The sequence below is a fragment of the Novosphingobium sp. genome (assembly GCF_036820275.1).
Classification (GTDB): domain Bacteria; phylum Pseudomonadota; class Alphaproteobacteria; order Sphingomonadales; family Sphingomonadaceae; genus Novosphingobium.
In genome coordinates this window covers 57672-171551 of record NZ_DAISLT010000002.1, presented here as the reverse complement: position 1 = coordinate 171551, position 113880 = coordinate 57672, and the positions used below count along the sequence as shown (strand labels likewise).

At 65.7% G+C, this 113880-nt stretch carries 107 protein-coding genes and 3 tRNA genes (2 of these 110 running past the window's edge); 53 read left to right on the top strand and 57 right to left on the bottom strand.

The features are described from left to right. From rpoN to V7066_RS02135, 3 genes are all read left to right on the top strand, one after another. Positions 1-825 carry the 3' portion of an RNA polymerase factor sigma-54 gene (rpoN, locus tag V7066_RS02145; RefSeq protein WP_334181602.1) on the top strand. 669 nt of this gene lie to the left of the window's left edge, so the window shows 825 of its 1494 coding nt (coding positions 670-1494); its start codon lies off the left edge, out of view; it ends in the stop codon at positions 823-825. A 180-nt stretch (positions 826-1005) separates the two neighbouring features. Then, positions 1006-1686 carry an energy transducer TonB gene (locus tag V7066_RS02140; RefSeq protein ID WP_334181601.1) on the top strand — a complete coding sequence of 227 codons (681 nt, stop codon included), beginning with the start codon at positions 1006-1008 and terminating at the stop codon, positions 1684-1686. 221 nt (positions 1687-1907) lie between these two features. Further along, positions 1908-3230: a glycosyltransferase gene (locus V7066_RS02135; RefSeq protein ID WP_334181600.1), complete on the top strand. Its 1323-nt coding sequence runs from the start codon at positions 1908-1910 to the stop codon at positions 3228-3230. Positions 3231-3446: 216 nt separating this feature from the next. Here the strand turns inward: V7066_RS02135 and map are convergent, their stop codons facing one another. Further along, positions 3447-4277 carry a type I methionyl aminopeptidase gene (gene map / locus V7066_RS02130; RefSeq protein WP_086492333.1) on the bottom strand — a complete coding sequence of 277 codons (831 nt, stop codon included), beginning with the start codon at positions 4275-4277 and terminating at the stop codon, positions 3447-3449. 63 nt (positions 4278-4340) lie between these two features. After that, complete coding sequence (locus tag V7066_RS02125) at positions 4341-5198, bottom strand: DUF4163 domain-containing protein (protein WP_334181599.1); 858 nt, start codon at positions 5196-5198, stop codon at positions 4341-4343. A gap of 45 nt (positions 5199-5243) precedes the next feature. On the opposite strand from V7066_RS02125, the gene V7066_RS02120 reads away from it, so the two are divergent. From V7066_RS02120 to V7066_RS02070, 11 genes are all read left to right on the top strand, one after another. Then, the gene (locus tag V7066_RS02120; RefSeq protein ID WP_334181598.1) at positions 5244-6638 is read left to right on the top strand and encodes a leucyl aminopeptidase family protein; all 1395 of its coding nucleotides are present in this window, start codon (positions 5244-5246) and stop codon (positions 6636-6638) included. A gap of 117 nt (positions 6639-6755) precedes the next feature. Then, positions 6756-7055 carry an SH3 domain-containing protein gene (locus V7066_RS02115; protein ID WP_334181715.1) on the top strand — a complete coding sequence of 100 codons (300 nt, stop codon included), beginning with the start codon at positions 6756-6758 and terminating at the stop codon, positions 7053-7055. After that, positions 7055-7978 carry an N-acetyl-gamma-glutamyl-phosphate reductase gene (gene argC, locus V7066_RS02110; RefSeq protein WP_334181597.1) on the top strand — a complete coding sequence of 308 codons (924 nt, stop codon included), beginning with the start codon at positions 7055-7057 and terminating at the stop codon, positions 7976-7978. The genes V7066_RS02115 and argC overlap by 1 nt, the downstream gene beginning before the upstream one ends. A gap of 397 nt (positions 7979-8375) precedes the next feature. Beyond that, complete coding sequence (locus tag V7066_RS02105) at positions 8376-8714, top strand: P-II family nitrogen regulator (RefSeq protein WP_021233466.1); 339 nt, start codon at positions 8376-8378, stop codon at positions 8712-8714. Positions 8715-8855: 141 nt separating this feature from the next. Beyond that, positions 8856-10265: a type I glutamate--ammonia ligase gene (gene glnA, locus V7066_RS02100; protein WP_334181596.1), complete on the top strand. Its 1410-nt coding sequence runs from the start codon at positions 8856-8858 to the stop codon at positions 10263-10265. Between the two features lie 186 nt (positions 10266-10451). Continuing rightward, positions 10452-11348 (top strand): hypothetical protein, encoded by an 897-nt coding sequence (locus tag V7066_RS02095; RefSeq protein WP_334181595.1) that lies wholly within the window; start codon positions 10452-10454, stop codon positions 11346-11348. Positions 11349-11366: 18 nt separating this feature from the next. Continuing rightward, positions 11367-11927: a fasciclin domain-containing protein gene (locus tag V7066_RS02090; RefSeq protein WP_334181594.1), complete on the top strand. Its 561-nt coding sequence runs from the start codon at positions 11367-11369 to the stop codon at positions 11925-11927. Between the two features lie 105 nt (positions 11928-12032). After that, positions 12033-13541, top strand: a complete 1509-nt coding sequence (locus tag V7066_RS02085) for a hypothetical protein (protein WP_334181593.1) — start codon at positions 12033-12035, stop codon at positions 13539-13541. Between the two features lie 57 nt (positions 13542-13598). After that, positions 13599-15491 carry a M1 family metallopeptidase gene (locus V7066_RS02080; protein WP_334181592.1) on the top strand — a complete coding sequence of 631 codons (1893 nt, stop codon included), beginning with the start codon at positions 13599-13601 and terminating at the stop codon, positions 15489-15491. A gap of 7 nt (positions 15492-15498) precedes the next feature. Continuing rightward, the gene (locus V7066_RS02075; RefSeq protein ID WP_334181591.1) at positions 15499-15894 is read left to right on the top strand and encodes a metallopeptidase family protein; all 396 of its coding nucleotides are present in this window, start codon (positions 15499-15501) and stop codon (positions 15892-15894) included. 64 nt (positions 15895-15958) lie between these two features. Continuing rightward, positions 15959-17734: a bifunctional metallophosphatase/5'-nucleotidase gene (locus V7066_RS02070; protein WP_334181590.1), complete on the top strand. Its 1776-nt coding sequence runs from the start codon at positions 15959-15961 to the stop codon at positions 17732-17734. Between the two features lie 138 nt (positions 17735-17872). Here V7066_RS02070 and V7066_RS02065 read toward each other — a convergent pair whose 3' ends face one another. From V7066_RS02065 to lgt, 3 genes are read right to left on the bottom strand one after another with little or no spacing between them, the layout of a single operon-like run. Continuing rightward, positions 17873-18415 (bottom strand): DUF2306 domain-containing protein, encoded by a 543-nt coding sequence (locus tag V7066_RS02065; protein ID WP_334181589.1) that lies wholly within the window; start codon positions 18413-18415, stop codon positions 17873-17875. A gap of 19 nt (positions 18416-18434) precedes the next feature. Beyond that, positions 18435-19484 carry a class I SAM-dependent methyltransferase gene (locus V7066_RS02060; RefSeq protein WP_334181588.1) on the bottom strand — a complete coding sequence of 350 codons (1050 nt, stop codon included), beginning with the start codon at positions 19482-19484 and terminating at the stop codon, positions 18435-18437. 4 nt (positions 19485-19488) lie between these two features. After that, the gene (gene lgt, locus V7066_RS02055) at positions 19489-20388 is read right to left on the bottom strand and encodes a prolipoprotein diacylglyceryl transferase (RefSeq protein WP_334181587.1); all 900 of its coding nucleotides are present in this window, start codon (positions 20386-20388) and stop codon (positions 19489-19491) included. Between the two features lie 186 nt (positions 20389-20574). Here lgt and V7066_RS02050 point away from each other — a divergent pair, with 186 nt between their 5' ends. From V7066_RS02050 to V7066_RS02040, 3 genes are all read left to right on the top strand, one after another. Continuing rightward, the gene (locus V7066_RS02050) at positions 20575-23325 is read left to right on the top strand and encodes a [protein-PII] uridylyltransferase (protein WP_334181586.1); all 2751 of its coding nucleotides are present in this window, start codon (positions 20575-20577) and stop codon (positions 23323-23325) included. Positions 23326-23406: 81 nt separating this feature from the next. Then, a complete protein-coding gene (locus V7066_RS02045; RefSeq protein WP_334181585.1) occupies positions 23407-24570 on the top strand; it encodes a patatin-like phospholipase family protein in 1164 nt (387 codons plus the stop codon). 4 nt (positions 24571-24574) lie between these two features. Then, positions 24575-25357 (top strand): 3-hydroxybutyrate dehydrogenase, encoded by a 783-nt coding sequence (locus V7066_RS02040; protein WP_334181584.1) that lies wholly within the window; start codon positions 24575-24577, stop codon positions 25355-25357. Positions 25358-25549: 192 nt separating this feature from the next. Here V7066_RS02040 and gltX read toward each other — a convergent pair whose 3' ends face one another. The 3 genes from gltX to V7066_RS02025 all read right to left on the bottom strand — a co-directional run bounded on the left by gltX (position 25550) and on the right by V7066_RS02025 (position 28304). Further along, positions 25550-26884, bottom strand: a complete 1335-nt coding sequence (gene gltX, locus V7066_RS02035; RefSeq protein WP_334181583.1) for a glutamate--tRNA ligase — start codon at positions 26882-26884, stop codon at positions 25550-25552. 32 nt (positions 26885-26916) lie between these two features. Then, positions 26917-28086, bottom strand: a complete 1170-nt coding sequence (locus V7066_RS02030; RefSeq protein WP_334181582.1) for a benzoate/H(+) symporter BenE family transporter — start codon at positions 28084-28086, stop codon at positions 26917-26919. 142 nt (positions 28087-28228) lie between these two features. Continuing rightward, positions 28229-28304: transfer RNA gene (locus tag V7066_RS02025), tRNA-Ala, on the bottom strand. A gap of 254 nt (positions 28305-28558) precedes the next feature. Here V7066_RS02025 and V7066_RS02020 point away from each other — a divergent pair. Then, entirely contained in the window at positions 28559-28783 is a 225-nt protein-coding gene (locus V7066_RS02020) for a hypothetical protein (RefSeq protein ID WP_147220717.1), read from the top strand. A 207-nt stretch (positions 28784-28990) separates the two neighbouring features. Here the strand turns inward: V7066_RS02020 and V7066_RS02015 are convergent, their stop codons facing one another. Then, positions 28991-29164 carry a hypothetical protein gene (locus tag V7066_RS02015; protein WP_021232409.1) on the bottom strand — a complete coding sequence of 58 codons (174 nt, stop codon included), beginning with the start codon at positions 29162-29164 and terminating at the stop codon, positions 28991-28993. Between the two features lie 168 nt (positions 29165-29332). On the opposite strand from V7066_RS02015, the gene V7066_RS02010 reads away from it, so the two are divergent. From V7066_RS02010 to V7066_RS01985, 6 genes are all read left to right on the top strand, one after another. Beyond that, on the top strand, positions 29333-30319 hold the full coding sequence (locus V7066_RS02010) for an ArsR/SmtB family transcription factor (protein WP_334181581.1): 987 nt from the start codon (positions 29333-29335) through the stop codon (positions 30317-30319). After that, the gene (gene metF / locus V7066_RS02005; protein ID WP_334181580.1) at positions 30316-31218 is read left to right on the top strand and encodes a methylenetetrahydrofolate reductase [NAD(P)H]; all 903 of its coding nucleotides are present in this window, start codon (positions 30316-30318) and stop codon (positions 31216-31218) included. The genes V7066_RS02010 and metF overlap by 4 nt, the downstream gene beginning before the upstream one ends. Positions 31219-31325: 107 nt before the next feature. Beyond that, entirely contained in the window at positions 31326-32372 is a 1047-nt protein-coding gene (locus V7066_RS02000; RefSeq protein WP_334181579.1) for a homocysteine S-methyltransferase family protein, read from the top strand. A 4-nt stretch (positions 32373-32376) separates the two neighbouring features. Then, positions 32377-32922 carry a GNAT family N-acetyltransferase gene (locus tag V7066_RS01995; RefSeq protein ID WP_334181578.1) on the top strand — a complete coding sequence of 182 codons (546 nt, stop codon included), beginning with the start codon at positions 32377-32379 and terminating at the stop codon, positions 32920-32922. A gap of 20 nt (positions 32923-32942) precedes the next feature. Beyond that, entirely contained in the window at positions 32943-35630 is a 2688-nt protein-coding gene (gene metH, locus V7066_RS01990; protein WP_334181577.1) for a methionine synthase, read from the top strand. Between the two features lie 169 nt (positions 35631-35799). Next, on the top strand, positions 35800-36981 hold the full coding sequence (locus V7066_RS01985) for a cation:proton antiporter (protein WP_334181576.1): 1182 nt from the start codon (positions 35800-35802) through the stop codon (positions 36979-36981). 60 nt (positions 36982-37041) lie between these two features. Here V7066_RS01985 and V7066_RS01980 read toward each other — a convergent pair whose 3' ends face one another. Next, positions 37042-37893 (bottom strand): SDR family NAD(P)-dependent oxidoreductase, encoded by an 852-nt coding sequence (locus V7066_RS01980; protein WP_334181575.1) that lies wholly within the window; start codon positions 37891-37893, stop codon positions 37042-37044. A 136-nt stretch (positions 37894-38029) separates the two neighbouring features. On the opposite strand from V7066_RS01980, the gene recQ reads away from it, so the two are divergent. Genes recQ through V7066_RS01965 form a run of 3 tightly spaced genes read left to right on the top strand, consistent with a single transcriptional unit; the run spans position 38030 to position 40753 of the window. Continuing rightward, positions 38030-39823: a DNA helicase RecQ gene (recQ, locus tag V7066_RS01975; RefSeq protein ID WP_334181574.1), complete on the top strand. Its 1794-nt coding sequence runs from the start codon at positions 38030-38032 to the stop codon at positions 39821-39823. A gap of 5 nt (positions 39824-39828) precedes the next feature. Further along, complete coding sequence (locus V7066_RS01970) at positions 39829-40284, top strand: YiiD C-terminal domain-containing protein (protein ID WP_334181573.1); 456 nt, start codon at positions 39829-39831, stop codon at positions 40282-40284. A gap of 10 nt (positions 40285-40294) precedes the next feature. Next, positions 40295-40753, top strand: coding sequence for a YaiI/YqxD family protein (locus tag V7066_RS01965; RefSeq protein ID WP_334181572.1), 459 nt, complete (start codon positions 40295-40297; stop codon positions 40751-40753). 44 nt (positions 40754-40797) lie between these two features. Here the strand turns inward: V7066_RS01965 and V7066_RS01960 are convergent, their stop codons facing one another. Continuing rightward, on the bottom strand, positions 40798-41088 hold the full coding sequence (locus V7066_RS01960; protein WP_334181571.1) for a hypothetical protein: 291 nt from the start codon (positions 41086-41088) through the stop codon (positions 40798-40800). 103 nt (positions 41089-41191) lie between these two features. Further along, positions 41192-42658: a L,D-transpeptidase family protein gene (locus V7066_RS01955; protein WP_334181570.1), complete on the bottom strand. Its 1467-nt coding sequence runs from the start codon at positions 42656-42658 to the stop codon at positions 41192-41194. 231 nt (positions 42659-42889) lie between these two features. Between V7066_RS01955 and V7066_RS01950 the strand changes: the two genes are divergently transcribed. Together V7066_RS01950 and acnA are read left to right on the top strand one after the other, a co-directional pair. After that, a complete protein-coding gene (locus V7066_RS01950; protein ID WP_334181569.1) occupies positions 42890-43789 on the top strand; it encodes a DMT family transporter in 900 nt (299 codons plus the stop codon). A 171-nt stretch (positions 43790-43960) separates the two neighbouring features. Beyond that, positions 43961-46633, top strand: coding sequence for an aconitate hydratase AcnA (acnA, locus tag V7066_RS01945; RefSeq protein ID WP_334181568.1), 2673 nt, complete (start codon positions 43961-43963; stop codon positions 46631-46633). A 178-nt stretch (positions 46634-46811) separates the two neighbouring features. Here the strand turns inward: acnA and V7066_RS01940 are convergent, their stop codons facing one another. Together V7066_RS01940 and ruvB are read right to left on the bottom strand one after the other, a co-directional pair. Continuing rightward, positions 46812-47702 carry a PEP-CTERM sorting domain-containing protein gene (locus V7066_RS01940; protein ID WP_334181567.1) on the bottom strand — a complete coding sequence of 297 codons (891 nt, stop codon included), beginning with the start codon at positions 47700-47702 and terminating at the stop codon, positions 46812-46814. Between the two features lie 239 nt (positions 47703-47941). Further along, the gene (gene ruvB / locus V7066_RS01935; protein ID WP_147220701.1) at positions 47942-48976 is read right to left on the bottom strand and encodes a Holliday junction branch migration DNA helicase RuvB; all 1035 of its coding nucleotides are present in this window, start codon (positions 48974-48976) and stop codon (positions 47942-47944) included. A 95-nt stretch (positions 48977-49071) separates the two neighbouring features. On the opposite strand from ruvB, the gene V7066_RS01930 reads away from it, so the two are divergent. After that, positions 49072-49452 (top strand): GIY-YIG nuclease family protein, encoded by a 381-nt coding sequence (locus V7066_RS01930; RefSeq protein ID WP_334181566.1) that lies wholly within the window; start codon positions 49072-49074, stop codon positions 49450-49452. A gap of 41 nt (positions 49453-49493) precedes the next feature. Here the strand turns inward: V7066_RS01930 and ruvA are convergent, their stop codons facing one another. From ruvA to V7066_RS01910, 4 genes are all read right to left on the bottom strand, one after another. After that, positions 49494-50102, bottom strand: a complete 609-nt coding sequence (gene ruvA, locus V7066_RS01925; RefSeq protein ID WP_334181565.1) for a Holliday junction branch migration protein RuvA — start codon at positions 50100-50102, stop codon at positions 49494-49496. A gap of 85 nt (positions 50103-50187) precedes the next feature. Then, entirely contained in the window at positions 50188-50664 is a 477-nt protein-coding gene (gene ruvC, locus V7066_RS01920; RefSeq protein ID WP_132264722.1) for a crossover junction endodeoxyribonuclease RuvC, read from the bottom strand. 9 nt (positions 50665-50673) lie between these two features. Next, positions 50674-51438 carry a YebC/PmpR family DNA-binding transcriptional regulator gene (locus V7066_RS01915; RefSeq protein ID WP_334181564.1) on the bottom strand — a complete coding sequence of 255 codons (765 nt, stop codon included), beginning with the start codon at positions 51436-51438 and terminating at the stop codon, positions 50674-50676. A gap of 179 nt (positions 51439-51617) precedes the next feature. Beyond that, positions 51618-51854 (bottom strand): DUF2312 domain-containing protein, encoded by a 237-nt coding sequence (locus V7066_RS01910; protein WP_021232392.1) that lies wholly within the window; start codon positions 51852-51854, stop codon positions 51618-51620. A 281-nt stretch (positions 51855-52135) separates the two neighbouring features. On the opposite strand from V7066_RS01910, the gene sugE reads away from it, so the two are divergent. Continuing rightward, entirely contained in the window at positions 52136-52453 is a 318-nt protein-coding gene (sugE, locus tag V7066_RS01905; RefSeq protein WP_334181714.1) for a quaternary ammonium compound efflux SMR transporter SugE, read from the top strand. Positions 52454-52477: 24 nt separating this feature from the next. Here the strand turns inward: sugE and V7066_RS01900 are convergent, their stop codons facing one another. After that, positions 52478-52789, bottom strand: coding sequence for a DUF1244 domain-containing protein (locus V7066_RS01900; RefSeq protein ID WP_334181563.1), 312 nt, complete (start codon positions 52787-52789; stop codon positions 52478-52480). A 79-nt stretch (positions 52790-52868) separates the two neighbouring features. On the opposite strand from V7066_RS01900, the gene pyk reads away from it, so the two are divergent. Beyond that, positions 52869-54353 (top strand): pyruvate kinase, encoded by a 1485-nt coding sequence (gene pyk, locus V7066_RS01895; RefSeq protein ID WP_334181562.1) that lies wholly within the window; start codon positions 52869-52871, stop codon positions 54351-54353. A gap of 42 nt (positions 54354-54395) precedes the next feature. Here the strand turns inward: pyk and V7066_RS01890 are convergent, their stop codons facing one another. The 14 genes from V7066_RS01890 to coxB form a co-directional block, all read right to left on the bottom strand. Next, complete coding sequence (locus tag V7066_RS01890; protein ID WP_334181561.1) at positions 54396-54887, bottom strand: molybdenum cofactor biosynthesis protein MoaE; 492 nt, start codon at positions 54885-54887, stop codon at positions 54396-54398. Next, a complete protein-coding gene (locus V7066_RS01885) occupies positions 54844-55080 on the bottom strand; it encodes a MoaD/ThiS family protein (protein ID WP_334181560.1) in 237 nt (78 codons plus the stop codon). Before V7066_RS01885 ends, V7066_RS01890 begins: the two co-directional genes overlap by 44 nt. 3 nt (positions 55081-55083) lie before the next feature. Then, positions 55084-56103, bottom strand: a complete 1020-nt coding sequence (gene moaA / locus V7066_RS01880) for a GTP 3',8-cyclase MoaA (protein WP_334181559.1) — start codon at positions 56101-56103, stop codon at positions 55084-55086. An 8-nt stretch (positions 56104-56111) separates the two neighbouring features. Beyond that, positions 56112-56438, bottom strand: coding sequence for a Rossmann fold domain-containing protein (locus V7066_RS01875; protein ID WP_334181558.1), 327 nt, complete (start codon positions 56436-56438; stop codon positions 56112-56114). Positions 56439-56441: 3 nt separating this feature from the next. After that, positions 56442-56813, bottom strand: coding sequence for a dihydroneopterin aldolase (locus tag V7066_RS01870; protein WP_334181557.1), 372 nt, complete (start codon positions 56811-56813; stop codon positions 56442-56444). Positions 56814-56824: 11 nt separating this feature from the next. Beyond that, positions 56825-57736, bottom strand: a complete 912-nt coding sequence (locus V7066_RS01865; RefSeq protein ID WP_334181556.1) for a class I SAM-dependent methyltransferase — start codon at positions 57734-57736, stop codon at positions 56825-56827. Continuing rightward, positions 57736-59136: a threonine synthase gene (thrC, locus tag V7066_RS01860; RefSeq protein ID WP_334181555.1), complete on the bottom strand. Its 1401-nt coding sequence runs from the start codon at positions 59134-59136 to the stop codon at positions 57736-57738. Before thrC ends, V7066_RS01865 begins: the two co-directional genes overlap by 1 nt. Positions 59137-59239: 103 nt before the next feature. After that, positions 59240-59806, bottom strand: a complete 567-nt coding sequence (locus V7066_RS01855) for an SURF1 family protein (RefSeq protein ID WP_334181554.1) — start codon at positions 59804-59806, stop codon at positions 59240-59242. A gap of 96 nt (positions 59807-59902) precedes the next feature. After that, entirely contained in the window at positions 59903-60724 is an 822-nt protein-coding gene (locus tag V7066_RS01850) for a cytochrome c oxidase subunit 3 (RefSeq protein ID WP_334181553.1), read from the bottom strand. 87 nt (positions 60725-60811) lie between these two features. Beyond that, the gene (locus V7066_RS01845; RefSeq protein WP_334181552.1) at positions 60812-61417 is read right to left on the bottom strand and encodes a cytochrome c oxidase assembly protein; all 606 of its coding nucleotides are present in this window, start codon (positions 61415-61417) and stop codon (positions 60812-60814) included. Next, positions 61417-61548, bottom strand: coding sequence for a hypothetical protein (locus tag V7066_RS01840; protein WP_334181551.1), 132 nt, complete (start codon positions 61546-61548; stop codon positions 61417-61419). The genes V7066_RS01845 and V7066_RS01840 overlap by 1 nt, the downstream gene beginning before the upstream one ends. An 11-nt stretch (positions 61549-61559) precedes the next feature. Further along, positions 61560-62474, bottom strand: a complete 915-nt coding sequence (locus tag V7066_RS01835) for a heme o synthase (RefSeq protein ID WP_334181550.1) — start codon at positions 62472-62474, stop codon at positions 61560-61562. Between the two features lie 92 nt (positions 62475-62566). After that, positions 62567-64255 carry a cytochrome c oxidase subunit I gene (gene ctaD, locus V7066_RS01830; protein WP_334181549.1) on the bottom strand — a complete coding sequence of 563 codons (1689 nt, stop codon included), beginning with the start codon at positions 64253-64255 and terminating at the stop codon, positions 62567-62569. Positions 64256-64282: 27 nt separating this feature from the next. Next, complete coding sequence (gene coxB / locus V7066_RS01825) at positions 64283-65332, bottom strand: cytochrome c oxidase subunit II (protein WP_334181548.1); 1050 nt, start codon at positions 65330-65332, stop codon at positions 64283-64285. A gap of 206 nt (positions 65333-65538) precedes the next feature. On the opposite strand from coxB, the gene pyrE reads away from it, so the two are divergent. From pyrE to ruvX, 7 genes are read left to right on the top strand one after another with little or no spacing between them, the layout of a single operon-like run. Then, positions 65539-66123, top strand: coding sequence for an orotate phosphoribosyltransferase (gene pyrE / locus V7066_RS01820; protein WP_334181547.1), 585 nt, complete (start codon positions 65539-65541; stop codon positions 66121-66123). A 46-nt stretch (positions 66124-66169) separates the two neighbouring features. After that, the gene (locus V7066_RS01815) at positions 66170-66913 is read left to right on the top strand and encodes a pyridoxine 5'-phosphate synthase (protein ID WP_334181546.1); all 744 of its coding nucleotides are present in this window, start codon (positions 66170-66172) and stop codon (positions 66911-66913) included. A 16-nt stretch (positions 66914-66929) separates the two neighbouring features. Continuing rightward, complete coding sequence (gene acpS, locus V7066_RS01810; protein WP_334181545.1) at positions 66930-67340, top strand: holo-ACP synthase; 411 nt, start codon at positions 66930-66932, stop codon at positions 67338-67340. A gap of 19 nt (positions 67341-67359) precedes the next feature. Next, positions 67360-68286 (top strand): signal peptidase I, encoded by a 927-nt coding sequence (gene lepB / locus V7066_RS01805; RefSeq protein WP_442947289.1) that lies wholly within the window; start codon positions 67360-67362, stop codon positions 68284-68286. Next, positions 68286-69374, top strand: coding sequence for an AI-2E family transporter (locus V7066_RS01800; RefSeq protein ID WP_334181544.1), 1089 nt, complete (start codon positions 68286-68288; stop codon positions 69372-69374). Before lepB ends, V7066_RS01800 begins: the two co-directional genes overlap by 1 nt. Before the next feature lie 32 nt (positions 69375-69406). After that, positions 69407-70534 carry a DUF3089 domain-containing protein gene (locus V7066_RS01795; protein WP_334181543.1) on the top strand — a complete coding sequence of 376 codons (1128 nt, stop codon included), beginning with the start codon at positions 69407-69409 and terminating at the stop codon, positions 70532-70534. Further along, complete coding sequence (ruvX, locus tag V7066_RS01790; RefSeq protein ID WP_334181542.1) at positions 70516-71001, top strand: Holliday junction resolvase RuvX; 486 nt, start codon at positions 70516-70518, stop codon at positions 70999-71001. The genes V7066_RS01795 and ruvX overlap by 19 nt, the downstream gene beginning before the upstream one ends. Here the strand turns inward: ruvX and V7066_RS01785 are convergent. From V7066_RS01785 to argH, 6 genes are all read right to left on the bottom strand, one after another. Beyond that, positions 70998-71903, bottom strand: coding sequence for a transposase (locus tag V7066_RS01785; protein ID WP_334181541.1), 906 nt, complete (start codon positions 71901-71903; stop codon positions 70998-71000). The two genes, ruvX and V7066_RS01785, sit on opposite strands and share 4 nt — an antisense overlap. After that, the gene (locus V7066_RS01780) at positions 71891-72856 is read right to left on the bottom strand and encodes a hypothetical protein (RefSeq protein WP_334181540.1); all 966 of its coding nucleotides are present in this window, start codon (positions 72854-72856) and stop codon (positions 71891-71893) included. The genes V7066_RS01785 and V7066_RS01780 overlap by 13 nt, the downstream gene beginning before the upstream one ends. A gap of 343 nt (positions 72857-73199) precedes the next feature. Next, the gene (locus V7066_RS01775) at positions 73200-73988 is read right to left on the bottom strand and encodes a precorrin-2 dehydrogenase/sirohydrochlorin ferrochelatase family protein (protein ID WP_334181539.1); all 789 of its coding nucleotides are present in this window, start codon (positions 73986-73988) and stop codon (positions 73200-73202) included. A 79-nt stretch (positions 73989-74067) separates the two neighbouring features. Next, positions 74068-75327 carry a diaminopimelate decarboxylase gene (gene lysA, locus V7066_RS01770; RefSeq protein ID WP_334181538.1) on the bottom strand — a complete coding sequence of 420 codons (1260 nt, stop codon included), beginning with the start codon at positions 75325-75327 and terminating at the stop codon, positions 74068-74070. Positions 75328-75368: 41 nt separating this feature from the next. Next, a complete protein-coding gene (locus V7066_RS01765; RefSeq protein WP_334181537.1) occupies positions 75369-75608 on the bottom strand; it encodes a hypothetical protein in 240 nt (79 codons plus the stop codon). A 5-nt stretch (positions 75609-75613) separates the two neighbouring features. Continuing rightward, the gene (gene argH / locus V7066_RS01760; protein WP_334181712.1) at positions 75614-76987 is read right to left on the bottom strand and encodes an argininosuccinate lyase; all 1374 of its coding nucleotides are present in this window, start codon (positions 76985-76987) and stop codon (positions 75614-75616) included. 19 nt (positions 76988-77006) lie between these two features. On the opposite strand from argH, the gene V7066_RS01755 reads away from it, so the two are divergent. Then, the gene (locus V7066_RS01755; protein WP_334181536.1) at positions 77007-77603 is read left to right on the top strand and encodes a TlpA family protein disulfide reductase; all 597 of its coding nucleotides are present in this window, start codon (positions 77007-77009) and stop codon (positions 77601-77603) included. A 15-nt stretch (positions 77604-77618) separates the two neighbouring features. Here the strand turns inward: V7066_RS01755 and V7066_RS01750 are convergent, their stop codons facing one another. The 5 genes from V7066_RS01750 to V7066_RS01730 all read right to left on the bottom strand — a co-directional run bounded on the left by V7066_RS01750 (position 77619) and on the right by V7066_RS01730 (position 83198). Continuing rightward, on the bottom strand, positions 77619-78488 hold the full coding sequence (locus V7066_RS01750; RefSeq protein WP_334181535.1) for a VOC family protein: 870 nt from the start codon (positions 78486-78488) through the stop codon (positions 77619-77621). 11 nt (positions 78489-78499) lie between these two features. Next, positions 78500-79858 (bottom strand): aromatic ring-hydroxylating oxygenase subunit alpha, encoded by a 1359-nt coding sequence (locus tag V7066_RS01745; RefSeq protein WP_334181534.1) that lies wholly within the window; start codon positions 79856-79858, stop codon positions 78500-78502. A gap of 89 nt (positions 79859-79947) precedes the next feature. Then, a complete protein-coding gene (locus V7066_RS01740) occupies positions 79948-81180 on the bottom strand; it encodes an MFS transporter (RefSeq protein ID WP_334181533.1) in 1233 nt (410 codons plus the stop codon). Then, positions 81173-81547, bottom strand: a complete 375-nt coding sequence (locus V7066_RS01735; RefSeq protein WP_334181532.1) for an EthD domain-containing protein — start codon at positions 81545-81547, stop codon at positions 81173-81175. Before V7066_RS01735 ends, V7066_RS01740 begins: the two co-directional genes overlap by 8 nt. A 40-nt stretch (positions 81548-81587) precedes the next feature. Continuing rightward, a complete protein-coding gene (locus V7066_RS01730; protein ID WP_334181531.1) occupies positions 81588-83198 on the bottom strand; it encodes an SMP-30/gluconolactonase/LRE family protein in 1611 nt (536 codons plus the stop codon). A gap of 236 nt (positions 83199-83434) precedes the next feature. On the opposite strand from V7066_RS01730, the gene V7066_RS01725 reads away from it, so the two are divergent. Beyond that, positions 83435-84361 carry an SDR family NAD(P)-dependent oxidoreductase gene (locus V7066_RS01725; protein WP_334181530.1) on the top strand — a complete coding sequence of 309 codons (927 nt, stop codon included), beginning with the start codon at positions 83435-83437 and terminating at the stop codon, positions 84359-84361. A gap of 95 nt (positions 84362-84456) precedes the next feature. Next, positions 84457-86346: a flavin-containing monooxygenase gene (locus V7066_RS01720; RefSeq protein WP_334181529.1), complete on the top strand. Its 1890-nt coding sequence runs from the start codon at positions 84457-84459 to the stop codon at positions 86344-86346. Positions 86347-86397: 51 nt separating this feature from the next. Here V7066_RS01720 and V7066_RS01715 read toward each other — a convergent pair whose 3' ends face one another. From V7066_RS01715 to V7066_RS01700, 4 genes are all read right to left on the bottom strand, one after another. Beyond that, on the bottom strand, positions 86398-87165 hold the full coding sequence (locus V7066_RS01715) for an enoyl-CoA hydratase/isomerase family protein (protein ID WP_334181528.1): 768 nt from the start codon (positions 87163-87165) through the stop codon (positions 86398-86400). 1 nt (position 87166) lies between these two features. Next, complete coding sequence (locus V7066_RS01710; protein WP_334181527.1) at positions 87167-88438, bottom strand: acetyl-CoA hydrolase/transferase family protein; 1272 nt, start codon at positions 88436-88438, stop codon at positions 87167-87169. After that, positions 88435-89340: an HpcH/HpaI aldolase/citrate lyase family protein gene (locus V7066_RS01705; protein WP_334181526.1), complete on the bottom strand. Its 906-nt coding sequence runs from the start codon at positions 89338-89340 to the stop codon at positions 88435-88437. Before V7066_RS01705 ends, V7066_RS01710 begins: the two co-directional genes overlap by 4 nt. Positions 89341-89455: 115 nt before the next feature. Further along, entirely contained in the window at positions 89456-90622 is a 1167-nt protein-coding gene (locus tag V7066_RS01700; RefSeq protein ID WP_334181525.1) for an acyl-CoA dehydrogenase family protein, read from the bottom strand. Between the two features lie 151 nt (positions 90623-90773). Here V7066_RS01700 and V7066_RS01695 point away from each other — a divergent pair, with 151 nt between their 5' ends. From V7066_RS01695 to V7066_RS01680, 4 genes are all read left to right on the top strand, one after another. Beyond that, positions 90774-91967, top strand: a complete 1194-nt coding sequence (locus V7066_RS01695) for a CaiB/BaiF CoA transferase family protein (RefSeq protein ID WP_334181524.1) — start codon at positions 90774-90776, stop codon at positions 91965-91967. 143 nt (positions 91968-92110) lie between these two features. Then, positions 92111-93886 carry a thiamine pyrophosphate-binding protein gene (locus V7066_RS01690; protein ID WP_334181523.1) on the top strand — a complete coding sequence of 592 codons (1776 nt, stop codon included), beginning with the start codon at positions 92111-92113 and terminating at the stop codon, positions 93884-93886. Positions 93887-94055: 169 nt separating this feature from the next. After that, on the top strand, positions 94056-95477 hold the full coding sequence (locus tag V7066_RS01685) for an aldehyde dehydrogenase family protein (protein WP_334181522.1): 1422 nt from the start codon (positions 94056-94058) through the stop codon (positions 95475-95477). Positions 95478-95697: 220 nt separating this feature from the next. Continuing rightward, positions 95698-98658: a TonB-dependent receptor plug domain-containing protein gene (locus V7066_RS01680; protein WP_334181521.1), complete on the top strand. Its 2961-nt coding sequence runs from the start codon at positions 95698-95700 to the stop codon at positions 98656-98658. A 70-nt stretch (positions 98659-98728) separates the two neighbouring features. Here the strand turns inward: V7066_RS01680 and V7066_RS01675 are convergent, their stop codons facing one another. From V7066_RS01675 to accD, 6 genes are all read right to left on the bottom strand, one after another. Next, entirely contained in the window at positions 98729-98992 is a 264-nt protein-coding gene (locus V7066_RS01675) for a hypothetical protein (protein WP_334181520.1), read from the bottom strand. Between the two features lie 97 nt (positions 98993-99089). Further along, positions 99090-99163, bottom strand: a tRNA-Gly gene (locus tag V7066_RS01670). A gap of 136 nt (positions 99164-99299) precedes the next feature. Further along, positions 99300-100247, bottom strand: a complete 948-nt coding sequence (locus V7066_RS01665) for an acetyl-CoA carboxylase carboxyltransferase subunit alpha (protein WP_334181519.1) — start codon at positions 100245-100247, stop codon at positions 99300-99302. 34 nt (positions 100248-100281) lie between these two features. Beyond that, complete coding sequence (accC, locus tag V7066_RS01660; protein WP_334181518.1) at positions 100282-101631, bottom strand: acetyl-CoA carboxylase biotin carboxylase subunit; 1350 nt, start codon at positions 101629-101631, stop codon at positions 100282-100284. Positions 101632-101644: 13 nt separating this feature from the next. Continuing rightward, the gene (gene accB / locus V7066_RS01655; protein WP_334181517.1) at positions 101645-102094 is read right to left on the bottom strand and encodes an acetyl-CoA carboxylase biotin carboxyl carrier protein; all 450 of its coding nucleotides are present in this window, start codon (positions 102092-102094) and stop codon (positions 101645-101647) included. Next, a complete protein-coding gene (gene accD / locus V7066_RS01650; RefSeq protein WP_334181516.1) occupies positions 102091-102939 on the bottom strand; it encodes an acetyl-CoA carboxylase, carboxyltransferase subunit beta in 849 nt (282 codons plus the stop codon). Before accD ends, accB begins: the two co-directional genes overlap by 4 nt. A gap of 429 nt (positions 102940-103368) precedes the next feature. Between accD and V7066_RS01645 the strand changes: the two genes are divergently transcribed. The 3 genes from V7066_RS01645 to V7066_RS01635 all read left to right on the top strand — a co-directional run bounded on the left by V7066_RS01645 (position 103369) and on the right by V7066_RS01635 (position 105703). Further along, a complete protein-coding gene (locus tag V7066_RS01645; RefSeq protein WP_334181515.1) occupies positions 103369-103785 on the top strand; it encodes a secondary thiamine-phosphate synthase enzyme YjbQ in 417 nt (138 codons plus the stop codon). 162 nt (positions 103786-103947) lie between these two features. Then, on the top strand, positions 103948-105327 hold the full coding sequence (locus V7066_RS01640) for an L-serine ammonia-lyase (RefSeq protein WP_334181514.1): 1380 nt from the start codon (positions 103948-103950) through the stop codon (positions 105325-105327). A 133-nt stretch (positions 105328-105460) separates the two neighbouring features. Continuing rightward, positions 105461-105703, top strand: a complete 243-nt coding sequence (locus V7066_RS01635) for a hypothetical protein (RefSeq protein ID WP_334181513.1) — start codon at positions 105461-105463, stop codon at positions 105701-105703. Between the two features lie 51 nt (positions 105704-105754). Here the strand turns inward: V7066_RS01635 and wecC are convergent, their stop codons facing one another. Together wecC and wecB are read right to left on the bottom strand one after the other, a co-directional pair. Beyond that, positions 105755-107068 (bottom strand): UDP-N-acetyl-D-mannosamine dehydrogenase, encoded by a 1314-nt coding sequence (gene wecC, locus V7066_RS01630; RefSeq protein WP_334181512.1) that lies wholly within the window; start codon positions 107066-107068, stop codon positions 105755-105757. Continuing rightward, positions 107046-108200, bottom strand: coding sequence for a non-hydrolyzing UDP-N-acetylglucosamine 2-epimerase (gene wecB / locus V7066_RS01625; protein WP_334181511.1), 1155 nt, complete (start codon positions 108198-108200; stop codon positions 107046-107048). Before wecB ends, wecC begins: the two co-directional genes overlap by 23 nt. Before the next feature lie 112 nt (positions 108201-108312). Here wecB and dcd point away from each other — a divergent pair, with 112 nt between their 5' ends. The 4 genes from dcd to V7066_RS01605 all read left to right on the top strand — a co-directional run bounded on the left by dcd (position 108313) and on the right by V7066_RS01605 (position 112941). Further along, positions 108313-108867: a dCTP deaminase gene (gene dcd, locus V7066_RS01620; RefSeq protein WP_334181510.1), complete on the top strand. Its 555-nt coding sequence runs from the start codon at positions 108313-108315 to the stop codon at positions 108865-108867. A gap of 60 nt (positions 108868-108927) precedes the next feature. Continuing rightward, positions 108928-109503 (top strand): DoxX family protein, encoded by a 576-nt coding sequence (locus V7066_RS01615; protein ID WP_334181509.1) that lies wholly within the window; start codon positions 108928-108930, stop codon positions 109501-109503. Positions 109504-109650: 147 nt separating this feature from the next. Beyond that, positions 109651-109726 (top strand) — tRNA-Val (locus V7066_RS01610). 293 nt (positions 109727-110019) lie between these two features. After that, complete coding sequence (locus tag V7066_RS01605) at positions 110020-112941, top strand: TonB-dependent receptor domain-containing protein (RefSeq protein WP_334181508.1); 2922 nt, start codon at positions 110020-110022, stop codon at positions 112939-112941. Positions 112942-113048: 107 nt separating this feature from the next. On the opposite strand, the gene V7066_RS01600 is transcribed toward V7066_RS01605, so the two are convergent. Next, positions 113049-113880, bottom strand: the 3' portion of a protein-coding gene (locus V7066_RS01600) for an SDR family NAD(P)-dependent oxidoreductase (RefSeq protein WP_334181507.1). It continues 89 nt past the right edge of the window; the window shows 832 of its 921 coding nt (coding positions 90-921); the start codon falls outside the window, past its right edge; it ends in the stop codon at positions 113049-113051.

The following is a 113880-nucleotide window of genomic DNA, read 5'->3' as shown; positions in this document are numbered from 1 at the left end:
TGCATGGCCCGCCTGATCGAGAACCTCGACCTGCTGGCACGCGGCGATCTTGCCCGGCTCAAGCGCATCTGCGGCGTGGACGACGAAGACTTCGCCGACATGCTGGCCGAACTGCGCGGCTACGATCCCAAGCCCGGCCTGCGCTTCGGCGGCGAACCCAGCGCGGCGGTGACACCCGACATCCTCATCACCGCCCGCAGTGATGACGGCGACGGCGGCGGCTGGAACGTGGCGATAAACCAGGCCAGCCTGCCCCGCCTGATCGTCAACCGCAGCTACTATGTCGAACTCAAGGGCAATTGCACCGACAAGGGCTCTCGCGCCTGGCTTTCCGACAAGCTGGCCGATGCCAACTGGCTGATCAAGGCGCTGGACCAGCGGCAGAAGACCATCCTCAAGGTCGCCAGCGAACTGGTGAAGCAACAGGAAGCGTTCTTCCGCCAGGGCATCTCGCAGCTTCGCCCGCTAACCCTGCGCACCGTGGCCGAGGCCATCGGCATGCACGAATCGACCGTGAGCCGGGTGACGTCCAACAAGTACCTGAACTGCCCGCGCGGCACCTACGAGCTGAAGTTCTTCTTCACTTCGGGCGTCGCGGCGGCCAGCGGCGAAGGGGCTTCGGCCGAAGCGGTGAAGGCGGCGATCCGCCAACTCATCGATGCCGAAGACCCCAAGGCGATCCTCTCCGACGATACCCTGGTGGACCTGCTCAAGGGCAAGGGCTTCGAACTCGCCCGCCGCACGGTGGCGAAGTATCGCGAAGCCATCGGCCTTGGCAGTTCGGTGCAGCGCCGCAGACAGAAAGCCATCGCCGCCGTTCGCTGAACGAAAAACTAAACAAGGTGATAGTCACCTAGCTTGGTTAAATACTTGTCCTGTTTAGTATAATTTCGTTTGAATCGTACAGGTTCATGATAATCTTCTTTCCATGAAGTGCACCGGACTTGCGACGAACCGCAAGCCAGCGTCGCAAGAACGCGGTGCACCCATGGGAAAGGATTGCCGATGTCCTACGCCGATCGACATTCCAACAATCATCAGAAGGCCTTTACCGGCGGCATAGTGGCCTTGATCCAGGGTGGGCTGGTGCTCGCGCTCGTCAACGGTTTTGCCGTCACGATGTTCAAGAGCGACCCGCCCAAAAGCACCGAAGCCACGCAGATCAAGCTCGAACCCATTCCCCTGCCACCGCCGCCCGAGCCCAAGGCCCAGCCCGATCAACCGGTGGACCAGCCGCTCTTGACCGCGCCCGCACCGCGCATTCCGATCCCGGTGAACGATCCGGTCCAGGTCGCCACGACGGTGCCCACTGCCACCCCGACCGCTTTCGAGACCGAAAGGGTTGCAGTCGCCCTGCCCACGCCGACCGAAACGCCGGCCCGGTTCCAGCCCAAGGGCGCCCTTCCGCGCAACGCGGCTTCCGGCTGGGTGACGACGCAGGACTATCCCACCGCAGATTTGCGCGCCGAACACCAGGGCAGCGTTCGTTTCCGGCTCGACATCGATGCGAACGGCCGCGTCGGCCAGTGCAGCATCGTCGCGTCGAGCGGCTATACCGGCCTCGACGAGGCCACCTGCAAATACGTCAGCAGGCGTGCCCGGTTCGAACCGGCCACCAATGCCGACGGCCAGCCGGTCGCCGGCAATTACCTGGGGACGATCCGCTGGATCATCCCGCGGGACTGACCTTCAAACCCCCGGAGGTCGCCCGCCCGGAGCGGCACACTTCCGCACTTGCGTGCCGCTCCGGCTGATCGCTTCGCCCTCTCCCAGAGGGGGATGGGCCTGCTCCGTACCCCCGTGAGCAGGCCCATTTACGCGGGAATGCCTAGCCCGCCTTCGGACTTGCTTCACTCTGTCGCCTTAGCCCCGGACAGGACTGCCCTCGTCCGCCGGGAACCGCCGCGATGATTCCGAAGTGCTTCCATTTCATCTGGGTCGGCGACGAAACCCGCCGCCCCGACAATTGCATCCGGACCTGGCAGGAAGCCCATCCCGATTGGGAGCTGCGCCTCTGGGGCAATGCCGAACTCGAAGGACGTAACTGGATCAACGCCCGCCATATGGCCGAAATGGCTCCGCGCGAGCTCAACGGCGTGGCCGACCTGATGCGCTGGGAAATCCTGCTCGAACACGGCGGACTGGTCTTCGACGCCGATTCCGTCTGCCTCCGCCCGCTCGAAGACGACTTGCTCGATTGCGAGGCCTTCGCCTGCTGGGAAAGCGAGATCGCCCGGCCGGGCCTGATCGCCGCGGGCTACTTCGGCTGCGCGGCGGGCAACGCTTTCGTAAAGCAGATCGTCGAGGACATTGCCGCCAGCCCTTCGGTGATCGGCGATATGGCCTGGAAAACCGTGGGGCCGCAGCGCCTGACCGACTGCTACCGCAAGTTCGCTTACACGCCGCTGCGAATCTACCCCAGCCACATGTTCATCCCGCGCCATTTCACCGGCGTCACCTACGAAGGCCGCGATCCGGTCTATGCGCACCAGCTCTGGGGCTCGACGCTGCACAGCTACGAGAACATGCACAAGGCCGATGTGAGCGAGATCGCCGTCCCACCACCTCCGCCGCCACCTTCGCCGCCCACCCCCGAACCGCCCGCAAGCTCACCGCTCGAACGTATCCATGCACCCTATTTCCTCCAGCGCGTGCCGGTGGGATCGGAACTCGCCTCGCTGGACCGGATGGAAGTCTTCGCCAGCCTGCTGTCCGGCCAGCGGGTGCTCCATGTCGGCTGTGCGGACTGGCCGATCACCGATCCCCGCACGTCGCTCCATGTTCGCCTCGAAGCGCATTGCGCCCGGCTCGACGGCCTGGATCCCCACGGCGAGGCGCTCGAACAGCTGCGACCATTCGTGAAAGGACAGCTTTTCACCGACTTCGCGCAAGTGACCGACCGCTACGACGTGGTGCTTGTCCCCGAAGTCATGGAGCACGTCCCCGACGTTTCCGACTTCCTCGGTCAGATCGAAGCCGTGGACGCCGGCCTCTTCCTCATTTCCGTGCCCGACGCCTTCCAGTGCCGCGCCCGCCACTTCGACTACGTACCGGAAACCGAGACCTTCCTCGAGGGCGTCCATCCCGACCACAACGTCTGGTACACGCCCTATACTTTCGCCAACACCTTGCGGAAATACAGCGGTCTCGAACTGCAACGCATGTGGTTCTTCAACCGCATTTCGCTGCTCGCGCTGCTGAGTAAGCCGTCTGCGGCCTTGGCGGCTTGAAGGGCAGAAAGAGAAAAGCAGGGGAGCTTAGCCCCCCTGCACCCCCAAGACGGTCTACCCTGCGCGCGCAGCAACGGGGTGCGCTCCTTGCGGGAAACGACCTTTATAGCCTGCGGCGCTTTACGCGCGGTTCAGCATTCTTCCGCCGGTTAGGCCGGGGGTGGAGTGCCCGATGAAAGCGCAAACCAGGAGAAGAACGCCTCTCCTTCACAAACATCAGGCGTAAGGCGGCTTGTGCAGGCCCTTGAGGCTGGTCGTGAAGATCTCGCAGCCGGTCTCGGTAATGCCGATCGAGTGCTCGAACTGCGCGGAAAGCGACTTGTCGCGCGTTACCGCCGTCCAGCCGTCGGCCAGCAGCTTCACCGGCGGCTTGCCGAGGTTGATCATCGGCTCAATGGTCATGAACATGCCGGGCTTCAGCAGTGGACCAGTGCCGGGGCGACCGGCATGCACCACTTCGGGCGCATCATGGAACAGACGGCCCAGGCCGTGGCCGCAGAATTCGCGGACGACGCCGTAGCGGAACGATTCGGCATAGGCCTGGATCGCCGCGCCGATGTCGCCCACGCGGTTGCCGGGCTTGGCCTGCTCGATGCCGATCATCAGGCATTCGTAGGTCACGTCGACCAGACGGCGCGCCTTCAGCGAAACGTCACCGGCCAGGTACATGCGGCTGGTGTCGCCGTGCCAGCCGTCCAGCAGCGGGGTCACGTCGATATTGACGATATCGCCGTCCTTGATCGTCTTTTCCGACGGAATGCCGTGGCAGACGACATGGTTGATCGAGATGCAGCATGAATGCGCATAGCCCCGGTAGCCGAGCGTCGCAGGCACCGCGCCGCCGTCCAGCGTCAGTTCCCGCACCTTGTCGTCGATCGCCGCCGTGGTCACGCCGGGCTGCACCATCGGGGCGATCTCGTCGAGGATCATGGCGGCGAGGCGTCCGGCCTTGCGCATGCCCTCGAAGCCCTCGGGGCCGTGCAGCTTGATGGTGCCGTCGCGCAGGACGGTTTCGCTTCCGGGTTCGACGATCTGGTATTCGGTCATGATGCCTACATAACGACTGTGCGCGCAAATTGCGAGATCATGCCTGACCTCGCGCGCATCCTCCTACTTCGCGACCGAGAAACTCGCCCGGTACTGCGGCTTCAGCGCCGCCATGACCGCGCCGGTCACCGGCACCGTCACCTCGTAGCTGCCCTCGGCATAAGGCCCGGCATTGTAGGGCGGGACCAGCAGGCCGATGCGATCGAACGTCTGGCGATTGGTCGAGCCGAGAATCACCACCTGCTCGACCGGATCGATGCATTCGGAGAACATCTCGTCGCTCTTGTCGATCGGGCCGCCGCGCTTCTTTACCCGCTCCTTGTCGAGCGCTGCGCAGAACGAGGTGCGAATCGCCTTGGACAGGGCTTCCTTGCTGGTGAAGAGATCGATCGGTTTGCGCGCCGCTTCGGCATGGCGATCCCACAGCAGGGCGTCGAACGTGGTCATGCCGTGCGCGCCCCCGGAATAGGTATAGATCTCCGAGGAAAGCGAGAGCCAGCCCGGCAGATTGGTGACGACCTTCCATTCCTCGCCGTAACTGTAAGCGTGATAGGGGAAGTCGTTCTGCTTCGACTCCGCCTGTCCTTCCTTCGCACTGCTGACGAGGTCCGCCCGCGATGTCTCAAGCTGCTTGTCGAGATTGGCTTTCAGCCCCGGAATAGCGCCCGCGGCATCGGGATAGGCGTAGCTGAACTCGTAAGTGTCGTTCTCCGCCTTTTCCGCTCGTCCGCCGCCCACAGGGACTTCGCTGGCTTCCGGCGCAGGCTCGGTCGCGGCTTCGCTCGCGGTCTCCACCGCGCCCGCAGCGGTTTCCGAAGCGGCGGGAGCGGGCTTCTCGCCCTTGCAGCCGCTTACCAGCAGGGCCGCCGCTGTTACAGCCGTTGCAATGGAGGCAAGATACCAGGCACCAGATCGCATCATTTTCCCTCTCGGCTCATGCTCGCAGCAAGGCTAGAGAATGGAACCATGACCGACAAGAACGCATTGATTCAGCCCGATCGCGGCCAGAAGGCCGTCGCCATCCACCTCGTCGCAAAAGATGGGCTGGAACAGTTCATCAAGGGCCTGTCGGTTCCCCAGCGTGCCGCGCTCGAAGCGCAGAAGTTCACCGGCAGCGCGGGCAGTCACGCGATCCTGCCCGATGGCGACGGCTGGTTCGTCGCCGCGGGCGTGGCCGATCCCGCCGCGCTTTCGACCTGGTGCCTTGCCAAGCTGGCCGACGTGCTCCCCGCCGGCACCTACCGCCGCGCGAACGGAGAGCCCGGAAAGGCCGCGCTCGGCTGGATCGTCGGTCAGTACAGCTTCGACCGCTATCTTTCCGAGCCTTCCGAGGAAGGCCCGCGCATTCTCCTCACCGGCGAAGTCAAGGCGATCAACGCCGTGATCGCCGAGGCCGAGGCGATCGAACTCGTGCGCGATCTCGTCAACACCCCGGCCGAGGACATGGGACCGGGCCAGCTCGAATCCGAAGCGGAATCGCTGGCCAAGGCCTTCCGCGCCGACGTGAAGATCACCCGCGGTGAGATGCTTGAGCGCGAATATCCGATGGTCCATGCCGTCGGTCGCGCCGCCGGTCGCGCCCATGCGCCGCGCCTGATCGAACTGGAATGGGGCGATCCGAAACATCCGAAAATCGCCGTCGTCGGCAAGGGCGTCTGCTTCGATTCGGGCGGTCTGGACATCAAGCCCGCCGCGGGCATGTTGCTGATGAAGAAGGACATGGGCGGCGCCGCCCATGCGCTGGGCCTCGCCCGCCTGATCATGGGCGCGAAGCTGCCGGTGCGGCTCCATCTCGTGATCCCGGCGGTGGAGAATGCGATCTCGGGCAATTCCTTCCGCCCCGGCGACGTGCTGCGCAGCCGCGCGGGAATCACCGTGGAAATCGGCAATACCGACGCCGAAGGCCGCCTGATCCTCGGCGACGCGCTGACCCGAGCGGGCGAAAAGGAGCCGGAACTCCTGATCGACTTCGCCACCCTCACCGGCGCCGCCCGCGTCGCGGTCGGTCCGGACCTGCCCGCGCTGTTCACCCGCGAGGACAGGACCGCGCAGGACATCCTCGACGCCGGTCTCGCGGTGGACGACCCCTGCTGGCGCCTGCCGCTCTACGACGGCTACCGCGAGTACCTGAAATCGGACATTGCCGACATCAACAATGCCGGTTCCAGCGGCTTTGCCGGGGCGAGCACGGCGGCGCTGTTCATGGACCGCTTCGTGCCGAAGGGCCTGGACTGGGCCCACTTCGACACGTTCGCCTGGCGCCCCGCCGCCAAGCCCGGCCGTCCCAAGGGCGGCGACGCGCTCGGCCTGCGCGCGGCATGGCTGATGTTGCAACGGCGCTACACCGGCGAACACGGCTGAACTTGCGTCTTTGCCATGCCCCCGCTAAGCGCGCGCATCTTTGCATTTGGAGAAGCACCCGCGTTGGCCACTGAGGATTCCTATACCCGCCCTCCCCGGATCGATGGGCTTCTGGCCATGACCGGACCGAGCGTGACCGCGGATCCCGGATGCCTTCCCGTGCGCGGCGATCTGGCGCATATCAAGCTGGCGGGGCTCTACTTCGTGCCGCACTATGCGGTGCCGATGCCCCGCAAGCTGCTGCCGGGCGCGATCCTGCGCGTGATGAGCCGCGCCGACGCCGAAGCGATTCGCGAGCTTCCGGCAGGCGAGACGTTCAACGTGCTCGACATCGCTGGCAACTGGGCTTGGGGCCAGCTCGGCGAGGACGGCCAGGTCGGCTATGTCGCGCTCGACACTCTGGAGGCACAGGACTGATGACGAAGACGGTCTTCATCGACGGCGCCGCCGGCACCACCGGCCTGGAAATCGCCGAACGGCTCGCGGGCCGCGCCGAGTTCGAACTGATCGTCCTCGATGATGCCCGCCGCAAGGACGACGCTGCCCGCGCCGAAGCGCTGAATGCCGCGGACTTCGTGATCCTCTGCCTGCCCGACGATGCCGCCAAGGCCGCCGTCGGCATGATCCGCAACCAGACGACCCGCGTGATCGACGCCTCCTCGGCGCACCGCGTGGCGCCGGACTGGACTTACGGCTTCCCCGAAGTCGTCGGCCGCGAGGCCGTGGCCGCCGCGCGCTTCGTCTCCAACCCCGGCTGCTACCCGACTGGCTTCATCGCCCTCGTCGCGCCGCTGGTGAAGGCGGGCCTGCTGCCGGCCGACTGGCCTTACGTCTGCCACGCCGTCTCCGGCTATTCGGGCGGCGGCAAGGCCTTGATCGCGCACTTCGAGGAAGACCGCGACATCGCCTTCCGCGCCTACGGCCTGGCGCTCGGCCACAAGCACGTGCCCGAGATGACCGCGCATGTCGGCCTGACCCATGCGCCGATCTTCGCCCCGGCCGTGGTCCCCGCGCACCGCGGCATGCTGGTGGAGGTGCCGCTGCACCTCTCGATGATGCCCAAGGCGGGCGATCCGGCCGCGCTGCGTGCCGCGCTGGCCGATTTCTACGCGGACAGCGAGATCGTCACGGTCGTCGACGACCAGCCCGGCGAACTGCTGCTGCGCGCCTCGATGGCGCCGGTCGATACGCTGACCCTGCGGGTGCTCGGCGCGACGGACGGCTCGCAGGCGCGCATGGTCGCCATGCTCGACAACCTGGGCAAGGGCGCCAGCGGCGCGGCCGTGCAGAACCTCAACCTGATGGCCGGGCTTCCCGAGACCGCCGGGCTGAGGCTCTGATCCACGGGCTGTCACCGGCCCGACATATCATTCGCGCAAAAAAGGCGCCGGAAGCCCATGCGGTTTCCGGCGCCTTTTTGCATCGACCCTCGTGCCGCGCCCCTCATGCTGCGAACGCCCTCAAAGAGGCAGGTCACATGCCTCTGCACAATTTTAAGGCAGGCCCTGCCTGAATGTTGATCAGATAATGTCGCCAAGGAGGCATCGGATGCACGACTCCGTGCATTTCGCAGGCCGAAACCTGCGTTTCCGGTCTTTTCGCGGCTGGCCACTTGGCCTACGAGGGGGCCAACCGCACTGGCACGATTCTTGATAGGAATCGCGCGCGAGGCATCCGGTTCCCGGACCGGAATTGTCTTCGGAAAAAATCCGGGACCATGCAGGGGTCAACACTGGCGTGAAAAAGATCGAAGCTATCATCAAGCCGTTCAAGCTGGACGAAGTGAAGGAAGCACTGCACGAAGTTGGCGTCTCGGGCATCACCGTCACCGAAGCGAAGGGTTTCGGCCGCCAGAAGGGCCATACCGAACTCTATCGCGGCGCCGAATACGTGGTGGACTTCCTGCCCAAGGTGAAGCTCGAAGTGGTCGTTCCCGACGCTCTGGCCGAACGCGTGGTCGAAGCCATTGCCGACGCCGCCCAGACCGGCCGCATCGGTGACGGCAAGATCTTCGTCGTGCCCATCGAAACCGCCGTGCGCATCCGCACCGGCGAGCGGGACGACGACGCCCTGTAAGATCCGCCCCCGGCCCGCGCCGGAAACGATTTTCCCGGCTTCGGCCGGATCGGGAGGGACCGGCGGGACCGGGAACGCCCGAAGACAATGAACATCAAAGTCTCTTTCGGGATCGGAAGAGCATCACTGGAGACTACTCTAATGGCGAGTGCAAAGGACGTCCTCAAGCGCATCAAGGACGAAGAGATCGAGTGGGTTGACCTGCGTTTCACCGACCCGAAGGGCAAGTGGCAGCACCTCACCATGGTCGCTTCGATCCTCGGCGAGGACGAGCTGGAAGACGGCCTGATGTTCGACGGTTCGTCGATCGAGGGCTGGAAGGCCATCAACGAGTCGGACATGATCCTCAAGCCGGACCTCGACGCCGTCTACGTCGATCCGTTCTCGGCCACCCCGATGCTCATCCTGTTCTGCGACATCGTGGAACCCTCGACCGGCGATCTCTACGCCCGCGACCCGCGCTCGACCGCGAAGCGCGCCGAGGCCTTCGTCAAGTCGGCCGGTTTCGGCGACACCGTCTACGTCGGCCCCGAAGCCGAATTCTTCATGTTCGACGACGTGAAGTTCTATGACGGCTACGAAGGCAACGGCTTCAAGCTCGACGACATCGAACTGCCGGGCAACTCGGACAAGGACTACGACACGGGCAACCTCGCCCACCGTCCGCGCGCCAAGGGCGGCTACTTCCCGGTCGCTCCGGTCGACTCGGCCGTCGACATCCGCGGCGAGATGGTCACCACCATGCTCGAAATGGGCCTGCCCTGCGACAAGCACCACCACGAAGTGGCGGCTGCCCAGCACGAACTCGGCCTGACCTTCGGCACGCTGGTCACCACGGCCGACCGCATGCAGATCTACAAGTACGTCGTGCACATGGTCGCGCAGGCCTATGGCAAGACCGCCACGTTCATGCCGAAGCCGATCATGAAGGACAACGGCTCGGGCATGCACACCCACATCTCGATCTGGGACAAGGGCAACCCGCTGTTCGCCGGTAACGGCTATGCCGGTCTGTCGGACATGTGCCTGTACTTCATCGGCGGCGTCATCAAGCATGCCAAGGCCCTGAACGCCTTCACCAACCCGACCACCAACAGCTACAAGCGCCTGGTGCCGGGCTACGAAGCCCCGGTTCTGCTGGCCTACTCGGCCCGCAACCGCTCGGCCTCGTGCCGCATCCCCTACGGTGCGGGCGACAAGGCAAAGCGCGTGGAATTCCGCTTCCCCGACGCGATGGCCAATCCCTACCTCTGCTACGCCTCGCTGCTCATGGCCGGCCTCGACGGGATCAAGAACAAGATCCACCCGGGCGAAGCCATGGACAAGAACCTCTACGATCTGCCGCCGGCCGAACTCGCCGAAGTGCCGACCGTCTGCGGTTCGCTGCGTGAAGCGCTCGACGCGCTCCAGGCCGACCATGCCTTCCTTCTCGAAGGCGGCGTGTTCACCGTGGACCAGATCGAATCCTACCTCGAACTGAAGTGGCCGGAAGTGCTGCGCTGGGAAACCACGCCGTCGGCCGTCGAGTTCGACATGTACTACAGCGCCTGATCGCGCTTCCTTCCTTTCGGGGAAGGAGCCTCAGTTCGCCGAGTGGGGCGCCCGGAGCAATCCGGGCGCCCTTTTCGTTGGCTAACCTGCTCTTCTTGCGCGACGTCCCGCTGCGACGCCTGGCGACAAATTGCGCGGGAACGGCTATCGTCCCGCCGCGTTGCGCCCCTCGAAGGAGAAGCGGCGATGCCGAAAACGTGGACATTTCTCGCCGGGATGACCGGCCTGACCCTGATCGCCCCGCTGGTGATCGGCATCGCGGCGGCCGAGCAATCCGGCGCGCAACAATCCGAGCAGGCCAAAGCGCAGAACCGCGTCACCGCCGCGCGCGAGCAGCGCCAGCAGGAACAGGCCCGCGAAAACGCAGCCGTAACCACATTCAAGGATTCGGGCGGTCGCGAATTCCGCGTGCCCACCAGCGACCGCGTGCATGTGCTCACCCGTGAGCAGGACATTGCCTGGAACCCACCCGCTGCCGCTCCGACCTTCTCCGGCTGCCCTGCCGCGATCTCCGGGACATATCCCGGCTGCGTGCTGCCGCCGCGCACCCGTCCGCCGGAAAAGGCCTGGCATGATCCCGGCTGGTTCTCCCCCACCTGGGCCGACGACACTCAGGCCCGCTTCGAGGGCGGCTACCTGCTGCGCCTCGGCGCGGCGAACGCCCCTGCTGCCGACGGGACCGAAAGCGGCAACGGCGTGGTCGGCTACGTGCCGCTGCTCGGCGGCGGCCTCGCGGTCGGGCAGCCTTGGCCCGGCAGCTACAAGCCGGTTCCTCTGCCAGCCTACGTCACCCGCTACTACGGCCTCGGCGGCGAGGGCGCCTGGCGCTATTACGACAGGACGATCTACCGGATGAAGCCCGATGGCAGCGCGATCTCCGGGGTCGCGGCAATCCTGCTCGGCGCCCCGATCCGGATCGGCCAGACAATGCCGCAGGGCCATGACGTCTACAACCTCCCCGCCGCCTGGCGCGACCAGTACCGCGACGGACCGGAAGCGCTCTATCGCTACAGCGACGGCTACATCTACCAGCTCGACCCCGCTTCCCGCCGCGTGCGGGCGGCCATCGAACTACTCTCCTGAAAGGGCCAGGAAGGACACATGCGCAAGGACCATCTCGCTCTCACGCTTCTGGGTGCCCTCGCCCTCTCGCTTGCCGCCTGTTCGGGCAAGGACAGTTCCGGGGGGCAGACCGCAACCGCCACCCCTGCCGCGTCCGAGACCCTGCCCCAGGCGCTCGACAATGCGGCGCAGCTCCAGACCGTCGCCGAAGCGCTCAAGGAAACCGGCATCGAGGGGGTGTTCCGGGAGAACGCCAGCTACACGCTGATCGCGCCCGAAGACGACGCTTTCGCGAAACTCGGCGATCCGGCGAAGCAACTGACCGAGGCGGACGACCACGCCGCCCTGGCCGCGCTCATCAAGGATCACATGCTGACCGGCTATATGACGCCGCAGGACATCGCCGCCGCCGTCAAGGCCAGCAAGGACGGCAAAGTCGCGATCCCGACGCTGGGCGGCGGCACGCTGACCTTCACGGCCTCGGGCGGCACCGTGAACGTGGCGGCGGAAGACGGCACCCAGGCCAGTTTCGACGGCGATCCGGTGATCGGCGGTGCCAGCATCGCCATCCCGGTAACCGGAGTGCTCAAAAAGCTGTGATTTTCGCGGCCTGATCGTCCCATGACGACGTTTTTCACGCCATGCCCCGCTGACAAGCTCCGTCCGCTGCCCTAGCGTCCGACACAGGCAACGGGGAATAGAATGATGAATTTCGGACGTGGAGCCCGGCTCCGCGCGGTTTTACTCGCAGGTCTGGCCATGGCCGCCGCGCCGGATACCGCCATGGCGCGCAAGGATATCGGCGAAGCGGTCGCTGCCGCGCTTCCGAAGGCGCAGAGCTACATGACCACCGACAATTGCGAAGGCGCGCTCGGTCAGGTTTCGCCGATCGTCGCCGACAAGGGCTTCGCTACGCTGGACGACCGCGTGCGCGTGCCCTTCCTGATGATCGCCACCTTGTGCGAGGCGCGCGGCAACCGGATTGACCCAGCCCTTGCCCATGCCCGCGCCATGACCGCGATCACCGGTGCGCCCGGCGTCGCCTGGAGCCTGCGCTTCGGCCTGGAACTCGACGGCGGTCGGCCCGCCGATGCCGTTGCCACGCTCGAAGCCATGCAGAAGACCCTGCCGGACGGGATCGATGCCATCCAGACCGACTGGCTGATGGCGCTCGGCCGCAAGTTCGCGGGCGATCAGGCCAACCCGGCCTACCGGCGCTTTCTGGCGCTGCTCACCGCGTCCCCCCGTGCCCAGGATGACGTCCGTTTCGAAGGAATCCGCCTTTCCTATGCGCGGCTGCTGCTCGCCTCCGGAGACAGGACGGAAGCCACCGCGCAGATCGGCGCCCTTCACAGCGCGGACCTGCTGCGAAGCGTCAGCCTCGACGCCAATCTGCGCGAGACCCTTCCCGCCGCCTTCGACTTGCGCGCGGCCTATCAGCGGGAAATCGGCGAACTCGAACGCCGCAGCCTGACCCGCCCCGGCCTGCTCGATCTGCCGATCCGGATCGCCGCCGCGCAGCGGGCGATCGGCGAGCCGGAGAAGGCACACGCCACGCTCGAAGCCGCGCGCCCCTACGGCGTGTTGGAAAAGCAGTTCTCCGACCGCGAGAGCAAGCTCAACTGGTGGTGGGACGGCCTTGCCCGCACCTACGAGCAACTCGGCCGTTACGAGGATGCCGTCGCCGCCTACCGCCAGGCCATCGCCTATGGCGAGAACGGCAGCGGGAACATCAGCCAGACCGTGAACCTCGCCTATCTGCAGAGCCGCTTCGGCCACCACGACGCGGCGCTGGAAACGCTCGCCCCGCTCGGCGCGGAGATCGACAAGGCGGCAAGCCCCTACGGAACGATGGAGTACCGCCTGGCCCACGGCTGCGCAGCGCAGGGCGCGGGCAAGCTCGACCTCGCACAGGCCGATCTCGCTTATGCGGAAGCCCATGCCGGGGATCATCCCGAGGCCGTCACCGACCTGCAGATCTGCATGGACCGGCTCGATGCCGCCGCCGCCACGATGATCGCGCGCCTCGCCGATCCCGAACGCCGGATCGGCGCCCTCGCACAATTGAGCGACTATGCGCCCCCGCCCGCAAACCTGCCTCCCGTGCCGTTCGCGGCGGGTCTGGCGGCCCTGAAGCAGCGCCCCGACGTGCAGGCCGCCATCGCCCGCGCGGGGGGAACGCGTAAGTTCGACGTTTACGCCTCGGGTCTATAGGCACCCTTGCACCCGCCCCCTTGCACCGGGTCATAGGCGCGACCATAAGTCGCGCCTATGCGTATTCTCCTGACCGCCGCACTGCTTGCCGGAACCGCTGCCCTCACCCCCGCCTTCGCGGAAACGGCCCCCGCCCCGATCCTGACCACGCCCGAGGCCAGGGACGTCTGGACTCACGCCGAGCCGGAAGTGGCGCGCGTGACGCATGTGGCGCTCGATCTCGACGTCGATTTCACCGCCAAGACCCTGTCCGGCAGCGCCGTGCTCGACATTCTGGCCGCGCCGGGTGCCCGGCAGGTGGTGCTCGACGTCAACGACATGGATATCTCGGCGGTCACCGACGCAGCGGGCAAGCCGCTCAAGTGGGCGCTCGGCCCCAAGGACACGGCGAACGCCGACATCGGCTCGGCCCTCACCGTCCAGCTTGCCGGCGCGACGAAGATCAGGATCGTCTATCGCTCGAAACCCGGCGCCACCGCGCTGCAATGGCTGCCGCCGGAAATGACCTTCGGCAAGAAGAAGTCCTTCCTGTTCAGCCAGGGTCAGGCGATCCTCAACCGCTCGTGGGTACCCACGCAGGATAGCCCCGGCATCCGCCAGACCTGGGAAGCCACCTTGCGCGTACCGGGCGACATGGTCGCGGTGATGAGCGCCGAGAAACTCTCGGGCGACAAGGGCGAGGCGCTGCCCGACGGCCGCCGCCAGTTCCGCTTCCGCATGGACAAGCCGGTGCCGCCCTACCTGATCGCCTTCGCGGTGGGCGACCTGAAGTTCAAGTCGCTCGGCCCGCGCTCCGGCGTCTGGACCGAAGCGCCGATGCTGGACAAGGCGGCGCGGGAATTCGTCGACGTCGAGAAGATGATCGACGCCGCCAGCAAGCTCTACGGCCCCTATCGCTGGGGCCGCTACGACATGCTCGTGCTGCCGCCCGCCTTCCCCTACGGCGGCATGGAAAACCCGATGCTGACCTTCCTGACGCCGACCATCGTCACCGGCGATCGCTCGAATACCGACGTCGTAGCGCATGAACTGGCGCATTCGTGGTCGGGCAACCTCGTCACCAATGCCACCTGGTCGGATTCGTGGCTGAACGAGGGCTTCACCACCTACTTCGAAAACCGCATCATGGAATCGCTCTACGGCAAGGAGCAGGCCGCGACGTATGCCGATCTCGACTGGGACGTGCTCCAGCGCGAGATCGCCGCGGGCGGCGGCCAGACCGGCGCCGCCACGCGCCTGAACGGCGAACCGGGTGCGGGCGAAGTGGACTATACCAAGGGCTCCAACTTCCTGCGCATGATCGAATATACCGTGGGCCGCGACAAGTGGGACGCCTATCTCACCTCCTACTTCGACCGCCACGCCTTCCAGCCGCAGACCACCGCCGGATTCCTCGCGGACTTGCGCGAGCGTCTGCTCAAGGACCAGCCGGATCTCGAACTGAAACTCCAGCTCGACCGCTGGTCCTACGGCGCGGGTCTGCCCGACAACGCCGTTCGGGTGCGCAGCGCGACTCTGGCCAGGGTCGATGAAAAACTCGCCGCCTTCAATGCCGGAGGAGCAGCCGCCGCCGTGCAGCCCAAGGGCTGGACCACGCAGGAATGGCTGCGCTTCCTCAACGGTATCGACCGGAAGCAGACGCCCGGCCGCCTCAAGGAACTCGACGGGGCGCTGGGCCTTTCGGCCTCGGGCAATGCCTATATCCAGTCAGCCTGGTTCGAACTCGCCATTGCCAACCGCTACGATCCGGCGGTGCCCTATTTGCGCGCCTATCTCTCGCGGATCGGGCGCGGGCTGCTGGTCTATCCGCTCTACAAGGGCCTGATGAAGCAGGGGGACTGGGGCACGAGCAAGGCGCGTGACTTCTTCGCCGAGGCGAGGCCGACCTACCACCCCTCCACCGCCGCCGGGATCGCGCGCATCGTCGCCCCGGAAGCCCCGCAGGAGTAACGCGGCCATGACCCGCTTCGGCAATGCCCCCGGCCCGGACGTGTTCGAGGCCCTCGCCCACGCCGCCTTCTCGCGCATTCCCGAACCTTTCGCGCAGCACCTCGTCGGCGTGACCGTCCACGTCGAGGAGTTCGCCGACGCGGAGACGCTGCGCGCGGTCGGTCTGGAGGATGCCTGGGAACTGACCGGCCTCTACCATGGCCGCCCGCTCGACGAGGAATCGGTCTGGGTGGCGGGCGAGTTCCGCCCGCGCATCACCCTCTACCGCCAGCCGCTGCTCGCCGAATGGTGCGAAACGGACGTGACGCTGGAGGACCTCGTCACCCATGTCGTGGTGCACGAGGTCGGCCACCACTTCGGCCTGTCGGACGACGACATGCACGCGCTGGAAGACGACGCCTAGCCTCCTCGAATAGGGGAGGAAAAGCCATTGATCCGGCAGGGAAGCATCCGATAGGACGGCGGCCATGACTCTCCCCCTCCATCGCGGCTTCCCGCTGCTTTCCACCTCGCTGATGGCCGCGTTGCTCGCGGGCTGCGCGACGACGACGACCTCGCATCAGGTCGCCTCGCCCCGACAGGCCGCCCCCATCGAAGTCGGCGTTATCGCGATCAACGACTTCCACGGCGCCCTCGAACCGCCAAGCCAGTCGGTCGACACGCCGGACGGACACGGCGGCGAAGTCGCGGTTCCGGCGGGCGGCGGGGCCTGGCTGGCTTCGGCGGTGGATTCGCTGAAGGCCCGGCACGCCAACAATGTCGTAGTGGCGGCGGGGGACCTGACGAGCGCCTCGCAGCTCGCTTCCTCGCTCTACCTCGACGAGCCCTCGGTCGGCGTGATGAACCGCGTCGGCGTGGAATTCAACGCGGTGGGCAACCACGAGTTCGACCGGGGCTGGCAGGAACTGCGCCGCCTCCAGAACGGCGGTTGCGAGAAGAACACGCGCGGGCAGCCCTGCCAGCTCGAACCGTTCAAGGGCGCCGATTACAAGTACCTCGCCGCCAGCACCACGCTGGCCGACGGTACGCCGCTGTTCCCCGGCACCGGCCTCAAGACTTTCGGCACCGGCAAGGACCGGATCACGATCGGCTTCGTCGGCCTTTCGCTGAGCAGCGTGCCTACCCTCGTCGCGCCGGACCGGGTCGCGGGCCTGAAATTCGCGGACGAGGCGGAGACGATCAACCGCGCGGTGCCGCAGCTGAAAGCCGCGGGCGCCGATGCCGTGGTCGTGCTGATCCACCAGGGCCTGCGCACCAACGGCGCCGCCGATCCCAACGGCTGCGACCAGGCGGTGGGCGATATCCAGCCGATCCTCGACCGGCTGAACCCCGGCGTCGACGTGGTGGTCTCGGGCCACACGCATTGGGCCTATGTCTGCAATTACACCGCCAATACGCAGGCAGGTCCGATCCTGCTGACGAGCGCGGGCGTCTACGGCAAGCTGGTGACGGACATCACCCTCAAGTTCGATCCCGCGACGCACAAGCTACTGGGCAAGCAGGCGAACAACCTGATCGTCCAGTCGCCTGCCTACAAGTCGGCCAAGGGCGAGGTGCCGAACCAGCCCGCCTTCCCGCAATTCCAGCCGCGCGCGGACGTGGCGGCCTATATCCAGCGCTACAAGGACGCCTCGCTGCACCTCGTCGCGCGGCCGGTGGGCAAGCTTTCCGGCCCGGCGGGCAAAGTCGAGGAAAAGGGCGTCGGCAAGGGCGGCGAACTCGGCAACCTGATCGCGGATTCGCAGCTTGCCGCCAGCCGCAAGGCCGGGGCCGAGATCGCCTTCGTCAATCCCTACGGCATCCGCACCTCGCTGATTCCTGCGGCGGACGGCACCGTGACCTTCGGCCAGATCTATGCGGTCGAGCCGTTCAACAACGAGATCGTCACGCTGTCGCTGACCGGCGCCCAGATCCGCGCGACGCTGGAACAGGGCCTCGACGACAGCGGCGACAAGCAGGCCCTCGCACCCAGCCAGGGTCTGCGCGTGGCCTTCGACATGCGCCGCCCCTCGGGCGCGCGGATCACGGCGCTGACGCTGGACGGCAAGCCGCTCGACCCGGCCACGACCTACCGCGTCAGCGTGGTGAACTTCCTGGCGGAAGGCGGCGACGGCTTCAGCGGCTTCATCCAGGGCACGAACCGCGTCCACGGCGCCATCGACCTCGATGCCCTGGAAGCCTGGCTCTCGGCGGTGCCGTTGCGTCAGCTGCCGCAAGAGGACCGGACGCCGGAAACGCGTTGAATGGCATGAGGGCCGCCTGACTTCAGCCTATCCTCGTCATTGCGAGCGTAGCGAAGCAATCCAGAGCAGTCTTGCACCGCTCTGGATTGCTTCGTCGGCTACGCCTCCTCGCAATGACGAGAAAAGTCGCAGGCTGGATCAGCCGAACAGCCAGTGGCCGAGCAGGCGGTCGAACGGGAAAGTGAAGAAGCCCGCGATCAGCAGAGCGCCGATGATGAGGCCGCGCACGGTCCGGCGGTGACGGGCGGCATTGTGCCGACGCGCCGCCAGTACCAGCACCGGCACCATGACGAGAGTGAACAGCGAAAGCACGTGGATCAGGCTGAAACGCCCCGGTCCGTTGCCATGAACGAAAAGGCTGTCCAGCGCGGTCAGCATCATCGCCCCGCTCCAGACATAGCCGTAGACCCGGTGCCGCGTATCGCCCCGGCGGCGCCAGAGCAGCACCGGCGTCAGCACCAGCGCCACAAGGATCGTCGCGAGATGGACCCAGATGACGGGCGGCACATGCTCCCACTCGGCCCGGCCGCGCAGCAGGGCCGCGAAGATGAAGCCCAGCATGACGAGCGCGAGAAACCCGAGCGCCCGCTCCAGCCGATCCGGGCCGCGCAAGTCCTGCGCGGTAATGCCCTTGCTGGCCGTGGCCGTCGCCCCCGACGGCGCTATCGCTGCTTCGCTCATTCTGCCCCCTGTTATGTCGTCAGAACCCCGCGCCTTGCGGCCATTGCGGCCCGGTCACGCCCATGACCTTGAACAGGGTTCCCATCTGATCGTCATTGATAAGCCGATCTTTTGCCCGCTGGATAGTATCCGCGTGCTGCGGCGCAGCGGCGGCAAGGTTGGCGGCGCGCATCTCGATCCCCAGCGCGCGCAGGAACGCCCCCTGCGTCACCGTGCCCTGCCATTTCGCGCCTTCGCCCGTCGCAATCTCCGCCAGGATGGCGAAGTCGACGAGGCAGGTGAGATCGGCCTCCCCCGGCATCGCGAAAGGATCGACCTTGGTATGCGCCCGCAGCGCCTGCAAAGTGGAGCCGGTCTGCGGCTGAGCATAGCCATAGTCGATCAGCAGCGCCGCGCCGCCCTGCGCCGCGAGCCTTGCGGCAAGTTCATGCATGACCGCGGCAGCGCCGGGGCAGGTTTCCACCAGCGTGCTTTCCGGCGCATCCTTGAGCGTATCCGGCACGGCGGCATCCATCGGCTTGTCCCCGGCGACGGGACGGAAGCGGTCCTCCGCCCAGTCCACCATGCGCTCGCGCCAGCCCTTGGCGGTCTTCACCAGCTGGCGCACCGGCAGCGCGTCGAGGAATTCGTTGCCGACCACCAGCAGCGGCGCATCGGTAGGCACGCTGCCGAGATCGTGGTGCCACTGCGCCTGCGGCACGGCCTCTGCCTGGAGCGCCCGCAGCGCCTGCGAGCCTTCGACGAAGTGCACCTGGGGTTCGAGTCCCACCCGCTTCATGGAGCGCAACGCATCGCGGGCCAGCGTGCCGCGCCCCGGCCCCATCTCGACGTAGTGGACAGGCGCCGGGCTGCCCGCCCGCACCCAGATATCGGCCAGCCACAGCCCGACGAGTTCGCCGAACATCTGGCTGATCTCGGGGGCGGTGATGAAATCCCCGGCGGCGCCGAACGGGTCCTTGTCGGCATAGTAGCGGGCGTTCGATTCGCCCATGTAGTGCAGCAGCGAGATCGGCCCGTAGTTCGCGATCAGCCGCTGGAACACGGCCGAGAGCGGTTCGGCGTGGGACATGGGTTTACGCGGCGATCGGGCGGACGGTGGCCAGCGCCGGCTTGGTCAGCGCCCGGGCGATCAGCACCAGGCCGAGCAGGATCAGCGGGATCGTCAGCCACTGGCCCATCGACAAGCCGCTGCGTTCGGCGAAGTCCTGAAGCTGGGCGTCCGGCTGGCGGAAGAACTCCACGGTGAAGCGCGCGCAGGCGATGCCCGTGGTGAACACACCGACCAGCAGGCCCGGACGGAACCGCGCGCGGGTCTTCCAGAACAGGCTGAGCATCACCACGACCATCAGCAGGCCTTCGAGGCCCGCTTCGTAGAGCTGGCTGGGGTGGCGCGGCAGCGGTCCGGCATCGGGGAAGACCATGGCCCAGGGCAGGTTCGGGTTGGTGACCACCCGCCCCCAAAGCTCGCCGTTCACGAAGTTCGCGAGGCGGCCGAACAACATGCCGAAGGGCACGCAGACCGAGACATAGTCCGTCACCCGCAGGAAATCGAGGTTCCCGCGCCAGGACACCCAGCTCATCGCCAGCAGCACGCCGATCAGGCCGCCGTGGAAGCTCATGCCGCCGTGCCAGAGCGAAACCAGCGCGCCCGGATCGCTCCAGAGGCTGGGAATGCCGGTATCGCCGCCCGTGTAGAACGTCGCATAGCCCAGGCGTCCGCCCAGGATGATGCCGATCGTGCAGTAGAAGAACAGATCGTCGGCATGGCGCTGCGCCAGCGGCGCGCCGGGCGCCTTGATCATGCGCGAGAGGTGCCAGTAGCCGAGCATGATGCCCGCCAGATAGGCCAGCGAATACCAGCGCAGTTCGAAGCTGCCGATCCGGAACAGGTAGTTCTTGAGGCCGAGGTTGACCCAGTAGATCGGCTGGTGCGCCTCTGCGGCGGCGGCTGCGGCAAGTGCTGTCAGGGACAAGGGCAGGACCTCGTAAATCTCGTAAGGTCGCCGGGCCGGACGGCGCGGCGGTGCATAGTCCGGCGCCTTCTGGCATAGGCGGCGAGACGATGGTAGGCCGGATTTTGCCGAGGCCCCGCAAAATCGGCGGGCGGAAGCAAGCGCGCTGTTCCCCTCAAGCCGTTGAATGTCTAGATATCGCTCGACATGAGCGTGATCCGCATCCCTTCGCCCCGTTCCGTGATCGACCGCCGCGCGCTGGTCGAGACCATCGAAGCCGTCGTCGCCGAGACCGGCGCCGCCAAGGGCCGCAAGCGGGTGGTCGAACTCCTGCGCGAGGCGCTGGAACAGGGCCGTGCAGAGATCGCCCGCCGCCTCGTGGAAAAGCCTTCCGCCGGGCACGAAGTGGCAGAAGCGCAGGCCTATCTGGTCGACCAGCTGCTGCGGATCATTCACGATCACGTCTCCACCCACGTCTATCCGGCGATGAATCGTTCGAAGGGCGAGCGCCTCTCGATCGTCGCCGTCGGCGGCTACGGACGCGGCGAGATGGCGCCCCATTCCGACGTCGACCTCGCCTTCGTCACCCCGATCAAGCAGACCGCCTGGTGCGAGCAGGTGATCGAGGCGATGCTCTATTTCCTCTGGGACCTCGGCCTCAAGATCGGCCATTCCAGCCGCTCGGTGGACGACATGGTCCGCATGAGCCGTTCAGACCTCACTATCCGCACCGCGATGCTGGAGGGCCGCTACGTCTGGGGCGACCAGGACCTCTACGAGGAAGTGCGCGCGCGGTTCTGGAAGGACGTCGTCGCCGGGACCGAGCGCCAGTTCGTGGTCGAGAAGCTGGCCGAGCGCGAGGAACGCCACAAGCGCATGGGCGACAGCCGCTATGTCGTGGAACCCAACGTGAAAGAGGGCAAGGGCGGCCTGCGCGACCTCCACACGCTCTACTGGATCGGCAAATATATCCACAAGGTCCGCGATCCCAGCGAACTGGTGGACGTGGGCCTGCTCACCCACAAGGAATACCGCGCCTTCCGCCGCGCCGAGAACTTCTTCTGGGCGGTGCGCTGCCACCTCCACACGATCACCCGCCGCGCCGAGGACCGCCTGACTTTCGACCTTCAGCGCGAGGTCGCGGCGCGGATGAACTATTCCGACCGCCCCGGAAAGAGCGCGGTCGAGCGGTTCATGCAGATGTTCTTCCTCCAGGCGAAAGTCGTGGGGACGCTTACCGGCGTGTTCCTTGCCCAGCTCGACGACCAGTTCGCCAAGCGCCAACCGCGCGGGCTGCTGGCGGGCTTCCGTGCCCGTCCGCGCTCGGTCAAGGGCTACAAGGTCTTCGGCGGCCGCATCATGGCGCCCGGCGAGAACTGGTTCGAGGCGGACCCGGTGCGCCTGATCGAGATTTTCGTCATCGCCGACCGCGAGGGGCTGGAAATCCACCCCGAGACCATGCGCCTGGTCTCGCGCGATGCCACCCTCATCCGCGACGAGGTGCGCCGCGATCCGCGCGCCAACGAGCTGTTCATGGAACTGCTCACCAGCCGCAACAACCCGGAAACGGCGCTGCGCTCGTTCAACGAAGCGGGCGTGTTCGGCCGTTTCGTCACCGAATTCGGTCGCGTGAACGCGCAGATGCAGTTCGACATGTACCACCACTACACGGTGGACGAGCACACCATCCGCGCCATCGGCCTGATCTCCCGCATCGAGAAGGGCGAGCTGAAGCAGGATCATCCGCTCAGCCACGAGATCATCCACAAGGTCCGCTCGCGCCGCGCGCTCTATGCCTCGGTGCTGCTCCACGACATCGCCAAGGGCCGCGGCGGCGATCATTCCGAACTCGGCGCCGAGATCGCGCTCAAGCTCTGCCCGCGCTTCGGCCTGGACGAGGAGGAGACCGAACTCGTCTCCTGGCTGGTGCTGCACCACCTGGTGCTCTCGGCCACCGCCTTCAAGCGCGATTTGTCCGATGCCAAGACGATCACCGACTTCGTCGAACTCGTGCAATCGGTGGACCGTCTGCGCCAACTGACGCTGCTGACCATCGTCGATATCCGCGCGGTCGGCCCCGGCACCTGGAACTCATGGAAGCGCCAGCTCATCGGCGAACTCTATGGCGCCGCCGAGGAACGCCTGCGGCTCGGCCATGTCGAATTCGGCCGCGAGAAGCGGGTCGCGGCCAAGAAGGCCATCGTCGCCGAGGGCACCGCAGAAACGGCCGCGCTCGTCGAGGAACTCGGCACCCAGTTCGCCGATGCCTACTGGATCGCCGAGCCGGAAGACGTCATCGCCAAGAACCTCGCGCAGTTCCATGCCTCGCAGGACGAGCCGCTCTCGATCGCGACCGAGTATTATCCGGCGCGCGGGGCCACGCTCGTCACCGTCATCGCCTCGGACCATCCCGGCCTGTTCTACCGCATCGCCGGCGGCATCCATCTCGCCGGCGGCAACATCATCGACGCGCGCATCCACACGACCCGGACCGGGCGCGCGGTGGACAACTTCCTGGTGCAGGACCCGCTGAGCCGGCCCTTCATGGAAGAAACCCAGCTCGCCCGCCTGCGCTCCTCAATCGAGAACGCGCTGGCCAACCGCATCAAGATCCTGCCCCAGCTGGTCGCCCGCCCCGATGCCCGCCCCCGCGCCGACGCCTTCGAGGTGCGCCCACGCGTGCTGGTGGACAACAAGGCCTCGAACCGCCTCACCGTGGTCGAGGTCAACGCCCGCGACCGTCCGGCGCTGCTCAACCGGCTGGCCCACGCCCTGTTCGAATCGAAGCTGATGGTCCACTCCGCCCATATCGCCACGTATGGCGAGCGCGCGGCGGATACCTTCTACGTCACCGACCTGCTGGGCGAGAAGCTGACCTCATCCAGCCGCATCAAGGCGCTGGAACGCCGCCTGCTCGAAGCGGCGAGCGAAGGAAGCCTGACGGAAGTGGCCGCGTAGAAAGCATTTTAAGGGCTTGAAAGGATCTGCGCACGGTCCCACTTGTTGCATCGCAACATCCCCATGCGCAGGACCCTGCCCATGACTGCCGAAAACGCTACCGTTTCGTCCCCGCTTTCGAACGCACCGCAGTCGGTGCTCGTCCTTCAGGGCGGAGGCGCGCTCGGCGCCTACCAGGCCGGAGTCTACGAAGCCCTCGCCGCCGAGGGCCATGCGCCGGACTGGGTAGCGGGCATATCGATCGGCGCAATCAACGCCGCGATCATCGCCGGCAATGCCCCCGAGGAACGCGTCGCGAAGCTGCGCGCCTTCTGGGACGGGGTCAGCCACGAGCTGCTCTACCGGCTCGACGCGGGCAACGGCTTCGCCCGCCGCGCCTTCAACGAGACGTCCGCCGCCCTTGCCGCCACCTTCGGCGTGCCCGGTTTCTTCACCCCGCGCCTGCCGGTGCCGCTGCCCGAATGGCCGGACGAACTCAGCCGCCTGAGCTTCTACGACACCGCCCCATTGCGCCGGACCCTGCTGGACCTCGTCGATTTCGATCGCATCAACCGCGGCGAAACCCGCTTCTCGGTCGGCGCGGTCAACATGATGACCGGCAATTTCGTCTATTTCGACAACCAGAGCGAGCGCAGGATCGGCCCCGAGCACATCATGGCCAGCGGCGCCCTGCCCCCCGGCTTCCCCCCGGTCGAGATCGACGGCGAGTGGTACTGGGACGGCGGCCTCGTCTCCAACACCCCGCTGCAATATGTGCTCGACAACCGCAGCCCTTGCGAGATGACGGTGTTCCAGGTGGACCTGTTCCCCTCACGCGGGGCAATCCCCAAGACGATGTCCGACATCGCCCAGCGCGAGAAGGACATCCGTTTCTCCAGCCGCACGCGCCTCAACACCGACTTGTCCAAGCGCCTCCAGGAAATGCGCGCCGCCGCCCAGCGGCTCTCCCACAAGCTGCCGCCCGAACTGCGGGACGATCCGGACCTGCACCAGTTGCTCGGCTGCCGCCCGGCAGGCGCGGTGGCGGTGATGCACCTCATCAACCGTCCGCGCGGCTACGAGACCATGTCGAAGGACTACGAGTTCTCGCGCATGACCGTGACCGAGCACTGGAAGGCGGGCAAGGCGGATGCGCACTTCTCCCTGCGCGACGGCCGCTGGACCGGACGGAGCCTGAAACCCGACGAAATCATGACGTTCGACCTCGCGGGCACGCGCGCGAAGAGGCCGGACAACGAGGAGTAGGTGAATGAAACTGAAGGACAAGGCCTGCATCGTCACCGGCGCCGCCAGCGGCATCGGCAATGCCATCGCGCATAAATACGCCTCCGAAGGCGGCAAGGTGGCGATTGCCGACCTCAACCTCGAAGCGGCGCAGAAGGCCGCCGACGACATCAAGGCCAAGTACGGCACCGATGCCCTGGCCGTCGCCATGGACGTGACCAGCGAGGATCAGGTGAACGCAGGCGTCGCCCAGGTCGTGGAAGCCTGGGGCACGGTGGACGTGCTGGTCTCCAACGCCGGCATCCAGATCGTCAACCCGGTCGAAAATTTCGCCTATGCCGACTGGAAGAAGATGCTGGCGATTCACCTCGACGGCGCCTTCCTCACCTCCAAGGCCGTGCTGCCGCACATGTACGCGCAGAAATCCGGCTCGATCATCTTCATGGGCTCGGTCCACTCGAAGGAAGCCAGCCCGCTCAAGTCTGCCTACGTCACCGCCAAGCACGGCCTCCTCGGCCTGTCGCGTGTGATCGCCAAGGAAGGCGGCAAGAAAGGCGTGCGCTCGAACGTGATCTGCCCCGGCTTCGTGCGCACCCCGCTGGTGGACAAGCAGATTCCCGAACAGGCGAAGGAACTAGGCATTTCCGAGGAGGAAGTGGTGAGCCGCGTGATGCTCGGCCAGACCGTGGACGGCGAATTCACCACCGTAGACGATATCGCCGAAGTAGCGCTGTTCTTTGCAGGCTTCCAGACCAACGCGCTGACCGGGCAGTCGCTGGTGGCGAGCCATGGGTGGTTCATGGAGTAAGGTAGAAGCAGGGGGTCAACACCCCCTGCACCCCCAATTACCGTCCAGGTCACGCGGGCCAACAGCGTCTTGCACCCATGGCTGCGTCGGTAGACTAATTGGCTGCGCCGCAGGGAGCGCACGACCGATATTCTGCGCGCGACGATGACATTCCGAGGGTCCGGGGGATCATCCCCCGGGTCTTCCCTTTTCTTACCCAGCCGAAACCTTCAACCGCGCCAGAGCCTCATCCCGCCCGATCAGCGGCAGCAGCGCGCCCATATCCGGCCCGTGCTCCATCCCGGTAAGCGCCAGACGCAGCGGCAGGAACAGCCCCTTGCCCTTGCGCCCCGTCGCATCCTTGAGCGCGCCGGTAAGTGCCTTCCAGACGCCCGCGCTCCATTCCAGCCCGGCCAGAACCGCGACGGCCTGAGCCAGATAGGCCCGGTCCTCGTCGGCCAGCGCGGGAGCCTCGATCGGGCCGATCACCACGCTCCACCAGTCATGCGCCTCGTGAACGTGCGAGAGGTTGGGACGAATCGTTTCCCAGGCGCCCTCGTCCATTTCCTCGGGCAGGCGGCCCGCGACCGCCGCGAACGGCAGCGCGTGGACCACGGCGGCATTGACGCGCTCCAGTTCCGCCTCGTCGAATCGGGCGGGCGCGCGGCCGAAGCGGGTGAGGTCGAAGGCGGTAGCCAGCGCTTCGGCATCCAGCGAGGGATCGACCGGATCGCTGGTGCCGAGGCGCCCGAGCAGCGCGACGACGGCCTGCGGCTCGATGCCGATCTCGCGGAAATGCGCGACGCCGAGCGAGCCGAGGCGCTTGGAGAGCTTGCCCTCTGTGCCAACCAGCAGCGCCTCGTGCGCGAAGACCGGAACCGGCGCGCCGAGCGCGGTAAACATCTGCACTTGCGCGGCGGTGTTCGAGACGTGGTCCTCACCGCGCAGGATCTGCGTCACGCCCATGTCCACATCGTCGATGGCCGAGGGCAGCATGTAGAGCCAGGAGCCGTCAGCGCGGCGAATCACCGGGTCGCTCATCTGCGCGGCCTCGAACTTCTGCGCGCCGCGAATGCCGTCTTCCCAGGCGATCGGCTCTTCATGGTCGAGCAGGAAGCGCCAGTGCGGCAGGTCTCCGGCAGCGATCTTCGCCGCCTTTTCCTCTTCCGTGAGCCTCAGCGCGCCGCGATCATAGATCGGCGGCAATCCACGCCCGAGCAGGACCTTGCGCTTCAGCTCCAGTTCCTGCGGCGTCTCCCAGCAGGGATAGACGCGGCCCGCAGCCTTCAGGCGCTCGAATTCGCGTTCGTAGAGCGCGAAGCGGGCGGACTGACGCTCCTCCCCGCTCCATTCGATGCCGAGCCAGGCGAGGTCGGCATGGATGCCCTCGACATATTCCTCCTTCGAGCGCGCCGCGTCGGTATCGTCGATGCGCAGCAGGAACTTGCCGCCCGCCTGTTTGGCGAGCAGCCAGTTGTGCAGCGCCGTGCGAATATTGCCGACGTGGAGGTGCCCGGTGGGCGAGGGAGCGAAGCGCGTTACGGTCATGCCCCGCGCGTTACGGCGGGGCGGGCGAGAGGTCAATTTCGGCGCGCGAAAACCGCCTTCGCCGCCAGCGCCGCGAAGCCCGCCAGCAGGCCCCAGAAAGCCGAGCCGATGCCCAGCAGCGAAACGCCCGAGGCGGTCGCGGCGAACGTCAGGATCGCGGCGTCGCGCTCGGTCTTCTCGATCAGCATGTTCTCCACCGCGCCGGAGAGCGGGGCGATCAGCGCGATTCCGGTGAAGGCGGCGATCGAGGCCTTGGGCATCGTCAGGAAGAACTGCACCAGCGGCGCCGAGAACAGCGCCAGCGCCAGGTAGAACGCGGCATAGATCAGGCCGACCGTCCAGCGGCGCCCCTGATCGGGGTGCGCGTCCGAACTCGTGCAGATCGCCGCCGTGATCGCCGCGAGATTGACCCCGTGCGCGCCGAAGGGTGCGAGCAGCATCGTCGCGAGGCCGGTGCCCAGCAGCAGGGGCTGCGGCTTCGGCTCGTATCCGGCGGTCCGCAGCACGACGAGGCCGGGCAGGTTCTGCGAGACCAGCGTGACGAGGAACAGCGGCACGCCGATGCTCACCACGGCTTTGAGGTCGAACGTAGGCGTGACCGGCGCCAACCCGCCGAGCAGCGCGGTGGGCGCGAATCCGGCCACGTCACCGCGCAGCAGCATGACCGCCACGCCGGAAACCAGCACCAGCAGCAGCGCGTAGAGCGGAAAGCGCTGGCGGGCGATCACGAAGACCAGCAGCAGGACCACCACCAGCAGCGCGTCGACCTGCAAGGTCCGGAAAAGCTGGAGGCAGAACGGCAGCAGCACTCCCGCCAGCATCGCCGAAGCGACCGAGGCAGGGATTCGCGCGGCCAGCCGTCCCAGTGCGGGAATCAGTCCGAGGAGGCACATCAGGGCCGCAGCCGCGACGAAAGCGCCGATCGCCACCGGCCAGGCGATCGCGCCGCTACTGGCCGCGAGCAGCGCCGCGCCGGGCGTCGACCAGGCCAGCACCACGGGCATACGCATCCACAGCGAGAGAATCGCTCCCGGCACGGCAATTCCGAGGCAGAGCGCCGTGACCGCCGAGCCGACTTGCCCCGCCTCAGCCCCGAGGGCCTGCATGGCCTGGACCACGAGCGCAACGGTTCCTCCGAACCCGATGAGGGCGGCGATCAGCGCGGAAGTCCAGGAAGCGAGCGGGGGAAGGCGGGAAAGCATCGCCGCGCTATGGGCAGGTTTGCCGCGAATGGGAAGGTGTTGAAATCGCTTCCCGGACCCGGGAGAAAAGCGAGGCCGTTCGCGCGAGCCGACTTTCAAGGGACGGCGCAACTGCCTGGAATATCATGAGGAGTTGTGGAAATGGTGGAGCCTAGCGGGATCGAACCGCTGACCTCCTGCATGCCATGCAGGCGCTCTCCCAGCTGAGCTAAGGCCCCGTCCATTTCAGCGGATCGCGCCTGGGTGGGCGATCCGGCCCCGCGCACTGCGGCGTGGGAGGCAGCCCTCTAGATCGCCTTTTTCGATCTGACAAGAGAAACATTCACGGGTTTCGAAAGTTTATCGGAATACTGCGTTCGCGCGGAGATCGAGCGGCCCGGAAACGGCATTCCGCCGGGTTCATCGCAGCGAAATCTCCTGCGGCGCAGTCAAGCAAAGAGGCAATGCAAAGGTGCTAAACGGGAGAGCGATCATGATTCGCAAGTTGATGGCCGTTGCCGCAGTCGCCGGGCTTCTGGCAGCTACCCCCTCGATGGCGGCACCCTGCCGCGACGCCAAGGGCAAGTTCATCCCCTGCAAGACCGTGACGACCAAGAAGACCACCACCAAGGTCACGACGATGACCGTCAAGGGCAAGGACGGCAAATGCCGCTTCACGTCCGGCCCCAAGAAGGGCCAGTTCACCAAGTGCCCCTGAGCGCTTGATCTAATCGGGGGCTTGCCCGGCAGGCTCCCGAAGCATTTTTTTGCGCGGTTCGAACCGGACGCGGAAACCGGGCAATAAAAAACCCTCCCGGAGGGGAGGGCTTTTTCCGTCTCGGACGGACTTTCCGTGATCCCCGAGGGGCGGAAAGCAACTGGGGGCCGGCAGACCTGAAAGGTCGGTGCGCAGCCCCCGGCCGGATTACTCGGCAGCCGCAGTGGCTTCTTCGGTAGCCGCTTCGGTGGTAGCAGCCAGAGTTTCCTCGGGCAGGGTCTCAACCGACTCGGTAGCAGCTTCGGTGGGCTTTTCGCCACCGCAAGCAGCGAGCGACAGAGCGGCAGCCGACGCGAACGCGGCAAAAGCAATCTTCTTCATGCGAATCCCCTTGCATTGTTTGGCGCATAGGCCAACGCTTGCAGGCAAGCCTGCGGTGCCATTCTTTAGACGAGACATTGGGCCAACGCAAATGGGAAGTAAGGGGTCGTAAACCCCCGGAAATCCTAGGGCTTGCACACATATAAAGATATCTTTATATGATCGCCCATGCAAATCGACCCCCTCCTGAGGGCTCTTTCCGAGCCGACGCGGCTGCGCATCATGCGCCTGCTCGCACATATGGAACTGGCGGTCGGAGAGCTTGCCCAGGTGCTCGGACAGAGCCAGCCGCGAGTCTCCCGGCACGTGAAGATCCTGTGCGACGCGGGCCTTGCGCAGCGCCGCAAGGAAGGCAGCTGGGTATTTTTGCGCACCGCCGTGAAGGAAAAGAGCGAACCGCCGATGGGTGCCGCCGCTGCCCAGCTCTTGACCGTGGCTGAGCGCGACGATCCGGCCTTTTCCACACGCTGCAGCGAGGATCGCCGCCAGCTCGCGGCGATTCGCGAGGCACGCGAAGCCAGCGCCCAGGCCTATTTCGCCAGCCATGCCGAGGAATGGGACACGCTGCGCCAGCTTCACGGCGCTGACGGCCCGGTCGAATCGGCCCTGCTGGCGTCGTTCGGCCGTCAAAAGCTGGGCGCCCTGCTCGATGTCGGCACCGGCACCGGCCGGATGGCGGAACTGCTCGCCGCGAAAGCGGGCCATGTCACCGCGCTCGACAAGAGCCCGGACATGTTGCGGATCGCGCGCGCACGCTTGCAGTCTTTGCCGGCGGACAAGGTCTCGCTGCTCCAGGGAGACTTCACCGCACTGCCCTTCGTGCCCGCCAGCTTCGACACCGTCCTGTTCCACCAGGTGCTGCACTATGCCCAGGACCCCGGCGTGGTTCTGGGCGAAGCGGCACGCGTCACCCGCGAAGGCGGCCGCATCGCCGTGGTCGATCTCGCCGCGCACGACCGCGAGGACTTGCGCGAACGCCATGCCCACGCCCGCCTCGGCTTTGCCGACGAACAGATGGATGCCCTGCTGACCGAAGCCGGATTCGCCTCCGAGCCTTCCGTCTCGCTGCCCGGCGACCCGCTTACCGTGAAGATCTGGACGGGCCGCCGCCTGCCAGCCACCGAGATTCAAGACAGAAAGACCCAGCTCCCATGACTTTTGCCGAACGACCGGTCTCCGCCCCGCTCTTCGAGGACCTGCCGGGCGACATTTCCGTCTCCTTCGAATTCTTCCCGCCCAAGACGGAGAAGATGGAAGAGCAGCTCTGGGATGCGATCACCCAGCTTGCGCCGCTGGCCCCCAGCTTCGTTTCGGTGACTTACGGTGCGGGCGGCTCGACTCGCGAGCGCACCCATTCCACCGTGTCCCGGCTCGTGCGCGAGACCGATCTGGTTCCGGCCGCCCACCTCACCTGCGTGGGCGCCAGCAAGGACGAGATCGCCGAGATCGCCGACCAGTACTGGGAAGCGGGCGTGCGCCATATCGTCGCCCTGCGCGGCGATCCGCCGCCGAGCAGCGGCGGCGTCTTCACGCCGCACCCGCAGGGCTATACCGGTGCCGCCGATCTCGTGGCGGGCCTGAAGACGCGGCATGACTTCGATATCTCGGTGGCCGCCTACCCCGAAATCCATCCCGAGGCGGCCAGCCTCGAAGCCGATCTCGACAACCTGAAGCGCAAGCTCGACGCGGGCGCCAACCGCGCGATCACGCAGTTCTTCTTCTCGACCGACGCCTACTTCCGCTTCCTCGACAAAGTCCTGGCCGCAGGAATCACCGCGCCGATCCTGCCGGGCATCATGCCGGTGACGAGCTTCGCCGCGATTCGCCGCATGTCGGGCAATACCGAGATCCCGGGCTGGCTGGAGACGATGTTCGAAGGCCTCGACGATCGCCCCGGCCCGCGCGCGCTGGTGGCCGCCGTCGCCGCCGCCGATCTCTGCCGCCGTCTCTACGAGGGCGGGGTGCGCGATTTCCATTTCTACACGCTCAACCGCGCCGAGCAGGCCTATGCGATCTGCCAGCTTCTGGGCCTGCGTCCGAAGACGGACGCCTGAACGCGGACGAACTTGCGGACTTGTATAAGGACGGTTCGTGCAGCAAGGCGCGCGAACCGTCAGCAAGCGATGACCTTAGCCCTGTGGGCTGATCGGGGATTACGACAATGAGTGCCAGAGAACAGTTCCTCGCCGAAGCGGCCAAGCGCATCCTCATCACGGACGGCGCTTTCGGCACCGAAATCCAGCGCTGGAAGCTCAGCGAAGAGGATTATGCAGGCAACCTCGGCCTCTCCCACGACCAGAAGGGCAACAACGACATTCTCGCGCTGACCAAGCCCGAAGTGCCGGAATCGATCCACCGCGCTTACTTCGAGGCCGGAGCCGATATCGCCGAGACCAATACCTTCTCGGCCAACCGCATCAGCCAGGCCGATTACGGCGCCGAGCACCTCGTGCGCGAGATCAACATCGAATCGGCGAAGCTGGCCCGCAAGCTGGCTGACGAATACCAGGCGAAAGACGGTCGCCCCCGCTTCGTGGCGGGCGCGATCGGGCCGACCAACAAGACGCTCTCGCTCAGCCCCGACGTCAACGACCCGGGCTACCGCGAGATCGACTGGGACGAACTGGTCGACGTCTACAAGGAGCAGGCAGCGGCCCTCGTCGAAGGCGGCGCCGACTTCATCCTGATCGAGACGGTGTTCGACACGCTCAACGCCAAGGCCGGGATCATGGCCGTGCGCCAGCTCGAAGCCGACCTCGGCCGCGAAGTGCCGATCATGATGTCGATGACGCTGACCGACCTGTCGGGCCGCAATCTCTCGGGCCACACGGTCGAGGCGTTCTGGCACGCCGTGCGTCACGCGAAGCCGGTGACGATCGGGCTGAACTGCTCGTTCGGCGCCACCCAGCTTCGCCCGCATGTGAAGACGCTGTCCGAACTCGCGGACACGCTGATCATGATCTATCCCAACGCGGGCCTCCCCAACGAACTGGGCGCCTACGACGAGATGCCCGAGACCACCGCGGGCTTCGTCGGCGAATGGGCGGTCGCAGGGCATGTCAACGTGCTGGGCGGCTGCTGCGGCTCGACGCCGGATCACATCGCCGCCATGGCGCAGAAGGTCGCGGGCCTGCCGCCGCGCAGCTTGCCGGAACTGACGCCGGTGACGCGCCTCGCCGGGCTCGAACCCTTCACGATGGTCGCCTGAGTCGATGACCGAATTCCCCATCTGGCGCATTCGCCCCGCCACGGCAGACGATGCCGATGCGCTGTCGCTCGTGGCCTCCGCGACTTTCCTCGAAAGTTTCGCGGGGCTGGTCGACGGGGGCGGGATCGTCGCCCACTGCCTGAAACAGCACTCTGCCGACAAGTATCGGGACTACCTCGCCAAAGGCGCGAAGGCCTGGCTGGCGGAAGTCGAGCCTGGCCATGCCCCGGTCGGCTACGCGCTGATCTGCGCGCCTGAACTGGAACTCGCGCAGGCGGGCGACCTGGAACTGAAGCGCATCTATCTGCTCTCGCGCTTCCAGGGTTCGATGATGGCGGGCACGATGATGCGGATCGTGCGCGAGGCGGCAGCCGCCGCCGGCCACGAACGCCTGCTTCTGGGCGTGAAGAACGACAATCACCGCGCCCTCGCCTTCTACGCCAAGCACGGCTTCGAGACGATCGGCACCCGGACTTTCGACGTCGGCGGCAAGACCTATGACGATTACGTGCTCGCCCTGAAGTTGGCGAACACATTGCTGGCCAACTGACTCAACGAGAACGACAGACCATGACCTCGATTCATTCCGGCGCCCGTTTCGTCAACATCGGCGAGCGCACCAACGTCACCGGCTCCGCCCGGTTCAAGAAACTGGTCATGGCCGGCGACTATCCCGCCGCCATCGAAGTCGCCCGCCAGCAGGTGGAGAACGGCGCGCAGGTGATCGACGTCAACATGGACGAAGGCCTGCTCGACGCCGTCCACGCGATGACGACCTATCTCAAGCTTATCACCGCCGAACCGGATATCGCCCGCGTGCCGGTGATGATCGACTCGTCCAAGTGGGAAGTCATCGAAGCCGGGCTCAAGTGCGTTTCGGGCAAGCCGATCGTCAACTCGATCTCGATGAAGGAAGGCGTCGAGCCGTTCCTGGCCCAGGCGCGCAAGTGCATGGAATACGGCGCCGCCGTGGTCGTCATGGCCTTCGACGAGACCGGCCAGGCCGACACCCGCGAACGCAAGATCGAGATCTGCTCGCGCGCCTACAACCTGCTGACCGGCATCGGCTTCCCGCCCGAGGACATCATCTTCGACCCGAACGTCTTCGCGGTCGCCACCGGCATCGAGGAACACGACCGCTACGGGCTGGACTTCATCGAGGCCGTGGTAGAGATCCGCAAGGCCTGCCCGCACGTCCACTTCTCGGGCGGCCTTTCCAACCTCTCGTTCTCGTTCCGCGGCAACGAGACGGTGCGCCGGGCGATGCACTCGGTCTTCCTCTACCACGCGATTCCCGCCGGGCTCGACATGGCGATCGTCAACGCGGGGCAACTCGACGTCTACGACCAGATCGACCCCGCCCTGCGCGAGGCCTGCGAAGACGTCATCATGATGCGCCGCCCCGGCGTGGGTGAGGACGGCAAGACCTCGACCGAACGTCTGATCGAACTGGCCGAGAGCTTCAAGGGCAAGGACACCGTCGCCGAGAAGGCCGCCGAGGAATGGCGCGGCTGGGACGTGGTGAAGCGCATTGAACATGCGCTGGTGCGCGGCATCGACGCCTATGTGGTGGAAGATACCGAGGAAGCCCGCGCCGCGATCGCCGCACGCGGCGGGCGCCCGATCGAAGTGATCGAGGGACCGCTGATGGGCGGCATGAACGTCGTCGGCGACCTGTTCGGCTCGGGCAAGATGTTCCTGCCGCAAGTCGTGAAGTCCGCGCGCGTGATGAAGAAGGCCGTGGCCCACCTCATCCCCTTCATCGAGGCGGAAAAGGACGCCAAGACCAAGTCGAAGGGCCGCATCGTCATGGCGACCGTCAAGGGCGACGTGCATGACATCGGCAAGAACATCGTCGGCGTCGTGCTCCAGTGCAACGGCTACGAAGTGATCGACCTCGGCGTCATGGTGCCCTGGTCGAAGATCCTCGAATCCGCCAACGAGAACGATGCCGACATCATCGGCCTCTCCGGCCTCATCACCCCCTCGCTGGACGAGATGGTGACCGTGGCCGAGGAAATGCAGCGCGCGGAAATGAACATCCCGCTGCTGATCGGGGGCGCCACCACCTCCAAGGTCCACACCGCGCTGCGCATCGATCCTGCCTACAAGGGGCCGGTCGTCCATGTGCTCGACGCCAGCCGCGCGGTCGGCGTCGCCTCGCAGCTCCTGTCCGACACCCAGGCCGAACCCTTCGTCGCCTCGATCGCCGACGAGTACGAGAAAGTCCGCATCGCACGCGAGGGCAAGGGCCAGAGCGAGCTGCTTTCCATCGCCGATGCCCGCGATAACGGCTTTGCGGCCGATTTTACGCAGAAGCCCGGCGCGCCGATCCAGCCCGGCCTCCATGTCTTCGCGGACTGGGACCTGAACGAACTGGTCGAGACCTTCGACTGGACCCCGTTCTTCCGCGCCTGGGAACTCGCGGGCACTTACCCGGCCATCCTCGACGACGACGTGGTGGGCGAAAGCGCCCGCAGCCTCTTCGCCGACGCCAAGGCGATGCTGGCCAGGATCATCGAGGAAAAGTGGCTGACCGCCAAGGGCGTCTGCGCCTTCTGGCCCGCCGCGACCAAGGGCGACGACGTGATCCTGGGCACCGGCGCCATGGACCCGCAGGTCGTCTATGACGCCATCCAGCAGGGCGTCCACGAAGGTCCGGACTTCGTCCAGCTGCCCTTCCTGCGCCAGCAGTTCAAGAAGAGCCGCGGCCGCGCCAACTACTGCCTTTCCGACTTCGTCGACCCGGCGGGCGACTGGCTGGGCGGCTTCGCGGTGGGCATCCACGGCATCGAACCGCACCTCGAGCGCTTCCAGGCCGCGCACGACGACTATTCGGACATCCTGCTGAAAGCCTTGGCCGACCGCTTCGCCGAAGCTTTCGCCGAGCGCCTGCACAGCCACGTCCGCACCAAGCTCTGGGGCTATGCGCCGGACGAGCAGTTCACCAACGAAGCGCTGATCCGCGAGGAATATCGCGGCATCCGTCCGGCTCCCGGCTATCCGGCCTGCCCCGACCACTCGCTGAAGCCGATCCTGTTCGACCTGCTCAAGGCCTCGGACAATGCCGGGATCACCCTGACCGAAAGCCAGGCCATGTTGCCCACGGCCGCCGTCTCGGGCTTCTACTTCGGCCATCCGGAAAGCCAGTACTTCGGCGTCGCCCGCATCGGCCGCGACCAGCTCGAAGACTATGCCGAGCGCCGCGACGTGGACCTCGCCGAAGCCGAACGCTGGCTGCGTCCGAACCTCGACTGACGGGACAAGGCTTCGCCGCGATTCCGGTCGCGGCGAAGCCTCCATATCCTTCCCGGTCGATTACAATCCGGAAAACTCCCGGAAAATATCTCCACGCCCGATTGCCCAAAGCCATCGGGCACGGCATCCATGCCCCCAACGACAAGAATGACTGGGGACGGGGCACCCGATGGGGACGACCGAAATTTTCCTGATTGCGCTGACGATCATCCTCGCGGCGCCTTACCTCGTGTGGCGGCTGCTCCGCACCGAGCACTGGGCGCCGCTGGTCGTCGTCCAGATCATCAGCGGCATCCTGCTCGGCCCCGGCGTGCTCGGGCACCTTGCGCCGGAATTCCACGCCTTCGTCTTCAACCCGCAGGTCATGACCGCCCTCAACGGCGTCGCCTGGTGGGCGGTGATGATGTTCGTCTTCGTCACCGGCATCGAGCTGGACCTCGCGGACGCCTGGGCGCATCGCGGCGAGACCAGCCTGACCGCCGCCTGCGCGCTGCTGACCCCGCTGGCCCTCGGCGCCGCCGCTGCCGCGCTGCTGCTCCGCACGCCGGGCTGGATCGGCACCGAAGGCTCCTACCTGCAAGCCGTGCTGGGCATCGGCATGTCCTGCGCCGTCACCGCCCTGCCCATTCTCGTGCTGCTGATGGAAAAGCTCGGCATCTTCCGCCAACCGCTGGGCCAGCGCCTGCTGCGCTACGCCAGCCTCGACGACGTGGCGATCTGGGGCGTGCTCGCGCTGATCCTGGTGGATTGGGAACGCGTGGGCCGACAGGGCCTGTTCCTCGTCGGCTTCGTCGCCGCATCGCTGACGATCCGCGCCCTGTTCAAGCGCATTTCCGAGCAGGACCGCTGGTACGTCTCGCTGATCTGGCTGGCGCTCGCGGGATTCGCCGCCGACTGGTCGGGCCTGCACTTCATGGTCGGCGCCTTCCTGGCCGGCGTGGTGCTCGATGCGAAGTGGTTCACGATGTCCCGGCTCGACGGCCTTCGGGACTTCCTGCTGCTGGCGGTCATGCCGGTCTATTTCCTCAGCACCGGACTGAAGACGGACTGGGGAATGGGCGGCGCCTCGGTAATCGGAGCAGCCTTCCTGCTGCTCGCCGCCTCGGTGATCGGCAAGCTGGCGGGGGTTCACCTCGCCGGAAAGCTGCTCGGCTGGAAGAAGGGCGAGGCCAACGTGATCGGCTGGATGCTCCAGACCAAGGCGCTGATCATGATCATCTTCGTCAACGTCCTGTTCGACAAGAAGATCATCACCGCCGAAACCTTCACCGCCCTGCTGCTGATGGCGGTGATGAGCACGATGCTGACCGTGCCCATCGTCAAGCCACGCCTCGCGAAGCTGGCATCCTAGAGCATTTTCTAAGGTGGAATCACCCGATGACCCGGAAAATGCGGTAGATCGCAAACTGCTCTAGACGCCCGCTCTACCCGCCAGCTTCTCCGCCGCCTGCCAGAACTTCTCGACGAAGGCCTGATCCTCGACCAGCGGATTGGGCTTTCGCGGTGCCCGCTCGAACCAGTAGCCGCCGCTCGACCGGCCCGGCGCCTCCGCCGTGGCGAGCCAGATCACCGTATCCGCGCCCTGCTCCGGGCTGAGCTTCGGAACATTCCCGTAAGCGGACTGCACGCTGTCCGGCGTATGCGAGAAGAAGTTGGTTCCCACGGTTCCGGGATGGACCGAATGGGCGACGATCCCGTCCGCCGCCAGCCGGGGTGCCAGCGCGCGCGCGTGGAGCACATTGGCCAGCTTGCCGCTGCAATAGGCCACGCCCACGTTCCAATTGCCGAGGTTCTGCAAGTCGGCGAGATCGATGCCGGGGATCATCTCGCTGCCGTCCGATGCGGTGTTGACGATCCTGACCCGGCCTTGCGGGGCATCGGCCGCCGCCTTGCGCAGAAGCGGAAGCAGGCGCGCGGTCAATGCAAAGGGGCCGAGGAAATTGGCGGCATAATTCGCCTCGAAGCCTTCCGCCGTCATGGCCTGCTCGCGCGCCATGCCGCCCGCATTGTTGACCAGCACGTCGATTCTCTCGACCTTTCCGGCGATCTCCTCCGCCAGCCGGTCTACCTCGCTCAGCAGCGAGAGATCGGCGCGCAGCATCTCTACCGGCGCCCCGCTCGCGGCGAGATCCGCCTCGGCCGCCGCGCAGCGCCCCGGATCGCGGCCGACGCCGATCACCCGAAAGCCCTGCTGCGCCAAAGCCCGCGCCGCTTCCAACCCGATCCCCGAACTCGCGCCCGTCACTACCGCCACGCTTGCCATATCACTCTCCACACTCTTCTCGTTGCCGCCAATTCGACTACCGACGCGGCCAAATCGCAAGCGATTGGGGCGGAAACGGAGGAAATCATCGGTTCAGCGGTTTTCAGACCCGTCCCGGTTCTGCCATAAGCGCCCCGTGCCAGCTGCCGATCTCCTGCCTGACGCCCACGAAGCGCTCCACGCCACATTCGGGTTCAACGCCTTTCGCGGGGTGCAGGAACAAGTCGTCACCCGCGCGCTTTCGGGCCGCTCGACCCTGGCGATCATGCCCACGGGCGCGGGCAAGTCGCTGACCTACCAGCTTCCGGCAGTCATGCTGGAGGGGACCTGCGTGGTCGTCTCCCCGCTGATCGCGCTGATGCACGACCAGCTCCGCTCGGCCACCGCCAACGGCATCCGCGCCGCAACGCTGACCAGCGCCGATGCCGATCGCGGCCTGACCATGGACCGCTTCCGCGCGGGCGAGCTGGACTTGCTCTACATCGCCCCCGAACGCGCCAGCCAGCCGCATTTCCGCGAACTTCTGGAACAGTCGCGCGTCGCTCTCTTCGCCATCGACGAGGCGCACTGCGTTTCCGAATGGGGGCACGACTTCCGGCCCGACTACCGGCTGCTGAAGCCGCTACTCGATACCTTCCCCGAAGTCCCGCGCCTCGCCCTCACCGCGACGGCGGACCATCACACCCGCAGCGACATCCTCGCCCAGCTCGGCATTCCCGACGAAGGGCTGATCGTCGCCGGGTTCGACCGCCCGAACATCCGCTACACGATCCGCCCGCGCGACAGCGCGATGCGCCAGATCAAGGCGGTGATGGACGAGAACCCCGGCCCCGGCATCGTCTACGCCCCCACCCGCGCCCGCGTCGAACAACTGGCGGAAACGCTTGCCTCGGCCACCGGACGCCGCGTGCTGCCCTACCACGCCGGGCTTGACCCCGAAGTCCGCGCCCGCAACCAGGCGGCCTTCGTCGCTTCGGAAGACATGGTGATGGTGGCCACGGTCGCCTTCGGCATGGGCATCGACAAGCCCGACGTGCGCTTCGTCGCCCACGCCGGTATCCCCAAGTCGATCGAGGCCTATTACCAGGAAACCGGCCGCGCCGGGCGTGACGGCGACCCCTCCGTGGCAGTGATGTTCTGGGGCGCCGACGATTTCGCCCGCGCCCGCCAACGCCTCTCCGAGATAGAGCCGCACCGGCTGCAAAGCGAACGCCAGCGCCTCGATTCGCTGGCGGGTCTGGTGGAAACCGCCGAATGCCGCCGCGCGGTGCTGTTGCGCCACTTCGGCGAGACGCCCGCGCAGACTTGCGGCAATTGCGACAACTGCCTCGAACCGGCAGGCGTGATCGACGTGACCGAACTGGCGCGCAAGCTGCTTTCCACCGTCTATCGCACCGGCCAGAGCTACGGCCTCGGCCATCTCGAAAAAGTGCTTACCGGCACCAGCGACGACCGCGTGCTCCAGCGTGGGCATGACCAGCTTTCGGTCTTCGGCATTCTCACCGCCGACGAACAGCCGCTGCTGAAGCCCCTCGCCCGCGCACTCCAGGCCCGCGGCAGCCTCTTGCCGACCGAACACGGCGGCCTGTCGCTCGGCGGCGACGCCCGCGATATCCTCAAGGGTGAGGCTTCGGTCATGATCGTCGTTCCGCCCAAGCGCGAGAAGAAGCGCCGGAGCGGACGCGGCGCGGCGGACGGCGGCGCCAACCCGGTCGGCGATCCGCTGTTCGACGCCCTGCGCACCCTGCGCCGCGACCTCGCGCAGGAGGCCGGGGTGCCGCCCTATGTCGTGTTCCACGACGCCACCTTGCGCGAAATGGCCGCCGCCCGCCCCTCTTCGCTGGCGGAACTCGGCGAGATCGGCGGCATCGGCGCCCGCAAGCTGGAAGCCTATGGCGAGGCGTTCCTCAGCGTCCTGCGGCAGCACTGAAAACGATGACCGGGGAGCGCGACCTCGAAACGTACCTCCACAGGCAGATTCCTCTGTCCGCCGCCATGCAGGTCTCAGTGGTTACCGCCAGTTCGGACGAGATAGTTCTTTCCGCACCTCTCGAACCGAACATAAACCACAAGCACACGGTGTTTGGCGGCAGCGCTTCCACTCTGGGCATTCTCGCCGCTTGGTCGATCGTCCATGTCCGTCTCCTGGAAGCAGGACTGCCGTGCGAGGTGGTGATCCAGTCTAACCGGATGGACTATGATCGGCCAATTGAGGGATCGTTCACCGCCCGGGGATTCATCGCTACACCACCGTCCTGGCCCATGTTTTTCAGGACCTTGGAGCGTAAAGGGCGTGCCCGTATCGAAGCTGAGTCGGAACTGATGTGCGAACACGTGATGGTGGGCCGATTCAGCGGGCGCTTCGTGGCATTCGTGCGTCCGAAAAGCTGAGAATTTGCACATGCTCCGCATATTGATCGATGCCGACGCTTGCCCGGTGAAGGACGAGACCTACAAGGTCGCCGCGCGCTACAAGGTGCCGGTGGTGGTCGTCAGCAACAGCCCGATCCGCGTACCGCAGTCGCCGCTGGTCTCGCGCAAGCTGGTGAGCGACGCCTTCGATGCCGCCGACGACTGGATCGTCGACAACACCGCTCCCGGCACCGTGGTCATCACCGCCGATATCCTGCTGGCCGACCGCTGCCTCAAGCTCGGCGCGGAAGTCGTGGCGCCGAACGGCAAGCCCTTCACCACGGCCTCGATCGGCGGCGCCATCGCCACGCGGGCGATCATGGCCGACCTCCGGGCCGGCGGCGATGTGGTGGGCGGACCGCCACCGTTCAGCAAGACGGACCGCTCGCGCTTCCTCTCCAGCCTCGACGAGACGCTGGTGCGATTGCGGCGCCGGTTTCCGGCCTGATCCAGCCGACGAGGCTCGGGATCACCGCCCGCGCATGATGTGATCTAACTTTCGCCACGCTCGAAGGAAACCGGCACGGCCAGCCGGAACGGCAGCTCGGGCGAGGCGATGCGCGATTCCGTGCCATTGTCGTGAATCAGGACGGCGCGACCAACGCCCGGCGTCGCCACCACCGCGACGACGCTCTCCACCCAGTCATGCAGCAGGGTTTTCACCCGCGCCAGTTCGGCGGCTTCGCGGGTGGTGGTGCCGGAGGCTTCCAATTCGGCTTCCAGTTCGACGATGCGCGCGGTGGCTTCCTCGATCCGGGCCTCATTGCCGGTCTGCTCACTCATACTTCGTCCTCCCGACCATGCCCGGGACTAAGTGGCCACCGGCGCCGGGAGAGACAAGACCCCGGCTATCGCTCTCGCGGTAACCGGGGTCTTGGATCATGGGTCAGAGCGGATTGTCGAGCTTGATGATCTCTTCCTCGCTCGCGCGCTGGGTGGTCTTGAGCTGGCGCGGCGCGGCGAAGCTATCGAGCACCGGCTTGTCGCGCTCGTAGAGGTCGTTGAACGGCTTGAGCTGGCCGTCGATCGAGCGGGCATACGTGAAATAGGTCAGGTAGACCGGGAAAGTCCGGGTCATCTCGACCTTGGTGTACTTGCCCGAGCGCGAGATGTCGGCTGCGTCGGCGGCGGTCTTCTGCGCGCCGAGGATCGCCATCGTCATGCCCAGTTCCACTGCCCGCTCGGTGCGGATGCAGCCGTGGCTGAAAGCGCGCACCTCCGAGTTGAAATACTGCTTCGACGGGGTGTCGTGCAGGTAGATCGCGTGGGGGTTGGGCATGTCGATCTTCATCAGGCCGAGCGAGTTCGTCGCGCCCGGCTGCTGGACGACGGTGATCGTGCCGTCGCCATTCTTGGTCGCCTTGTAGCCCGCCGACTTCGCCCAGGCAGGGTTGTTCAGCACCTTGGCGCCGAGGCCCTCGCCCTTCACGATCGACTGCGGCACCGTCCAGGTCGGATTGAAGACGACCGCGCTCACCGTTTCGGCCAGCTGTGGGGTCGCCGTGCGGCCGGGCTTGCCGACCACGGTCTTGTAGCTGCGGATGATCTTGTTCCGGACCACCAGACGCAGCTGGAACTCCGGAATATTGGTCATCAGATAGACGTCGCCCAGGTCGCGGGCGAGCCAGCGCCAGCGGTCCATGTTGGCCTGGATCAGCGCGCGGCGCGCCTTGTTCGCCATCGGCGTGGCGTTGAGATCGGCCTTGAGCGCGGCATAATCCGGATTGGTCGGCGCCAGCTTGGCGACCACGCCCGCCACGTCGTGCTCGGACAGGGCCTGGGCCATGATCTGCGCGGTGGGGTTGAGGTCCTGGTCGGGATCGACCGCGAACCACTGCACGCGCGCCTTCATCGGCGTGCGGCCGTCGCGAAGATCCTCGATCAGCCAGCCGAACAGGCGGCTTGCCAGCGCGTCGAGTTCGTCACCCTCGCCCTTGGCGATGGCGGCGCGCAGGGCCGAAGGCTGGTAGTCGGCCGGGATCAGGCCTTCCTTGCCGATATATTCGATCGTGCCGAGCAGCGACTTGGCATCGGCCACGGACCACGACATGACCGGCTCGGCCAGCAGGACATCCTGCACGACCGGCTTCGACACGGTGGGAATGGCGGTCGGCACGGCGCTGGGCTGGACCACGGGCTGAACGGCCGGACGCGCAGGGGTTTTGGCAGGCTTGGAGGAAGCCTGCACAGTCGGCGTCGCCTGCGGGGTCGGCAGGATCGAAGTCGGCGTGGAAACCGTCTTCGCCTTCTTCGCAGCCTCGGTCTTCGTCGCGTCCGTCTTCTGGGCGAGAACCGGCTGCGCCGCGAGACCTGTTGCCGCCACGACCGCCAGCATGCTGCAACCGAACCTCATGAAACCTGCCATCTTGATCTGGACCTGCCCTTGGTAATGCACCGCAGTGCTTGGAATTCGTTCCGGGAGGAAACGCAGCCGCGAAAAATCGGCTGCCGGCAAAAGCCATAGCCGGGACGCCCCGCTTTGCCCCCATATAGCGCCTGTTTCAAGGATTTCGCCTGTCCCTGCGATGAATTGCCTGCATTGATGCTTGCACGCAGACACACGGACGGCGAGAGGCAGGGTCTGATGAGCGCAGCCGCCGCCCCCCATCCGCACGCTTCCCCGGCGGTCCTGCCGATCCTGGCGGTGATCGCGGGCATCGCCACGTTCAGCGCCATGGATGCGACGATCAAGGGCGCCGGACTCGCGATCGGCGTCTATACCGCGCTGCTGCTGCGCAATCTCTTCGGCACGATTCTGACGCTTCCGCTCTGGCTCATGGCGGGCAGGCCCCTGCCTTCGCGCGGCGTGCTCAAGGTCCATGCCCTGCGCGCCGCGATCACTTCGGCCATGGCCGCACTGTTTTTCTATGGCCTCGTGCGAATTCCTATGGCCGAGGGAATCGCGATTTCCTTCGTTTCTCCGATCATCGCGCTCTATTTCGCGGCGCTCCTGCTCGGCGAAAAGATCCGGCCGCGCGCCGTGGTCGCCTCGCTGCTCGGCATCTGCGGCGTGCTGGTGATCGCCGCCGGACGCTTCGGATCGGGAGCCTATTCGGGCCAGACGATCGAGGGCACCGCGGCCATCCTGCTCTCCGCCGTGTTCTATGCGATCAACCTCGTGCTCCAGCGCAAGCAGGCGCTGCTGGCCCGCCCGGTCGAGATCGCCCAGTTCCAGAACTTGCTAGTAACACTGATTTTCCTGGTTTTTTCTCCATGGCTCGCGGTCATGCCCGATCGGCACAGCCTGCTGCTGGTGCTGGCCGGAGCGGCGCTGGCGACCGCCGCCCTGCTGTTCCTGTCCTGGGGCTATGCCCGCGCCGAGACCCAGGTACTGCTGCCCATCGAATATACCGGCTTCTTCTGGGCCGCGCTGCTGGGTTGGCTGATGTTCGGCGAACGGCTCGATCTCGCGACTGTTGCTGGCACGATACTGATCGTTATCGGCTGTTGGACAGGTGCAAGAAACGCAAAAATCGAGTCCTAGTCACCACGTATGCCCCCCTTGACCTGAGGGCCGCGAGCGCGCATCGGCGGGGCCGAAGAATCCGCTTGTCGCGATGCAGCACGGCGATGATTTCCGAGACCAGGGCTAGACGGTTTCGGAATAGCCGCGCTTCCTTCGTTTCAGGCTCATACAGAAGGGGATAATACCCAAATGACCCAGGTCGGACAGGATACGCTAGGTACCCGCAGCACCATGACCGTCGGCGGCAAGGATGTCGCCTACTACTCGCTCAAGAAGGCTTCCGAAAAGCTCGGCGACATCAGCCGCCTGCCTTTCTCGATGAAGGTGCTGCTGGAGAACCTGCTGCGCTTCGAAGACGGCGGCTTCACCGTCTCGACCGACCACGTTCAGGCGGTGGTCGATTGGCAGAAGAACCCCACCACCGGTGAGGAAATCCAGTACCGCCCCGCGCGCGTGCTGCTTCAGGACTTCACCGGCGTGCCCTGCGTGGTCGACCTTGCCGCCATGCGCGACGCGATCGCCAAGCTCGGCGGCGACACCAGCAAGATCAACCCGCTGGTCCCCGTGAACCTCGTGATCGACCACTCGGTCATGGTCGACGAATTCGGTCACCCCAAGGCGTTCGAAGAGAACGTGGAGATCGAATACCAGCGCAACATGGAGCGCTACGACTTCCTCAAGTGGGGCTCCAAGTCGCTCGCCAACTTCTACGCGGTTCCCCCGGGCACCGGCATCTGCCACCAGGTGAACCTGGAAAACATCGCCAAGTCGGTGTGGACCAGCGAAGACCAGAACGGTGAAACCGTTGCCTATCCCGACACTTGCGTCGGCACCGACAGCCACACCACCATGGTCAACGGCCTGGGCGTGCTGGGCTGGGGCGTCGGCGGTATCGAGGCGGAAGCCGCGATGCTCGGCCAGCCGGTCTCGATGCTGATCCCCGAAGTCGTCGGCTTCAAGTTCACCGGCGAGCTGAAGGAAGGCGTCACCGCCACCGACCTCGTCCTCACCTGCACCTCGATGCTGCGCAAGCACGGCGTCGTCGGCCGCTTCGTCGAATACTTCGGCCCCGGCCTGGCCTCGCTGTCGCTGGCCGACCGCGCGACGCTGGCCAACATGGCTCCCGAATACGGCGCCACCTGCGGCTTCTTCGGCATCGACGACAAGACGCTCGACTACCTGCGCCTCACCGGCCGCGAGGAAGAGCAGATCGCCCTCGTCGAAGCATACGCCAAGGAACAGGGCTTCTGGATGGAAGCCGGCGCTGCCGATCCGATCTTCTCGTCGACCCTCGAACTCGACATCTCGACCGTCGTGCCTTCGCTCGCCGGTCCGAAGCGTCCGCAGGACTGGGTTGCCCTTCCCGACGTCGACGACGTGTTCAACAAGGACATGGCCGAGACCTACAAGAAGTCGGCCCAGCGCGTTCCCGTCGAAGGCAAGGACTTCGACATCGGTGACGGCGACGTCATGATCGCCGCCATCACCAGCTGCACCAACACCTCGAACCCGAGCGTGCTGGTCGCCGCCGGCCTCGTCGCCAAGAAGGCAGACGAGCTGGGCCTGAAGCCCAAGCCCTGGGTCAAGACCTCGCTCGCCCCCGGTTCGCAGGTCGTCACCGACTACCTGAACAAGGCCGGTCTGCAGTCGCACCTCGACAACATCGGCTTCAACCTGGTCGGTTACGGCTGCACCACCTGCATCGGTAACTCGGGCCCGCTCGCCGAACCGATCTCGAAGGCGATCAACGAGAACGGCCTGGTCGCCAGCGCCGTGATCTCGGGCAACCGCAACTTCGAAGGCCGCGTCTCGCCGGACGTGCGCGCGAACTTCCTGGCCTCGCCGCCGCTGGTCGTCGCCTACGCCCTGAAGGGCACCGTGGTGGAAGACTTCACCACCACCCCGATCGGCGTCAGCAAGGACGGCACCGACGTGTTCCTCAAGGACATCTGGCCGACCAACAACGAAGTGGCCGAAACCATGGCCACCTGCATGGACCGCCCGATGTTCCAGGCGCGCTATGCCGACGTCTACAAGGGCGACAAGCACTGGCAGGCGATCAACGTCGTCGGTTCGGAAACCTACTCGTGGCGCGCCGGTTCGACTTACGTCGCCAACCCGCCGTACTTCGAAGGCCTGGAAATGACCCCGGCGCCGGTGCACGACATCATCGAGGCGAAGCCCCTGCTGATCCTCGGCGATTCGATCACCACCGACCACATCTCGCCGGCCGGCTCGATCAAGGCCGACAGCCCGGCAGGCCAGTGGCTGATGGAGCACCAGGTCGCCAAGGCGGACTTCAACTCCTACGGTTCGCGCCGTGGTCACCACGAAGTCATGATGCGCGGCACTTTCGCCAACATCCGCATCCGCAACGAAATGGTCCCCGGCATCGAAGGCGGCATGAGCCGCTTCGGTGAAGAGGTTCTGCCGGTCTACGACGTGGCGCAGAAGTACAAGGAGCAGGGCACGCCGATGGTGGTCGTGGCCGGCAAGGAGTACGGCACCGGTTCGTCGCGCGACTGGGCGGCCAAGGGCACCAACCTGCTGGGCGTCCGCGCCGTGATCGTCGAGAGCTTCGAGCGTATCCACCGTTCGAACCTGGTCGGCATGGGCGTGCTGCCGCTGCAGTTCAAGGATGGCGATACCCGCCAGACCCTGGGCCTGACCGGCGACGATGCCTTCACGATCAAGGGCGTTGCCAACCTGAAGCCGCGCCAGGACGTGGAAGTGGAAGTGACCCGTCCGGACGGTTCGACCTTCACCTTCACCGCACTCTGCCGCATCGATACCGCCAACGAAGTGGAATACTTCAACAACGGCGGCATCCTGCAGTACGTGCTGCGCAAGCTGGCCGCTTAACAAGCCAGCCGTAAAGGCTCGGAAAAAACCCCGTCCCGCGTTCGCGCGGGGCGGGGTTTTTCTTTGGGCGGGTGATCGGCACCGCGAGACTCACGCACGAAAAAGGGGTGAGCGCCCCCCGACGCTCACCCCTTTCTCCAACCCAGCCGCCATGCGCGGCTCGTGGGTTGGTGCGTTTCTAAGCCGACTTCCTGCGCGCAAGGCGCTGGCGGCCGACCACCGCCGCAGCTGCCGCGCCGAACAGGATCAGCATCGGCGGCGCCGGAACGTCGGTCGGCGGAGGAGGTGGTGGCGGCGGCGGATTATCGCCGCCCGAAGATGTAGACGTCGACGAAGAGCTGGAGGTCGAGGAAGACGTCGAACTCGACGAGGAACTGCTCGACGAGGTCGAGGAGGACGTCGACGAGGAACCCGACGAACTCGTGCTCGTCGAAACGTCACCCGAACTCGAAGATGTCGTCGTCGAGGTGATGCCGCCCGTGGTTGTCGTGGTGGTCAGGCCGCCGGTCGAGCTGGAGGTCGAGGTCGAGCCGCCGGTGGTGGTCGTCGTCAGACCGCCCGTGGAACTGGACGTGGAGGTCGAACCGCCCGTGGTCGTCAAGCCGCCGGTCGAGGACGAACTCGACGTGGAGCCGCCGCTGGAAGTCGAGGAAATGATGACATTGCCGCCGCCCGAGCCGCCGCCGCCGAAGAACCCTCCGAAGAAGCCCCCACCGAAGCCGCCGAAACCACCGCCGCCACCACCGATCACCGCCGGCGCGCCGCCGCCGCCACCGGCGTAGACCGGGGCCGGTGCGGGCGGAACATAGGCAGGCGGCAGCGGGACATAGGCCGTCTGCGGTACGTCGGGACGCTCGATGATGCGGCGCGCGCGCTTCACCTCGCGCGGCGGGTCCTTGGGGATCAGGCGCTTGGCCGGACGCACCGGCTTGGCGACTTTGGCCATTTTGACCTTGCGATACTCGACGGTCTTGCTCTGCGTCTCGGCAACATGAACCGCGCCGCCGCCGATGATGGCGCAGCCCGCTGCGCAGGCAGACAATTTAGCGAGGGCCATCCGAACCGACATGATCGTTTCTCTCTTCGTTCTGCTCGGCCAATTCCCGGTTGGAAACATCGGAGCCGACTTGAATCGAACAAACGCAGAGAGCGGTTAAAGGAACAATGGCTTTTCCCGGAATTCGACAGCTCCGACGCAGAAAAAACGCCGGTTTTCGAAAGGCAAACGCAAGCTGTACCGAAGCGGGACTATCGGACGGCCCATCTGTAAACGCGCCCGACAGTTTGTTGCGCGAAAATCACGCCCGTTCAGTCGCCGTCCGAATCGAAAAGCCCGCCCTGAGGACCTCCGTTCGGCGGAGTCATGCCGAGGTGCTGCCAGCCGTGATCGTTGAGGCAACGCCCCCGCGCGGTGCGGGCGATCAGGCCGAGCTGGATCAGATAAGGTTCGATCACTTCCTCGATGGTGTCGCGCGGTTCGGACAGACCGGCCGCCAGCGTCTCCACGCCCACGGGTCCGCCCTTGTAGATTCCGGCGATCATCTTGAGGTAACGCCGGTCCTGCGCGTCGAGACCGATGGAATCGACTTCCAGCCGCGTCAGCGCATCGTCGGCGATCTCGCGGGTGATGACGTCGCTGCCCGCGACATGCGCAAAGTCGCGCACGCGGCGCATCAGGCGCCCCGCCACGCGCGGCGTGCCGCGCGCGCGGCGGGCGATCTCCGTCGCCCCGCCCTTGTCCATGCCGATACCGAGCAGCCCGGCGCCGCGCGTGACGACCTTTTCCAGTTCCTCCACGGTGTAGAACTGAAGCCGCACCGGAATGCCGAAACGGTCGCGCAGCGGAGTCTGGAGCAGGCCCTGCCGCGTCGTCGCGCCGACCAGCGTGAAAGGCGGCAGATCGATCCGCACCGAGCGCGCCGACGGCCCCTCGCCGATGATGAGATCGAGCGCGCGGTCCTCCATCGCCGGGTAGAGCACTTCCTCGACCACCGGATTGAGGCGGTGGATCTCGTCGATGAACAGCACGTCGCCGTGCTCGAGATTGGTCAGCAGCGCGGCAAGATCGCCCGCCTTGGCGATCACCGGCCCGCTGGTGGCGCGGAAGCCCACGCCCAGTTCGCGCGCGACGATCTGCGCCAACGTGGTCTTGCCGAGGCCCGGAGGGCCGAAGAACAGCGTATGATCCATCGCCTCGCGCCGCGACTTGGCGCTTTCGATGAACACGCGAAGATTGTCCTTCGCCGCCGCCTGCCCGACGAATTCGGCCAGCGTCTTGGGCCGAAGCGCCGCGTCGGCATCCTCGGGCTGGCGGGTGGAGGTAAGGATGGGGTTGTCGGTCATAGGTTCGGCATCTGGCGAGAAATGGACCCTGAAACGAGTTCAGGGTGACGATGGTGTTTGGCGGGCATGGTAGGTGAAATCTTGGCAATCCCGTCATGCTGAACTTGTTTCAGCATCCATCGCGCCGCACACTCTGCGCCATGCGGGACGAACGCCAGCCTTGCATCTACATCCTCGCGAGCGGGCACTACGGCACGATCTACATCGGCGTGACTTCGAACCTTCTCCGTCGGTTGTGGCAGCACCGAAACGATACCCTGCCCGGTTTCACGCAGCGATACGAAGTCCACCGCCTCGTCCATTTCGAACTGTTTGGCGACATGGAACGGGCCATCCTGCGTGAGAAGCAGTTGAAGCGCTGGCATCGGCAGTGGAAGATCAACCTCATCGATGCCGAAAACCCGAAGTGGAAGGATTTGGCGACCGGGCTGGGCCTGCCGTCGATGGTTCCGGGCAAACCGATGGATGGATCCTGAAACAAGTTCAGGATGACGTTTTGCCAGGGCGGAGGGACGGTTCACCCCGCGGCCTTCTTCAGCGCGACGCGTACGAGGTCGTTCAGCCCCGCATCCTCACCCAGTTCCTCCACCGCCTTGCCCACCGCCATGCTGGCGACCGCAGGCTTGAAGCCGAGGTTCTGGAGCGCGGAAACCGCATCGGCGCTGGAAAATCCAACCGGTGCGGCAGCGGAAGCAAGGCCCGGCGCGCCCGGTGCGGTGGGCATGCCGCCCGCCTTGTCCTTGAGTTCGTTGACGATGCGGCTCGCCAGTTTCGGTCCGACGCCGTTGGCGCGTGCGACCATGGCGCTGTCGCCGCCCGCGCAGGCGCGCTGCAATTCCTCGGTCGTCAGCGCCGAGAGGATCGCCAGCGCGACTTTCGAGCCGACCCCCTGAACCGCCGTCAGCAGGCGGAACCAGTTGCGCTCCGCCCCGCTGGTGAATCCGATCAGGCGCTGGTCGGTCTCGGAAACCTGCATCTCGGTATGGACGACGACCTTGTCGCCCCGAATGCCGAGGTGGTCGAGCGTGCGCGCCGAACAATGGACGAGATAACCGACGCCGTTGACGTCGATGATGGCCCAGTCCGGGCCGGTGTCGTCGAGCAGACCTGTAAGCTTGGCGATCATGGTTTGTTCCTATGGCAGGAACGGTCGCGCCACGCCAGCCCCGTCAGATCATCGGCTGTTGATGCATGCGCGCCTCGGCACCGGATCAGCGGTGGCTTCCGAGCATGTTGGCATGGGTGATGGCAACGGCCAGCGCGTCGGAGGCATCCTCGCCCGCCAGCTTCACGCCGGGCAGCAGCACTTTCAGCATGTGCTGGATCTGCTTCTTGTCGGCGCCGCCGGTGCCGACCAGCGCCTTCTTGATGACCTTGGTGGAATACTCCGCCACCGGCAACCCGGCCCGCGCGATCGACAGCATGGCGACGCCGCGCGCCTGCCCGAGCTTCAAGGTCGACTGCGGGTTCACGTTGACGAAGACTTCCTCCACCGCACCCGCATCGGGGCGGTGGAGGAGGATCACGTCGGTCAGCGCCGCGTCGAGTTCGACCAGGCGCTCGGCCATGCCCGCCTTGGCATCGGTGCGGATCTGCCCGTTGGCGACGTGGCTGAGACGGCTGCCGCTCTTGGCGACCACGCCCCAGCCCGTACAGGTCAGGCCCGGATCGAGCCCGATGATGATCATCGTTTCAGCTCAGCCGAGCTTTGCCATGACTTCGTCGGAGATCTCGTAGTTGCCCCAGACGGTCTGGACGTCGTCGTCGTCTTCCAGGGTGTCGACCAGCTTCATCAGCGTGCCGGCGGTGTCGGCATCGACATCGACGCTGAGGTTGGGCTTCCAAGCCAGCTTCACGCCCTCGGCTTCGCCCAGGACCTTTTCCAGCTCGCGGGCGACTTCGTGTAGCGAATCGACCGAGACCCAGATCTGGTGGCTGCCGGGGTTCTCGTCGCCGTCGCCCATATCGCTCTCGACATCGTCGGCACCGGCTTCGATGGCGGCTTCGAGGACCTTGTCCTCGTCACCCACGCTGGCGGGGTACTCGATCAGGCCGAGACGCTCGAACCCGTGCGAAACCGCGCCCGAGGCGCCGAGGTTGCCGCCGTTCTTGGAGAAGGCGGTGCGCACGTTGGTGGCGGTGCGGTTGCGGTTGTCGGTCAGTGCCTCGACGATGAGGGCGACGCCGCCGGGACCGTAGCCCTCGTAGCGCACTTCCTCGTAGTTCTCGGCATCACCCTTGCTCGCCTTGTCGATGGCGCGCTGGATGTTGTCCTTGGGCATCGACTGCGCCTTGGCCGCGTTGACGGCGGCGCGCAGGCGCGGGTTCATGTCCGGATCGGGCATGCCCATCTTGGCGGCCACGGTGATTTCGCGGCTGAGCTTGCTGAACTGCGCCGAGCGCTTCTTATCCTGTGCACCCTTGCGGTGCATGATGTTCTTGAATTTGGAATGGCCTGCCATGGGTCCGCTCTTGCTCCGCTCGTGCGCCTGCGCCGCAGGTTCGCGAGTCCGGGTGAATGATATGCGCCAGGTAAGGCGGCAGCGCGCCTTACAACAGCGCGGCACCCAAGGGCAACCGCCCGGTGAGGGGCGGTCAGGCGCCGGGAAATGCCCCGAGAGGCATTTCCCGAAACGCGTTCTCAGTCGATGCCGAGAGCGGTCTTGTAGGTGTCGAGCAGCATGTCCATTTCGCGGCGGTCGTCCGGCTTCATCTTACGGATGCGGACGATCTGGCGCATGATCTTGACGTCGTAGCCGACCGCCTTGCCCTCGTTGTAGACGTCGCGGATATCGTCCGAGATGCCCTTCTTTTCTTCTTCGAGGCGCTCGACGCGCTCGATCAGCAGGCGCAGGCGATCGTCGGTGGTTTCGGCCATCGGGTAATGCTCCGGAAAAATATCTAGTGAATCGGTATGGCGGGCGCTGATAGCGGCAGTCCCGGATTCGGGCAAAGCCGCCGCCTGTGGAAATCCTGTGCGTAGAACGGGAAAACCCGGCGCATTGCCTCTTTCGCTCGCTTTTCCTATGAGGCCCGGGCGGCGACCACGTTCCCGCCTCCGCCGCGCAGGATCAGGCATGGCGGAGCCTCAAGACCGGGACGGCCCGGCAACCCGCTTGAAAAAGGTTGCCTTGAATGCCTGCTGTTCCGTCTGCTGCCATGCCCTGGATCGTTCTCGTCATCGCCGGCCTGTTCGAAGTCGTCTGGGCTTCGGCGATGAAGCAGTCGCACGGCTTCACCCGGCTCTGGCCGAGCGTGATCACGATCCTGGCGATGCTAGCCAGCTTCGGCCTGCTTTCCTGGTCGATGCGCGTGCTGCCGCTGGGCACCGCCTACATGGTCTGGACCGGGATCGGCGCGCTGGGCGCCTTCCTCTTCGGAATCATCGTGCTGGGCGAGACGGCAGGCGCCATGCGCCTCGCCGCAGCCGGACTGATCCTGGCGGGGCTGGTGCTGATGAAGCTCGCGAGTTCCTGATACCCGCGCGTTTCACGGCGCGCTTCAGTGCCCGCCGCCGTTCTTCTTCAGGCTTTCCTCCATCCGCGCGATCTGCTCGGGAGTAGCCTCGGCCTGATAGGCCTGCTTCCATTCGCCGAAGGGCATGCCGTGGATCACTTCGCGCGCGGCAGCCTTGTCGCCTTCGAAGCCCGCGTCGCGGATCCAGTCGGCCAGGCAGTTGCGGCAGAATCCGGCCAGGCCCATGAGGTCGATGTTCTGGGCGTCGTGGCGATTCTGCAGGTGCCGCACCAGCCGACGGAAGGCTGCGGCGGCCACGGCGTCGTCAAGCTGATCGATCTGGTCGTTTCCGTTCATTTTTCTACCGTTCGTCCTTGGTTTGTCATGCCGCCTTTGCCATATGTCGGCGAAATATCGAAAGAGAGGCAGACAGATTTTGGCAACCACCCCTCCGTTTCGCCGTTCGCCGCATCACCGCGGGATCAAGCGCCAGCGCAAGGTAAAAATCCTCGCCACGCTCGGTCCGGCCAGCCGCGACAAGGAGACGATCGCCAAGCTGCTCAAGGCCGGGGCCGACGCCTTCCGCGTCAACATGAGCCACGGCGACCACGACACCCACCGCGAAACCATCGCCAACATCCGCGCGGTCGAAAAGGACCTGATGCGTCCCGTGGCGATCCTCTGCGACTTGCAAGGTCCCAAGCTGCGCGTCGGCACTTTTGCGGAAGGCAAGGTCTTCATTCGCCACGGCGCCCATTTCACGCTCGATCGCGATCCCGCGCCGGGTGACGAAAACCGCGTCTGCCTGCCGCATCCGGAACTCTTCGGCATTCTCCAGAAGGGCCAGCGCCTGCTGATCGACGACGGCAAGCTGCGCCTCGTGGTCATCAAGCCGGAAGCCGATTCGATCCTCTGCACCGCCGAAGTCGGCGGCTTCATCTCCGACCGCAAGGGCGTGAACGTGCCCGACGCCATCGTGCCGGTGCCTGCCCTCACCGACAAGGACCGCCGTGACCTCGCCTTCTCGGTGGAGCAGGGCGCGGACTGGATCGGCCTGTCCTTCGTCCAGCGTCCCGAGGACGTCGCCGAAGCCCGCCGCCTGATCGGCGGGGCCTGCGCGCTGATGTCGAAGATCGAGAAGCCGGCGGCCGTCGATGCGATCGACGGGATCATCGAACTGTCGGACGGCATCATGGTGGCGCGCGGCGATCTCGGCGTGGAACTCCTGCCCGAGGAAGTGCCGCCGATCCAGAAGCACATCATCGCCAAGACCCGCGCCATCGGCAAGCCGGTGGTGGTCGCCACGCAGATGCTGGAATCGATGATCACCAGCCCCTCGCCGACCCGCGCCGAAGTCTCCGACGTCGCCAATGCGGTCTATGACGGCGCCGACGCGGTGATGCTCTCGGCCGAAACGGCGGCAGGCCAGTGGCCGGTGGAAGCCGTGACGATCATGGACCGCATCGCCGTGAAGGTGGAAACCGACTCCACCTACCGCGAGCGCATCCACCTCACCCAGACCCCGCCGGACGCCACGACCGCCGACGCGCTCTCGGCCTCCTGCGCGACCATTGCGGATACGCTGCCGATCGAGGGCATCATCGTCTTCACCGGCTCGGGCGGCTCGGCCCGCCGCGTCGCCCGCGAGCGTCCCGCCGCGCCGATGCTGGTGCTCACCCCTTCGCAGCATACCGCCCGCCGCCTTGCCCTGCTCTGGGGCGCGCACAATGTCATCACCAAGGACATCGGCAGCTTCGAAGAGATGATTGCCAAGGGAAAGCGCATGGCGCTGCGCCACGGCTTCGGCGCCGCGGGCACCCGTCTGGTGGCGCTGGCAGGCGTTCCCTTCGGCGTGCCGGGGTCGACGAACCTGCTGCATGTCGTGACGCTGACCGGCAACGAGCTGGATACGCCGAACTGAGGATAAGGGGCGCGGCCGGGATACCGGCTGCGCCCTTCCCTTTCACGCCCAGCGGGCGAGGTCTTCCACATCCTGCGTGCGCGGCTCGATCCAGCGCCACTCCCCGGCGACTTTCTCGCGCTTCCAGAACCACGATTCGCTCTTGAGATGGTCCATCGCGTAATCGGCGGCGGCAAAGGCATCGCGCCGATGCCGTGCGGCAGCGGCGACCAGCACGATCGGCTCGCCCGGCACCATCAGACCGCTGCGGTGGATCACCAGCAGCCCGTCGAGAGACCAGCGCCCGCGCACCCGCTCGGCCAGTTCCTGCATCGCCGGCAGCGTCAGCGGCGCATAGTGGCTGAGTTCGAGCGCCTCCACGCCCCCGCCTTCGCGCACTTGCCCCAGAAAGCTGACGATGCCGCCCGCCTGCGGAAGGGCTGCGGTAAAGCTCCGCAGGGCTTCGGCGGGGTCGAACGGTTCGGTGAGCAGGAGCACGTCGCCAGGCACCTCAGCCTCCCGAAACCGGGGGCAGAAAGGCGATCTCGTCGCCATCGGCAAGCAGTGGGTCCCCCTGCACCAGGGTTCCATTCACGGCAAAGCGAATGCGCGGCCCGCGAAGGGCCTTGGCAAGGTCCGGCTCCAGCCCGGCGATGACCGCCGCCAGCGATGGGGCGGGCAACACTGCGCGTGTGCCCGATCCGGCAATGTCTTCCAGCCGTCCCAGAAAAACGAGGGTGAGCGCCATCGATCAGCCGCCGGTCATCGACATATGCCGCGCCAGCGCAGGCTGCGCGCCCGCGCGGTCTATGGCGAAATGGTGCCGTTCGGGCTTGATCCGCATCGCCGTGTCCAGCGCCCGGTCGAGCGCCGCCTCGGGATCCTCGCTGCGCAGCGCGGCGCGCAGGTCAACCTGCTCCTCGCCGCCGAGGCATGCATAGAGCCGCCCGGTGGCCGTCACCCGAATGCGATTGCAGCCCTCGCAGAAGTTTTGCGTGAGCGGCGTGATGAGGCCCAGCCTGCCGCCGGTCTCGGCCACGTCGAAGTAGCGCGCGGGGCCTCCCGTGCGATGCCCGCTCGGGGTCAGCTGCCAGCGCCTTTCGAGATCCGCGCGCACTGCCGAAAGCGGCAGGTAATGATCGAAGCGATCTTCCTCCACTTCGCCCAGCGGCATGACCTCGATCAGCGTCGCATCGAACCCTTGTGCATGGGTCCAGGCAACGATCTCGGGGATTTCGGCTTCGTTGATACCCTTCAGGGCCACGGTGTTGATCTTGACCTTCAGCCCCGCCGCCTTGGCCGCCGCCAGCCCTTCCAGGACCTGCGGCAGCGAATCCCGCCGGGCCAGCGTCTCGAACCGCGCGCGATCGAGCGTATCCAGCGAGACGTTGATGCGCCGGACCCCGGCCGCGAACAGGTCATCGGCGAATTCTGCAAGCCGGGTGCCGTTGGTGGTGAGGGTCAGTTCTTCCAGACCTCCCCCACCTTCATTGGCCCCCAATTTGCGGCCAAGCGCGCGGACGAGTTCGATCATGTCCCGCCGGACGAGCGGTTCGCCGCCGGTAAGGCGCAACTTGGTGATGCCGCGCGCGATGAAGCCGAGCGACAGCCGGTGCAGTTCGTCCAGCGTGAGCACGTCCTTCTTCGGCAGGAAGGTCATGCGTTCCGGCATGCAATAGGCACAGCGCAAGTCGCACCGATCGGTCACCGAGAGCCGCAAATAGGAGATGCGGCGCCGGAACTGATCCACAAGGGGCGATGCGATGCTCATTGCTGCCGCTATAGCACGGTCCCCGCGCCCTGCCCATCAAGCCGAAGGTATTGGCCGGTCATGCCTGGGGCCAGGGTCAGCCAGTCGGTGGCGGCGACAACGGCATCCTCGGACACGCCCGCAACGGCATTGACGCGGCAGGGAGCATGGTCCCGCGCAAGCGCCTGGACCACGGCCAGACGCCAGCCATGGTGCTCGTGATCGGCCGGTGCGAAGACGAGCGTCAGGTCTTCCTGCTCCCGCAGCAGCTCGCGCACTTGCGGGAGCACTTCAGCATGGAACTGCGCGGCGGCGTCGAGCGGGTTTCCCGCCAAGGGTCCGACGCGCAGGATCATGGCTCAGCGGCGCTGGCGGGTGAGCGTGATGCCGATCTTCTCGCCCGCCTCGGCGATGGCAAGCTTGACGATCTTCACCGTCACCGCCGTGATCCGCGCATCCTGGAGGAACAGCGTCTCGCAGACGTGATCGGCCACCGCCTCGATCAGCTTGAAATGGACACCCTGCGGCAGCGCATCGCTGGCCGCGAACTTGAGGTCCATGTAGTTCTTGCTTTCGGTCAGCGGCGTATCGGGCGTGTAGCGGTCGATCGGCTTCATCGCCACCTGGATGGTGAAGCGAAGCGGCTGCGGCTTGCCGGTCTCTTCCGAGTAGATCCCGGTGAGAACATCGTGTTCGAAATCGGCGACTTCGAGAGTGAGCGAATCGGTCATGGAGCGCGCCTTTAGCCGTTATTGCGCCAGCGTGCGAAAATTGCTGTCGGCAGCAGGCGGCCTTCCCGCTCATCCTGAGCTTGTCGAAGGACGTCTTCCCGCACCGAGAGGTCGCCGTGCTCGATGGTGCCGGGCAGGTCACGGAACAGCTCTTCCATCAGCCCGGCCAGCGCCAGCGACGACATGCGCACGGCGTAGACGGTGAGGAACAGGAACTTGCTGTCAGCATCCAGAAGCTGGCGGCAATCGGCGAGCAGGGCGGGAAGATTCTCCTCCAGACGCCAGGTTTCGCCGGTCGGACCGCGGCCGAACTTGGGCGGATCGAGGATGATGCCGTCATAGCGCTTGCCCCGGCGCACTTCGCGCGCAGTGAACTTGGCGGCATCGTCGATCAACCAGCGGACCGGGCGATCCTCCAGCCCGGCAAGCGCTGCGTTCTCGCGCGCCTGACCGACCGACTTCTTCGAGGCATCGACATGCGTGACCGGACCATGCGCCGAGAGCGCCAGCGTGCCGACGCCGGTATAGCCGAACAGGTTCAGCGTATTGGCGTCGGCTTTGTCCGCGAGCATTTCACGCATCCAGTCCCACACCGGCGCCATGTCCGGGAAGAAACCGAGATGGCGGAACGGGGTGCACTGCGCGGTGAAGCTGACTTCGTTCCACGCCAGCGGCCAGCCTTCGCGCGGCACCGGCTTGTCGAACAGCCACCTGCCGCCGCCGTCCTCGTCCGAGCCGGGCACGAATTCACCGTGCGCGTCCCAGTTTTCGAGGCGCGGGGTCCACATCGCCTGCGGTTCGGGGCGCACGAAGCGATAGTCGCCGTAGCGCTCCAGCTTGCGGCCGTGGCCCGAGTCGACAAGGCCGTAATCGTCCCAGCCCTCTCCGGCGAGGATGACGGGTTGGGTTTCCAGACGTGCCATCAGATCTTCGGGCTCGCATGCTGGGCCACGAACTCGGCGATCGAATCGTAGTCGCCGGTCAGGTCGACGCACTTCTCTTCACGCTCGAACAGGTCGCCGACGCGCGCGGGCAGGCCCGAGCGCTGGCCGGTGGCGCGTTCGACGGCATCGGGGAACTTGGCGGGATGCGCGGTTGCCAGCGTGACGACCGGAATGCTTGCATCGATCCCGGCAGTGCGGGCAGCGAAGAGGCCGCAGGCAGTGTGCGGATCGATAAGCTCGCCGCAGTTTTCCCAGGCCCAGCGGATGGCCTGTGCCATCTCGTCGGCATCGGTGCGGGCCGAGGTGAACAGTGCCGAAGCGCCTTCCCGCTGCGCATTGGTAAGCTGCATGGCCTTGGTCGCTTCGAACCCGGCCATCTGCTCGGCCAGCGCCTTGCCGTCGCGGCCGTTCAGGTCGAACAGCAGGCGTTCGAAGTTCGACGAGACCTGAATGTCCATCGACGGCGCGGCGGTCGGCGTGACGGTACCCTGCGAATAGTCGCCCTCGGCCAGTGCGCGGTGGAGGATGTCGTTGACGTTGGTGGCGACGATCAGCTTCTCGACCGGCAGGCCCATCTGCGCGGCGACATAGCCGGCGAAGACGTCGCCGAAGTTGCCGGTCGGCACCGAGAAGGCGACCTTGCGGTGCGGCGCGCCCAGCTGGAGTCCGGCGGCGAAGTAATAGACCACCTGCGCCATCAGACGCGCCCAGTTGATCGAGTTCACCGCGCCGATGGCGAAGCGGTCGGTCATCGCCTTGTCGTTGAACATGCGCTTCACGGTGGCCTGCGCGTCGTCGAACGAGCCGTCGATGGCGATGTTGTGGACGTTGGGCGCCAGCACCGTGGTCATCTGCCGGCGCTGCACGTCGGACACGCGGCCCTTGGGGTGCAGCATGAAGATATCGACCTTGGCGCGCCCGGCCACCGCGTCGATCGCGGCCGAGCCGGTGTCGCCCGAAGTCGCACCAACGATCGTCAGGTTACGCTCCGAACGGCCGAGGAATTCCTCGAACAGCAGGCCCAGCAGTTGTAGCGCCACATCCTTGAACGCCAGCGTCGGGCCGTGGAACAGTTCCAGCACCCACTGCTGCTCGTCGAGTTGCTTGAGCGGGGTCACCGCCTTGTGGGCGAAGCGGCCGTAAGCCTGCGTGGTCAGTTCCAGCAGGCGGTCATAGGTCAGGCTGCCCTCGACGAAGGGGAACATGATCTTCGCGGCCAGCTCGGCATAAGGCAGGCCCGCCATGGCGGCGATCTCTTCGGCCGAGAAGCGCGGCCACTCACGCGGCACATAGAGGCCGCCGTCGGATGCGAGACCGGCGAGCGTGGCGCCTTCGAAGTCGAGCGCCGGTGCGCTGCCGCGGGTGCTGATGTAGTCCATAACCCGCGCGGTTAGCCGCAGGGGCGCGAAATGAAAAGCCTGTCGTTGGGGTTTGGCAAGAACAATTCCTAAAGCCCCGCGAAGCGAAATGCCGGATCGCGGCTCAAGTCGCCCGCCGCTTCCTCAGCGCCAGCCCGTAGATCACCAGTGCCGTCGCCGCGAAGACGAACCATTGCACCGCATAAGCGAAGTGGTTGTTGGGAATTTCGGCGGGATCGGGAATGGCATTGGCCTCCAGCCCCGCAAGCGGCGGGGCAGCCACCAGCCTCGGTCCCGGGGCGATCACGCCCTGGACCTCGCCGCCCGACCAGCCGCCCGCCGCCATCGGCAGCCGCGACCAGCCGAGCACGACGAGCGCCTTGGTGCCGTCCGCCAGAGTGCAGTCGGCAGTCTGCGCCGCACCCGATTCGCCTTTGGCATTGCGCCCGGCGATGCTCGAATGGCCGGTGACCGCCGCGCAATCGAGCCGGGCGTGGCGATAGAGCAAATCCGCCTGCCCCTTGGCGTCACGCGGCCAGTCGACTTCCTTTGCCTGATGCTGCGCCCCCGCATAGTGCGCCAGCAGCGCTTCCTTCTCGCGAAGGCGGCCAAGCTGCCAGAACCCGAGCGCGATCATGAAACCCACGGCGACGAGGACGAGCAGCGTGGCGATAACGGGAATTCGGCGCATGACTGCTCCTGGGGGGCGTTGAAAACGAAAGAGGGCAGACGCGGATTACGCGGCTGCCCTTATTCGAACCTTCCGATATCGAGGCCTGTCCGGCGCTCAGTGGGTCGGATAACCCCAGCCGCCCCAGACGTAGATGGCGACGAAAAGGAACAGCCAGACCACGTCGACGAAGTGCCAATACCAGGCCGCCGCCTCGAAGCCGAAGTGTTGGCGCGGCGTGAAATCGCCGTTGTAGGCGCGCTTCAGGCAGACGATCAGCATGATGGTGCCGACGATGACGTGGAAGCCGTGGAAGCCCGTCGCCATGTAGAACGCCGAGCCGTAGGTATTCTGGCCGAAGGGGAACGGGGCGTGGATGTACTCGTAGGCCTGAATGCTGGAGAACAGCAGGCCGAGCAGGATCGTCGCCCAGAGGCCCTTCTTCAGCCCGTCACGATCGCCGTGGATCAGCGCATGGTGCGCCCAGGTGACGGTGGTGCCCGAGCAGAGCAGGATCAGGGTGTTGAGCAGCGGCAGGTCGAACGGGTCCATCACCGCCTCGATCGCCTTGGGCGGCCACTGTCCGCCGACCACCTCGGCGATGGTCGAGGGGAACAGCGAGAAATCGAAGAAGGCCCAGAACCAGCCGACGAAGAACATCACCTCGGAGGCGATGAACAGGATCATGCCGTAGCGCTGGTGAAGCTGAACGACCGGCGTGTGGTCGCCCGCATGGGCTTCCTTGATGATCTTGGAGAACCACATGAACATCGAGGCCAGCAGGATCGCGAGGCCCAGCCAGGGCACGAACTTGCCGCCCGCCATGTCGTGCATGAACAGGACCATGCCCGAAGTGAAGGTCAGGGCACCGATGGTGGTCGCCAGCGGCGCGATGTCCGGCGGAAGAATGTGATAATCGTGATTCTTTGTACCGGCCATGGTGCCTTCGTCCCCGTTCTCGACTTCCGTGTTCGATTCTTCCGGTGGGGTAATGCTCCCCCCGTGATTTGTATCCCGTACCGGGACTTAACCGCCCGCGCCGCCGTGGTCCAGCGTCTTTGCATCCGAGACGCTGGTGACGTGGAAGGTATAGCTGAGCGTGATCTGCTCCACGTCCTTGTTGTCGGGATCGTTCAGGATCGCCGGATCGACGTAGTAGATCACCGGCATCTTCACCGCTTCGCCCGGCTGGAGCGTCTGTTCGGTGAAGCAGAAGCACTGGATCTTGTTGAAGTAGCGCGCGGCCTGCTCCGGCTCGACGTTGAAGCTGGCAGTGCCGGTGATGACCTTGTCGGAGTCGTTTTTCGCCCAGAAAAGCGCCATGTCGCGCTCGCCGATGGTCACCGTGTCGGTGCGCTGGAGCGGCTTGAACTCCCAGGGCATGCCGCGCTCGACATTGGCGTCGAAGCGGATCGACATGGTCTTGTCGGTCACTTGCACGCCTGCCGCCTTGGCTTCGTCGGCGCGCTGGGTGGTGCCGCCGTAGCCGGTCACCTGGCAGAACATGCGATAAAGCGGGACCGAGGCATAGCCGAGGCCCAGCATCAGCAGAGCCATCGACAGGGCGATGAAAGCGACGCGCCGGTTGCTGCGGCGCGAAAGGCTCGCGGCTGGGGAGACCGCCTCGGCCATCAGCCCATCTTCGCGATCGAGATGAAGAACACCAGCACCACGAAGCCCGCGAGGCTCAGCGCCAGCACCCGATTGCGACTGCGGCGAATTTCTTCGGGCGTGCGGGGATCGGGCTGCTGGGCGTCGTTCATGCTGCGATCTTTCAAAGGATGATGAAGCGATCCACCACCAGCACCGCGAAAAGCGCGAAGAGGTAGAGCACCGAATAGGCAAAAAGCTGCTTTTCCGGCTTCATGCTATCTTCCTCGCCGCTGCGCTCGCGCAGGCCGACACGGATGGACAGCGCCAGGAACAGCGCGGAGAGCACGATCGCCGAGATGCCGTAGATCGCACCGGTTCCGCCGATCCACCACGGCAGCACCGAAAGCGGCAGCAGCAGCACGGCGTAGATCAAGATCTGCTTGCGCGTCGCCTTCTCGCCCGCGACGACCGGCATCATCGGAATGCCGACCTTGGCGTAGTCGCTCTTAACGAAGAGCGCGAGCGCCCAGAAGTGCGGCGGGGTCCAGAAGAAGATGATGGCAAAGAGCAGGACCGGCATCAGCGTGACATGGCCGGTCACCGCCACCCAGCCGATCAGCGGCGGGAAAGCGCCCGCACCGCCGCCGATGACGATATTCTGCGGCGTGCGCGGCTTGAGCCAGATCGTATAGATCACGGCGTAGTAGATGATCGAGATCGCCAGGATCGCGGCAGGCAGCCAGCCGACCGCGAAGCCCATCAGGAAGACCGAGACGGCGCAGAGCACGCCCGCGAAGTCGCGCGCGGTGGTCCGGTCGAGTCGGCCCTGCGGCAGCGGGCGGTTGGCGGTTCGCTTCATCCCGGCGTCGAGATCGGCCTCCCACCACTGGTTGAGGGCGGCGGCGCCGCCCGCGCCCATGGCGATGCAGAGGATGGCGGTGAAGGCGATAACCGGATGAATTCGCTCAGGTGCGGCGAGCAATCCGCAGAGGCCGGTGAAGATCACCAGGCTCATCACCCGCGGCTTGGTCAGCGCCAGAAGATCGCGCCAGTCGGCAGGCAGGAAAGCGGTTTGGGAGGGACTCGTTGTCGTCATGGTGGTGGCCCCTTACACCCACGAGGCCCCGAAAAGCGAGGACCTTGCGAATCGGGCGCCGCCCCGGCGATCCGCCGGGACGGTGCACGGCATCAGTGGTGCGCGGCTTCCTCGATGACCGGAAGCGTCTCGAACTGGTGGAACGGCGGCGGGCTGGACAGCGTCCATTCCAGCGTGGTCGCACCTTCGCCCCAGTAGCTGTCCTCGGCCTTGCGGCCCGCCGTGAAGGCGTAGATCATGTTGACCAGCCACACGACGAGGCTGGTCGCCATGACCATGTAGCCGATCGTCGCGACATGGTTCCAGTGCTGGTACGCCTCGGCATAGTCCGGATAGCGGCGCGGCATGCCCTGCAGCCCGAGGAAGTGCATCGGGAAGAAGATCATGTTCACGCCGATGAAGAAGATCCAGAAATGGACGTGGGCGAGGAACTCGGAGTGCATCCGCCCGCTCATCTTCGGGAACCAGTAGTAGAACCCGGCGAAGAGCGCCGTCACCGCGCCCAGCGAGAGCACGTAGTGGAAGTGCGCCACGACGTAGTAGGTGTCGTGGAGCACATCGTCCACGCCGCCGTTGGCCAGGACCACGCCGGTCACGCCGCCGACGGTGAAGAGGAAGATGAAGCCGATCGCCCAGACCATCGGGCTCTTGAACTCGACCGAACCGCCCCACATCGTCGCGATCCACGAGAAAATCTTGATGCCGGTGGGCACCGCGATGACCATGGTGGCGGCGGTGAAGTACATCTTCGTGTTCACCGACATGCCGGTGGCGTACATGTGGTGCGCCCAGACGATGAAGCCGACCACGCCGATCGCGACCATGGCGTAGGCCATGCCGAGATAGCCGAACACCGGCTTCTTCGAGAACGTCGAGACGATCTGCGAGATGATGCCGAAGCCCGGCAGGATCATGATGTAGACTTCGGGGTGGCCGAAGAACCAGAACAGGTGCTGGTAGAGCACCGGATCGCCGCCGCCCGAGGGGTCGAAGAAGGTGGTGCCGAAGTTGCGGTCGGTCAGCAGCATGGTGATCGCGGCGGCGAGGACCGGCAGCGAGAGCAGCAGCAGGAAGGCGGTGACCAGCACCGACCACACGAACAGCGGCATCTTGTGCATGGTCATGCCGGGGGCACGCATGTTGAAGATGGTGGTGATGAAGTTGATCGCGCCCATGATCGAGCCGGCACCGGCAAGGTGCAGCGCGAAGATGCCGAAGTCCACCGCGGGTCCGGGCGAGCCGCTGGTCGAGAGCGGGGCATAGACCGTCCAGCCGGTGCCCGCGCCAAGCCCCGTGCCGCCGGGCACGAAGGCGGAGCACAGCAGCGAGATGAAGCCCGCCACGGTCAGCCAGAACGAGATGTTGTTCATGCGCGGGAAGGCCATGTCCGGCGCGCCGATCATCAGCGGCACGAACCAGTTGCCGAAGCCGCCGATCATCGCCGGCATGACCATGAAGAACACCATGATCAGGCCGTGGGCGGTGATCAGCACGTTCCAGACATGGAGCGTCGAGTTGAAATCGGGGTTGGTCGCACCGAACCAGCGGGCGAAGATATCCAGGTACTGGATGCCCGGCTCGGCCAGTTCGACGCGCATCATGCCCGAAAAGGCGCCGCCGATGATCCCCGCGAAAATCGCGAAGATCAGGTACATCGTGCCGATGTCCTTGTGGTTGGTGGACATGAACCAACGCGCGAAGAAGCTCGGCTTATGGTCGTGATCGGCGTGGGCGTGGTGATCCACATTGCCCTGGAAATGGTCGGGAACGGTGGTTGCCATGGTAGGGCCCTGTCCTTCGATTCGCGCTTATTCGGCGGTAGCTGCGGCAGTGGCATCAGCGGCCGGAGCCTCCGATGCCGCTTCCGTGGCGACTGCGGCAGGGGCCGCGACTGTTGCTGCTGCGGCAGCGGGCTTCTGGCCGTCGATCACGCCGCCGGCGTGGGTCAGGACCCAGGCATCGTATTGCGCGCGGGGCAGCGCTTCGACCGCGATCGGCATGTAGCCGTGCTTGGCGCCGCACAGTTCCGAGCACTGGCCGTAGTAGACGCCCGGCTTTTCGACCAGCAGCACCTTTTCATTGATGCGACCGGGCACAGCGTCGAGCTTGAACCACAGCGAGGGCACGGCGAACGAGTGGATCACGTCGGCCGCGGTGATCTGGAGCCGGATCGGCTCACCCACCGGCACGACCATGCGGTTGTCCACCTCGAGGTGCGAGGGGCCGTCCCAGGGCTTGGAGCCCACTTCGCGCACGCCGTTGTTGATGGTCGGCTGGCCGGGCAGGTTGAGCATGTTCGAGACGACTTCGAAATCGCCGTTATCGGGATAGCCGTAAGTCCAGAACCACTGGTTTCCGGTGACCTTGATGGTCAGCGCGCCCTTGGGAGCCGGCTTATACTGCTTGGCGATGAGGTCGATCGAGGGCACCGCGATGCCGATCAGGATCAGCACCGGAACCAGCGTCCACACCACTTCGAGAATGGTGTTGTGGCTGGTCTTCGAAGCGACCGGGTTGGCGCGGCGGTTGTAGCGCACCGCGATAATGATGATCAGCAGCAGCACGAACAGGGTAATGACGGTGATGATCGGCATCAGCACGCCGTCGTGGATCCACTCGCCATATTCGCCGAGCTTGGAATATTGCTGCTGAAGGCCGATCCCGCCTTCCACCGGCATGCCGATCCCCGGCGTGGGCTTCATCGGCGTGTAGCCCGCTGCGGGAACGGCTTCGGCGGCAGGCGCCGCGATTGCAGAAGAGATTGCCAGACTGGACGAAAACGCCATGGCCGTGACGGAATATAGACCGAGAGCCTTTGCAGCCTCGCCCAAAGTACGAACGGTTTTGCCCAATATCATGGTTACAGCGCTTCCGTTTTCTTTTGATCGCGCAAGTGAGTCGCCTCCCAAGCGCGCACCCCTATTGCGGAGGCTTTTTACCCCCGTTGACAAGGGGCTATACGCGGCCTTGCCGCCCGTCTCAAGCGCCTCTAGGGGATTTTTGACGCATGGGGCCATGTTGCCCCGCCAGAACATTGCAAATTGCACCAAAGGAATACCTCCCGATGCAGGAAGAAGAAGTCCTCGCCGAGTTCCGCGCCAGCAAGGCCTTGCTTGAAGGGCATTTCCTGCTTTCCTCGGGTCGGCACAGCGCTTACTACCTCCAGTGCGCGCGGGTTCTGATGAACCCCGACCGCGCCGGACGACTCGCTGTCGCGATCGCGGCAAAACTCCCCCACGATATTCGCAAGGCCATCACCAAGGTCGTCTCGCCGGCCATGGGCGGCGTGATCATCGGCCAGGAAATGGGCCGCGCCCTCCAGGTCGACGCAATGTTCGTCGAGCGCCCGACCGGCACTTTCGAACTGCGCCGCGGCTTCAGCCTCGAACCCGGCGACAAGGTGCTGATGGTCGAGGACGTGGTGACCACCGGCCTCTCCAGCCGCGAAGCGATCAAGGCGATCGAGGAAGCCGGCGGCGAAGTGATCGCGGCCGCCTCGCTGATCGACCGTTCGGCCGGTGCGGTCGACCTCGGCGTGCCGTTCTTCCCGCTGGTGGCGCTCAATTTCCCGACTTACGCGCCCGACGAACTGCCGGCCGAACTGGCCGCCACCCCGGCCGTCAAGCCCGGCAGCCGCGCCAACCCCTAAGGCATTTTCCTGAAGCCTGAAGTCTGAAGATAGGGATTTCATAAACTTGGCCAACGTCCTCACCCCCGCGCGCCTGCGTCTCGGCGTCAATATCGACCACGTCGCCACCATCCGCAACGCGCGCGGCGGCGAGCATCCCGATCCGGCCCGCGCGGCGCAGATCGTGGCGCAGGCCGGGGGGGACGGCATCACCGTGCACTTGCGCGAGGATCGCCGCCACATCCGCGACGAGGACCTGGAGCGGGTGGCCTCGGCCACCGGCCTGCCGATCAACCTGGAAATGGCGGCAACCGACGAGATGCTGGAGATCGCGCTGCGCCATCGCCCGCACGCCGCCTGCATCGTGCCCGAGCGGCGCGAGGAGCGCACGACCGAGGGCGGCCTCGACGCGGCGGGGCAGCACAACCGCCTCGCCCCGATCGTCGCGCGCCTGTCGGACGCGGGCATCCGCGTCAGCCTGTTCATCGCCCCGGAACCGCGCCAGATCGAAGCCGCGATGAAGCTGGGCGCGCCGGTCGTGGAATTCCACACGGGCGAATATGCCCATGCCGAGGGCGAGCAGGTAGCCGTCGAACTGCGCCGCATCGTCGACATGGCCGCGCTGGCCGCCAAGAACGGCATCGAGCCTCATGCCGGGCACGGCCTCACCTACGAGAACGTGCAGCCGATCGCCGCCATTCCGCAACTGGCGGAACTCAACATCGGCCACTACCTTATCGGCGAGGCGATATTCTGCGGGCTTGAAACGAGCGTGAAGAAGATGCGCCAGTTGATGGACGAGGTTCGGTGAAAGGAGCCGGAATTTCATGATTATCGGCCTCGGCTCGGACCTCTGCAACATCGAGCGGATCCAGAACTCGCTCGACCGCTTCGGCGAGCGTTTCCTCCAGCGCGTGTTCACCGACCTCGAACAGGCCAAGGCCGCACGCCGTCCGCATACCGTCGCGGGCACGCTGGCCAAGCGTTTCGCCGCCAAGGAAGCCTTTTCCAAGGCGGTCGGCACCGGCTTCAAGGCGGGCGTGTTCATGAAGGACATCGGCGTCGTCAATGCGCCCTCCGGCGCGCCGACCCTGGCCGTGACCGGCGGCGCGAAAACGCGGCTGGACGCCCTGACTCCGGCCGGACACGAGGCCGTGGTTCACCTTACGCTCACGGACGATCATCCATGGGCCCAGGCCTTCGTGGTCATCGAAGCGCGCCCCCTTCCCCAATCCTGACGCCGAGTATTTCCGGGACATGATCCAACAGCCCAAGCCGACCATGAACCAGATGCCCGCCAAGGCCCCGCCCACTGCGGAAAAGGTCAACTGGTTCCAGGAACTGCGCGGGCTTGCGCTGATGCTGCTGGGCGTGCTGGCGTTCCATTCGTTCATCGCCAAGCCGTTCTACATCCCCTCGATCTCGATGATGCCGGGGCTGCTCGTGGGCGACCGGCTGGTCGTCTCGAAATATCCCTACGGCTGGAACTGGTCCTCGATCAGCTTCCACCTGCTGCCGCGCAGCACCTGGCGGCTGCTGGGCCGGACGCCGGAATACGGCGATATCGTCATCGTCGTGCCTGGCAATCGCAAGGCCGACCTGATCAAGCGCGTGGTCGCCCTGCCCGGAGACCGCATCGCCGTGATCGACGGCCGCATCCGCCTCAACGGCAAGTTTGTGCCCCGCGAGATGATTCCCCCGGTCCGCATCGCCGCCGACGATTCGCTGACCTGCGAGGGCGATTCCGAGCCCGGCCACTGCTACGATGGCTTCGGAGAGTTCCGCACCCGTCTGCCGAGCGGCAAGGACGTCTACGAAATGCCGACCTACCGTGAAACATTGCCCAACGGCGCCAGTTATCAGGTGATCGACTACCTGAACCAGGAGCTGGACAATTATCCCGAGATCACGGTTCCCGAAGACCACATCTTCCTGATGGGCGACGATCGCGACCGCTCGGCCGACAGCCGCGCCCCGTTCGAGACCGACATGTTCGGCCGTCCCGGTGGCGGTCTCGGCGGTCCGGTGCCGCTCTACGACGTCGGCGGACGTGCTGAATTCATCACTTTCTCGCTCGACGGCACCCAGAGCTGGAACCCGCTGACTTGGTGGAGCGCCCTGCGTCCGGGCCGCGCCTTCACCAGCCTGCGCCCGCCGGTCGATCCCGCGAAAGCCTGGAACTGATGGCCAGCGGGCCGGAGCACGACGCCGACCTCACCGGGCGCGCCGGTCCCACCGATATTTCCGATCCGCTGATCCGCACGGAGGCGCGCAAGGCCTTCGTCTGGATCGGCATGGCGGCGCTGCTGGCGCTGGCCGTGTTTCTCTCGCAATCGCTGCTGGTGATCTTCGGCGGAATCGTCTTCGGCGCCCTGATCGACGGCGGTGCGCGGGTGATCCGCAAGGTCCTGCGGCTGCCGCGCGGCCTCTGCGTCGTGCTTGTGCTGTTGCTGGCCGCGCTGTTCCTGCTCTGGGTCGCGCGTTTCGCCGGCAGCCAGATCGCCTTGCAGGCGGCGGAACTGCCCACCACGATCGAGAGCCAGTTCCGCAACGGCCTGAGCTGGCTCCATGCCCACGGCATCCAGCCGCGCATCACCGACCTTCGCGGCATGGCCCAGGAGGCCGTCGGCGGGATCAGCCAGGTGACGCGCGTGGTCGGCGGCCTCATCGGCGTGTTCACCACGCTGTTCCTGATCCTGGTGCTGGGCATCTACTTCGCGCTCGAACCCCGGCTCTACCAGCGCGGCGTCGGCTGGATGCTGCCGATCGACCGCCGCGATCACTTCGAAAGCACGGTCGCGATCATGGGCCAGGCCTTGCGCCGCCTGCTGTTCGGCCGCCTGATCGGCATGACCGTGGAAGGCCTGTTCACCTGGGCCATGCTCCAGTTCTACGGGGTGCCGATGGCCGCCCTGCTCGGCCTCATCACCGGCCTTCTCGCCTTCCTGCCCAATATCGGCGCGCCGATTTCCGGGATGATCATGATCCTGGTGGGCTTTTCCGGCGGCTACGAGATGGGCCTCTACACGATCATGGTCTACGTGCTGATCCACCTGATCGACGGCTATCTGATCGTGCCGATGATCGCGCGCAAGACGGTGGACCTGCCGCCGGCGCTGGTATTGGCGGCCCAGCTCATCATGGGCGTGCTGTTCGGCCTGCTCGGCCTGGCGCTCGCCGATCCGCTGGTGGCGATGATCAAGATCTGGCTCGAGCGCGAGGCCGACCGCAACGGCGATGCCACGCCGCAAATCGCCGACGGCCCCGCTTGACCCGGAACGCCCCGCAGGCGAGACCCTGAAACATGGCTCGCAAGTTCCTCTACGTCATTGCCATTCTCGTCCTCCTCGTCATCGGCCTTTTCGTGGCGCTGCGGATATGGTCCGAGGACCTGACCGAACTGGCCTTCGTTCCGAACGTCGAATACGCGCATAAGGACGCGCTCGGTCCCGAGGCCTGGCGCGATGCGAAGATGTGGCTGGCCCGGCCGGACATGCCGGACGATCCCTCGCGCTGGCTGCCGCCTGGCGTGGACAAGCCGAAGACGCGGCTCAAGGTCGCGGTGTTCTTCGTTCATCCCACCAGCCTCGTCGCGCGCAGCGCCTGGAACGGGGACCTGACGGACGCCTTTTCGCAGGACCGCGCGGCGCTGTTCGTCAAGGGCATGGCCAGCCCGTTCAACCGTGCCGAAGTCTGGGCGCCGCGCTACCGGCAGGCCGCGATCGGCGCCTTCCTCACGGCCGCGCCGGAGGCCAACCAGGCCATCGACCTCGCCTATTCCGACGTGCTCGCCGCCTTCGACCAGTTCGTGAAGAGCGTGCCGCGCGGCCGCCCCATCGTCGTGGCCGGGCACAGCCAGGGCGCCTTCCTACTGCGCCGCGTGCTGCGCGACCGCGTGGCGGACAAGCCGCTCGCCAAGCGCATTATCGCCGCCTACGTGATCGGCTGGCCGGTCTCTCTCGCGCATGACCTGCCGAAGATGGGCCTGCCCGCCTGCGCCGATCCGAAGCAGACCGGCTGCGTGGTCAGCTGGCTCTCGGTCGCCGATCCCGCCGATACGAAAATGCTGCTGAACGCCTATGGCCGCCGCACCGGGCTGGACGGGCAGGGCGTGGCGGAAAGCCCGTTCCTCTGCACCAATCCGCTGACCGGCAGCGAGGGCGGCAGCGCCGATGCGGCGACCAACCTCGGCACCCTGGTTCCCGAGTTCCGCCCCGATTCCCGCGCCGCCAGCGGCACCCTGGCCAAGGCGACGGTGCCCGCAAGCTGCGGTCCCGATCACTTTCTCCACATCGGACCGCCTCCGGCGCTGAACATGGGGCCTTACGTGCTTCCCGGAAACAACTACCATCTCTATGACGTGACCCTGTTCTGGGCGAACCTTCGCGCGGATTTCGAAGGACGGGTTGCGACATGGCAGAAGGCACAGTGATCACCACCAGCGCGCTGGACTATCGCGACGCCTTGCCCGAATCCGGAGGGGCGCTGCTCGGCCTCGATCTCGGCACCCAGACCATCGGCACCGCCTTTTGCGACGCGGGCTGGCGCTTCGCCTCGCCGGGCAAGACACTGAAGCGCGGCAAGTTCGGTGCCGACCGCGAACTGCTGCTGGACCTGATCCGCGAGCGTTCGATCAAGGGCATCGTCATCGGCCTGCCGCTCAACATGGATGGTTCCGAAGGCCCGCGCTCACAGTCCAGCCGCGCCTATGCCCGCAATCTCGGCGCGCTGGGTCTGCCGATCCTGCTCTGGGACGAGCGCTGGTCGACCACCGGCGCCGAACGCGGGTTACTGGAACAGGACATGAGCCGCGCCAAGCGCGCCACCCGGATCGATTCCGCCGCCGCCGCGGTGATCCTGCAAGGAGCCATCGACGCCCTTGCCGGCGGGATGTTCTAGGACTCGGCCCGCCGCATCCGCGCTTCGGCCAAAACCAGCCGACTGCCGCAACCTTCCGCCTCGCGCCAGACCGCATCGCGTGCCTCGGCGCTTCCCGTCTGCGCCGCCAAGGCCTCCCAGGCGACCAGCCTCATGCGATCGCTGGGATGCCCTTTGCCGAAGCACGCGGCAAGTTCACGCGCTTCCTCGCCGCCGAGCGCGACGGCAATGCGCAGGAAGCTCTCGCTGGGACCATGGCCGTGCAGCCGGGTCACGGTGCCCTTCGCGACGTCGAAATCGTAGCGGTCCATCCAGCCCTGCACCGCCTGCGTATGTACGAGGTTCAGCGCCACCGAGAGCGAGGTCGGCGGATGCTGGACATGGACATCGCGCCGCGCCCGGTAGTGGACCGTACACCCCGGTTCGAGGACGAGGCGGCCCTGCGGCACCAGATCGACCGGCTCCCCCGCCAGGCCGACGACGGCCTCGTAATCGTATTCGAATTCGTCGGATCGATAGCCCGGCCCGAAGTAGCCCAGCGCCAGAATATCGGCGGTATGATCGTGCGCCAGCCCATAACCCAGCGCTTCCGGCCCGCTCGCGCGGTAGAGCGCATCGTGCTCGGAAGGCCAGATGCGGGCGTTGAGAAAGAAGTCCCCCTGCCCGGGCGTCACCAGCATGATCGACTGCGGCCCGACGCCTTCCAACGCATCGGCCCCATCGGGAACCGGCGCCAGCCCGGATATCAGGTCCACCAGCAGATCGCCCAGGAAGTTCCGGTCGTTGCCGAGCCGTTGCAGCCAATTGGCCGCATGGGACAGGCTCACCTCGTCACGCGGGTCGAAACCCCAGGAGGACAGGGCATCGACGAATTCCGCGAGCGAGGCGCACGTCGGATCGCGCAAGGTCATTATCCGCGCCATTGCGCCACTCTCTCCAATTCGGGCCACTGCGCGATCAGGGACCGATGAAGGTCCCGCGCCGGACCGGCCAGTTCCCGGTCCTCGCCCGCCGCCACCGTGCCCAGCAGCACCAGCCCGGCACGCGTATCGATGGCGAGAATCGCGCGCAGCGCCTCCCAGCGCAGCGCTGCCGAACCCGTCCCGTCGACGATCCGCGACAGCACCGGCACGGCATCCTGCCGCCCAAGACCGGCCAGAACCGCCATGGCCATTTCCAACCGGTTGTACTCGGCGGTCAGCGCCACCTGCCCCCGGAAGGCACCGTCCTCCATGGCAAACGCGCGCACCGGGCCATGCAGCGAGGACAACCGTTGCAACCGCAGCACGACGAGGCTCCCGTCGACCTGCTGGAGCTTGAACGCCTCGCGCGTGCCGTTGCGATAAAGCGCATCTCCGGATTCCAGTGCCACCGGCTCGATATGCAGCGAGCCTGACGAATCGCGTAAAATCCGGTCTCCCCGGCCGCTCCCGGCCAGCACGCGGGACCAGGTCTGCTTGGGCGCGAACTCAGCCGTCCGGGGAGCCGGATGACGCGCCAGCGCTTCCCCATCGTAGACCGCCAGCGCCAGCGTCGCGGTTCCCGCATGGGCCAGCAACACAGTGTTCATCGTCTCGCGGCAGGCATGGCGGAGCGGCAATTGCCCAAGCGGAAAGGCCCCGATCGCCTCGACGCCGCATCTGACCAGCTCCGAAACAAGCGCCGCCGCAGCGTCTCCATTGCCGTCGAACAACGCCGCGAGCGGCCCGCAAGCCTCCAGTTCCGCCCCCCTGCCGAAGCGCTCCAACGCCGTGAGCACCGGCGCGACATGGGGCAAGGCTCGCCATTCCGCGATCGTCTTCGCCAGTTCGCGCTGCCCCAGCACCCATGCCTCATCGTCCCGCGCGAGCGCCTTCAGGTCCTCATGCACCTGCATCGGCGATGTGCCTCAGGTGCCGGGGTGGAGTTCGTAGAGGCAGGGCATCAGCAACGCATGGTTATCGTCCAGGCACGGCCGCGGACCATGGAGTCCAGTCGGCTGCTCATGCGGAGAGAAACCGGCAAGGTCCGGAAGGCTGGTAAATGCGATCTGCGGCAATTCCGAAGTCATCACGTCAGGTAGTTGCAAGACTTTCCCTTTCGGCCATTCCCCGCCACCCGGGAAGATGATGCAGCACACCTGACTTTTGAATGAGTTAATTCCCTGAAACCGTAAACCTCAATTTAACCAGCAAAAACTGTCGACGAGATTGTTGTATAATGCGCGCAACCGATCGTAGTTAATGGTCCTGCGCCGCCCGCAGGATCACCAGTAGACCGCGTGGCTGTTCATACGGCTCGCCAAGCACGCGGCGCCCCGCATCGGCGCGGGCGCGGTCCAGTATCGCCTCCGGCACTTCGGCCTCGTGGCGGATGAGGTCTGCGGAACCCAGAAGTCGCGCCTCCCGCAAGGTGAGGTCATCGGGGTCCGCACTGCGCAGCACGATCTCGACCGTCTCGCTCGCGGGATCGGCAGCCTCGGAAAGCCATCGGGCGACACGCTCCGGCCCGGCGTCCGTCAGCGGATCGAGCACTCCGCCCTGCGCCAGAGCCGCATCCAGCGCCTGCCGCCGCTCGCCCGGATCGGAAAAACGCGCGCGCAAAGCGGGCCGCGCCGCGAGCAGCGCGCGCGCCAGAGCGCCCAGCGTCTGCGGCAGCAGCGCTTCCAGCCGCAGGCGCAACTGCTTGGCCAGCCCTGCGGAAGCCCCACCCGTGCCGATGGCGAGGAGCACCGGCGTGCGGTCGAGAATAGAGGGCACGGTGAAATCGCATAGCATGGGCCGGTCGGGGGCATTGACCAGCAGGCCGGCCACCTGCGCCTGTGCAACTCCCGCGCGCGCGGCGGCCTCGTCCTCCTCCGCGATGAAGGCGATCCGTGCCCCTTGGGCAATGCCTTGCGAAAGATCGGCGACGACCTGCCCGCCTGCCCGCTCGACGAGGCGGCGCTTGGCCTCGGCAGCCTCCCCGCTGCCGGTGACGATCACCGGGCGACCGGCGATGCGATGGAACAGCGGCAGGCTCTCGATCATCGAAACAGGACCCCAAACGAAAAGGAACGGCGAAGCGCGCCGTTCCTATCCGTTCATACCGTGCTTGTCGAAGGCCCGATCAGGCGAGCCAATCCGGCACCGTCTCGGCCGCGAGGATCGCTTCCGGTTCGATGCGGGCGGCGACCACCGCCCACTTGTCACCATCGACCATGACCTCGGGCACCAGCGCGCGGCTGTTGTAGGTGTTGGCCATCGTCGCGCCATAAGCACCGGCGGTCCGGAAGATCGCAAGATCCCCGGCGGCGACTTCGTCAATCTCGCGGCCCATCGCGAAAGTGTCCGAGCTTTCGCAGATCGGGCCGACGATGTTGGCGGTCATCGTCCGGCCATTGGGCTTCACGGCCGCGAAATCGTGCCAGGCATCGTACATCGCCGGGCGGGCAAGGTCGTTCATCGCCGCATCGACGACGACGAAAGGATTCACCACGCCTTCCTTCACGCGGACGACTTCGGTGACCAGCACGCCGGAATTGCCGGTGATCACGCGGCCCGGCTCGAACATCAAGGTGACGCCCCAGTCCTTCGCGACCGAGGCCACCATCGCGCCGTAGTCCTGCGGGGTCGGCAGCGAATCGCTCGCCTTGTAGGGCACGCCGAGGCCGCCGCCGAGGTCCATGTGCGTCACCGAATGGCCCTCGGCGCGGATCGCCGCCATCAGTTCGCCCATCTTGAGGAAGGCGAGGCGCGAGGGTTCGAGGTCGGAAATCTGGCTGCCGATGTGGACCGCAAGGCCCTTCATATCCAGCCCCGGCAGGGCCGAGAGGCGGGCATAGATGCCGCCTGCGCGGTCATAGGGCACGCCGAACTTGTTGTCCGCCTTGCCGGTGGAGATCTTGGCGTGGGTGCGGGCATCGACGTCCGGATTGACGCGGAGCGCGCAAGGCGCGCGCAGGCCGAGCGAAGCGGCGATTTCCGCCAGTTCCACGCCCTCTTCCTCGCTCTCGAGGTTGAACTGGCCGATTCCCGCCTTGAGCGCGGCGGTCAGTTCGCGGCGGGTCTTGCCGACGCCCGAGAACACGATGTCACCGGCCGGAATGCCTCCTGCCAGCGCGCGGTTCATCTCGCCTTCGGAGACCACGTCGGCGCCGTAGCCCTCGTTCGCCAGCAGGCGCAGCACGGCAAGGTTGGGGTTGGACTTCACCGCGAAGGCGATGTGGACGCTGGGCAGTTCGGCCAGCGCTTCGCGGAAGACGCGGGCGTGGCGGCTGATCGTCGCGCGGGAATAGACGTAGACGGGCGTGCCGACTTCGCGGGCGATCGCAGCCAGCGGTACGTCTTCGGCGAAAAGCTCGCCGTCGGTCAGGGCAAAATGGTCCATGGTTTTCTCGGTATCCGGGAGGCTTGTTGAGCCTGAAAAACTTACTCGGGCGGCGGGAGATCGAAAGGATCGTCGTCCCGTGGTTCCGAGCGGGTGCGCAGTTCGACGCTGCGTTCGGGGATCGCCAGCGTCGGCGTCTGGAGCAGCTCGCCGCTGCCCGGTTTCTGCGCGCGGCCGTAAGGCGCGGGCGGAAGCTGCTGCCCCGGTTTCAATGCCAGCGACGCCCTCTGGCCGCAGGCCGAGAGCGCGAGAAGCAGGATCAGGGCGGCAGTCTTGCGCATCAAGCTCACTCCAGACCGAGCGCGAGCCGGGCTTCGGCCACGCGCAGGCGTACCTGATCGGGGGCAGTGCCGCCGTGCGACTTGCGCGCGGCGACCGAAGCCTCGACCGAGAGCGCGTTGAATACGCGCTCGTCGATGCGGCTGTCGATGGCCTTGAGATCTTCCAGCGGCAATTGGTCGAGCGCGACGCCGCGCTGCTCGGCCAGCTTCACGGCGGAACCGGTGATGTGGTGCGCCTCGCGGAAGGGAATGTTGCCTTCGCGCACCAGCCAGTCGGCAAGATCGGTGGCGGTAGCGAAGCCGAGTTCGGCGGCGCCGCGCATGCGATCGGTGCGGAAGCGGGTTTCGGCGACCATGCCGGTCATCGCCGCGATCGACAGCGCCAGCAGGCTGGCCGCCTCGAACACCGGCGGCTTGTCGTCCTGCATGTCCTTCGAATAGGCGAGCGGCAGGCCCTTCATCGTGATCATCAGGCTGGTGAGGCAGCCGACGATCCGGCCCGAATGACCGCGCACCAGTTCGGCCGCGTCGGGGTTCTTCTTCTGCGGCATGATCGAGCTGCCGGTCGACAGCGAATCGGGCAGCGCCACGAAGCCGAAGGGCTGGCTGGCCCAGATGATGAACTCTTCCGCCAGACGCGAAAGGTGCAGCGAGCACTGCGCGGCGGCCATCAGGTAATCGAGCGCGAAGTCGCGGTCCGACACCGAATCGAGGCTGTTGTCGGTCGGCGCATCGAAGCCCAGCGCCTGCGCGGTCATCTTGCGGTCGATCGGGAAGCCGGTGCCGGCCAGCGCCGCGGCGCCCAGCGGGCTGCGGTTCATGCGCCGCCGCGCATCGGCGAAGCGCGAACGGTCGCGGCCGATCATCTCGTAATAGGCCATCAGGTGATGGCCCAGCGTCACCGGCTGCGCGGTCTGGAGATGGGTGAAGCCGGGCATGATCGAATCGGCATGTTCACCGGCGCGGGCGACGAGCGCCTTCTGGAGCGCATCCAGCCCGGCATCGGCCTGATCGACGGCATCGCGCACCCAGAGGCGGAAATCGGTCGCCACCTGGTCGTTGCGCGAGCGGGCGGTGTGCAGGCGTCCGGCAACCGGGCCGATCAGCTCGGCCAGACGGCCTTCGGTGGTCATGTGGATGTCTTCGAGGTCCCAGTTTTCCGGGACTCCCGAGACTTCGTACTCGGCCGCGACCTGATCCAGACCGTCGCGAATCGTGATCGCGTCCTCGGCCGAAACCACGCCGCAGGCGCCCAGCATCGCGACGTGTGCCTTGCTGGCCGCGATGTCCTGCCGCCACAATGCCTTGTCGAAGGGGATCGAGGCATTTATCTCGCGCATGATCGCAGACGGTCCACCTTCGAACCGTCCACCCCACATCTGGTTGGAGCCCGCCGCCTTGCTGTCTTCCAAATCGCTCAAGTCGCTCGTCCTGTATTCCGTCGCGGGGGCCGGCGCCCTCCTGATCGCGGGCTGCGATAGGCAAAGCGGCAAGGACGCGCAACAAAAGGCTTCCGAAAGCGCCGCTCCGGCAACACCGGCCGCCGAAAAGCCCACCGGAAAGGTCGATCGCTCGCACAAGGGCGACCCGATGCCCGACGTCACCCTGGTGGACAACACCGGCGAGAGCCTCGATCTCATGTCGCTGAAGGGCAAGCCGCTGCTCATCAACCTCTGGGCAACCTGGTGTGCGCCCTGCATCGCCGAGATGCCCACGCTGGAGGCGCTGGCCAAGGACCCGAACGGCAAAGTCCAGATCCTGCCGATCTCCGAGGATACCGGCGATACCTACAAGGTCGTCGAGATCCTGCGCCGCCGCAAGCTCGACAACATCCAGCCCTGGGTGGACGAGAACGGCGACCTCGGCTTCCAGTACGGCGGCAACCTGCCGGTCACGGTGCTGTTCGACAGCCAGGGCCGCGAAGTCTGGCGCTATACCGGCGGCAACGACTGGTCCTCGCCCGAAGCCGCCAAGCTGCTGGCCGAAGCGAAGTAATTCCCCGCGTCCCGTTTAAGGGCGGGAATGCGCGGTGAGCCAGATCAGCCGGCCATGCGCCGCTTCCGGGGCGATGGCGAAACGGCCCTCGACATCGCCGATCAGCGGCAAGCCCTTGCCGCGCAGATAATCCGCGGCGGCATGGGCATCGCGAACCCGGAAGACGAGGTGGCAGATGCCCTTCACATCGCGCGCGTGGCGGGCGATGGGGCCGTTCCCATCGCGGTCGCACTGCACTTCGAGCACGGTTTCGCCCATCGCGAAGGCCAGGCCGTCGGCCTCGGGCCATGCGCACTTACCCAGTTCCGGCCAGGAAAGTTTCCCGTGGAACAATTTGCGCGCCTCTTCCGGCGAGTCGGCAGAGATTCCGATGGCTTGAAGGTGCTCGATCCCGAGCGGGTGATCGCTCTTCGGTCGCCATGACGGATCGCGGCGAGGATCGCCGGGCATGTCCTGCTTCACGATCTCCAGCCGCAGCCCCATGACCTCTCCACGCGGGACGATGAAATAAAACGCCTCCATCCCCGGATCGTAATGTCGCCTGAAGCCACGCGCGGCGAACCAGGCATCGGCAGCGGCGAGGTCGTGGACCTTGAGCGCCACGCCGATCCAGCGCCCCGGTCCCGCCGAACGGCGCAGCATGTCGCCCAGCGGGCTGCCCGGCTCCGCCCCGCGTCCGGCGGGTGCGATGGGAATCACCATCGTATCGCCGATCATCAGCAGGCTCTCCTCGCGGTCGAGTCCCAGCCTTTCGGTTTCAGGAGTGATCAGGATTTCGTGCGCGGTTTCGGCGCCGAACACCTCGCGAAAGAAAGCGTCGCAGGCCGGTCGCGCAGCGTTGTCGGCCAGCGCCCAACTTATGTGGACGAGCGGCATCGGGTCCATGGCAAGCGTGCTCAGTACGTTTCCGGCGCGCCCGTGCCCATGAACTTCGCAAGGTTCATGTGCAGCGATGCCACCGATCGCTCCATATAGGGATTAGGCTGCGCGCCCCGGAAACCGAGATTCTTCATGCCCTGCTGGACGGCGGCCATATTGGCGAAGTCCTGCTGGAGCACCGGCGGCCAGTCGGTGGGCGCTGTGTAGTCCCACTCCGTCTCGGGCGCCTCGCCCTCCGGCCAGAGTTCGTAGACGGCAGCCTCGAAAATGCACTTGTCCGGGTCGCTGCCATGGGGCCGCGCCTGATAGCAGAGCATGTTGTTGACCGCGTGGCCGATCTGGAAATTCGGGAAGATCTGCCAGGCCGTACCCGCCTGCGCGGTATGCTGCGGGTCGACTTGCGCCCAGACCACGCCGCGTTCCGCGTCTTCCTTGCGCGCAGTGCCGATCCAGTAGGCCGAAACATCCGCCGCCGGGGTGCCTTCGGGCAGTTCGTCCTTCAGGCGATTGGCGACGCCGACCAGCGTCATCGTGGTGTTAGTATTGGCGTTGGCCCAGGTAAAGTTCTGCATCTCCGCCGTGGTCAGGCGCGGGTCTTCACCGGTGCCGAGGCGGAGCTTGCCGGAATCCTCCTCCTGCCCCTTGGGCGCATCGTAGCCGATGTTGGAATGGAGGCCCTGGTTGCGCGCCCAGCCGCGAAACTGGCCGAACTCCATGAATTCCGGGTGCGTAGTGGAGACGTGGTAAGTCTCGCAGAAGGCCTCCATCGCGACCTTCCAGTTGCATTCGAACACCACCCACTTGCGCCAGCGCGGGCGCATGTTCTGTAGGCCATAAGGGTCGAGCATCCCCGCCGCCGGATGCAGATAGTCCGCCAGCGGCATGGAGTCGGGGTCGAGATTGATCCAGATCCAGCCGCCCCAGGTGTCGACCTTGACGACACCTAAGTCGGCCTTGCCGGCACAGAGATGGCCCTGCCAGTCCTCCTGATGCTCCATGTAGGTGTTCGCGCCGTCCAGCCCGAAGGTCCAGCCGTGATAACCGCAGATGAAGCTGCGACGGGTGCCGCGCGCATTGCGTTTTTCGGTGGGGGTATCGACCAGCTTGCGGCCGCGGTGCGGGCAGACATTGTGGAAAGCGTGGAGTTCGGTGTCGGAAGCGCGGACCACGATCACCGAATCGTCGATGATGTCGAAGGTGATGAAATCGCCCACCTCCGGAATGTCCTCCAGTCGCCCGGCTTGCAGCCAGACCTTGCGCCAGAGCTTGTCGCGCTCCGCCTTGGCGTATTCCGGCGAGATGTAGGCTTCCGCCGGGACGCGGACCGGGACGGTCAGGTCTTCGGGAGCCTGTACGATCTTACCTTGCTCACCCATTGCTCTCTTCCCAATTTCGTATCGCGCCGATTTGCGGCCGTTATCCCATTATTCGCACGCGAGGCCAATCGCCGTGGCGCTACCGGGCGCTAGGCGGCGGCAAATTTCAGGCTGCGCCGTGGCAGCGTACCGATGGCTAGGCTGCTGGCCGCCATGGTGGCGATCGCCAGATAGAGGAACATTTCGTAGCTGCCCGTCCGGTCATGGATCAGCGCCGCCACCAGCGGGCCGACCGCCGTGCCGATCGACAGCGCCGCCAGCACGCCGCCGTAGAGCCCGCCGAAGTTCCTGAGGCCGAAATGCCGGGTGATCAGGTAGACCACCACGTCGATCTCCGCCCCCAAGGTCAGCCCGATCAGCCCGGAGGCAAGCGCCAACGCCATCAACGAAGTGCCCGATCCCAGCAGCAAAAGGCAACCGATCACCGGCAGCATGAACACCGCCGCGCCGACCAGCGAGGCGGGGAAGCGATCGAGCAGCACGCCTGTCCCCAGCCGCCCGGCCAACGAGAACCAGCCGACGAACGAGGCGATCGCCGCCGCCGTCATCGGGTCCGCGCCGCGATCACCGAGGATCGAGACGAAGTGGACGACGATGGCGATGATCGTGAAAGTGAACAGCAGGCTGGCCACGAAGAGCCGGTGATAGACGCTGGAGCGCAACCCCTGCCCCAACGAAACGCCGGGCAGGTCGCCCCGCACCGGGGCTTCCGTCTTCGCCCGGCCCCGATCATGCGCACCACGAAAGAACAGGAAGATCACCGGCGCCGCGATCACGAACCACAGCCCGCCGTGCACCGCGAAGGCCATGCGCCAGCCGAAGGTCTTGATCGCCCAGGTGCCGATAATCGGGAACAGCCCCGCCGCGATCGAGGCACCGCAAAGCGTAACCGCCAGGGCCATCCCGCGCGAAAGCTCGAACCGGGACGCCACCGCGCTCGTCCAGACCGAGGCCTGCACCGGCAGCGAGACCATCGCGATCAGCCCCCAGAGCAAATACCATTGCGACAGGCTGGCGCCCGTCGTGCCGAGCAGCGCGAAGGCCAACGTCAGCAGCACGATGCCGATCACGCCGAACCGACGCGGGCCGAAGCGGTCGACCGCAAGGCCGATGAAAACGCCGCCGATGGCCTGCACCAAAGTCGCGATGGTCAGCCCGAATGTCACTTCGGTGCGGCTCCAGCCCATCGCTTCCGCCACCGGGCCGATATAGGGCCCGATGCCGTAGATATGGATCACGCTGGTGGCGTAGCCGAGCCCCGCCGCCACCGGCACCAGCCCGAACTGCCGCCACTCCTGCCGGGCTGAGGCTGGTTCAGTCACCGTAGCGCAGCTCAACTTGCGTCGCTTCGCCATTCGGCCCCATCGGCGAATCGTATTCGATGCAGGTGCACACCGGATTGGCGTGGCTGGCGAACAGCTTTTCCTCATCCGCCTTGGTCATCGGCAGGCGCGCGGGATCGCTGATGATCGCCTGCGAGCGTTCGAAGTCGGCGCGGCTGTTCCACCAGATTTCCATCACGCAATCGAAGCCGGGATCGTGGACTTCGCCGGTGATCGGGTTCTTTTCCGGCACCAGATAACGCCGCACGTAGCGCACCGCGCCGGGGATCGCCGGCTGCGCGCCCATCTTCTTGGAAAGCTGCGAGTGCTGGTTCTCGTAGTAGTCCATGAACGCGTCCATGGTCATGTCCGGGCGTTTCCGGAAAAAGCAAATCTGCTTGAGCATCTTACGCCCTCCTGAGTGCGAGAACGGTGCCTTCAAGGTCACCACAGATCCACACCGTGCCGTCCGGCCCCACGTCGAGCCCAGTCATGTTGCCCATCGGCCCGCACATGTCGCCCACGCCGCCCAGCGGCTTGGGATCGGTGCCCTCTGGCGCGCCGACCGGCAGGCCGGCCGCGATCACTTCGCGTGTGCCGCCGGACAAGTCGCACTGGATCGCTTCGCGGCGCTTCACGTCGAGCACGGTCACGGTACCATTGCGGATCGCGAGGCCTTCGGGGCGGATGAGATCGTCCAGCACCGTCTCGGTCCGTCCGCCGACCAGCTTCACCACCCGACCCGCACCGCTTTCGGCCACGTAGACGGTGCCGTCCCCGGCCACCGCCACGCCCTTGGGCCGATCCAGCCCGGAGGCCAGTTCCTCTACTTTGCCATTGTGTACGGAGTGTACCTTGCCGGTGCCATATTCCGCGAAGACCACCGCGCCGGAGGGAGCCAGCGCGACGCCCATCAACTGGTCGTAGCCGCTCGCCAAAACCTCGCTGGAAGGCCCGGCAGGATGGAACTTGGCAACTTCGCCATTGGCGGTGGTGACGATCATCGTCCCCGCACCCGCCGCCGCGACGCCGCGCGAGTAACCGGGGAAGCTGGGACTGAACAGCATGCCTTCCAGCTTCACCGCCTCCCCCGCGCGGAGCGAGAACACGAAGCCGCCATCGGCAATCCACAGCACGCCGTCCTCGCCCATGGCGACGTCCAGCGGCCATTGTAGGCCCTTCTCGATCAGCGGCTTCACCAGACCGCCCGCCGCCTTGGGCGTGGTGATCTCGTGAATCGAGCCGAGGATGTGCGAAATGAACAGGCGGTCGCCCACGAAGGTGCAGTTGTCGAGACCGGCGCCGATATCGGCCAGCACCGTCTTCGCGCCGGTGCGCGGATCAATGCGCAGCACTTGCCCGCTGGCGACCTGGGTGGAGACGATCATCCCCTCACTGTCGAACTTCACCGAATCCGGCACGCCAAGATCGCCGCAGACCACTTCAGGCTCGCCACTACCATCCAGATCGATGCGCCAGATCGCGTTGGCGCCCATCACCGGGATGTAGAGTTTGCCGTCCGGGCCGACTTCGAAGGCGTTCGGCATCGGCACGTCGCTCGCGATCACACGCGGCGCGCCGCCGTTCCGGTCCAGTTCGAGGATCTGCGATCCCATGCGGCAGCCCGCCGCGATCAGGCGGCCTTGCGAATAGGTGATGGGGTTGGCCACCGGCAGGTCCCCGCAGACCACTTCGCTGCTGCCGTCCGGGCGCAGCATGGTCACGCGGCCCTCGGTAATCTCGGTGGCGTAGAGGTTGCCTGCCTCGTCGAAGGCAAGGTCGTCCGGTGCGGTGATCGCGCCGCCCATCGGGCTGATGATCTCCACCGCGCCGGTATCGGGATCGACCGCGCTGATCTGGCTGCCGCCGACCTGAGCGACATAGATGCGCCCGTCCGCGCCGGTGCGCAGGCCATTGGCGCTGTAGAGGCGCGTGGGCGGGGTCAGCCGGTGCAGCATCCAGCCTTCGGAAGCGCGGGCGGAAACGACGCCGTGATTACGTCCTGCGGGTTCGAGCATCGGTGAAATTGTCCTCTCGTCCGGCGCTCTTGCAGCCGTTCTTTTCCGGCCGAGCCTATCCAGCGCTTCCGAGGCAGGCAACGCGAGGACCGGGCCGAGAGCCGTTCGGACATGCACTATCGCCCCGGCGACGTTCAGGGGGCTTTGTTCGATTGCCCCCGCTGGCTGCGTGCGCATATTCGACCGTCAGACGGAAAAGAGACCGCTTCGTTTGCGGCCAACCCGGAGAGCTTACCATGGAAGAGATGCGCTTTGACGGCCGTGTAGCGGTCATCACCGGGGCCGGCCGCGGATTGGGTCGGGCCTATGCCCTTTTGCTGGCCGAGCGCGGCGCCAAGGTGGTGGTGAACGATCTGGGCGGCGCGATCCGGGGCGAACTCGATGCGCCGGGCGCCGACGTCAGCGTGGCGCAGCAGGTGGTCAACGAGATCGTGGCGGCGGGCGGCGAAGCCATCGCCAACACTGATTCCGTCGCCACGCTGGAGGGCGGCAAGGCCATCGTACAGGCCGCGCTCGACCAATGGGGCCGGATCGACGTGCTGGTCCACAATGCCGGCAACGTGCGTTACGGATCGATCCGCGAGCTTTCCAGCGCGGACCTGCACGCGGTGCTCGACGTGCATCTGCTGGGCGCGTTCCATGTGGTGCAGGCCGCATTCGGGCCGATGTGCGATGCCGGATATGGCCGCATCGTGCTGACCAGCTCGGTCGGCGGGCTCTACGGCAACGAGAACTGCGTGAACTACGGCATCTCGAAGTCGGCGATGCTGGGGCTTTCCAACATCACCGCGCTCGAGGGGGAGGCGCACAACGTGAAGTGCAACGTGATCGTGCCTGGCGCGGTGACGCGCATGGCCGAGGGGATCGACATCTCGCAGTACCCGCCGATGGAGCCCGAACTGGTGGCCCCGGTGGTCGGCTGGCTGACGCATGAGCAGTGCCCGGTGACGGGTGAGCTGATCGCCTCGATGGCCGGCCGCGTGGCGCGCATGTTCGTGGCGGAAACGCGCGGCGTCTATCGCCCGCACTGGACGATCGAGGATGTCGCCGCTGCCTCCGATGCTTTCCACGACAAGAGCGAACTGATCGATTTCGGACTGCACGGGCATGTCGATCACATCGGGTACAGCTTCAAGATGGCGACGGCCGGCGCGGACGCTTAATGAACAACACTGTTGACAACTAACGCACCACTACGCCAGATTCAGCGGTGAGAGGGCGACCGGAGCAGAGTCGCCGCCAAGAGGATGCCCAGTCGATGGAAATGACCTGCCTCAAGTCCGACGTGCCCTCGCCCGAGGAACTCGATATCCCGGCGCTCAAGGCCAAGTATCGTCAGGAGCGCGACAAGCGCATGCGGCGCGAAGGCGGCGAGCAGTACGTGCGGCCGACCGACGACTTTTCCGATAACTACGCCCACGATCCCTTCACCCCGGTGGCCGAGCGTGAGGCGCTGGTGGAGGATATCGACGTCGCCATCCTCGGCGCCGGATTCTCGGGCATTCTGGCGGGCTATCACCTGCACAAGCAGGGCGTTTCCAACGTCCGCAACATCGACCATGCCGGCGGTTTCGGCGGCGTCTGGTACTGGAACCGCTATCCCGGCGTTCAGTGCGACAACGATGCCTACTGCTACCTGCCGCTGCTGGAAGAAACGGGCTTCATGCCCAGCAAGAAGTTCTCCGACGGCTGGGAAATCCAGCAGTACTGCCAGGACATGGCCGAGCGGTTCGATCTTGCCGACAAGGCGCTGTTCCACACGCTGGTCACCGGCATCCGCTGGGATGAGAGCATCAAGCGCTGGCACGTGACCACCAATCGCGGCGACGACATTCGCGCGCGCTTCGTGGTGATGGCAGGCGGCGTGATGAACATGCCGAAGCTGCCCGGCATCCCCGGCATTCACGACTTCAAGGGCAAGATGTTCCACACCAGCCGGTGGGAGCATGACTATACCGGCGGTTCGTGGACCGCGCCGGAGCTGGAAAAGCTGCGTGACAAGCGCGTCGCCATCATCGGCACCGGGGCCACCTCGGTTCAGGCGGTGCCCTATCTCGCCAAGTACGCCAAGCACCTCTACGTGCTGCAGCGCACGCCATCGAACATCGATGAGCGGCCCAATCCGCCGACCGATGCCGAGTGGGCCGCATCGCTCCAGCCCGGCTGGCAGCAGGAGCGCATGGCCAACTTCCACCGCGCCGCGCAGCAGTTCTTCATCCCCGGCGAGCCCGACCTGATCTGCGACATCTGGACCGAGATCAGCCGCAACCTCGCCATCGAACTGGGCGAGGAAGGCTGGCCCGCGCTCGATCCGCTGGAATTCATGGACCGCCGCGAAGTCGTGGACTTCCAGGTGATGGAACGCCTGCGCCGCCGCGTGGAATCCATCGTCGAGGACAAGGACACGGCCGAGAAGCTGAAGCCGTACTTCCGCTTCATGTGCAAGCGGCCGCTGTCCAACAACGACTACTACCCCGCGTTCAACCAGCCCAACGTGACGCTGATCGACGTTTCCGGCACGCAGGGCGTGGAACGGATGACCGAGAAGGGCTTCGTGGCCGATGGCGTGGAGCATGAGGTCGATCTGGTGATCTTCGCCAGCGGTTTCGAAGTGACCAGCGACCTCAAGCGCCGCTGGGGCATCGACACGGTGGAAGGACGCGGCGGCAAGTCGATCTACGACCACTGGACCAATGGCGCGAGCACGTTCCACGGCGTGATCACCGACGAGTTCCCGGCGATGTTCTACATGGGCTACATCCAGGGCGCGACGAACTCTTCCACCACCGAGCAGTTCGGACGGCAGGCGGAACACATCGCCTTCATGATCGGCGAAACCAAGCGCCGGGGCGCCAGCACCGTCGCCGCCACCCGGGAAGGCGTCGAGGGCTATTGCGCGCACTGCAAGGAGAACGAAGTCGACATGTCCGGCTTCCAGAACGACTGCACGCCCAGCTACTTCAACAACGAGGGCGACAAGGAACTGAAGTGGGCGCTGTTCCGCGGCTATCTGCCCGGCTGGGACGCCTTCCGCGACATGCTGGGGGACTGGCGCAAGAGCGACACGCATCAGGGCGTGAAGTTCGAGGACGCTTCCCCCGCCCACCTGACGAGAGCCGATGCGGAAAGCGTTGTAGAGGAGCGCTAGAGTATTAGCTCGCCGATCGCCTCTCCCTGTCCGCCGGGAGAGGCGGTTCGCCTATCGCCCGTTCCACACGGGCTTGCGCTTTTCAGCAAAGGCGCGCGGACCTTCCTGCGCATCGGCACTGTTGTAGGTGTGCTCATGTGCTGCCCGAGCGGCTGCAAGCGCAGCCGAGCGGCCCATTTCCGTCGAAAGCATCACCGTTTCCCGCGCGGCCTTCACCGATAGCGGAGCACCTTCCAGCACTTCCAGGGCCAGCTCGATCGCCGCGTCCAGCACCGCACCGGGCTCGGCAATGCGGTTGACCAGACCGATCTCGTAAGCGCGCTGGGCGGTGATCGGCTTTCCGGTGAGCATGATCTCCATCATGATCCGCTGGGGGATCATGTGGATCAGCGGCGAGGCCCAGGGGCTGCCGCGCCCGACCTTCACTTCGGTAATCGCGAACTTCGCATTCGTGCTGGCGACGCAGAGGTCGCAGGCCTGCGCGATCATCCAGCCGCCGGCGAAGGCATGGCCATTGACGGCGGCGATGGTGGGTTTGGTCAGTTCGATCGTGTCGTAGGGCAATGCGTAGAGATCGCGCGGCGGCACGGCCATGCCGGTTTCGACCATCTCCTTGAGATCGCCGCCCGCGCAGAAGGCCTTGTCGCCGCTGCCGGTGAGGATGGCGATGCGGGCGGAAGCGTCGCTCTCGAAAGTCGCCCAAGCCTCACGCAGCCCCTCGCGCACTTCGCGGCTGAGGCAGTTGCGCTGGTCGGGGCGGTTGATGGTGATGACCGCGATGCCGTCGTCATGGGCATCGTAGAGGACAGCTTGGGTCACGTCAGAAGCCCCTTTTCTCGATCTCATAAGCGGTGCGGTACAGGTCCTCGCGGAAGTCGGGATGGGCGATGGCGACCAGTCGCTTCGCGCGTTCGGCCAAGGTCTGGCCCTTCAATTGCGCCGCGCCGTATTCGGTGACGATCACGTCCACTTCCGTCCGAGCGGTTGTAACGGGGCCTGAGAGAGCTGGAACGATCTTGCTCAAGGCGCCGCCCTTCGCGGTGGAGGCCAGCACGATCAGCGAGGCGCCGCCCGGCACGCGCGATCCGGCGCGCACGAAATCGACCTGTCCGCCGGTGCCGCCAAGGTAGGTCGTGCCCGATTGCTCGGCATTGACCTGCCCGGTCAGGTCCACTTCCAGTGCGGAGTTGATCGTCACCAGCCGCGTAAGCTGGATGATCGGCTTGACCCCGTGGGTATAGCTGCTGGGCATCATCCTGATCGCAGGGTTGTTCGCAGCCCAGTCGTAGAGCCGCCGCGTGCCGATCAGCGCGCCGTTGATCGAGACGCCCCGGTCGATCTCCTTGCGCGCATTGGTCAGCACCCCGGCTTCGGCAAGGTCGACCAGACCGTCGCCCAGCATCCCGGAGTGGACGCCAAGGTCGCGGCGGTCGTGCAGCAGGCGCAGGATCGCGTCAGGCACTGCGCCCACGCCGGTTTGCAGCACGGCGCCGTCGCCGATGAATTCGGCGCAATGGCGGGCGATCGCCTCGTCGGTCGGGCCGATCTTCGCAGGCGCCACTTCCACGGGGGCGCGGCTGACGTGAACTGCGACGTCGATCAGTTCGCCGGGGATCGTTTCGCCGGGAACGTAGGGCACCTGCTCGTTGACTTCGGCGATGACGATACGCGCCTTGTCCACCGCCGCGCGCACATAGTCGGAGATCAGGCCGCAGCTGTGGTTGCCCTGTGCGTCGGCTGGGCTGACCTGGATCATCGCCACGTCGCAGGGCATGATTCCCGCATCGATCAGGCAGGCGATCTGGCTGACGTGGACGGGGATGACATCCAGCGCATTCGCTTTGGTCATGCTGCGCAGCGCGCCGATGGCGCCCATGCTGGAAAGGCGGAAGGATCGCGCGCTCTCCGGCGTGAACAGGCCGGAGAAGCTGGTGGCGATGAAGGCGTGGAGGCCGCCAATGGCCTCCCCCTGTTCGATCAGCGCTTCCACCAGCGTGATCGGCTCACCGCAGGCCTGACCGAAGACGATACGATCTCCCGGTTTCAGGAACCGGGAGAGGTCGAGGTCGGCCGCGGCGAGCGCGATGGTCACAGCTTGCCCGCTTGCCGCAGCAGACGTTCGGCGCGGGCGAGGTAGGGCCGGTCGAGCATGCCGCCCTTCCAGCCGATCGCGCCGACGCCGGGGTTAGCGGCGAAGATGTCGACGATCTCCTGCGCCTCGGCGATTTCCGCCTCGGTGGGGGTGAAGGCTGCGTTGATCACCGGGACCTGCGCCGGGTGGATCGCCATCATCCCGCGATAGCCGTCGCGGCGCACCTTTTCGGCACGGGCCTTGAGCGCTTCGAGGTCCTTGAAGTCGGCGCTGATCGTCTCGATCGCGGTCACGCCCGCCGTCGCCGCGCCCAGCACGGTGAGGCTGCGCGCCAGTTCGTAAGTGAAGGAATAGGCGCCGTCCGCTTCCTTGTTGGACGAGGCGCCGATCGAATCGGCCAGGTCTTCCGCGCCCCAGGTCAGCGCTACCACGCGGGGCGCGCCCTTGTAGTCGCCGGTGTGGAACATTGCTTCGGCCGTTTCGGTGATCAGCACGATCACCGGGGTCGAACCCTGCTCGATGCCGTTCGCCACTTCCAATGCTTCGAGGTAGCGGTCCAGCGTCTCCACGTCCTGCCGGCCATAGACCTTGGGCAGCATGATCCCGCCGGGACGCGCGGGCATGATCGCCACGAGGTCGTCCAGCGTATGCGGCCCGTCGAGCGGGTTGATACGTACCCAGAGGCGGCCGCGCTGTTCGGGGTTCGCGGCAATGAAGTCATGCACCATCGGGCGCGCGGCGGCCTTGGCATCGGGCGCGACGGCATCTTCCAGATCGATGAGGACGATGTCGGCCTCGCCCTCCATCGCCTTGGTCATCTTCTTCTCGCTGTCGCCCGGTGCGAAAAGCCAGGAGCGGGCGGCGATAGGGCCATGTTTCGGGGATTCGTGCGTTACAGGCATGTTCTCTCCAGTCGTCATCCCGGTGAAAGCCGGGATCGCGGGCAGTCAGGCCCCGCGTTTCCGATTACGATCCCAGCTTTCGCCGGGATGACGGGGTTTCTCAAGTGGAGCCGCCTCAATAACTTTTAGGGAGGTCCAAAACCCTCTCGGCGATGAAGTTCATGATCTGGTGCGGGCTGACCGGCGCGATGCGCGGGATCATCACTTCGCGCAGGTAGCGCTCGACGTGGTATTCCTGCGCATAGCCCATGCCGCCCATCGACATCACTGCGGTCTGGCACGCCTCGAACCCGGCTTCGGCGGCGAGGTACTTGGCGGAGTTTGCCTCTACCCCGCAGTCCAGCCCCTTGTCGAACAGGGTGGCAGCCTTGAAGAGCATCAGACTGGCCGCTTCCACCTGCATCCACGCCTTGGCAAGCGGGTGCTGAATGCCCTGGTTCTGGCCGATCGGCCGCCCGAACACCACGCGTTCCCGTGCATAGCGGGACGCGCGCTGGATCGCGACGCGGCCGAGGCCAGTCGCCTCCGCTCCCAGCAGTACGCGCTCCGGGTTCAGGCCCTTGAGCAGGATGCGGAAACCCTGGCCTTCCTCACCAATCAGATCCTCGTCCGGAATGAACAGGTCGGTGATGAACATCATGTTGGAGCCGACCGCGTGGCGGCCCATCTTGGGGATGATCCGCGTCTCGATATGTTCGCGATCGAGCTTGGTGTAGAACAGGCTGAGGCCTTCGGTCTTCTTCTTCACCTCTTCCAGCGGGGTGGTACGGGCGATGATCAGCATCCGGTCGGCCACATGGGCCTGCGTGATCCACACTTTCTCCCCATTGACGCGGTAGCCGCCGGGCACCTTCTCGGCACGGGTCTTGAGGCTGGTAGTGTCGAGCCCGGTGTTCGGCTCGGTCACGGCGAAGCACATCTTCTCCTCGCCCGAAAGGATCGGCGGGATCATCCGCTGCTGTTGCTCCTCGGTGCCGTAGAGCATCACCGGCTCCAGCCCGAAGACGGGCAAGTGGATGGTGGATGCCGCCGTCATGCCGCCGCCGCTTTCGGCCACGGCCTGCATCATCACCGCCGCCTCGGTAATCCCCAGCCCCGCGCCGCCGACGCTTTCGGGCATGGCCACGCCCAGCCAACCGGCTTCCGCCATCGACTTGTGGAATTCATACGGGAATTCGCCGCTGCGATCCTTTTCCAGCCAGTACTCGTCAGAGAACTGCGAACAGTGCTTGAGAACGGCCTCGCGGATGTTCTGCTGGTCGTCGGTCAGGGCGAAATCCATGGCGTTCCTCTTGTCTTCCCGATCCCCGGACTAACAGCGGGGCTTGTACGAGACAACCATCATCGTGCCGATATGCGCCCATCAAACGCAAATACGAATAGTCTTCGCTCCGGCGGTGCGGTAGGCATAGGCCAACGAGAAGGAGAGGGCCTTGACCGCGAGCAAGGAGAATACAGGACCATTGCAAGGCCTGCGCGTGGTGGACCTCACCAGCGTGGTCTTCGGCCCCTATGCCACGCAGATCATGGCGGACATGGGCGCGGAAGTGATCAAGGTGGAACCGCCGGAGGGCGATAATACCCGCTGGATCACCAAGGGGCCGGTGCCGGGCATGGGCGGCATCTACGTCAACGTGAATCGCGGCAAGCGCGGGATCGTGCTGGATCTCAGGCAGGAGCAGGATCGGGAGAACCTGCGCGCGCTGATCGCCACGGCGGACGTCTTCATCCACTCGATGCGCGGCAGCGCGATCCGCAAGCTCGGCTTCGATTACGAGGCGGTGCGCGCGATCCGGCCGGACATTATCTACACCAATTGCTACGGCTATTCGCGGCGCGGGCCGGAAGGCGACAAGCCCGCCTATGACGACACGATCCAGGCCGAATGCGGTATCCCGCATGTGCAGGGCCTGATGAACGGCGAGCCCGGCTATGTCGCCACGATCATGGCGGACAAGGTCGCTGGCCTCCATGCGCTCTACGCCACGATGATGGCGCTCTATCACCGCGAGCGGACCGGAGAGGGGCAGGAAGTGGAAGTCACCATGTTCGAGGCGATGACCTCGTTCATGCTGGTGGAGCACGCCAACGGCGCGATGTTCACGCCGCCGACCACCCCCGCGCATTACCACCGCGCGGTCGAGCCGAACCGGCGACCCTATCGCACGAAGGACGGCTACGTCGCCGTGCTGGTCTACAACGACAAGCACTGGAACGCCTTCGTCGAATCGGTGCAGCCGGAATGGGCCACTGACGAATTCTCCACGCTGGAAAAGCGGGCCCGCCAGATCGGCCGGGTCTACGGGCTACTGGGGGAGAGTTTCCTGACGCGCACCACGCAGGAATGGCTCGACACCTTGCGGGGCCTGCACATCCCCTGCGCGCCGCTACGCTCCACCGACGAACTGTTCGACAACGAGCACCTCAACGCCATCGGCTTCTTCGAAGAGGTCGAGACCGAGCAGGGCCTGGTACGCTTTCCCGGCGTGCCCACGTGGTTTTCCACCACCCCCGGCAAGGTTCGCGGACCCGCGCCCACGCTGGGGCAAGACAACGAAGCGGTGCTGGGAGAACTTGCGCCGGATGCCTCAAGCGTCGCCCCGGCGATAGCAGTCGATTCCAAGTGAACAGTACTGTTGATTTCACCTGACAGTGTCCCGAGGCTTGGGCTAACCACCTGTTCAAGCCGCGCCTTGGGACAAAGACCGGCAACCTGATTCCACCCGCCAAGCATCGCGGGCAGAAAACGGATCGAGAGGAAGGCAAGACGATGTACGACGATCAACCGCAAGCGGAAACTCCTGCCAAGGCACGCAAGGGCACCCCGGTTTACAAGCGCATTCTCGACCTGTTCGAGGCCGAGGGCATCAAGACCCTGTTCGGCATCCCCGATCCCAACTTCGTCCACCTTTTCCTTGAGGCCGAATCGCGCGGCTGGACCGTCGTTTCGCCGCACCACGAAGCGTCCGCCGGCCACATGGCCGCCGCTGCCGCCCGCATCACCGGCAAGCCCGCGCTCTGCATCGGCACCCTCGGGCCGGGCATGGCGAACATGATGCCCGCGATCCAGTGCGCCAAGGTCGAGAACGATCCGGTGATCTTCATGGGCGGCCAGCGCGCCCGCATCACCGAACGCCGCGTGCGCCGTGGACGCATCCAGTTCGTCCGCCAGGAGCCGATGATCGAGGATTCGGTGAAGTTCTCCAGCTCGATCGAATATGCCGACCAGACCGACGAGATCATTCGCGAAGCTATCCGCGTCGCCATGTCGGGCACGCCGGGGCCGGCCTATATCGAGTATCCCGCACACGTCATTCTGGAAGAGCTGGACTTGCCGCCGGTGCTGCCGCCACACCGCTACCGCCTGACCAATCAGGGCGCGGACGGCGATCGCATCGCCGAAGCGGCCGAGATCATCCGCAATGCCAAGAACCCGGTGCTGCTGGTGGGCCACGGCGTCTACACCGCCAAGGCCGGTGCCTCGGTGAAGGAACTGGCCGAGCTGATGCAGAGCCCGGTGATCCAGACCTCGGGCGGCACCTCGTTCATCGAGGGGCTTGAGGACCGTACGTTCCCCTATGGCTTCTCGGAAGCGTCGATCGACGCGGTGGTCGAAAGCGACTGCTGCGTGGCGCTCGCCACCGAACTGGGCGAGCCCAGCCACTATGGCCGCTGGCGTCACTGGGTAGACAACGAAGCCAACCGCAAGTGGATCTACGTCCAGCAGGACCCGACCGCGATCGGCGTCAACCGCCCGATCGACGTGCCGCTGGTGGGCGACGTGCGCGCCGTGGTGCCGCAGCTGGTCCGCGCCCTCGAGGACACGCCGCGCAAGGCCGCGCCGTCGCTGGCCGAATACATCCAGCGTGATGCCGACCAGCTTGTCGAACTGGCAGAGGAAGCCGCCGGCAAGCCCGATGGCTCCACCGCGAAGATGCACACCAGTCAGTTCGTCACCGAAGCGACCAAGGCCTTCCCGAAGGACGGCATCCTGATCCGCGACGGCGGCGCCACGGTGATCTTCCAGTGGACTTATTCGCAGGCCAAGCCGCACGATGTGATCTGGAACCAGAACTACGGCCACATCGGCACCGGCCTGCCCTATGCGACCGGCGCCATGCTCGCCGATCAGGCGGAGACGGGCAAGCAGCGCCCGGGCATGCTGATCACCTCGGACTCCTCGTTCCTGTTCCATGTGGGCGAGCTGGAAGTGGCGGTGCGCAAGAACCTGCCGCTGGTGGTGATCGTGGGCGTTGACTTCCAGTGGGGCCTTGAAGTGGGCGTCTACAAGCGCACCTTCGGCAAGGGCACCAAGGAAACCGGCGTGCACTGGTCCGACAAGGTCCGCTTCGACAAGATCGCCGAAGGCTTCGGCGCAGCAGGCGAATATGTCGAGAAGGCGGAAGACATCGGCCCGGCCATCAAGCGCGCCTATGAGCGTGGCGGCTGCACCGTGATCCACGTGCCGATCGACCCGGCCGCGAACTCGGAAGAAATGCCGAACTACTCGGAGTTCCGCACCTGGTACGCCGAAGGCACCCAGTAACGACAAGTCCTCCCCCTAGGGGGAGGGGGACCATGCGCAGCATGGTGGAGGGGCACGCGCGGTTCGAACAACGCCAGAGGCTCACGCGAACCTCATGCAATCGGCCTGTGCCCCTCCACCACCCTTCGGGCGGTCCCCCTCCCCGTTTCGGGGAGGAAGGGAGAGAACGATGCGCAATTACACCCAGTTCTACATCGACGGTCAGTGGGTCGATCCCATCGCGCCGCGCACCGCACAAGTCGTCAATCCGGCCACCGAGGAAGTCTCCGGCACGATCTCGCTCGGCTCGGCTGACGATGTCGACAAGGCCGTCGCCGCCGCCCGCCGCGCCTTCGCGACTTTCGGCGAGACGAGCGCCAAGGAGCGTCTGGAACTGCTCGAAGCGATCCTGGCCGAATACCTGAAGCGCGAAACCGAACTGGGTGAAGCCGTCAGCGAGGAAATGGGCGCGCCGATGTCGCTCGCCTGCGGGTTCCATACGCTGCTGGGCAAGGGCCACCTCTCCACCGCGATCGAAGTGCTGAAGGACTTCAAGTTCGAGGAACAGCGCGGCGTCACCCTGATCCGCAAGGAGCCGATAGGCGTCTGCGGGCTGATCACGCCGTGGAACTGGCCGATGAACCAGACCTGCGTGAAGATTTTCCCGGCGCTCGCCGCCGGTTGCACGATGATCCTGAAGCCCCCGCAACTCGCGCCCTATTCGGCCCAGATCCTGGCCGAAATCCTGCATGACGCGGGCGTTCCGGCAGGCGTCTTCAACATGGTGCAAGGCAAGGGCAGCGAGATCGGCACCGCGCTCTCCACCCATGAGGATGTGGACATGATCTCCTTCACCGGGTCGGAGCCAGTGGGCGTGCAGATCCAGAAGGACGCCGCCGATACCGTGAAGCGCGTCGGCCTCGAACTCGGCGGCAAGTCTGCGTGGATCGTGCTCGACGACGCTTCGCTCACTGCCAATGTCGCTGCAGCCACCGGGGGCATGATGGGCAATTCCGGCCAGACCTGCTCCGCCGGTTCGCGCCTGCTGGTGCCCAGCGCCCGCATGGACGACGCCATTGCCGCCGCCACCGAGGCTGCGAACGGCGTCACCGTGGGCGACCCCAAGGGCAACTTCGCGATGGGCCCGGTCGTCTCGAAGAGCCAGTACGAGATCATCCAGGGCTACATCGAAAAGGGCCTGGAGGAAGGCGCCAAGCTCATCGCCGGCGGCCTCGGCAAACCCGAAGGGCTGGACAAGGGCTACTACGTCAAGCCCACCGTGTTCGTCGGCAGCAACGACATGGTGATCGCCCGCGAGGAAATCTTCGGCCCCGTGCTCGTCATCATCGGCTACGACGATGTCGATCACGCCGTGGAAATCGCCAACGATTCCAACTTCGGCCTTGGCGGATACGTCTCGGGCGAGGATCTCGACGCGGCGCGCGCCATCTCGCGCCGGATGCGCACCGGGGCGATCTGGGTCAACGGCGGGTTCGATTTCCACGCACCGTTCGGCGGCTACAAACGCTCCGGCAACGGCCGTGAATGGGGCGAACACGGCTTTGCCGATTATCTCGAAGTGAAGTCGGTGGTCGGCTGGAACCCGGCCTGACCTTAGCGCAAAGCCGGGGTATCACCGCGAAAGCGGTCCCCGGCGGCCCGCCCGACAGCACTGTTGCAATACTACAACGCAAATCCGCCATATTTCCGCCAAAGCGTCATTACAATTCCCGTTAACAGCTGCGTAAATCTCTTCGCGTACCGCCGCCGCGAACCCTCCCGGCCAGTCCCCGGCCGGACCGGGTCGATGCGACTGTCTAAGGAACGCGAAAATGATGACCCGCAAGGACACGGTCCTTCTCGGCGGCGCCCTCGTGCCGGCCCTCGCCCTGCTGTTTCCGCAGCACGGCCTCGCGCAGGACGTTCCGGCGATGGATGCCGCAGCGGGTGAAGCCATCGTCGTCACCGGCTCTCGCATCGCCCAGCCGGCCGCCGACACGCCCAATCCGGTCACCGTGGTGACGGCCAGGGACATCTCGGATTCGGGCACGACGAACCTGACCGACTTCCTCAAGACCGTTCCCGCGCTCCAGAACTCTGTCGATTCCTACCAGACCAGCGGCAACCGCGCCGGGATTGGCTTCACCGGCCTCAACCTGCTCAACTTGCGTAACCTGGGCACGCAGCGCACCCTGGTGCTGATCGACGGCCGCCGACAGGTCGCTTCCGTCGCGGGCACCCAGTCGGTGGACATCAACACGATCCCGCTCGACCTGGTGGAGCGCGTCGAAGTGCTCACCGGCGGCGCGTCTGCCGTCTACGGTGCGGATGGCGTCTCGGGCGTCGTCAACTTCATCCAGAAGCAGGACTTCGAAGGCGTGACCGGACGCGTCCAGACCGGCATTTCCGGCCATGGCGATGCCGGGCAGCGCCTGATCGCGCTGACCGCCGGGCACAACTTCGCAGGCGGTCGCGGCAATATCGCGGTGGCCTGGGAGCATGGCGAGGAAGACCGCCTCAGCGCCCATTCGCGGCGCTATCTCGACGGCGAGAACAAGGTCGATTTCTACCACAACCCCGCCGACACCGAAGCCGGGCTCGTCAGCAACGACGGCATTCCCGACAATATCCCCCTGCGTAACATCCGCTATTTCGACACCTCGCGCGCGGGCGCGATCGACGTCAACTTCGACCGCGTTCCGGACTTCGTCGGCGGCGACGGCCAGCTCTTCGATCACGGCACGATCATCGCCCCCGGCTATCAGCAGGGCGGCTCGGGCACGCTGGTTTCCGATTACGGCAACGACCTCCTGCCCCGGATCAAGCGCGATGTGGTCAGCGCCTCGGCCCACTTCGACGTCAGCAGCGCGCTGACCCTCTATGCCGAGGGCAAGTACGCCCGCAGCCGCTCCTTCACGCTGGGGCAGCCGACCTTCGACTATTACCTGTTCATCCCTCAGGACAATCCCTACCTCCCGGCTGCGGTACAGGCTGCCATCGATCCCGCGATGGGCGGCGTGCTCGTCAACCGCGACAACTTCGACTTCGGCCGACGCGGAGAGGATATCACGCGCGAGACCGTCCGCAGCGTCGTCGGCGCGCGCGGGGAGATCAGCCCGAACTTGCGCTACGATCTGTCCTACGTCTTCGGCCAGACCAGGATCAAATCGCGCTACGTCAACAACATGCTGACCGACCGCTACCTTGCCGCGATCGACGCGGTGAGCGACGGTAACGGCGGCGTGACCTGCCGCGTCAACACCGAGGCCGGATGGACGCCGTTCCAGCCCTACAACCGCAACCGCGCACCGATCCCGCCGGTGACCTTCGCGGCCGGCGACTGCCAGCCGCTCAACCTCTTCGGTGAGAATAACGCCTCGAACCAGGCCGCGCTGGACTGGATCATGGCCGACACGACCGATCGCACGACGCTGACCCAGCATGTCGTCAGCGGCTCCGTGACCGGTGACACCCATGGATTTCTGGAGCTTCCCGGCGGCCCGATCGCGTTCGCGGCGGGCGGCGAATACCGCAGCGAGAAGAGCAGCTTCGTGCCCGACCCACTGGTCTCGCAAGGCCTGACCTTCACCAGCGCGCTGGGCAATTCGAAGGGCTCGTTCGACGTCTGGGAACTCTTCGGCGAAGTGAACGTGCCGATCCTGGCGGACATGGCATTCGCGCACCGCCTGTCGGTCAACGGCGCCGTCCGCTATTCCGACTATTCCAGCGTCGGTTCGACCAGCGCATGGAAGCTCGGCGGCGAATGGGCGCCGGTGCGGGACGTAACGTTCCGCGGCTCCTATTCGAAGTCCGTGCGCGCACCGAATATCAGCGAACTCTACACCGGCGCCTCGCAGACCGCGCAGCTGATCAACGATCCCTGCGGCGTCACCAATGTTCAGAACGGCACCCGGTACCGCGCCGCGAATTGCAGCGCCCTCCTCACCGGCCTGGGCACCGATCCGACCGCGTTCAACGGTGTCGTCGGCCAGGGCATTGCAGGCTTCGGCGTCGGCAATCCGGACCTCAAGGAAGAAACCGCCAAGACCTGGACCGCCGGTGCGGTGCTCCAGCCCGGCTTCCTCCCGCGCCTGACGCTTTCGGCCGACTGGTACGACATCCGCATCCGCAATGCGATCAACGTCGTTTCCGCCCAGAGCCTCGCCGATCTCTGCGTGGACCAGGCCAGCCTCGACAATCCCTATTGCGGCGCGATCACCCGCCAGAACGGCGGCGCCGCCGCGGGCAACATCACGAGCTTCCAGCTCACCCCGTTCAACATCGCGCAGATCCGCACGTCCGGCCTCGACCTCACGCTGGCCTATTCGGTGCCGACCGCAAGGGCCGGGACCTTCGGCGCGCGGGTGATGGCGAACTACCTGCACCGCCTGACGTCCGTGCCGATCCCCGGTGCCACCACGGTCAACAACGCCTATGTCGCGGGCGCGCCCAAGTATCAGGTCACGGCCGACCTCACCTGGCAGAGCGGCGCCTTCGGGCTGGACTGGCAGATCAATTACGCCTCGGCCGTCTATCGCTACGACCGCCAGACGATCGCCGCGAACCCGGACATCGTCGCCCCCGAATATCTCAAGCTGAAGGAACGCTTCTCGCACGACCTCAGCGTGACCTACGATGTGGGCGAGCAGTTCACGATCTACGGCGGCGTGAACAACCTGTTCGACCAGAAGCCCGATATCGGCAGCCTGAACACCCCGATCAGCGCGGTGGGCCGCTATGTCTTCGTGGGCGCCAAGGTCAAGCTGGCCGACCTGTTCGGCGGCGCCCGCTAAGGCAGCTTCAAGCCGAACGAAAGAAGGGGGCCGTGGCAACACGGCCCCTTTTTTCTGCCCGGATGCCTTGTCAGCCTTCGGCGAGAACGGCAGCGATCATGGAGCGCCAGATATTGGCGGCATCGTCGCGGTAAGCCTCGTCGCTCTCGCCGTTCCCGACATAGCGGACGATTTCCGCGCCCGATTCCATCATGAGCTGGTCCGGTTCCCGAACGGCTTCCAGAACCGCACGGACCGCAACCGCAAGCTTCCTGCGCGCTTCGGCATCCAGCGTCTCCGTTTCGCTCCCCAAAGAGACTGCCAGAGCCTGCATCCCACGTTCGATCGGTGTCACGCTATCCCCCTAAGTCCAAACGGAAACCCGCTCAGGACACACCAAGGGCGTCGCCTTGTCCAGTACAAGTGACGGTCTGTTCGCAAATGTCAGGGAATGGAGCGGGTGAGGGGAATCGAACCCCCGTATTCAGCTTGGGAAGCTGCTGCTCTACCATTGAGCTACACCCGCGGATCGGCGGCCTCGGATAATCCGGCGCGATCAGTCGTCTCGCGCTCTGGCACAGCGGACTGAGGCGGTCAATGGCTGCGGACGCAGTTGCCCCGCAAGGAAAAAGGCGCCGACCGAAGCCGACGCCTTTTTCAAATCACGCGCGGCCGATGGCCAGGAAGCGTTCCTCGCGGCGGGCGAGCAGGTCGCGGGCCGGGAGAGCTTCGAGCACGTCGAGTTCCTGTTCGATGGCGCCAAACAGCGCCTGCGCCGCGCCTTGCGCATCGCGGTGAGCGCCGCCGACCGGCTCTGCCACGACGCGTTCGACGACGTTCAGCGAGAGCAGGTCCTGCGCCGTCACCTTCATGGCTTCGGCGGCGTCCGGAGCCTTGTCCGGGGTGCGCCAGAGGATCGAGGAGGCACCTTCCGGCGAAATCACCGAGTAGATCGAGTGTTCGAGCATCAGCACGCGGTCGGCCGCGGCCAGCGCCACGGCGCCGCCCGAGCCGCCCTCACCCACGATCGCCGAAACGATCGGCACCGGCACGGCAAGGCAGGCCTCGATCGAACGGGCGATCGCTTCGGCCTGGCCGCGTTCCTCGGCCTCGACGCCGGGGAAAGCACCGGCGGTATCGACCAGAGTGACGACCGGCAGGCCGAACTTGCCCGCCATCTCCATCAGGCGGATCGCCTTGCGGTAGCCTTCGGGCTTGGCCATGCCGAAGTTGTGCTTGATGCGCGTGGCGGTGTCGTGGCCCTTCTCGTGGCCCATCACCATGACCTTGCGGCCATTGAGGCGCGCGAAGCCGCCGATAATCGCGGCATCTTCGCCATAGAGACGATCACCGCCGAGCGGGATGAAGTCGGTGAAGCCCATCCGCACGTAGTCCACGAAGTGCGGACGCTGCGGATGCCGCGCCACTTGCGTCTTCTGCCAGGGCGTCAGCTTGGCATAAGTCGCCGCCAGCATGCCGGCGCTCTTCTTCTCGAGGCGCGCGATCTCGCCCGCGATGTCGAGATCGCTGTCGCTGGCCGTCGTGCGCAGCTCCGCAATGCGCGCTTCGAGCGCGGCGATCGGCTTTTCGAATTCAAGAAACGAGATCATGCTCTTTCCGTTTACCTGCCGGTTTCAGCGCGCCTCAGGAGGCGCGCTTGGCCAGCCATTCTTCCAGCCACTTGATCGTATATTCGCCGCTCTGGAACTCGGGGTCCTCGAGCAGGGCCTGGTGCAGCGGGATCGAGGTCTTGACGCCGTCGATCACCATCTCCTCCAGCGCGCGCTTCAGGCGCATGATCGCGCCCTTGCGTGTGCGGCCCGAGACGATCAGCTTGCCGATCATCGAATCGTAGTACGGCGGGATGCGGTAGCCCGTGTAGAGGCCCGAATCGACGCGCACGTTCATGCCGCCCGCCGCGTGGTAGTTCGTCACCTGTCCCGGCGAGGGGGTGAAGTTCCACGGGTCTTCTGCGTTGATGCGGCATTCGATGGCGTGGCCCTTGAACTCGATCTCGTCCTGCTTGAACGAGAGCGGCTGGCCGTCGGCAATGCGGATCTGCTCGCGCACGAGATCGACGCCGGTGATGGCTTCGGTCACCGGATGTTCCACCTGCAGGCGGGTGTTCATCTCGATGAAGTAGAACTCACCGTTTTCCCAGAGGAATTCGATCGTGCCGGCACCGCGATAGGCCATGTCGGCCATGGCCTTCGAGACGATGCCGCCCATGCGGTCGCGCTCTTCGGGGGTAATGACCGGCGAGGGCGCTTCTTCCAGCACCTTCTGGTGGCGGCGCTGCAGCGAGCAGTCGCGCTCACCCAGGTGAACCGCTTCGCCCTTGCCGTCGCCGAAGATCTGGAATTCGATGTGGCGCGGATTGCCGAGGTACTTTTCCATGTAGACGGTGGCATCGCCGAAGGCGGCCTTCGCCTCCGAACGGGCCTGGCCCATCTGGCTTTCAAGTTCCTCGGCCGAGTTCACGACCTTCATGCCGCGACCACCGCCGCCCGAAGCGGCCTTGATGATCACCGGATAGCCGATCTGCTCGGCCAGCTCGCGCGCGACGTCGAAGTCCTCGATCGCGCCGTCAGATCCCGGAACCAGCGGCAGGCCGAGCGCACCGGCAGTGCGCTTGGCTTCCACCTTGTCGCCCATCGTGCGGATGTGCTCGGGCTTGGGGCCGACCCAGATCAGGCCATGCGCCTCGACGATCTCGGCGAACTGGGCGTTCTCCGAGAGGAAGCCGTAGCCGGGGTGGATCGCGTCGGCATGGGTGATCTCGGCCGCGGCGATGATCGCCGCGACGTTGAGGTACGAATCCTTGGCCGCCGGCGGGCCGATGCAGACCGCGTGGTCGGCAAGGCGCACATGCATGGCGTCGGCGTCGGCGGTGGAATGCACCGCGACGGTCTCGATGCCCATCTCGCGCGCGGCGCGATGGATGCGCAGCGCGATTTCGCCGCGGTTGGCAATCAGGAGGCGCTTGATGGCCATGAAATTACGGTCCTCAGGCGATCACGACGAGCGGCTGGTCGAATTCGACCGGCTGCTGGTTGTCGACGAGGATGGCCTGGATCGTGCCGCTCTTGGGGGCGTTGATCTGGTTCATGACCTTCATGGCCTCGACGATCAGCAGAACGTCACCGGCCTTCACCTGCTGGCCCACGCTGATGAAGTTCGGCGCGGTGGGTTCGGGGGCGAGGTAGACGGTGCCGACCATCGGCGACTTCACGGCGTCGACCGGGGCAGCGGCAGGCGCAGCCTCGGCAGCCGGAGCGGCAGCGAAGGGCGCCGCGACCGGAGCAGCGGCATAGGCCGGTGCGGCGGCAACGATCTGCTGCGCGACCTGACGGGTGACCTTGATCTTGCGTTCGCCGTCCTCGACCTCGATTTCGGTCAGACCGGTTTCAGCGAGGAGCTCGGCGAGCTCGCGTACCAGCGCGCTGTCGATGTTCACGCAACTTCCTTTCGTTCAAGATATTCGAGCAGCGAGGCCAGCGTGCCTTTGAGGTCCTTGCGGTGGACCACCATGTCGACCATGCCGTGGGCATGGAGGTACTCGGCGCGCTGGAAGCCGTCGGGGAGTTTTTCGCGGATGGTGTCCTGGATCACGCGCTGGCCGGCAAAGCCGATGAGCGCGCCCGGCTCGGCGATCTGGACGTCGCCCAGCATCGCGTAGCTGGCGGTGACGCCGCCGGTGGTGGGATCGGTCAGGACGACGATATAGGGAAGCCCCGCCCGCGCGAGGCGGCGGATGGCGACGGTCGCCTTGGGCATCTGCATCAGCGAGAGGATACCCTCCTGCATGCGGGCGCCGCCGGCTGCCGTGCAGATCACATAGCCGCAGTTCTCGGCAATGGCGCGTTCGACCGCCTCGACGAAGGCTTCGCCCACGGCCATGCCCATCGAGCCGCCCATGAACGCGAAGTCCTGCACGCCCAGCACCACCTTCTTCCCCTCGATCGCACCGAGCGCATTGGTCAGCGCATCGGGGAAGGGATTGGCGGCGCGAGCGGCGCGGATGCGGTCCGAATACTTCTTGCTGTCGCGGAAGTTCAGGGGATTTTCCGGAACCCTGGCGGCGGGCAGCACCGAATAACCGGCGTCGAGCAGCTGGTCGAAGCGGGCCTGCGCACCGATACGGCCATGGAACTGGCAGCGCGGGCAGACCGATAGGTTGTCCTCGAACTCCTTGGTGAACAGCATTTCGCCGCACCCGCGACACTTGGTCCACAGGTTGTCGGGCGTGTCCCGTTTCTTCAGGCTCCCGAGGGAATTGCGTACCTTGCTAAGCCAACTCATGACGAACCCTTGCGTGAATCTCGTGCGGCCCGGTGAGTCCGGGCTCGCCAGTTGGACCCTCCGGACGCTGCGTTCGGGGCCTGTTTTCCTGTGCCCCGTGCGACCGAACGATCTCTGTGTGCGACGTGCTCCGCGCTGGCCTGTCGGGCCCGCCGCAGTGCGGGGCAATACGCGGCAGATATGGGTAGATCAATCGCCAGTGCACTCCGGCATGCGCAAAAAGTGCCCCACCGCTATCGGCGAGGGGGCTGAAAAGCGCAGAAATCCGCGAATCCGACAGGTCAATCGGCACCCCCGCAAAAGATCGGTGGAAGCGGTGAAGAGAGGCTTTTTCCACCCACTTACCATTACGTCAAGGTGGTTTTCGTGGCCTTTGGGGCACGATTTCCCTTCATTGATGACTCTCCGCAAGCGGTCCAGAAAGGCCAGATGAAACAGGCTGTCACCATTCTTACCTTCGATACCCCCGGCCGGGGCCTTTCCGATATCACCCGCGAAATCGCCACGTGGCAGCGGGAGACCGGCATCGCGGAAGGCCTGCTCACCCTGCTATGCCGCCACACGTCCGCCTCGCTGCTGATCCAGGAAAACGCCGCGCGCGAAGTGCGCAGCGACCTGCTCGACTGGCTGGACCGGCTCGCGCCGGAAAGCCATTGCTACGCCCATGACGACGAAGGCCCGGACGACATGCCCGCGCATCTCAAGGCGACGCTGACCGGCGTGAATCTGTCGATTCCGGTGATCGGCGGCCGTCTGGCGCTCGGCACCTGGCAGGGCATCTATCTGGCCGAGCACCGCCGCATGGCGCACCGGCGGCAGGTAGCCCTGCATCTTCTCGGCGCCTGATCCACACCCGACCTGCGGCGATTTTGCCGCACCGGCCGAAGTCGCGGCGGATTTGCCGCACAGAGCCATTGCATCCGCCCCGGCGATGCCTATCCACGCTGTCAGGTCGTTATTCGGAGAGTTTGCAGTGCCCTTCCCCGCAGTCCTGCGTGAGTCCGCCCTTTGATCTCCGCTCTCGACCTGTTCCGCATCGGCCTCGGCCCTTCGAGTTCGCACACGGTGGGGCCGATGCGAATCGCCGCGCGCTTTCTCCAGATTCTGGACGACTCCGGACAATTCGACCGGATCGCCCGCGTTCTCGTCGAACTGCAAGGCTCGCTGGCCCTGACCGGCGAAGGCCACGGCACGCCCGACGCCTGCCTCATGGGCCTGATCGGCTTCCAGCCGGAAACCGCAGACCCCGGCGAAGCGCACGCCGCCGCCGCCCAGGTCCGCGCTTCCGGGCGAATCGCGCTGCTCGGCCGCCGCGAGATCGCCTTCGATCCCAAGACCGACCTCGTGCTCGACTTCGATCATATCCCGGATCTCCATCCCAACGGCATGGTCCTGACCGCCTTCGACGCCGAGGGCGGCGAAATCGCCCGGCACGAATATTTCTCGACCGGCGGTGGCTTCTTCTCCAGCCGCCACCAGCTCGAACAGCCTGCGCCCGACGATCAGGTCACGCATGGCCCGCCCGTCGCCTGGCCTTTCGGATCGGGCGCGCAGCTGCTGGAAGTCTGCGCGACAAGCGGCCTCGACATCGCCGGAGTCATGCTCGCCAACGAGGCGGCACGGCGGCCGGAGGAGGAGACTTCCGCCGGACTGGACGCGATCGCCGACGCCATGAACCAGTGCATCGACAGCGGCCTCGAACGCGAGGGCCTGCTGCCGGGCGCACTCAAGGTGCGCCGCCGCGCCCGCGCCATCCACCAGAACCTGATCTCGCGCCCGCAGGACAACCAGGCCGAGACCCTGATGGACTGGCTCAACCTCTACGCCATGGCGGTGAACGAGGAGAACGCCAGCGGCGGCCGTGTCGTCACCGCGCCCACCAACGGCGCGGCGGGCATCGTGCCCTCGCTGCTGCGGCAATATTGCAGCGAGGGGCGCCAGGCGATTCCCGCCAAGGCCCGCCGCTACCTGCTGACCGCCGCCGGGATCGGCCTGCTCTACAAGCAGCGCGCCTCGATCTCGGGCGCGGAGATGGGCTGCCAGGGCGAAGTGGGCGTGGCCTGCTCGATGGCGGCAGCGGGCCTCGCGGCGGTATGGGGCGGCACGCCCGAGCAAGTCTGCGCGGCGGCGGAGATCGGCATGGAGCACAATCTCGGCCTGACCTGCGACCCCGTCGGCGGGCTGGTGCAGATACCCTGCATCGAACGCAATGCCATCGCCTCGGTCAAGGCGGTCAACGCCGCCAAGCTGGCCCTCCACGCGGGCGAGACCCCGCGCGTCTCGCTCGATCAGGTGATCGAGACGATGCGCCAGACCGGGCTCGACATGTCCAGCAAGTACAAGGAAACCAGCCAAGGCGGCCTCGCCATCAACGTGGTCGCCTGCTGAGGAGCGAAGTCCGCTTCGAAAATCTGTTCGCGTTCACCGAAACTTCAGCCGCGCCCGTGCTTTGCTCCCCGGACAGCGGGTGCGACGCTGTGGCCGCATGGCCGTCTGAATTTCGAATTCAAGGACAGGAACAATGAAGAAGACCGCCACCCTGCTTTCCGCTCTCGCACTCGCCGCGCTCGTTCCCGCCGGGGCCGCCCTCGCCCAGCAACACCCGGGCACCTCGCATACCGGCGCTTCGCACACGGGTGCTCACAAGCCCGCGGTCGTAAAGAAGACGACCGTGCGCAAGACCACGGTCAAGAAGACCGCGCACAAGAAGGTCACCTGCCGCTATGTCGTGCAGCACGGCCGCAAGGTGAAGGTCTGCAAGTAAGGCTTTCCCGGCCCCTGCTCACGCGGGGGCCGGAAACAGCAGCGTTCGCCGTCAGGCGGTGAGCGCCAGCCGGGCTTCCTCGTCGCGCACGACGCGCGGCTGGTCCGGCCAGATGCCGCGAGTATCGTAGACCAGCTTTTTCGCGCGTTCCGCCAGCGGCACCACGCGGAACACGTCATGATCGACGAGCACGATCAGGATCTCACAGGTCTCCAGCGCATCGTCGATGTCGATCTGCACTGCCCCGGTATCGGTGAACTCGATCGGAAGCTGCGCCGCATAAGGCTCCACCACATGGATGCGGCTGCCGAACTTGCGGGCGAGACGGCTGGCAACGAAGCGCGCCGGGCTCTCGCGGAAATCATCGATGTTGGCCTTGAACGCGAGGCCGAGGCAGGCGACTTTCGCCTCCGGATCGGCCTCCACCAGCGCTTCGGCGCGGGCGATGACATGGCTCATCTTGCGGTCGTTGACGCCGCGCGCGGTGCGGATCAGCGGAGTTTCCTCCGGCGCGCCGTGGACGATGAACCAGGGGTCGACGGCGATGCAGTGCCCGCCCACCCCCGGTCCCGGCGTCAGGATATTGACGCGCGGATGGCGGTTGGCGAGGCGGATCACTTCCCACACGTCCAGCCCCATGCGGTCCGCCACCATCGACAGTTCGTTGGCGAAGGCGATGTTGACATCGCGATAGGCGTTCTCGACCAGCTTGGTCATTTCGGCCGAGCGGGCGTCGGTCGTCACGCATTCGCCGCGCACGAAGCGCTTGTAGAAGGCCAGAGCCTTGCGGGCGCAGCGCGGGGTGATACCGCCGATCGAGCGGTCGTTGTTGGTCAGTTCCTCAAGGATGCGGCCGGGCAGCACGCGCTCGGGGCAATAGGCGATCGAGACGTCGGGCGTATCGCGGGTGAGACCGGGAATCTTCAGGTCCGGCCGCAGTTCGGCGATGAGGTCGCGAAGCTGTTCGGTGGTGCCGACCGGCGAGGTCGACTCGAGGATCACCACGTCGCCCGCCTTGAGCACGGCGGCTACAGAACGGCCCGCAGCCAGCACGTAGGAGATGTCCGGCGCGTGTTCGCCGCCCTCGCCCTTTTCGAACGGCGTCGGCACCGCGATCACGAAGATGTCGGCCGGAGCGATCTGCGTCGAGGCCGAAAGCAGCCCGCGCGAAACGACGCCCTGCACGAGGCCGTCGAGATCGACTTCCTCGATATGAATCTCGCCCCGGTTGATGGTGTCGACGACGCTTTGCGAAACGTCGAGACCCAGCACCCTGCAACCGGCGCGGGCGATCACGGCGGCGGTGGGCAGGCCAATATAGCCCAGCCCCACGACGCAGACGTCAGGCTTGGTGTCGGATTTCATGCGCAAGCAACTCCACGATTCGGCGCGATGTCTGCCCGTCCCCGAAAGGATTGTGGGCGCGCGCCATGGCCTCGTAGGCCTCTCTATCATCCAGCAAGGTTGATATTTCGGAAACAATCTTCTCGGCAGAGGTTCCGACCAGCTTCGCGGTGCCGGCGGCGACGCCCTCGGGCCGCTCGGTGGTCTCGCGCATGACCAGCACCGGCTTGCCGAGCGCCGGGGCTTCCTCCTGCACGCCGCCCGAATCGGTCAGCATGATCTCGGCGATCGCCAGCAAACGGGCGAAGTGCGGATAGTCCAGCGGCTCGATCAGGGCGACATTGTCCAGCCCGGACAGGCGCTCGTTCATCACCTTGCGCACGTTGGGGTTGAGATGGACCGGGAAGATCACCGCGGTGTCGCTCCGCTCGGCGATCGTGCGGATGGCCGTGGCGATCTGCTCCATGCCCTCGCCGAAGTTCTCGCGCCGGTGGCTGGTGACGCCAATGATCCGCTTACCCGCGAAACGCGCCTCAAGCTCGGCCAGCCCGGCGGCGAGCGAAGGCTCCCGCTCGATTTCGGCCGTGACCCAGTGCAGCGCATCGATCACGGTATTGCCGGTGACATGGACGCGCGCGGGATCGACGTTCTCGTTCACCAGAGCGTTGCGCGAGGTTTCGGTGGGCGCGAAGTGCAGGCTGGCCATGCCGCCGATGATCTTGCGATTCACTTCCTCAGGCCAGGGGTGGTAAATATTGCCCGAACGCAGCCCGGCCTCGACGTGATCGACCGGCAGCTTGCGATAATAGGCCGCCAGCGCGCCCGCCATGGCGGTGGCCGTATCGCCCTGCACGATCACCCGGTCCGGCCTTGCGGCATCCATCACCTTGCCCAGCCCGGTGAGCAGGTTGGCAGTCAGCGCGTCGAGCGTCTGGTCCGGCTGCATCACGTCGAGATCGTGATCCGGCACGATCCCGGCGATCTCCAGCACCTGATCGAGCATCTGGCGATGCTGCGCCGAGACGCAGACCACGCATTCGAAGCGCGGATCGGCTTTCAGCGCATGGATCACGGGAAACAGCTTGATCGCTTCCGGGCGCGTGCCGAAGACGACGAGAATGCGGGCCGGAGTGCTACTGGTCGGAGCGGTCATGCGGGCCGACATAGCAGCCTGAGAGTAAGAGCGAAGTTAAAAGCGCGATCGTTGGTGACAAGGCGTGTCAGGGGGCTTGCCCGCGCTCTTTCCATCGGCAATCACCGCAGCCATGTCTATTCTCAGCGACAAGTGGATCCGCGAGCAGGCGCTCGAACACGGCATGATCGAGCCTTTCGTCGAGGCCCAGCGCCGTGACGGCTGCATTTCCTACGGCCTCTCGTCCTACGGCTATGACGCCCGTGTCGCGCGGGAGTTCAAGATCTTCACCAATGTCGATTCGGCAGTGGTCGATCCCAAGGATTTCGCCAGCAACTCCTTCGTGGACCGCGAAACCGACGTCTGCGTGATCCCGCCCAATTCCTTCGCACTGGCCCGCACGGTCGAGTATTTTCGCGTGCCCCGCGACGTTTTGGTCATCTGTCTCGGCAAGAGCACTTATGCCCGCTGCGGCATCATCGTGAACGTCACCCCGCTGGAGCCGGGCTGGGAAGGCCACGTCACGCTGGAATTCTCCAACACGACGCCGCTGCCCGCCAAGATCTATGCCAACGAAGGCGCCTGCCAGTTCCTGTTCCTCAAAGGGAACGAGCCTTGCGAGACGAGCTATGCGGATCGTGCGGGCAAGTACATGGGCCAGCTCGGCGTCACCTTGCCCAAGCTTTAAGGAACAATTCCCCGATACGTCCGCTTCTCCCGGCATGAAAGCCATGTCGGGAGAGAAGACATGTCCAAGATCGCAGCCATTGTCGGGCGATTCCTGATCGCCCTGATCTTCGTGATTTCCGGCGCCTCCAAGCTGATGGACGTCGCCTCTACCGAGACCATGATCGTTGCCACCGGCCTGCCGGGCGGTCTTGCGATCCCGACCGGCCTGTTCGAACTGATCGCCGGTCTTTGCCTTGCGGCCGGTTTCATGGTGCGGCTGATATCGGTGCTGCTCATAGGGTTCGTCGCCGCCACGATCCTGTTCTTCCACAACAAGTTCACCGATCCGATGCAGCAGATCATGGCGCTAAAGAACGTCGCGATCATCGGCGGCCTGTGCCTTGCCTTCGCGCATAGCCAAATGTGGAGCCACTACTACGCCATCGCCCGCGAACGCCGCGGCGAAGTGGAAGCGCGCAATGCCGAGGACCGCATTCGCGACGCCGAACTGCGCGCCGCCCGCGCGGAGGCCCGTGCCGATGCCATTGCCGAGGAACGGACTACACCGGCTTATGTCGAAACGGCGCCCGGCACCGTCGTCACCCATGACGGCATCCCGGCCCTCCGCCGCCAGCGCAGATGGTTCGACTGGTAAGCGGTTTCGCCGCCGATCCTCCCCAGCGAGGATCGGCGGCCAGCCGGGAACCGACGACAAACCCCTAAAATCGCACCGGCGCCAGTTGACCCGGCCACGATTTTCCGTAAAGCGGCCTCCACCAAGCCACCTCACACGGTGGGCTTAGGGCGGTTAGCTCAGTTGGTAGAGCATCTCGTTTACACCGAGAGGGTCGGGGGTTCGAGCCCCTCACCGCCCACCATTTCCTCACAGCATCAAGCTCCCGGACCCGTCGTTGCGCGGGACAATGGACATTCGTCCGTTTGAACCGCCTGACGGGACGAACGGCGATTCGTCGCCGCGCATTCTCGCGCCGTGACACCTTTGCATCACTTCTGCCGTTAAATGGCCTCGCCGGACCGCTGCAAACACCCGCTTCTACGCGGTTTTCCGTGGTTTACAGGACTTTCATCTCAATACGATATTTCGTATACTATATTTGACAATGAAGGAAATGTGACGCAAGGTCGGCGTAATCAAAAGGGAGTTACGCCCATGAGGGGTCATCATAAGAAACTTTATTGCGCAGCTGCACTGGTCGCGATCGTCGCGGGCACGGCGCAGGCTCAGGAAAGCGACAGCGGCGTCGCCAGCGACATCGTCGTCACCGGCACCCGCATCAAGCGGCCGGATCTGAACAGCAACAGCCCGCAGACCGTCGTCGGATCGGACGAGTTCCGCTACCAGGGCGCGACCACCGTCGAACAGGTCCTGAACCGCCTTCCGCAGTTCACCGCCGACGCCAACGAGAACGTCTCGAACGGCTCCGACGGCACCTCCAAGATCAACTTGCGCAACCTCGGCTCGAACCGCGTGCTGACCCTGCTCGACGGGCAGCGCCTGATGCCCTCGCAGGCAATCAACCTCACCTTCATTCCCAGTTCGCTGGTCGAGCGCGTCGACGTGCTTTCGGGCGGCGCTTCGGCCGTCTACGGTTCGGACGCCCTTTCCGGCGTCGTGAACTTCGTCCTCAAGAAGGACCTCGACGGCGTCCGCATCGACGCCCAGACCGGCTTCTCGCAGCACAACAACAACAACGGCTCGATCCGTGCCCTTCAGCGCGCCTCGGGCTACGACACGGCCCCCTCCTCGGTCATCGACGGCGGTAAGCAGGACGTGACCATCGCGGCGGGCAAGAACTTCGCCGACGGCCGCGGCAACATCACCGTCTACGGCGGCTATCGCAAGTTCAGCCCGGTCCGCCAGTCCAGCCGCGACGTCTCCGCCTGCGCCCTGCAGGATCGCGAATCCGTGGCCGGCTCCGGCAATTTCGACCAGCTGTTCTGCGGCGGTTCGAGCAACACGCCCTACGGCTCGTTCATCCCGCTCTCGAACCTCAGCCCCTACAAGGGCCAGACCCTGATCAACAACGGCAGCGGCACGCTGGTGCCTTACGATCCTTCGTATGCCTACAACACCTCGCCGGACAACTACTTCCAGCGCTCCGACGAGCGTTACACGGCGGGCGGTTTCGCACGCTTCGAGATCAGCAAGGCCGCCGAACTCTACGGCAGCTTCATGTACATGAAGGACCAGACCTTCTCGCAGGTCGCGCCTTCGGCGGTCTGGTTCGGCACGGCGTTCGACGTATCGTGCAACAACCCTTACGCCAATGCATCCCAGCTTGCAGCCATCTGCGGCTCGGCAGCAGGCACTGACACCACGGCCCCCACGAACGTCGGCTATCGCGTGGTCGGCCAGCCGCGCCGCGACAACCTGCGCTTCAACGACTACCGCTACTCGGCAGGCGTGCGCGGCGATATCGGCAGCGGCTTCAGCTACGACGTCAACTACATGTATTCGCTGGTCAAGTTCAAGGAAACCTACCTGAACGACGTGAACCAGGCGAAGGCCGGTCTCGCGCTCAATGCCGTCAACGTCAACGGCGTGCCGACCTGCCGCTCGGTCATCGACGGTACCGACCCGAACTGCATTCCGATCAACGTCTTCACGCCCGGCGGCGTGACGGCGGACCAGGCCGCCTACATCTTCGGCCAAAGCAACACCGCCTCGCGCAACTCGCTCAGCGTGTTCTCCGGATCGCTGAGCGGTGACCTCGGCCAGATGGGCGTAACCCTGCCCTGGGCCGAAAAGGGCGTCGGCATCGCGCTGGGCCTCGAACGCCGCCGCGAAACGCTGAACTTCACGGCCGACGAAGTCGCGCAGCAGAACGGCACCCTGCCTTCCGACGGCATCATCGCCGTGACCGAGGCCTTCGGCGAAATCGAAATCCCGCTGATCGAGAACAAGCCGTTCTTCAAATCGCTGACGATCAACGGCGGCCTGCGTTACTCGTCCTACGACAACAAGCAGAACTCGACCGGCATCAAGTCGGGCTACAATGTCTGGACCTACAAGGGCGAACTGTCCTGGGCCCCGATCGACGACCTGCGCGTCCGCGCCAGCTACAACCACGCCATCCGCGCGCCCAACGTGGGTGAACTGTTCGCCTCGCAGGCGGTCGGCAACGTCAACGGCACCGATCCCTGCGCCGGTGCCAACCCCAGCGCGTCGTTCGAGATCTGCCAGGCCACCGGCGTGACGCAGGCCATGTACGGCAGCATCCCGAACTGCCCGTCCGACCAGTGCTCCGGCCTTGGCGGCGGCAACATCGCGCTCAAGCCCGAAACCGCCGACACTTATACCCTCGGCGTCGTCATCACCCCGAAGGCGCTGCGCCGCTTCTCGGTTTCGGTCGATTACTACAACATCAAGGTGAAGGACTACATCGGCTCGATCGCGCCTTCGCTGATCATGGGCCAGTGCGCCGAAACGGGTGATCCGTACTTCTGCGGCCTGTTCGTCCGCGATCCGCGTTCGGGCCAGGTCTTCGGCCAGAACTCGGGCTACATCATCTCCACGACGATGAACACGGGCTACCTCAAGACCTCGGGTCTCGACGTCAATGCGGACTACACCTTCGACATCGGCAACCTCGGCAGCATCAACCTGGGCCTTGTCGGCACCTACCTGATCGAACAGGTCGCCCAGCCGGTTCCCGGCGGCGGTTCCTACGATTGCAAGGGCCTGTTCGGTTACACCTGCGGCCAGCCGACCCCCGAATGGCGCCACGTCGCGCGTCTCTCGTGGATGGCTCCGACCGACACCACCGTCTCGCTGTCCTGGCGCCACATCGGCGGCACCAAGCTGTCGAGCCTGACCGACAACCCGCTGCTGTCGGCGGACCGCACGGTCGTGAACCGCAAGATCAGCGCCTACAACTACTTCGACCTGTCGCTCACCCAGGCGATCGACAAGCGCTTCACCCTGCGCGCAGGCGTGAACAACATGTTCGACAAGGATCCGCCGATCCTCGACTCGGGCCTGTTGCAGAACTTCGGCAACGGCAACACCTATCCGGGCGTCTACGACGCGCTGGGCCGCACGATCTTCGTCGGCTTCACCGCCAACTTCTAACGGCTTGGATTTCTGATCCAGGAGGAACGGCGGCCTCTTCCACCCATCCTGGGGGCCGTCATTCAGGAAAGCCCGTCCGGTCGCGAGACCGGGCGGGCTTTTTCCGTTCAGGCGTCCGTTGCGGCGCGGATCATGCCGAAGCCGTAGAGCAGATGTTCGAGCTGTCCGTCCGGAACGGGCGGGAAGGTCAGCGTCTCGCCGCCATCACGGATGGTCCCGATCCCGGCGGCGACCTGTTCCAGCGACCAGTCGTTGCGGAAGGCGCCCTCGTTCTCGACGATCTTCGCGCGCGCGAGACGGCCGCCCATGGCAACGAACATCTCTCCCGAAGCCTCGCAGCTTTCGTGGCAGAGATAGCCGACCATCGGCGCCACCTGCTCCGGCTCCATCGGCGGGAACTGGCTGGTGTCGATCCCTTCCGACATGCGGGTGACGGCGGCGGGCACGATCAGGTTGGATTTCACGTTGGCATGCTGGCCCTCGATCGCCGCGGTGTTGGACAGGCCCATGAACCCCGCCTTGCACATCGCGTAAGTCACATTGTCCGACTTGCCGTAGAGCCCGTTGATCGAACTGGTCAGCACGATGCGGCCATAGCCTTGCGCCATCATGTGCGGGAACGCCTCGCGCACGACATGGTAGGCGCCCTTCAGGTGGACATCGAGGACGGCGGTGAAATCCTCATAGGCCAGATCGGTCAGCCTGCCGCGCCGCACGTTGCCAGCCGAGTGGATCAGGATATCGATCCGCCCGAAGGCATCGAGCGCGGCCTGGATGATGGCCTTGCCGCCTTCCGGCGTGGCGACGCTGTCGGTGTTGGCGACCGCCTCGCCACCCAAGGCTCGGATCTCGGCGGCCAGCGCTTCGGCGGGGCCTTCGTCGGTGGCGTCACCCGCCATCGAAACGCCGGGATCGTTGACCACGATCCTGCAGCCCCGG

Bases quoted from the DNA above. Each gene is read 5' to 3' on its own strand.
- V7066_RS02140 (WP_334181601.1), top strand. From the start codon at position 1,006: ATGTCCTACGCCGATCGACATTCCAACAATCATCAGAAGGCCTTTACC.
- V7066_RS02135 (WP_334181600.1), top strand. From the start codon at position 1,908: ATGATTCCGAAGTGCTTCCATTTCATCTGGGTCGGCGACGAAACCCGC.
- map (WP_086492333.1), bottom strand. From the start codon at position 4,277: ATGACCGAATACCAGATCGTCGAACCCGGAAGCGAAACCGTCCTGCGC.
- V7066_RS02125 (WP_334181599.1), bottom strand. From the start codon at position 5,198: ATGATGCGATCTGGTGCCTGGTATCTTGCCTCCATTGCAACGGCTGTA.
- V7066_RS02120 (WP_334181598.1), top strand. From the start codon at position 5,244: ATGACCGACAAGAACGCATTGATTCAGCCCGATCGCGGCCAGAAGGCC.
- V7066_RS02115 (WP_334181715.1), top strand. From the start codon at position 6,756: ATGACCGGACCGAGCGTGACCGCGGATCCCGGATGCCTTCCCGTGCGC.
- argC (WP_334181597.1), top strand. From the start codon at position 7,055: ATGACGAAGACGGTCTTCATCGACGGCGCCGCCGGCACCACCGGCCTG.
- glnA (WP_334181596.1), top strand. From the start codon at position 8,856: ATGGCGAGTGCAAAGGACGTCCTCAAGCGCATCAAGGACGAAGAGATC.
- V7066_RS02095 (WP_334181595.1), top strand. From the start codon at position 10,452: ATGCCGAAAACGTGGACATTTCTCGCCGGGATGACCGGCCTGACCCTG.
- V7066_RS02090 (WP_334181594.1), top strand. From the start codon at position 11,367: ATGCGCAAGGACCATCTCGCTCTCACGCTTCTGGGTGCCCTCGCCCTC.
- V7066_RS02085 (WP_334181593.1), top strand. From the start codon at position 12,033: ATGAATTTCGGACGTGGAGCCCGGCTCCGCGCGGTTTTACTCGCAGGT.
- V7066_RS02080 (WP_334181592.1), top strand. From the start codon at position 13,599: ATGCGTATTCTCCTGACCGCCGCACTGCTTGCCGGAACCGCTGCCCTC.
- V7066_RS02075 (WP_334181591.1), top strand. From the start codon at position 15,499: ATGACCCGCTTCGGCAATGCCCCCGGCCCGGACGTGTTCGAGGCCCTC.
- V7066_RS02070 (WP_334181590.1), top strand. From the start codon at position 15,959: ATGACTCTCCCCCTCCATCGCGGCTTCCCGCTGCTTTCCACCTCGCTG.
- V7066_RS02065 (WP_334181589.1), bottom strand. From the start codon at position 18,415: ATGAGCGAAGCAGCGATAGCGCCGTCGGGGGCGACGGCCACGGCCAGC.
- V7066_RS02060 (WP_334181588.1), bottom strand. From the start codon at position 19,484: ATGTCCCACGCCGAACCGCTCTCGGCCGTGTTCCAGCGGCTGATCGCG.
- V7066_RS02050 (WP_334181586.1), top strand. From the start codon at position 20,575: ATGAGCGTGATCCGCATCCCTTCGCCCCGTTCCGTGATCGACCGCCGC.
- V7066_RS02045 (WP_334181585.1), top strand. From the start codon at position 23,407: ATGACTGCCGAAAACGCTACCGTTTCGTCCCCGCTTTCGAACGCACCG.
- V7066_RS02040 (WP_334181584.1), top strand. From the start codon at position 24,575: ATGAAACTGAAGGACAAGGCCTGCATCGTCACCGGCGCCGCCAGCGGC.
- gltX (WP_334181583.1), bottom strand. From the start codon at position 26,884: ATGACCGTAACGCGCTTCGCTCCCTCGCCCACCGGGCACCTCCACGTC.
- V7066_RS02030 (WP_334181582.1), bottom strand. From the start codon at position 28,086: ATGCTTTCCCGCCTTCCCCCGCTCGCTTCCTGGACTTCCGCGCTGATC.
- V7066_RS02020 (WP_147220717.1), top strand. From the start codon at position 28,559: ATGATTCGCAAGTTGATGGCCGTTGCCGCAGTCGCCGGGCTTCTGGCA.
- V7066_RS02015 (WP_021232409.1), bottom strand. From the start codon at position 29,164: ATGAAGAAGATTGCTTTTGCCGCGTTCGCGTCGGCTGCCGCTCTGTCG.
- V7066_RS02010 (WP_334181581.1), top strand. From the start codon at position 29,333: ATGCAAATCGACCCCCTCCTGAGGGCTCTTTCCGAGCCGACGCGGCTG.
- metF (WP_334181580.1), top strand. From the start codon at position 30,316: ATGACTTTTGCCGAACGACCGGTCTCCGCCCCGCTCTTCGAGGACCTG.
- V7066_RS02000 (WP_334181579.1), top strand. From the start codon at position 31,326: ATGAGTGCCAGAGAACAGTTCCTCGCCGAAGCGGCCAAGCGCATCCTC.
- V7066_RS01995 (WP_334181578.1), top strand. From the start codon at position 32,377: ATGACCGAATTCCCCATCTGGCGCATTCGCCCCGCCACGGCAGACGAT.
- metH (WP_334181577.1), top strand. From the start codon at position 32,943: ATGACCTCGATTCATTCCGGCGCCCGTTTCGTCAACATCGGCGAGCGC.
- V7066_RS01985 (WP_334181576.1), top strand. From the start codon at position 35,800: ATGGGGACGACCGAAATTTTCCTGATTGCGCTGACGATCATCCTCGCG.
- V7066_RS01980 (WP_334181575.1), bottom strand. From the start codon at position 37,893: ATGGCAAGCGTGGCGGTAGTGACGGGCGCGAGTTCGGGGATCGGGTTG.
- V7066_RS01970 (WP_334181573.1), top strand. From the start codon at position 39,829: ATGACCGGGGAGCGCGACCTCGAAACGTACCTCCACAGGCAGATTCCT.
- V7066_RS01965 (WP_334181572.1), top strand. From the start codon at position 40,295: ATGCTCCGCATATTGATCGATGCCGACGCTTGCCCGGTGAAGGACGAG.
- V7066_RS01960 (WP_334181571.1), bottom strand. From the start codon at position 41,088: ATGAGTGAGCAGACCGGCAATGAGGCCCGGATCGAGGAAGCCACCGCG.
- V7066_RS01955 (WP_334181570.1), bottom strand. From the start codon at position 42,658: ATGAGGTTCGGTTGCAGCATGCTGGCGGTCGTGGCGGCAACAGGTCTC.
- V7066_RS01950 (WP_334181569.1), top strand. From the start codon at position 42,890: ATGAGCGCAGCCGCCGCCCCCCATCCGCACGCTTCCCCGGCGGTCCTG.
- acnA (WP_334181568.1), top strand. From the start codon at position 43,961: ATGACCCAGGTCGGACAGGATACGCTAGGTACCCGCAGCACCATGACC.
- V7066_RS01940 (WP_334181567.1), bottom strand. From the start codon at position 47,702: ATGTCGGTTCGGATGGCCCTCGCTAAATTGTCTGCCTGCGCAGCGGGC.
- ruvB (WP_147220701.1), bottom strand. From the start codon at position 48,976: ATGACCGACAACCCCATCCTTACCTCCACCCGCCAGCCCGAGGATGCC.
- V7066_RS01930 (WP_334181566.1), top strand. From the start codon at position 49,072: ATGCTGAACTTGTTTCAGCATCCATCGCGCCGCACACTCTGCGCCATG.
- ruvA (WP_334181565.1), bottom strand. From the start codon at position 50,102: ATGATCGCCAAGCTTACAGGTCTGCTCGACGACACCGGCCCGGACTGG.
- ruvC (WP_132264722.1), bottom strand. From the start codon at position 50,664: ATGATCATCATCGGGCTCGATCCGGGCCTGACCTGTACGGGCTGGGGC.
- V7066_RS01915 (WP_334181564.1), bottom strand. From the start codon at position 51,438: ATGGCAGGCCATTCCAAATTCAAGAACATCATGCACCGCAAGGGTGCA.
- V7066_RS01910 (WP_021232392.1), bottom strand. From the start codon at position 51,854: ATGGCCGAAACCACCGACGATCGCCTGCGCCTGCTGATCGAGCGCGTC.
- sugE (WP_334181714.1), top strand. From the start codon at position 52,136: ATGCCCTGGATCGTTCTCGTCATCGCCGGCCTGTTCGAAGTCGTCTGG.
- V7066_RS01900 (WP_334181563.1), bottom strand. From the start codon at position 52,789: ATGAACGGAAACGACCAGATCGATCAGCTTGACGACGCCGTGGCCGCC.
- V7066_RS01890 (WP_334181561.1), bottom strand. From the start codon at position 54,887: ATGGCGACGAGATCGCCTTTCTGCCCCCGGTTTCGGGAGGCTGAGGTG.
- V7066_RS01885 (WP_334181560.1), bottom strand. From the start codon at position 55,080: ATGGCGCTCACCCTCGTTTTTCTGGGACGGCTGGAAGACATTGCCGGA.
- moaA (WP_334181559.1), bottom strand. From the start codon at position 56,103: ATGAGCATCGCATCGCCCCTTGTGGATCAGTTCCGGCGCCGCATCTCC.
- V7066_RS01875 (WP_334181558.1), bottom strand. From the start codon at position 56,438: ATGATCCTGCGCGTCGGACCCTTGGCGGGAAACCCGCTCGACGCCGCC.
- V7066_RS01870 (WP_334181557.1), bottom strand. From the start codon at position 56,813: ATGACCGATTCGCTCACTCTCGAAGTCGCCGATTTCGAACACGATGTT.
- V7066_RS01865 (WP_334181556.1), bottom strand. From the start codon at position 57,736: ATGGCACGTCTGGAAACCCAACCCGTCATCCTCGCCGGAGAGGGCTGG.
- thrC (WP_334181555.1), bottom strand. From the start codon at position 59,136: ATGGACTACATCAGCACCCGCGGCAGCGCACCGGCGCTCGACTTCGAA.
- V7066_RS01855 (WP_334181554.1), bottom strand. From the start codon at position 59,806: ATGCGCCGAATTCCCGTTATCGCCACGCTGCTCGTCCTCGTCGCCGTG.
- V7066_RS01850 (WP_334181553.1), bottom strand. From the start codon at position 60,724: ATGGCCGGTACAAAGAATCACGATTATCACATTCTTCCGCCGGACATC.
- V7066_RS01845 (WP_334181552.1), bottom strand. From the start codon at position 61,417: ATGGCCGAGGCGGTCTCCCCAGCCGCGAGCCTTTCGCGCCGCAGCAAC.
- V7066_RS01840 (WP_334181551.1), bottom strand. From the start codon at position 61,548: ATGAACGACGCCCAGCAGCCCGATCCCCGCACGCCCGAAGAAATTCGC.
- V7066_RS01835 (WP_334181550.1), bottom strand. From the start codon at position 62,474: ATGACGACAACGAGTCCCTCCCAAACCGCTTTCCTGCCTGCCGACTGG.
- ctaD (WP_334181549.1), bottom strand. From the start codon at position 64,255: ATGGCAACCACCGTTCCCGACCATTTCCAGGGCAATGTGGATCACCAC.
- coxB (WP_334181548.1), bottom strand. From the start codon at position 65,332: ATGATATTGGGCAAAACCGTTCGTACTTTGGGCGAGGCTGCAAAGGCT.
- pyrE (WP_334181547.1), top strand. From the start codon at position 65,539: ATGCAGGAAGAAGAAGTCCTCGCCGAGTTCCGCGCCAGCAAGGCCTTG.
- acpS (WP_334181545.1), top strand. From the start codon at position 66,930: ATGATTATCGGCCTCGGCTCGGACCTCTGCAACATCGAGCGGATCCAG.
- lepB (WP_442947289.1), top strand. From the start codon at position 67,360: ATGATCCAACAGCCCAAGCCGACCATGAACCAGATGCCCGCCAAGGCC.
- V7066_RS01800 (WP_334181544.1), top strand. From the start codon at position 68,286: ATGGCCAGCGGGCCGGAGCACGACGCCGACCTCACCGGGCGCGCCGGT.
- V7066_RS01795 (WP_334181543.1), top strand. From the start codon at position 69,407: ATGGCTCGCAAGTTCCTCTACGTCATTGCCATTCTCGTCCTCCTCGTC.
- ruvX (WP_334181542.1), top strand. From the start codon at position 70,516: ATGGCAGAAGGCACAGTGATCACCACCAGCGCGCTGGACTATCGCGAC.
- V7066_RS01785 (WP_334181541.1), bottom strand. From the start codon at position 71,903: ATGGCGCGGATAATGACCTTGCGCGATCCGACGTGCGCCTCGCTCGCG.
- V7066_RS01780 (WP_334181540.1), bottom strand. From the start codon at position 72,856: ATGCAGGTGCATGAGGACCTGAAGGCGCTCGCGCGGGACGATGAGGCA.
- V7066_RS01775 (WP_334181539.1), bottom strand. From the start codon at position 73,988: ATGATCGAGAGCCTGCCGCTGTTCCATCGCATCGCCGGTCGCCCGGTG.
- lysA (WP_334181538.1), bottom strand. From the start codon at position 75,327: ATGGACCATTTTGCCCTGACCGACGGCGAGCTTTTCGCCGAAGACGTA.
- V7066_RS01765 (WP_334181537.1), bottom strand. From the start codon at position 75,608: ATGCGCAAGACTGCCGCCCTGATCCTGCTTCTCGCGCTCTCGGCCTGC.
- argH (WP_334181712.1), bottom strand. From the start codon at position 76,987: ATGTGGGGTGGACGGTTCGAAGGTGGACCGTCTGCGATCATGCGCGAG.
- V7066_RS01750 (WP_334181535.1), bottom strand. From the start codon at position 78,488: ATGGACCCGATGCCGCTCGTCCACATAAGTTGGGCGCTGGCCGACAAC.
- V7066_RS01745 (WP_334181534.1), bottom strand. From the start codon at position 79,858: ATGGGTGAGCAAGGTAAGATCGTACAGGCTCCCGAAGACCTGACCGTC.
- V7066_RS01735 (WP_334181532.1), bottom strand. From the start codon at position 81,547: ATGACCATGGACGCGTTCATGGACTACTACGAGAACCAGCACTCGCAG.
- V7066_RS01730 (WP_334181531.1), bottom strand. From the start codon at position 83,198: ATGCTCGAACCCGCAGGACGTAATCACGGCGTCGTTTCCGCCCGCGCT.
- V7066_RS01725 (WP_334181530.1), top strand. From the start codon at position 83,435: ATGGAAGAGATGCGCTTTGACGGCCGTGTAGCGGTCATCACCGGGGCC.
- V7066_RS01720 (WP_334181529.1), top strand. From the start codon at position 84,457: ATGGAAATGACCTGCCTCAAGTCCGACGTGCCCTCGCCCGAGGAACTC.
- V7066_RS01705 (WP_334181526.1), bottom strand. From the start codon at position 89,340: ATGCCTGTAACGCACGAATCCCCGAAACATGGCCCTATCGCCGCCCGC.
- V7066_RS01700 (WP_334181525.1), bottom strand. From the start codon at position 90,622: ATGGATTTCGCCCTGACCGACGACCAGCAGAACATCCGCGAGGCCGTT.
- V7066_RS01690 (WP_334181523.1), top strand. From the start codon at position 92,111: ATGTACGACGATCAACCGCAAGCGGAAACTCCTGCCAAGGCACGCAAG.
- V7066_RS01685 (WP_334181522.1), top strand. From the start codon at position 94,056: ATGCGCAATTACACCCAGTTCTACATCGACGGTCAGTGGGTCGATCCC.
- V7066_RS01680 (WP_334181521.1), top strand. From the start codon at position 95,698: ATGATGACCCGCAAGGACACGGTCCTTCTCGGCGGCGCCCTCGTGCCG.
- V7066_RS01665 (WP_334181519.1), bottom strand. From the start codon at position 100,247: ATGATCTCGTTTCTTGAATTCGAAAAGCCGATCGCCGCGCTCGAAGCG.
- accC (WP_334181518.1), bottom strand. From the start codon at position 101,631: ATGGCCATCAAGCGCCTCCTGATTGCCAACCGCGGCGAAATCGCGCTG.
- accD (WP_334181516.1), bottom strand. From the start codon at position 102,939: ATGAGTTGGCTTAGCAAGGTACGCAATTCCCTCGGGAGCCTGAAGAAA.
- V7066_RS01645 (WP_334181515.1), top strand. From the start codon at position 103,369: ATGAAACAGGCTGTCACCATTCTTACCTTCGATACCCCCGGCCGGGGC.
- V7066_RS01635 (WP_334181513.1), top strand. From the start codon at position 105,461: ATGAAGAAGACCGCCACCCTGCTTTCCGCTCTCGCACTCGCCGCGCTC.
- wecC (WP_334181512.1), bottom strand. From the start codon at position 107,068: ATGAAATCCGACACCAAGCCTGACGTCTGCGTCGTGGGGCTGGGCTAT.
- wecB (WP_334181511.1), bottom strand. From the start codon at position 108,200: ATGACCGCTCCGACCAGTAGCACTCCGGCCCGCATTCTCGTCGTCTTC.
- dcd (WP_334181510.1), top strand. From the start codon at position 108,313: ATGTCTATTCTCAGCGACAAGTGGATCCGCGAGCAGGCGCTCGAACAC.
- V7066_RS01615 (WP_334181509.1), top strand. From the start codon at position 108,928: ATGTCCAAGATCGCAGCCATTGTCGGGCGATTCCTGATCGCCCTGATC.
- V7066_RS01605 (WP_334181508.1), top strand. From the start codon at position 110,020: ATGAGGGGTCATCATAAGAAACTTTATTGCGCAGCTGCACTGGTCGCG.